At 68.2% G+C, this 112,315-nt stretch carries 107 protein-coding genes, 1 tRNA gene and 1 riboswitch (2 of these 109 only partly in view); of the genes, 50 read left to right on the forward strand and 58 right to left on the reverse strand.

Annotated features, from left to right (window positions below; all coding sequences use genetic code 11):
* A protein-coding gene (locus ACSVC7_RS00525) for a chemotaxis protein (protein ID WP_448204441.1) crosses the window boundary here: on the forward strand, positions 1-90 show its end. Its footprint begins 513 nt before the window's first position; 90 of the gene's 603 nt are visible here — the last part of the coding sequence; its start codon lies beyond the left edge, outside the window; the stop codon is at positions 88-90.
* Between the two features lie 233 nt (positions 91-323).
* On the opposite strand, the gene ACSVC7_RS00530 is transcribed toward ACSVC7_RS00525, so the two are convergent.
* From ACSVC7_RS00530 to ACSVC7_RS00630, 21 genes are all read right to left on the reverse strand, one after another.
* Positions 324-962, reverse strand: coding sequence for a DUF3800 domain-containing protein (locus tag ACSVC7_RS00530; RefSeq protein ID WP_448204442.1), 639 nt, complete (start codon positions 960-962; stop codon positions 324-326).
* 24 nt (positions 963-986) lie between these two features.
* Positions 987-2,159, reverse strand: coding sequence for a PP2C family protein-serine/threonine phosphatase (locus ACSVC7_RS00535; RefSeq protein WP_448204443.1), 1,173 nt, complete (start codon positions 2,157-2,159; stop codon positions 987-989).
* On the reverse strand, positions 2,159-3,385 hold the full coding sequence (locus tag ACSVC7_RS00540) for a response regulator (protein WP_448204444.1): 1,227 nt from the start codon (positions 3,383-3,385) through the stop codon (positions 2,159-2,161). Before ACSVC7_RS00540 ends, ACSVC7_RS00535 begins: the two co-directional genes overlap by 1 nt.
* Positions 3,382-4,116 (reverse strand): ATP-binding protein, encoded by a 735-nt coding sequence (locus ACSVC7_RS00545; RefSeq protein ID WP_448204445.1) that lies wholly within the window; start codon positions 4,114-4,116, stop codon positions 3,382-3,384. The genes ACSVC7_RS00540 and ACSVC7_RS00545 overlap by 4 nt, the downstream gene beginning before the upstream one ends.
* Positions 4,117-4,119: 3 nt before the next feature.
* A complete protein-coding gene (locus tag ACSVC7_RS00550; protein ID WP_448204446.1) occupies positions 4,120-4,425 on the reverse strand; it encodes an STAS domain-containing protein in 306 nt (101 codons plus the stop codon).
* Between the two features lie 65 nt (positions 4,426-4,490).
* Complete coding sequence (locus tag ACSVC7_RS00555; protein ID WP_448204447.1) at positions 4,491-5,630, reverse strand: methyl-accepting chemotaxis protein; 1,140 nt, start codon at positions 5,628-5,630, stop codon at positions 4,491-4,493.
* A 21-nt stretch (positions 5,631-5,651) separates the two neighbouring features.
* Positions 5,652-6,716 (reverse strand): protein-glutamate methylesterase/protein-glutamine glutaminase, encoded by a 1,065-nt coding sequence (locus ACSVC7_RS00560; RefSeq protein ID WP_448204448.1) that lies wholly within the window; start codon positions 6,714-6,716, stop codon positions 5,652-5,654.
* Positions 6,717-6,719: 3 nt separating this feature from the next.
* Positions 6,720-7,346, reverse strand: a complete 627-nt coding sequence (locus ACSVC7_RS00565) for a chemotaxis protein (RefSeq protein ID WP_448204449.1) — start codon at positions 7,344-7,346, stop codon at positions 6,720-6,722.
* A 3-nt stretch (positions 7,347-7,349) separates the two neighbouring features.
* The gene (locus ACSVC7_RS00570) at positions 7,350-8,240 is read right to left on the reverse strand and encodes a CheR family methyltransferase (protein ID WP_448204450.1); all 891 of its coding nucleotides are present in this window, start codon (positions 8,238-8,240) and stop codon (positions 7,350-7,352) included.
* Positions 8,241-8,283: 43 nt separating this feature from the next.
* Positions 8,284-11,217, reverse strand: a complete 2,934-nt coding sequence (locus ACSVC7_RS00575) for a methyl-accepting chemotaxis protein (RefSeq protein WP_448204451.1) — start codon at positions 11,215-11,217, stop codon at positions 8,284-8,286.
* An 80-nt stretch (positions 11,218-11,297) separates the two neighbouring features.
* Positions 11,298-11,846: a chemotaxis protein CheW gene (locus ACSVC7_RS00580; protein WP_448204452.1), complete on the reverse strand. Its 549-nt coding sequence runs from the start codon at positions 11,844-11,846 to the stop codon at positions 11,298-11,300.
* An 11-nt stretch (positions 11,847-11,857) separates the two neighbouring features.
* Positions 11,858-14,134 carry a chemotaxis protein CheA gene (locus ACSVC7_RS00585; RefSeq protein WP_448204453.1) on the reverse strand — a complete coding sequence of 759 codons (2,277 nt, stop codon included), beginning with the start codon at positions 14,132-14,134 and terminating at the stop codon, positions 11,858-11,860.
* 56 nt (positions 14,135-14,190) lie between these two features.
* Entirely contained in the window at positions 14,191-14,568 is a 378-nt protein-coding gene (locus tag ACSVC7_RS00590) for a response regulator (protein WP_448204527.1), read from the reverse strand.
* Positions 14,553-14,864 (reverse strand): STAS domain-containing protein, encoded by a 312-nt coding sequence (locus tag ACSVC7_RS00595; protein ID WP_448204454.1) that lies wholly within the window; start codon positions 14,862-14,864, stop codon positions 14,553-14,555. The genes ACSVC7_RS00590 and ACSVC7_RS00595 overlap by 16 nt, the downstream gene beginning before the upstream one ends.
* Positions 14,865-15,031: 167 nt before the next feature.
* On the reverse strand, positions 15,032-17,836 hold the full coding sequence (locus tag ACSVC7_RS00600; protein ID WP_448204455.1) for an ATP-binding protein: 2,805 nt from the start codon (positions 17,834-17,836) through the stop codon (positions 15,032-15,034).
* Positions 17,837-18,054: 218 nt separating this feature from the next.
* Positions 18,055-18,300: a hypothetical protein gene (locus ACSVC7_RS00605; protein WP_448204456.1), complete on the reverse strand. Its 246-nt coding sequence runs from the start codon at positions 18,298-18,300 to the stop codon at positions 18,055-18,057.
* Positions 18,297-20,522 carry a 3'-5' exonuclease gene (locus tag ACSVC7_RS00610; protein ID WP_448204457.1) on the reverse strand — a complete coding sequence of 742 codons (2,226 nt, stop codon included), beginning with the start codon at positions 20,520-20,522 and terminating at the stop codon, positions 18,297-18,299. The genes ACSVC7_RS00605 and ACSVC7_RS00610 overlap by 4 nt, the downstream gene beginning before the upstream one ends.
* Complete coding sequence (locus ACSVC7_RS00615; protein WP_448204458.1) at positions 20,519-20,923, reverse strand: response regulator transcription factor; 405 nt, start codon at positions 20,921-20,923, stop codon at positions 20,519-20,521. Before ACSVC7_RS00615 ends, ACSVC7_RS00610 begins: the two co-directional genes overlap by 4 nt.
* Positions 20,924-21,163: 240 nt before the next feature.
* Complete coding sequence (locus tag ACSVC7_RS00620) at positions 21,164-22,330, reverse strand: SPOR domain-containing protein (protein WP_448204459.1); 1,167 nt, start codon at positions 22,328-22,330, stop codon at positions 21,164-21,166.
* Positions 22,331-22,470: 140 nt separating this feature from the next.
* On the reverse strand, positions 22,471-23,391 hold the full coding sequence (gene puuE, locus ACSVC7_RS00625) for an allantoinase PuuE (RefSeq protein WP_448204460.1): 921 nt from the start codon (positions 23,389-23,391) through the stop codon (positions 22,471-22,473).
* A gap of 45 nt (positions 23,392-23,436) precedes the next feature.
* Entirely contained in the window at positions 23,437-24,006 is a 570-nt protein-coding gene (locus ACSVC7_RS00630; RefSeq protein WP_448204461.1) for a septation protein A, read from the reverse strand.
* Between the two features lie 165 nt (positions 24,007-24,171).
* Between ACSVC7_RS00630 and ACSVC7_RS00635 the strand changes: the two genes are divergently transcribed.
* Positions 24,172-24,771: a DUF4337 domain-containing protein gene (locus ACSVC7_RS00635; RefSeq protein WP_448204462.1), complete on the forward strand. Its 600-nt coding sequence runs from the start codon at positions 24,172-24,174 to the stop codon at positions 24,769-24,771.
* 34 nt (positions 24,772-24,805) lie between these two features.
* Here ACSVC7_RS00635 and ACSVC7_RS00640 read toward each other — a convergent pair whose 3' ends face one another.
* The 3 genes from ACSVC7_RS00640 to ACSVC7_RS00650 form a co-directional block, all read right to left on the reverse strand.
* Positions 24,806-25,192: a type II toxin-antitoxin system VapC family toxin gene (locus ACSVC7_RS00640; protein ID WP_448204463.1), complete on the reverse strand. Its 387-nt coding sequence runs from the start codon at positions 25,190-25,192 to the stop codon at positions 24,806-24,808.
* On the reverse strand, positions 25,189-25,425 hold the full coding sequence (locus ACSVC7_RS00645; RefSeq protein ID WP_448204464.1) for a type II toxin-antitoxin system Phd/YefM family antitoxin: 237 nt from the start codon (positions 25,423-25,425) through the stop codon (positions 25,189-25,191). Before ACSVC7_RS00645 ends, ACSVC7_RS00640 begins: the two co-directional genes overlap by 4 nt.
* Positions 25,426-25,495: 70 nt before the next feature.
* Positions 25,496-27,001, reverse strand: a complete 1,506-nt coding sequence (locus ACSVC7_RS00650) for an AMP nucleosidase (protein ID WP_448204465.1) — start codon at positions 26,999-27,001, stop codon at positions 25,496-25,498.
* A 102-nt stretch (positions 27,002-27,103) separates the two neighbouring features.
* Here ACSVC7_RS00650 and ACSVC7_RS00655 point away from each other — a divergent pair, with 102 nt between their 5' ends.
* Positions 27,104-27,379, forward strand: a complete 276-nt coding sequence (locus ACSVC7_RS00655; protein WP_448204466.1) for a hypothetical protein — start codon at positions 27,104-27,106, stop codon at positions 27,377-27,379.
* 24 nt (positions 27,380-27,403) lie between these two features.
* Here the strand turns inward: ACSVC7_RS00655 and ftsY are convergent, their stop codons facing one another.
* The 9 genes from ftsY to ACSVC7_RS00700 all read right to left on the reverse strand — a co-directional run bounded on the left by ftsY (position 27,404) and on the right by ACSVC7_RS00700 (position 35,282).
* Positions 27,404-28,624 (reverse strand): signal recognition particle-docking protein FtsY, encoded by a 1,221-nt coding sequence (ftsY, locus tag ACSVC7_RS00660; protein WP_448204467.1) that lies wholly within the window; start codon positions 28,622-28,624, stop codon positions 27,404-27,406.
* The gene (mtaB, locus tag ACSVC7_RS00665) at positions 28,621-29,910 is read right to left on the reverse strand and encodes a tRNA (N(6)-L-threonylcarbamoyladenosine(37)-C(2))-methylthiotransferase MtaB (protein WP_448204468.1); all 1,290 of its coding nucleotides are present in this window, start codon (positions 29,908-29,910) and stop codon (positions 28,621-28,623) included. Before mtaB ends, ftsY begins: the two co-directional genes overlap by 4 nt.
* Positions 29,900-30,181, reverse strand: coding sequence for a DUF2442 domain-containing protein (locus tag ACSVC7_RS00670; RefSeq protein ID WP_448204469.1), 282 nt, complete (start codon positions 30,179-30,181; stop codon positions 29,900-29,902). Before ACSVC7_RS00670 ends, mtaB begins: the two co-directional genes overlap by 11 nt.
* Before the next feature lie 12 nt (positions 30,182-30,193).
* Positions 30,194-30,454, reverse strand: coding sequence for a DUF4160 domain-containing protein (locus tag ACSVC7_RS00675; protein WP_448204470.1), 261 nt, complete (start codon positions 30,452-30,454; stop codon positions 30,194-30,196).
* On the reverse strand, positions 30,447-31,298 hold the full coding sequence (dapF, locus tag ACSVC7_RS00680) for a diaminopimelate epimerase (protein WP_448204471.1): 852 nt from the start codon (positions 31,296-31,298) through the stop codon (positions 30,447-30,449). The genes ACSVC7_RS00675 and dapF overlap by 8 nt, the downstream gene beginning before the upstream one ends.
* A gap of 97 nt (positions 31,299-31,395) precedes the next feature.
* Entirely contained in the window at positions 31,396-31,752 is a 357-nt protein-coding gene (locus ACSVC7_RS00685; protein ID WP_448204472.1) for a hypothetical protein, read from the reverse strand.
* A gap of 257 nt (positions 31,753-32,009) precedes the next feature.
* Positions 32,010-32,444 (reverse strand): GtrA family protein, encoded by a 435-nt coding sequence (locus tag ACSVC7_RS00690; RefSeq protein WP_448204473.1) that lies wholly within the window; start codon positions 32,442-32,444, stop codon positions 32,010-32,012.
* On the reverse strand, positions 32,441-33,487 hold the full coding sequence (locus ACSVC7_RS00695; RefSeq protein ID WP_448204474.1) for a glycosyltransferase family 2 protein: 1,047 nt from the start codon (positions 33,485-33,487) through the stop codon (positions 32,441-32,443). Before ACSVC7_RS00695 ends, ACSVC7_RS00690 begins: the two co-directional genes overlap by 4 nt.
* 55 nt (positions 33,488-33,542) lie before the next feature.
* The gene (locus ACSVC7_RS00700; protein ID WP_448204475.1) at positions 33,543-35,282 is read right to left on the reverse strand and encodes a hypothetical protein; all 1,740 of its coding nucleotides are present in this window, start codon (positions 35,280-35,282) and stop codon (positions 33,543-33,545) included.
* A 151-nt stretch (positions 35,283-35,433) separates the two neighbouring features.
* Here ACSVC7_RS00700 and leuD point away from each other — a divergent pair, with 151 nt between their 5' ends.
* Together leuD and leuB are read left to right on the forward strand one after the other, a co-directional pair.
* Entirely contained in the window at positions 35,434-36,045 is a 612-nt protein-coding gene (gene leuD / locus ACSVC7_RS00705) for a 3-isopropylmalate dehydratase small subunit (protein ID WP_448204476.1), read from the forward strand.
* A gap of 107 nt (positions 36,046-36,152) precedes the next feature.
* Positions 36,153-37,268: a 3-isopropylmalate dehydrogenase gene (gene leuB / locus ACSVC7_RS00710; RefSeq protein ID WP_448204477.1), complete on the forward strand. Its 1,116-nt coding sequence runs from the start codon at positions 36,153-36,155 to the stop codon at positions 37,266-37,268.
* A gap of 78 nt (positions 37,269-37,346) precedes the next feature.
* Here the strand turns inward: leuB and ACSVC7_RS00715 are convergent, their stop codons facing one another.
* On the reverse strand, positions 37,347-37,640 hold the full coding sequence (locus ACSVC7_RS00715) for a con-10 family general stress protein (protein ID WP_448204478.1): 294 nt from the start codon (positions 37,638-37,640) through the stop codon (positions 37,347-37,349).
* 286 nt (positions 37,641-37,926) lie between these two features.
* Between ACSVC7_RS00715 and ACSVC7_RS00720 the strand changes: the two genes are divergently transcribed.
* Positions 37,927-39,042, forward strand: coding sequence for a hypothetical protein (locus tag ACSVC7_RS00720; RefSeq protein WP_448204479.1), 1,116 nt, complete (start codon positions 37,927-37,929; stop codon positions 39,040-39,042).
* Positions 39,043-39,066: 24 nt separating this feature from the next.
* Here the strand turns inward: ACSVC7_RS00720 and ACSVC7_RS00725 are convergent, their stop codons facing one another.
* Positions 39,067-39,948, reverse strand: coding sequence for an HpcH/HpaI aldolase/citrate lyase family protein (locus ACSVC7_RS00725; RefSeq protein WP_448204480.1), 882 nt, complete (start codon positions 39,946-39,948; stop codon positions 39,067-39,069).
* A 159-nt stretch (positions 39,949-40,107) separates the two neighbouring features.
* Between ACSVC7_RS00725 and pdxY the strand changes: the two genes are divergently transcribed.
* Positions 40,108-40,968, forward strand: coding sequence for a pyridoxal kinase PdxY (gene pdxY, locus ACSVC7_RS00730; RefSeq protein ID WP_448204481.1), 861 nt, complete (start codon positions 40,108-40,110; stop codon positions 40,966-40,968).
* Between the two features lie 43 nt (positions 40,969-41,011).
* On the opposite strand, the gene ACSVC7_RS00735 is transcribed toward pdxY, so the two are convergent.
* From ACSVC7_RS00735 to ACSVC7_RS00745, 3 genes are all read right to left on the reverse strand, one after another.
* Complete coding sequence (locus ACSVC7_RS00735; RefSeq protein ID WP_448204482.1) at positions 41,012-41,518, reverse strand: hypothetical protein; 507 nt, start codon at positions 41,516-41,518, stop codon at positions 41,012-41,014.
* Between the two features lie 128 nt (positions 41,519-41,646).
* A complete protein-coding gene (gene zapE, locus ACSVC7_RS00740; protein WP_448204483.1) occupies positions 41,647-42,804 on the reverse strand; it encodes a cell division protein ZapE in 1,158 nt (385 codons plus the stop codon).
* A gap of 87 nt (positions 42,805-42,891) precedes the next feature.
* Complete coding sequence (locus tag ACSVC7_RS00745; RefSeq protein WP_448204484.1) at positions 42,892-44,262, reverse strand: diguanylate cyclase; 1,371 nt, start codon at positions 44,260-44,262, stop codon at positions 42,892-42,894.
* Between the two features lie 213 nt (positions 44,263-44,475).
* On the opposite strand from ACSVC7_RS00745, the gene ACSVC7_RS00750 reads away from it, so the two are divergent.
* Positions 44,476-46,755, forward strand: a complete 2,280-nt coding sequence (locus tag ACSVC7_RS00750; RefSeq protein ID WP_448204485.1) for an ATP-binding protein — start codon at positions 44,476-44,478, stop codon at positions 46,753-46,755.
* A 73-nt stretch (positions 46,756-46,828) separates the two neighbouring features.
* Here the strand turns inward: ACSVC7_RS00750 and ACSVC7_RS00755 are convergent, their stop codons facing one another.
* The 6 genes from ACSVC7_RS00755 to mdh form a co-directional block, all read right to left on the reverse strand.
* On the reverse strand, positions 46,829-47,365 hold the full coding sequence (locus tag ACSVC7_RS00755) for an REP-associated tyrosine transposase (protein WP_448204486.1): 537 nt from the start codon (positions 47,363-47,365) through the stop codon (positions 46,829-46,831).
* A gap of 141 nt (positions 47,366-47,506) precedes the next feature.
* The gene (gene odhB, locus ACSVC7_RS00760; RefSeq protein ID WP_448204487.1) at positions 47,507-48,754 is read right to left on the reverse strand and encodes a 2-oxoglutarate dehydrogenase complex dihydrolipoyllysine-residue succinyltransferase; all 1,248 of its coding nucleotides are present in this window, start codon (positions 48,752-48,754) and stop codon (positions 47,507-47,509) included.
* A gap of 41 nt (positions 48,755-48,795) precedes the next feature.
* Entirely contained in the window at positions 48,796-51,726 is a 2,931-nt protein-coding gene (locus tag ACSVC7_RS00765; RefSeq protein ID WP_448204488.1) for a 2-oxoglutarate dehydrogenase E1 component, read from the reverse strand.
* Between the two features lie 162 nt (positions 51,727-51,888).
* Positions 51,889-52,764: a succinate--CoA ligase subunit alpha gene (gene sucD, locus ACSVC7_RS00770; RefSeq protein WP_448204489.1), complete on the reverse strand. Its 876-nt coding sequence runs from the start codon at positions 52,762-52,764 to the stop codon at positions 51,889-51,891.
* 1 nt (position 52,765) lies between these two features.
* Complete coding sequence (gene sucC, locus ACSVC7_RS00775) at positions 52,766-53,962, reverse strand: ADP-forming succinate--CoA ligase subunit beta (RefSeq protein ID WP_448204490.1); 1,197 nt, start codon at positions 53,960-53,962, stop codon at positions 52,766-52,768.
* Positions 53,963-54,176: 214 nt separating this feature from the next.
* Positions 54,177-55,145, reverse strand: a complete 969-nt coding sequence (mdh, locus tag ACSVC7_RS00780) for a malate dehydrogenase (RefSeq protein ID WP_448204491.1) — start codon at positions 55,143-55,145, stop codon at positions 54,177-54,179.
* Between the two features lie 271 nt (positions 55,146-55,416).
* Between mdh and ACSVC7_RS00785 the strand changes: the two genes are divergently transcribed.
* On the forward strand, positions 55,417-55,920 hold the full coding sequence (locus ACSVC7_RS00785) for a hypothetical protein (protein WP_448204492.1): 504 nt from the start codon (positions 55,417-55,419) through the stop codon (positions 55,918-55,920).
* A 4-nt stretch (positions 55,921-55,924) separates the two neighbouring features.
* Here the strand turns inward: ACSVC7_RS00785 and ACSVC7_RS00790 are convergent, their stop codons facing one another.
* Positions 55,925-57,166 carry a DUF2336 domain-containing protein gene (locus ACSVC7_RS00790; protein ID WP_448204493.1) on the reverse strand — a complete coding sequence of 414 codons (1,242 nt, stop codon included), beginning with the start codon at positions 57,164-57,166 and terminating at the stop codon, positions 55,925-55,927.
* Positions 57,167-57,673: 507 nt separating this feature from the next.
* Entirely contained in the window at positions 57,674-59,242 is a 1,569-nt protein-coding gene (locus ACSVC7_RS00795) for a lysine--tRNA ligase (RefSeq protein ID WP_448204494.1), read from the reverse strand.
* Positions 59,243-59,405: 163 nt separating this feature from the next.
* Between ACSVC7_RS00795 and ACSVC7_RS00800 the strand changes: the two genes are divergently transcribed.
* Entirely contained in the window at positions 59,406-59,729 is a 324-nt protein-coding gene (locus tag ACSVC7_RS00800; protein WP_448204495.1) for a DMT family transporter, read from the forward strand.
* Between the two features lie 161 nt (positions 59,730-59,890).
* Positions 59,891-60,469 carry a YjaZ family protein gene (locus ACSVC7_RS00805; RefSeq protein WP_448204496.1) on the forward strand — a complete coding sequence of 193 codons (579 nt, stop codon included), beginning with the start codon at positions 59,891-59,893 and terminating at the stop codon, positions 60,467-60,469.
* Positions 60,470-60,729: 260 nt separating this feature from the next.
* On the opposite strand, the gene mtgA is transcribed toward ACSVC7_RS00805, so the two are convergent.
* Positions 60,730-61,404, reverse strand: coding sequence for a monofunctional biosynthetic peptidoglycan transglycosylase (gene mtgA / locus ACSVC7_RS00810; RefSeq protein ID WP_448204497.1), 675 nt, complete (start codon positions 61,402-61,404; stop codon positions 60,730-60,732).
* Between the two features lie 106 nt (positions 61,405-61,510).
* On the opposite strand from mtgA, the gene ACSVC7_RS00815 reads away from it, so the two are divergent.
* Positions 61,511-64,291: an ATP-dependent DNA helicase gene (locus ACSVC7_RS00815; protein ID WP_448204498.1), complete on the forward strand. Its 2,781-nt coding sequence runs from the start codon at positions 61,511-61,513 to the stop codon at positions 64,289-64,291.
* 6 nt (positions 64,292-64,297) lie between these two features.
* On the opposite strand, the gene ACSVC7_RS00820 is transcribed toward ACSVC7_RS00815, so the two are convergent.
* Together ACSVC7_RS00820 and ACSVC7_RS00825 are read right to left on the reverse strand one after the other, a co-directional pair.
* A complete protein-coding gene (locus ACSVC7_RS00820; RefSeq protein ID WP_448204499.1) occupies positions 64,298-65,227 on the reverse strand; it encodes a homoserine O-succinyltransferase in 930 nt (309 codons plus the stop codon).
* 49 nt (positions 65,228-65,276) lie between these two features.
* Positions 65,277-65,380, reverse strand: a riboswitch (SAM-I-IV-variant riboswitch).
* A 51-nt stretch (positions 65,381-65,431) separates the two neighbouring features.
* Positions 65,432-66,379 carry an AEC family transporter gene (locus ACSVC7_RS00825; protein WP_448204500.1) on the reverse strand — a complete coding sequence of 316 codons (948 nt, stop codon included), beginning with the start codon at positions 66,377-66,379 and terminating at the stop codon, positions 65,432-65,434.
* Positions 66,380-66,507: 128 nt separating this feature from the next.
* On the opposite strand from ACSVC7_RS00825, the gene ACSVC7_RS00830 reads away from it, so the two are divergent.
* Together ACSVC7_RS00830 and ACSVC7_RS00835 are read left to right on the forward strand one after the other, a co-directional pair.
* On the forward strand, positions 66,508-66,912 hold the full coding sequence (locus ACSVC7_RS00830) for a tellurite resistance TerB family protein (RefSeq protein ID WP_448204501.1): 405 nt from the start codon (positions 66,508-66,510) through the stop codon (positions 66,910-66,912).
* A 4-nt stretch (positions 66,913-66,916) separates the two neighbouring features.
* Positions 66,917-67,786 carry an NAD(P)-dependent oxidoreductase gene (locus ACSVC7_RS00835; protein WP_448204502.1) on the forward strand — a complete coding sequence of 290 codons (870 nt, stop codon included), beginning with the start codon at positions 66,917-66,919 and terminating at the stop codon, positions 67,784-67,786.
* A 30-nt stretch (positions 67,787-67,816) separates the two neighbouring features.
* Here the strand turns inward: ACSVC7_RS00835 and ACSVC7_RS00840 are convergent, their stop codons facing one another.
* Positions 67,817-68,836, reverse strand: coding sequence for an aspartate-semialdehyde dehydrogenase (locus ACSVC7_RS00840; protein WP_448204503.1), 1,020 nt, complete (start codon positions 68,834-68,836; stop codon positions 67,817-67,819).
* A gap of 132 nt (positions 68,837-68,968) precedes the next feature.
* Here ACSVC7_RS00840 and ACSVC7_RS00845 point away from each other — a divergent pair, with 132 nt between their 5' ends.
* The 5 genes from ACSVC7_RS00845 to ACSVC7_RS00865 all read left to right on the forward strand — a co-directional run bounded on the left by ACSVC7_RS00845 (position 68,969) and on the right by ACSVC7_RS00865 (position 72,881).
* Positions 68,969-69,232 carry a hypothetical protein gene (locus ACSVC7_RS00845; protein WP_448204504.1) on the forward strand — a complete coding sequence of 88 codons (264 nt, stop codon included), beginning with the start codon at positions 68,969-68,971 and terminating at the stop codon, positions 69,230-69,232.
* Positions 69,233-69,482: 250 nt separating this feature from the next.
* The gene (gene sdhC / locus ACSVC7_RS00850; protein WP_448204505.1) at positions 69,483-69,872 is read left to right on the forward strand and encodes a succinate dehydrogenase, cytochrome b556 subunit; all 390 of its coding nucleotides are present in this window, start codon (positions 69,483-69,485) and stop codon (positions 69,870-69,872) included.
* Between the two features lie 11 nt (positions 69,873-69,883).
* The gene (sdhD, locus tag ACSVC7_RS00855) at positions 69,884-70,285 is read left to right on the forward strand and encodes a succinate dehydrogenase, hydrophobic membrane anchor protein (RefSeq protein WP_448204506.1); all 402 of its coding nucleotides are present in this window, start codon (positions 69,884-69,886) and stop codon (positions 70,283-70,285) included.
* Positions 70,286-70,291: 6 nt separating this feature from the next.
* Positions 70,292-72,073, forward strand: a complete 1,782-nt coding sequence (gene sdhA / locus ACSVC7_RS00860) for a succinate dehydrogenase flavoprotein subunit (protein ID WP_448204507.1) — start codon at positions 70,292-70,294, stop codon at positions 72,071-72,073.
* 31 nt (positions 72,074-72,104) lie between these two features.
* Positions 72,105-72,881 (forward strand): succinate dehydrogenase iron-sulfur subunit, encoded by a 777-nt coding sequence (locus tag ACSVC7_RS00865; protein WP_448204508.1) that lies wholly within the window; start codon positions 72,105-72,107, stop codon positions 72,879-72,881.
* 94 nt (positions 72,882-72,975) lie between these two features.
* Here ACSVC7_RS00865 and ACSVC7_RS00870 read toward each other — a convergent pair whose 3' ends face one another.
* Complete coding sequence (locus tag ACSVC7_RS00870) at positions 72,976-73,179, reverse strand: hypothetical protein (protein ID WP_448204509.1); 204 nt, start codon at positions 73,177-73,179, stop codon at positions 72,976-72,978.
* A gap of 181 nt (positions 73,180-73,360) precedes the next feature.
* Here ACSVC7_RS00870 and ACSVC7_RS00875 point away from each other — a divergent pair, with 181 nt between their 5' ends.
* The gene (locus tag ACSVC7_RS00875; RefSeq protein WP_448204510.1) at positions 73,361-74,221 is read left to right on the forward strand and encodes a branched-chain amino acid aminotransferase; all 861 of its coding nucleotides are present in this window, start codon (positions 73,361-73,363) and stop codon (positions 74,219-74,221) included.
* A 134-nt stretch (positions 74,222-74,355) separates the two neighbouring features.
* Positions 74,356-75,018 (forward strand): hypothetical protein, encoded by a 663-nt coding sequence (locus ACSVC7_RS00880; protein WP_448204511.1) that lies wholly within the window; start codon positions 74,356-74,358, stop codon positions 75,016-75,018.
* A 4-nt stretch (positions 75,019-75,022) separates the two neighbouring features.
* Here the strand turns inward: ACSVC7_RS00880 and ACSVC7_RS00885 are convergent, their stop codons facing one another.
* Positions 75,023-75,319, reverse strand: a complete 297-nt coding sequence (locus ACSVC7_RS00885) for a hypothetical protein (protein ID WP_448204512.1) — start codon at positions 75,317-75,319, stop codon at positions 75,023-75,025.
* A 72-nt stretch (positions 75,320-75,391) separates the two neighbouring features.
* Entirely contained in the window at positions 75,392-76,024 is a 633-nt protein-coding gene (locus ACSVC7_RS00890; RefSeq protein WP_448204513.1) for a S24 family peptidase, read from the reverse strand.
* 196 nt (positions 76,025-76,220) lie between these two features.
* Between ACSVC7_RS00890 and ACSVC7_RS00895 the strand changes: the two genes are divergently transcribed.
* From ACSVC7_RS00895 to ACSVC7_RS00970, 16 genes are all read left to right on the forward strand, one after another.
* The gene (locus ACSVC7_RS00895; protein WP_448204514.1) at positions 76,221-76,598 is read left to right on the forward strand and encodes a hypothetical protein; all 378 of its coding nucleotides are present in this window, start codon (positions 76,221-76,223) and stop codon (positions 76,596-76,598) included.
* A complete protein-coding gene (locus ACSVC7_RS00900) occupies positions 76,595-76,999 on the forward strand; it encodes a hypothetical protein (protein ID WP_448204515.1) in 405 nt (134 codons plus the stop codon). The genes ACSVC7_RS00895 and ACSVC7_RS00900 overlap by 4 nt, the downstream gene beginning before the upstream one ends.
* A 47-nt stretch (positions 77,000-77,046) precedes the next feature.
* Entirely contained in the window at positions 77,047-77,475 is a 429-nt protein-coding gene (locus ACSVC7_RS00905) for a hypothetical protein (protein WP_448204516.1), read from the forward strand.
* A 4-nt stretch (positions 77,476-77,479) separates the two neighbouring features.
* Complete coding sequence (locus ACSVC7_RS00910) at positions 77,480-79,012, forward strand: portal protein (RefSeq protein ID WP_448204517.1); 1,533 nt, start codon at positions 77,480-77,482, stop codon at positions 79,010-79,012.
* Positions 79,005-79,286: a Bbp19 family protein gene (locus ACSVC7_RS00915; RefSeq protein WP_448204518.1), complete on the forward strand. Its 282-nt coding sequence runs from the start codon at positions 79,005-79,007 to the stop codon at positions 79,284-79,286. The genes ACSVC7_RS00910 and ACSVC7_RS00915 overlap by 8 nt, the downstream gene beginning before the upstream one ends.
* Positions 79,287-79,310: 24 nt before the next feature.
* A complete protein-coding gene (locus ACSVC7_RS00920) occupies positions 79,311-80,063 on the forward strand; it encodes a capsid assembly protein (RefSeq protein ID WP_448204519.1) in 753 nt (250 codons plus the stop codon).
* Between the two features lie 226 nt (positions 80,064-80,289).
* On the forward strand, positions 80,290-82,653 hold the full coding sequence (locus ACSVC7_RS00925) for an EAL domain-containing protein (protein ID WP_448204520.1): 2,364 nt from the start codon (positions 80,290-80,292) through the stop codon (positions 82,651-82,653).
* Positions 82,654-83,140: 487 nt separating this feature from the next.
* Positions 83,141-83,959, forward strand: a complete 819-nt coding sequence (locus ACSVC7_RS00930; protein ID WP_448204521.1) for a phage capsid protein — start codon at positions 83,141-83,143, stop codon at positions 83,957-83,959.
* A 52-nt stretch (positions 83,960-84,011) separates the two neighbouring features.
* Complete coding sequence (locus tag ACSVC7_RS00935; RefSeq protein WP_448204522.1) at positions 84,012-84,281, forward strand: hypothetical protein; 270 nt, start codon at positions 84,012-84,014, stop codon at positions 84,279-84,281.
* A gap of 101 nt (positions 84,282-84,382) precedes the next feature.
* Positions 84,383-84,952: a phage connector family protein gene (locus tag ACSVC7_RS00940; protein WP_448204523.1), complete on the forward strand. Its 570-nt coding sequence runs from the start codon at positions 84,383-84,385 to the stop codon at positions 84,950-84,952.
* Positions 84,952-86,847 (forward strand): phage tail protein, encoded by a 1,896-nt coding sequence (locus ACSVC7_RS00945; protein WP_483507867.1) that lies wholly within the window; start codon positions 84,952-84,954, stop codon positions 86,845-86,847. Before ACSVC7_RS00940 ends, ACSVC7_RS00945 begins: the two co-directional genes overlap by 1 nt.
* Complete coding sequence (locus tag ACSVC7_RS00950) at positions 86,847-87,545, forward strand: hypothetical protein (RefSeq protein WP_448208764.1); 699 nt, start codon at positions 86,847-86,849, stop codon at positions 87,543-87,545. Before ACSVC7_RS00945 ends, ACSVC7_RS00950 begins: the two co-directional genes overlap by 1 nt.
* Before the next feature lie 217 nt (positions 87,546-87,762).
* Positions 87,763-89,793 (forward strand): glycosyl hydrolase family 28-related protein, encoded by a 2,031-nt coding sequence (locus tag ACSVC7_RS00955; protein ID WP_483507868.1) that lies wholly within the window; start codon positions 87,763-87,765, stop codon positions 89,791-89,793.
* Positions 89,793-91,334 (forward strand): phage terminase large subunit, encoded by a 1,542-nt coding sequence (gene terL, locus ACSVC7_RS00960; protein ID WP_448203965.1) that lies wholly within the window; start codon positions 89,793-89,795, stop codon positions 91,332-91,334. Before ACSVC7_RS00955 ends, terL begins: the two co-directional genes overlap by 1 nt.
* 76 nt (positions 91,335-91,410) lie before the next feature.
* Positions 91,411-91,725: a hypothetical protein gene (locus tag ACSVC7_RS00965; RefSeq protein WP_448203966.1), complete on the forward strand. Its 315-nt coding sequence runs from the start codon at positions 91,411-91,413 to the stop codon at positions 91,723-91,725.
* A gap of 32 nt (positions 91,726-91,757) precedes the next feature.
* Positions 91,758-92,234, forward strand: coding sequence for a cell wall hydrolase (locus tag ACSVC7_RS00970; protein ID WP_448204186.1), 477 nt, complete (start codon positions 91,758-91,760; stop codon positions 92,232-92,234).
* Between the two features lie 56 nt (positions 92,235-92,290).
* Here ACSVC7_RS00970 and ACSVC7_RS00975 read toward each other — a convergent pair whose 3' ends face one another.
* Positions 92,291-92,536: a hypothetical protein gene (locus ACSVC7_RS00975; protein WP_448203967.1), complete on the reverse strand. Its 246-nt coding sequence runs from the start codon at positions 92,534-92,536 to the stop codon at positions 92,291-92,293.
* A gap of 276 nt (positions 92,537-92,812) precedes the next feature.
* Between ACSVC7_RS00975 and ACSVC7_RS00980 the strand changes: the two genes are divergently transcribed.
* From ACSVC7_RS00980 to ACSVC7_RS01020, 9 genes are all read left to right on the forward strand, one after another.
* Positions 92,813-93,187: a DUF952 domain-containing protein gene (locus ACSVC7_RS00980; RefSeq protein ID WP_448203968.1), complete on the forward strand. Its 375-nt coding sequence runs from the start codon at positions 92,813-92,815 to the stop codon at positions 93,185-93,187.
* Positions 93,184-94,257 carry a quinone-dependent dihydroorotate dehydrogenase gene (locus tag ACSVC7_RS00985; RefSeq protein WP_448203969.1) on the forward strand — a complete coding sequence of 358 codons (1,074 nt, stop codon included), beginning with the start codon at positions 93,184-93,186 and terminating at the stop codon, positions 94,255-94,257. The genes ACSVC7_RS00980 and ACSVC7_RS00985 overlap by 4 nt, the downstream gene beginning before the upstream one ends.
* Positions 94,258-94,302: 45 nt before the next feature.
* Positions 94,303-95,451, forward strand: a complete 1,149-nt coding sequence (locus ACSVC7_RS00990) for an EAL domain-containing protein (protein ID WP_448203970.1) — start codon at positions 94,303-94,305, stop codon at positions 95,449-95,451.
* Positions 95,452-95,588: 137 nt separating this feature from the next.
* Positions 95,589-97,553 (forward strand): threonine--tRNA ligase, encoded by a 1,965-nt coding sequence (gene thrS, locus ACSVC7_RS00995; RefSeq protein ID WP_448203971.1) that lies wholly within the window; start codon positions 95,589-95,591, stop codon positions 97,551-97,553.
* Positions 97,554-97,636: 83 nt separating this feature from the next.
* Complete coding sequence (gene infC, locus ACSVC7_RS01000) at positions 97,637-98,164, forward strand: translation initiation factor IF-3 (protein WP_149469411.1); 528 nt, start codon at positions 97,637-97,639, stop codon at positions 98,162-98,164.
* 146 nt (positions 98,165-98,310) lie between these two features.
* Positions 98,311-98,658: a DUF805 domain-containing protein gene (locus ACSVC7_RS01005; protein WP_448203972.1), complete on the forward strand. Its 348-nt coding sequence runs from the start codon at positions 98,311-98,313 to the stop codon at positions 98,656-98,658.
* Between the two features lie 78 nt (positions 98,659-98,736).
* The gene (locus ACSVC7_RS01010; RefSeq protein ID WP_448203973.1) at positions 98,737-98,994 is read left to right on the forward strand and encodes a type II toxin-antitoxin system Phd/YefM family antitoxin; all 258 of its coding nucleotides are present in this window, start codon (positions 98,737-98,739) and stop codon (positions 98,992-98,994) included.
* Positions 98,995-99,471, forward strand: a complete 477-nt coding sequence (locus ACSVC7_RS01015) for a growth inhibitor PemK (protein ID WP_448203974.1) — start codon at positions 98,995-98,997, stop codon at positions 99,469-99,471.
* 52 nt (positions 99,472-99,523) lie between these two features.
* The gene (locus ACSVC7_RS01020) at positions 99,524-101,341 is read left to right on the forward strand and encodes a transglycosylase domain-containing protein (protein ID WP_448203975.1); all 1,818 of its coding nucleotides are present in this window, start codon (positions 99,524-99,526) and stop codon (positions 101,339-101,341) included.
* Between the two features lie 121 nt (positions 101,342-101,462).
* Here ACSVC7_RS01020 and ACSVC7_RS01025 read toward each other — a convergent pair whose 3' ends face one another.
* Positions 101,463-102,167, reverse strand: coding sequence for an SH3 domain-containing protein (locus tag ACSVC7_RS01025; protein WP_448203976.1), 705 nt, complete (start codon positions 102,165-102,167; stop codon positions 101,463-101,465).
* Between the two features lie 8 nt (positions 102,168-102,175).
* A complete protein-coding gene (locus ACSVC7_RS01030; RefSeq protein WP_448203977.1) occupies positions 102,176-103,312 on the reverse strand; it encodes a hypothetical protein in 1,137 nt (378 codons plus the stop codon).
* A gap of 281 nt (positions 103,313-103,593) precedes the next feature.
* Here ACSVC7_RS01030 and ACSVC7_RS01035 point away from each other — a divergent pair, with 281 nt between their 5' ends.
* The gene (locus ACSVC7_RS01035) at positions 103,594-103,920 is read left to right on the forward strand and encodes a ribbon-helix-helix domain-containing protein (RefSeq protein WP_448203978.1); all 327 of its coding nucleotides are present in this window, start codon (positions 103,594-103,596) and stop codon (positions 103,918-103,920) included.
* 33 nt (positions 103,921-103,953) lie between these two features.
* On the opposite strand, the gene ACSVC7_RS01040 is transcribed toward ACSVC7_RS01035, so the two are convergent.
* Both ACSVC7_RS01040 and ACSVC7_RS01045 read right to left on the reverse strand, forming a co-directional pair.
* Positions 103,954-104,829 (reverse strand): TIGR01459 family HAD-type hydrolase, encoded by an 876-nt coding sequence (locus ACSVC7_RS01040; RefSeq protein WP_448203979.1) that lies wholly within the window; start codon positions 104,827-104,829, stop codon positions 103,954-103,956.
* A gap of 26 nt (positions 104,830-104,855) precedes the next feature.
* Positions 104,856-106,067, reverse strand: coding sequence for a glycosyltransferase family 4 protein (locus ACSVC7_RS01045; RefSeq protein WP_448204187.1), 1,212 nt, complete (start codon positions 106,065-106,067; stop codon positions 104,856-104,858).
* 44 nt (positions 106,068-106,111) lie between these two features.
* Between ACSVC7_RS01045 and ACSVC7_RS01050 the strand changes: the two genes are divergently transcribed.
* The 3 genes from ACSVC7_RS01050 to ACSVC7_RS01060 form a co-directional block, all read left to right on the forward strand.
* Positions 106,112-106,939: an alpha/beta hydrolase gene (locus ACSVC7_RS01050; protein ID WP_448203980.1), complete on the forward strand. Its 828-nt coding sequence runs from the start codon at positions 106,112-106,114 to the stop codon at positions 106,937-106,939.
* Between the two features lie 118 nt (positions 106,940-107,057).
* Positions 107,058-107,148: transfer RNA gene (locus ACSVC7_RS01055), tRNA-Ser, on the forward strand.
* Positions 107,149-107,640: 492 nt separating this feature from the next.
* Positions 107,641-112,315, forward strand: the 5' portion of a protein-coding gene (locus tag ACSVC7_RS01060) for a hypothetical protein (RefSeq protein ID WP_448203981.1). The gene runs 1,736 nt beyond the window's last position; 4,675 of the gene's 6,411 nt are visible here — the first part of the coding sequence; the start codon lies at positions 107,641-107,643; its stop codon lies off the right edge, out of view.

Genomic DNA, 112,315 nt, shown 5'->3' on the forward strand with positions numbered 1-112,315 from the left:
GACGCGCGCGGGCATGTGCTGTTCCTGCTGAACATCGCCTCGCTGGACGCCTTCCGCACGGCCATCCGGAAGGCTCTGGCGAATTTGTAGGGGCGAATTTGCAGGAGTGAATTTGCAGGAGTGAATTTGCAGGACGGCCCGCCTTGACGGCCCATCGATATCGGGACTATTTTAGAAGGGCGTCGTGGTAAGCGTGCGAAAGCACCGCAGCCGTCGCCCGCTAAGGAGGGGCTGTATGGCCCCGCTAGTGACTGGAGGCGGGACTTCTCGGCGGTGTGCCGACCCCCAATCAAGAGCCGTCCCTCGGGGCGGCTCTTTTGGTTTCAGGCGGGGAGCGGCTCCAGCCAGTGCGGGCGCCGGGTTTTCAGTTCGAGCGGCCGTATGACCATCGCTCCGGCGTCAGCCAATCCACGGAAACGGGGTTGAGCCCCGAAGGACGTGATTTCGCGGTACGCGGTGTTTGCGACAACATCGGCAATCTGCACGCCGTCGCTCATCTGGCTGTCGACGAATTGCACCATGATGCGGTTGGCGCCCGCGCGGTTGGCGACGGCCATGCTGATTGCGGTCTGCACGCGACGCGCTTTCGGGCCTTGGTAGCGCTGGTCCACGGAAATGGCGATGGTCGAGCCCGTGCCGAGCCACAAAGTGCTCTCCACGATCAGTTCCGCCCACAGGTCGGGTCCGTCCAGGGTGCCCAATGCCCAATTCCCAAGGGTTTCCAAGCCACTGCAATAAACCACGCTCACCGGTGGCACGGAATTCTTCTTCAGGACTTCGAAGAAAAGCTTGCGTTCCTTGTCCGTCAGTCGGCTGCCCTTGACCTCGCCGCGCAGTCCCGTCGCCTTGCGGAAGGATTTCATGACGCGCGTGGCCTCGCCGGCCGTCAGCGACACCGCCGCAACCAGGAAGACGCTGTCGTCCCGTCCGGTTCCGCCGGACTCGTCACAGAAGACGTGCATGCGGTCGGTCGGTCCTGCTCCCCGTCACCCCGCGCGCGTCACCAGCAGCGCGGTGAGGTCGTCGTCGATGGGGCCGGTGGCGCGCAGGGCCTCCAGGACGCTGTCCAGGAAGCGCTGGCCGTCCGTTTCCCCCCGGCGTTCGGCGATCATGGCGGCGAGGCCGGGCTCGTCCAGAACGTCGTCGCCCACGGGGATCTCGATGGCGCCGTCGGAATAGAGGAACAGGCGCCCGCCGGGCGGCAGGGGGACCGAGCGCGCCTCGTAGTCCGCCGAGGCCAGAAGGCCCAGCGGAAGGCCGGCGCTTTCGCCCAGCGTCGGGGACTCGTCGCCCGGCGCCCAGACCATCGGCTTGGTGGAGCCGGCGGACGCGTAGACGAAGCGGTCTTCCGCCTGGTCCACGTAGCCGGCCAGCATGGTGGCGAACTGCCCGTTGGGCAACAGCGCGCAGAGCCGCTTGTTGACCGTCGCCAGGAAGGCCGCCGGGTCGAAGTCGGTGAAGTCCATCTGCTGGCAGATGGCGTGCAGGCGGAAGGTGTTCAGCGCCGCCCCCACGCCATGACCGGAAAAGTCGACCATGGTCAGAACGGGCCGGCCCCGGCCGTCGCGCCGCAGGTCCCAGAAATCGCCGCCCAGCTCCGACGAGGGGGCGAAATGGGCATGGATGGCGAGGCCGACGGCGGCTTCCACCTCCGCCAGACGCTCCGGCGTGGGCATCAGCCGTTCCTGCATCTTGCGGGCGAGCGCCAGCTCCGTCTCCGTGCGCTCGCGGAAGAGCTGGAGGTCGTGCACCAGCGCCCGGTTCTGCAGGTGGATGCGCACGCGGGCCAGAAGCTCGACCGCGTTGATCGGCTTGGTCACATAGTCGGTCGCCCCGGCGGCGAAGGCCTTGGCGCGGTCCTCCGCCCGGTTCAGGCTGGACTGCACCAGCACCGGCAGGTCCTTCCACACGGGGTCGGTGCGCAGGCGCTTGCACATCTCGAACCCGTCCAGGTTCGGCATCATCAGGTCCAGCAGGATCAGATCCGGCCGGAAGCTGTCCATGCGGTTCAGCGCGTCGATGCCGTCCTCGGCCATCTCGATGTGCCGGACGCCGCCGCGCTCCAGCAGGGCCAGCAGCAGGTGGCGGTTGACGCGGTTGTCGTCCACCACCATCACCCGCGCGTTCTCCAGGCCGGTGCCGACGTCCGGGTGTTCCATCACGAGGGTCTCCCGTGCTCGATCCAGACGAGCGTGTGGTCGTCACCCGGCGTCTCGCCCAGCGCCGCCGTCAGCGCGGCGGTCACCGCCGTGAAGGCGTCTTCCCCGTCGCCCAGGGGCGCGCCGCCCATGGCTCCGCCGATCACACGGGCGAGGGCGGGGACGTCGCTGTCCCCGGCGTCCGTTCCGGCCGCGTCGAGGGCGTCGAGCACCGCGTTGGAATAGAGCGCCAGCACCCCGCCCGGTGGAAAGGGCAGGGTCCGCGCCTCGTAATGGTTGCCGGGGGTGATGCCCACCGGCAGGCCGGCGGCATCGCCGAACAGCAGCGGGCCGCCGTTCGGCGGGATCAGCGCCGGGTTGGTCGCCGCCGCCGCCGCGTAGGTGAAATGCCCCGCGGCCGCGTCCACCACGCCGTAGATGACGGTCGCGTGCTCCCCCAACTCCAGCAGGCTGACGGCGCGGTCGTTCAGCTCCGCCAGGAAGGCGTCGGGCCGTTCGCCGTGGGTGGGGGCCAGCTCGTGGATCAGGGTGTGCATGCGGAAGGCGTTCAGCGCGGCCGACACGCCGCGCCCGGCCATGTCCAGCAGGAACACCCCGAAGCGCCCCTCGTCCAGCGGCAGCACGCCCCACAGGTCGCCGCCCATGTCCGAGGACAGGATGATGTGCGAGCGCAGCTCCACGCGGGCGCTCTGCCGCAGCGAGGCGCGCAACGCCGCCGAGGGCAGCAGGTGGTCGTACATGGACCGCGCCATCGCCAGCTCCCCCTCCACGCGCGCGCGGTAGGTCTGGAGGTTGCGGATCAGGACGCGGTTTTCCAGGTGGATGCGCACGCGGGCCAGCAGTTCCGCCCGGTCCAGCGGCTTGGAGATGAGGTCGGTGGTGCCGGCGGCGAAGGCCTTGTTGCGGTCGTCGCTGGAGGACAGCGCGGTCTGCACCAGCACCGGCAGGTCGGCGTAGGCGTGGTTGGCGCGCAGGCGCTGGCACACCTCGAACCCGTCCATGCCCGGCATCATGATGTCGAGGATCAGCAGATCCGGGGTCTGCGCCTCGATCTGGGCCAGCGCCTCGAACCCGTCCTTGGCGTAGGAGATGTTGCGGAAGCCCGCCTCGTTCAGCAGGGCGCCGATCAGGGTGCGGTTGAAGTCGGTGTCGTCCACCACCAGGATGTTGCAGCCGGTGATGGAGGGGCGTCCGATGCCGCCGGGTAAGGAGGCCGGCTCCGTCACAGCGGGAACCTCATGCGGATGCGCCGGCCGCCGTCGAGGAGCTGAAGCTCGTCCGCGATGGCGGCGATCAGGTCAAGCCCGCGGCCCGACGCGCCGTACTCGATGTGCTCCGGCCGGGCGAAGCCGGTGCCCTCGTCGGCGACCTCGACGGTCACCGAGTCGTCCTCCATCCAGACGCAGACCTCCACCCGGCGGTTGGCGAAGGAGGGGTCGGCCAGGCGCGCGGCGAGGTCGAGGGAAAAGCGCTCCAGCGCCGCGACGCTCAGGCCCTTCATGCCTTCGACCTGAAGGTTGCCGTGCACCACCGCGTTGCTGATGGCCTCGTGCAGCGCCAGTTCCATGTCGTCGCGCTGGGCGGACGTCATCGACGGGCGGCGGGCGGCGATGCAGGCGAGGATGCGGGCGGCGAGGTGAAGCTGGTTCGCCGACGCCGTGGTCAGGCAGGCGAACAGGTCGGCCCGGCGGGCGCGCTCCACGGCCGTGGCCAGTTCGGCGTCGGACAGGGCCGCCGCCTCGATCCATGCGGCGAAGGGCCGCGCCCAAACCTCGGGCGGCTCGGCCACGTCGGCGCTGCCCAGCAGCACCAGCACGGATTCGTCGAATTCCACGCCGGACGCCCCCGCGCCGGGCGGCCAGGGCGGAAGGCAGGCGACCGCCGACAGACGCGCCAGCCGATCGGCCGGCACGCCCAGGCCATGCAGGGCGGCGACGTGGGATCGGGCGGGGACCAAGGATCAGTCCTCGATCGTCACGATCTTGTTGAGCTGCGCCACGGTCAGCACGCGCTTGACCTGGCCGGCCGCGGCGCGCAGGACGAGCTGCTTGCCGGCGTTGTCCATCTCCTCGCGTGCGATCAGCAGCATGCCGATGCCCGCCGAGTCGACGAATTCCAGCGCGGAGAGATCGAGGACCTGACGCTTGGACCCGCTTTGCAGCATCTCGCGGATCAGCGCGCGCAGCTTGGCGTGGTCGTTGAAGGTCAAGCGGCCGCGCAACCGAACCACGGCTTCCTGGTCCTTGCTCTCAATTCCGTAGTCCATCGGTCCGGTGTCCCTGAAGGGTCGTTTGGTCGGTGTGGCCTTGCCGGCCACGCCAAGGCGGTTGGTCAGAACAGTTCGATGTCGCCGCCGGAACTGTCGTCGTGCCCGGCATCCACGTCAAGCACGCCGTGCTCGTCCAGCGCGGTTCCTTCCAGCAAAAGTTTCCGCACGAAGCGCTGCCGCATCTCGCTCAGCTTGAAGCGGCCGAGCAGCTCGTCGAGCCATTCCTGCGGAACGCGGCCGCCAAAGGAAGCGGGCAATTCGACGCGGGTGCGGTTTTCCAGCTCGTCCAGCCCGGCCACCATGATGGCGAGGCTGTCGTTGATCGCCTCCAGCCGCTGCTTGGTCAGGTCCTGGAACTGCATGCCGGTGACCATGTGGCTGATGGTCGTGGACATGTCCTGCGACACGGTGGCCGCGGTCTCCAGCACCGACTGGAAGTGGCCGGTCTGGTCGACCAGGCTTTCCATGGTCTTGTCCACCCGCTCCTTGGCGAGCATCTGCGGCGACATGTCGGTGTCGGCGATCTGGCGCAGGATGTCGTGGCCGTTGCGCACGCCCTTGACGACCGCCGTGACCTTGGAGCGCATGCGGTCGGCCAGCTCGCCGGTGGAGCGGGACAGGTGCCGCACCTCCTGCGCCACCACGGCGAAGGTCTTCCCGGCCTCGCCGGCGCGGGTCGCCTCGATGGTGGCGTTCAGTGCCAGGAAGTTGGTCTGCCGGTTGATGGCGTCGATGTCGGCGATGGACTTCTCCAGCTCCGACACGTCCTTCTGCACGTCGTCCAGCAGGTAGACCATGCTCATGGCGTGGCGCGACAGCGTGACGATGTTCGCGATCATGTCCGCGATCATGTCCTGCATGCTCGTGACCAGCTGGTCCATGGGCACGCGCTCGCCGTCGATGGCGACGGAGCCGGCGACGCTGACGATCTGTTCGACCCGCTGCGACTGCTGCATGGCCTTTTCGGCCAGCTCGCGGAAGCGCGCCGACAGGTCCAGCGTGGCGTCCTCCACCGTGGCGGAGGTGCGCGACAGCTCGTGCTGGATGGCTTCCATCGTGCGGCGCTGCACGTCGGCGTAGCCGATCCAGGTGGACAGCAGGTCGGCGGTGACGGGGACCTTCTCCGCCTGATCGGGCGATGCGGTTCCGAGCGATTCCGGACCAGCCTCCGGGTAGGGCGCGCGGCCGTCGAAAGACATCATGGTGCTCCTCAATTCGCCCGCTCAGTTCGCCCGGCTTCGGTGGTCGCCGATGGCGTCGAACGCGCGCAGCATCTCGGCCGGAATCTGGGCCAGCGGCAGCTCGATGGCGACCGCCCCGGCCTCGAAGGCCGCGCGCGGCATACCATAGACCACGCAGCTCGATTCCTGCTCGCCGATCGTGTAGGCCCCGGCCTCCCGCATGGCCAGCATGCCCGTCGCCCCGTCGCGGCCCATGCCGGACAGGATCACCCCCACCGCGTTCGGCCCCGCCGCGCGGGCGACGGAGGAGAACAGCGCGTCCACCGACGGGCGGTGGCCGCTGACCGGCGGGCCGTCCTGGATGTGGCAGCTGTAGCCCTGGGCGTCGCGGATGACGACCAGATGCCGGTCGCCGGGGGCGATGTAGACCACGCCCTGCGTCAGCCGGGCGCCCTGGGTGGCGACCTGGACGGTCGGCGGGGAAATGCGGTCCAGCCGGGCGGCGAAGCTCGGCACGTAGCTGGGTCCCATGTGCTGGGTGATGACGATGGGCGGGCAGTCCGCCGGCATGACGGCCAGCACGTCGCGGATGCGCTCCACCCCGCCGGTGGAGGCGCCGATGGCGATGAAGCGGGTGCCCGACCCGGCGCGGCGCGGCGTCGGCAGGGTGGCGGACGGCGCGTGCGGGCGCCGCATGGACAGGCGTGCGGTGGCGGCCACGCGGATCTTGCCGATCAACTCGTGCGCCATCGCCTCGAACCCGTGGCCGTCGGAGCCGTCGGGCTTGGCGACGCAGTCCACCGCCCCGATCTCCAGCGCCCGGATGGTCGCGTCGGAGCCTTCCTGGGTCAGGGAGGAGACCATGACCACCGGCGTCGGGCGCAGGGTCATGATCTTTTCCAGGAAGGACAGGCCGTCCATGCGCGGCATCTCGATGTCGAGCGTGATGACGTCCGGGTTGGTCTGCTTGATGACCTCGCGCGCCTCGTAGGGGTCGCGGGCGACGCCGGCCACCTCGATTCCGGGATCCTCGGAGATGATGGACTTCAGCATCTCCCGCATCAGGCTGCTGTCGTCGACGATCACGACGCGAATGGGGCGGGGCATGGTTCAGTCCTCTCCGAACAGTTCGACGTCGCCCTCGATCGGCTGCTGCCGGAGGGTGGAGCGGAAGTGCAGTTCCTGGCTCGCCGTCTCCGACAGGGCCTCCGGCCGCAGCATCTTGCGCATCGCCTTCCCCGTGTGCGGGAAATAGTGGATGCGCCGGGCCGACGCGCCGCCCAGATCCTGGCCGACCAGCTTCAGCCCCTCGCGCCGGATGTAGTCGAGCGCGAAGCGCGCGTTGCGCTGGCCGACGTCGAAGCTGCTGTCGATGACGCGGGCGCCGCCGAACAGCTTCACCTCCAGCCGCTCGCGCCGGGCGCCTTTGGCCAGCAGGTCGTTGATCAGCCGCTCCATGGCGACAGAGCCGTAGCGCGCCGCGGTGCCGGTGCCGCCGTCCTCCGACTCCGGCACCTCCGGCAGCAGGAAATGGTTCATGCCGCCGATGGCCGTCGCCGGGTCGTGGACGCAGGCGGCCACGCAGGAGCCCAACGTCGTGACCATCATCACGTCCGACCGGTCGCTGACCAGATGGTGCCCCAGGAACACCTTCAGGGTGTGTGCCTGGAACTGTGGGTTGAAGTACCCGCCGCTCTGCCCCTTCTGAGCCGCACGACGGCTTAAAAGACCTGCCATGCGTCAGAGTCTCCGGTAGATGGTCGGGCCGGTCTGGCGGAAGCGGTTGGACACGCCGTACAGGCTTTCCGAATGGCCGAGGAACAGGCATCCGCCCGGCTCCAGCAGGCGGGCGAAATTCTCGATTACCTGGGTGCGGCCGACGCGGTCAAAATAGATGAGAACGTTGCGGCAAAAAATCGCGTCGAACGGCCCCTTCATGGGCCAATGCTCCAGCAGGTTCAGCGGCTTGAAGGTGATCAGACGCTTCAGGTCGTCGTGCATGACGACCTTCGATTCGCCCCCCTCGCGGATGCGGTGGGTGAAGCGGTCGCGCAGGTTGGCGGGGATGCTGTCCGCCACCTCGGCCGAATAAACGCCGCGCCGGGCGGTGTCCACCATGTGGGTGTCGATGTCGGTGGCGAGGATTTTGGCGTCCCAGCGCCGAAGCTCCGGCCCGAAGGCGGCGGACAGCACCATGGCGATGGTGTAGGGCTCCTGTCCGGAGGAGCAGCCGGCCGACCAGATGCGCAGGCGCGGGTGCGAGGATTCGCCCGTGTGGCGGGCGCGCATCTCCGGGATGGCCTTGCTCGCCAGGAAGTCGAAGTGGTGGGACTCGCGGAAGAAGCTGGTCAGGTTGGTGGTCAGCGCGTTGACCAGGAAACCGACCTCGTTCGCCCCCTCCTCGCTTTCCAGCAGGGTGCAGTAGGCGTCGAAATCCGGCAGCTGAAGCTCCCGCAGCCGGCGGGCAAGGCGGGAATAGACCATCTCCACCTTGTGCGGGGCGAGCGCGATCCCCGCCAGCTGGTAGAGCATGTGGGCGATGAAGTCGAAGTGCCGCTGCTCGAACGGGAATTCCCGCCGGCCGGGGGCGACGGGAGTCACGGCGATGCGGGCGCTGTTGGCGGAGGTCATGACCGGCCTGCCGTCTTGAACATGGTGCGGCTCCCGCCCCCGCTCACGCCGCCCGTCCGCGGGCCTTGGCCCGGACGTCGGCGGCCAGCTGGTCGAGAAGGCCGAGCACGGTGCCCGACAGACGCTCCAGATCCTCCAGCGCGCGGGTGGCGGCGGTCTCGTCGCCCTGCTCGTGCGCGGCCAGGGCGCGTTTGCCGGCCTCGTGGAAACGGGCGTGCGGCTCGGCCAGCTTGGCGAAGACCGGCGAGCTGCGGACCGCGGCGTCGGTCATCGTGTCGTACCACTTGCCCAGCCGGCAGCCGTGATGGTCGGCCAGCCGGTCGGACGTGGCGTCACCCCTGCCCTGGACGGCCTTCATCACGTTCTCGCGGAAGGTGATGTGGTCGATCTTGGTGTTCTCGATCAGCTGGACGTGGCGGGACAGGTCGTCGGACCCGCCGCGCCCGGCGGCAGCGGCGCGGTCGAGCGCGAAGAAGGCCATCTGCTGGCGAAGCTGGGCGGCCTGTTCCTCCAGCGAGCGGGCGGCGGCCGTGCTTTCCTCGACCAGCGCGGCGTTCTTCTGGGTCATCTCGTCCATCTGGGCGACGGCGGTGTTCACCTCGTCCAGGCCGGACGCCTGCTCGGCGGTCGCGCGCGCGATCTCCGACACGAGGTCGGCGACGCGGGCGATGCCGGACACGATGTCGGTCAGCGTGCTGCCGGCGGAGCGCACCAGCTCCACCCCGTCCTTCACCTGCGCGCCGCTGTCCAGGATCAGCGTCTTGATTTCCTTCGACGCCTGGGCGGAGCGCTGGGCGAGGTTGCGCACCTCCTGCGCGACCACCGCGAAGCCACGCCCGGCGTCGCCCGCGCGGGCGGCCTCCACGGCGGCGTTCAGCGCCAGCAGGTTGGTCTGGAAGGCGATCTCGTCGATCACCCCGATGATGTCGGAGATTTTCTGCGACGACTGCTCGATCCGGCGCATCGCCTCCACGGCGCTGGCCGCGACCTGCCCGCCGCGTTCGGCGGCGGCGCGGGCGTCGACGGCGAAGCTGTTGACCTGCTGGGCGTTGTCGGCGTTGGAACGGACGGTCGCCGCCAGCTCCTCCATGCTCGCCGCCGTCTCCTCCAGCGAGGAGGCCTGCTGCTCCGTGCGCTCCGACAGGTCGAGGCTGCCGTCGGCGATCTCCCCGCTGGCGGCGGCGATGGATTCGGCGGCACCGTTGATGCGGCGGACGATCTCCGACAGCTTGTCGACGGTGTTGTTGAAATCCTCCTTCAGGCGCAGGAAGACGCCCTCGTAGGGCTTGTCGATGCGGCGCGACAGGTCGCCCTGGGACAGGGATTCCAGCGTCGAGGCCAGCTCCTCCGACACGTCGGAAACGTTGCCGGCCAGCCGGTTGATGCCTTCGCTGACCAGACGGAAGAAGCCGGCCTTGCCGTCCAGCGCGATGCGGCGGGAGAAGTCGCCGCGCACGGCGCTGTTCACGATGTCGGCGATCTCGGCCTCGATGGACAGCTCGTCGGTCAGGTCGCGCCATTCCAGGACCGTGCCCAGCCGCTCGCCATGGCGGCCGATCACCGGGTTGGCGACGATCTCGAAGCTGCGGCGGCCGATCTTCAGCATGGCCTTGTGCGAGGCCGTCAGGTTGCCGATCAGGCGGCGCTGGGCCGGGTCCTTTTGGAAATCGTCAACGCTGCGGCCGACCAGCGTGCCCGCGTCGAAGCCCGGCATCGCTGTCTTCAGGTCGGCTTCCGCGATCCTGAACATCTCCTGGAGGGAGGCGTTGCCGTAGGTGATGGTGCCGTTCGGGTCCGCCAGCATGATGTTGGCCGACACGCGGTCCAGCGCGATGCGCGAGCAGACGGCGGCCACCGCGTCGTCCTTGAAGGCGTCCACGGCGCGGGCCATCTCGCCCAGCTCGTCGCGCCCGTCGGTGTGGGGGACGGTGACGTTCAGGTGCCCGTCGGTCAGGTCGGTCATCACCTTGCGGATGCCGTTGACCGGGCCGGTGATGGAGCCGGCGATGATCCGCGCCGCCAGGATGCCCAGCAGCAGCGACAGGCCGCCGATGGCCAGCGACACGAGGAGGCCGTTGGACACCTCCTCCTCGGCGCGCTTTTCGATCGCGTCCTGCTCCGCGTGGACGGCGGCGGTCACGGCGTTCAGCGTCTCGTTCAGCCGTCCGACGACCTTGGCGACCACCTCCGCGCGCAGCCGGTCCACGTCGCGGTCGGCGGCGACGGCGTCGTTGAAGGCCGCGCGGTAGTCCGGCGCGCGCGCCTCGACCTCGCGCAGCAGCTGGGTCAGGCGCGCGTCGCTGAGCATCGCCTGCGCCTCGCGGATGTGCTCCAGCATCTCGGCGAGATTCTTGTCCAGCAGCTTCGGCGCGCCGGCGTCCTTCATGCCGATGGCGCGGTTGGCGTAGAGGCGGGTCAGGACCCAGTGCTTCTCCGCCTCCTCGGCGGCGATGGCGGCGTCCTTGTTGCCCGAGGCCAGCGTGCTCTCGACGATCTGCTCCAGCGTGTCGGTGAGCTTGGCGCCCAGCGGGTCCATGCGCTGGCGGATGGCCGCGTCGTAGCGTTCGCGGAAGCCCCGCACCTCCTCGAACTGGGTGTGGTACTCGGCGTGGAGGCGGGACAGCTCCTCGAACTTGGCGGCGTGGGCGGACCCCTTGATGAGGGCCTGCTGGTCGGCCATGACCTTGTCGAACTCGGCCCGCAGCGCGCGCTGGCGCTCCAGCGATTTGATGTCGCCCGTGAACAGGTAGTCACGGCCCTGGATGCGCTGGTTGGCGAGGCGGGTGGCGAGGTCCTTCGCGAAGCTCGACAGGTCGGAGGAGGCCAGGACGGCGTCGACGTTGCCGTTCAGGCTGCGGATGCCGGCCGTCCCGGCGACGACCTGGGCCACCAGCAGCGCCAGAAGGAGGCCGAAGGCAAGCCACAGCCGTTTCGAGATGCCCAAATTCGAGACGAACGACCCGACCCCCTTCGCCATGAAAAGCCCCCTCCAACCCCATTATTCAGTTTTGTTCGACATTCAGTTTTGTTCGGCGGTGACGGCGTCGCCCGCCGGCCTTAGGACGCCTTTTCCAGCGCCAGCGGGCCCCTCGCGACGGCGTCCAGGTCGCCGGTCGTCTCCACGGAGAACAGCTTTTCCACGCTCAGCAGCGTGACCATGCGGTCTTCGGCGGTGTAGAGGCCGCTGAGGTATTCCGCGTCGACCATGCCGCTGTCCACGTCGGGCGGCGGTTTGATGGAGTCGTGGCCGATGGCCAGGATGTCGGAGATGGCGTCCACCAGGATGCCGCGCGTGCGCTCGCCCACCTGGATCACCACCACGACGTGGCGCTTGGTGACCTCCGTGGCGCCGCCGCCGAAGCGGGCGCGCAGGTCGAAGATCGGGATGATGATGCCGCGCAGGTTGATGACCCCGCGCACATAGTCCGGCAGGTTCGGCAGCCGGCTTTCCGGCGTCCAGCCGCGGATTTCGCGGACGGACAGGATGTTGACCCCGTATTCCTCGCTGCCGACGGTGAAGGTGACGTACTGCTCCTCGGAGCCGTTCACCGACATGGCGTCGGTGCGGGTGCCTCCGACGGTGGTGAGCGCGGTGGAAGTGCTCATCGCTTAGGGCCTCAGACCGGTTCGAGTGCGGGGGCGGGCAGCGCGGCCATCGGTGCGGACGGCGCGCGCGTGGACCCGGATTCGTGGTGCCGGCTCATCTCGCGCAGGCCGGCGACGTCGAGGATCAGGGCGACGCGGCCGTCGCCCAGGATGGTCGCCGCCGCGACACCGTCGAGACGGCGGAAATTGGCTTCCAGGCTCTTGATGACGACCTGCTGCTGGCCCAGCACCTCGTCCACGACGAGGCCGAGGCGGGAGCCGTCCTCCGTCTCCACCAGCACGACCAGCGCGCGGGTCGGGTCGGTGACCGCCTCCGGGATGCCGAACAGCTGGTGCAGGTAGACCAGCCGCACATACTCCCCGCGCGCCATCATCACGTCGCACTTGCCGACCAGCCCGTGCAGGTCCGCCGGCTTGGGCCGCAGGCTTTCCACGATGTTGGTCAGCGGCAGTACGAAGCGCTCCACGCCGACCGAGATCACCATGCCGTCCAGAACGGCCAGCGTCAGCGGCAGCGACAGCACGAAGCGGGAGCCCTCGCCGGGCGTGGAATAGACGCCGATGCGCCCGCCGAGCGAGGTGATGTTCCGGCGCACCACGTCCATGCCGACGCCGCGCCCCGACAGGTTCGACACCTGATCGGCGGTGGAGAAGCCCGGCAGGAAGATCAGGTTGTCGATCTCCTCGTCCGTCAGGCTGGCGCCGGGCTGGACGAGGCCCTTCTCGATGGCCTTGGACAGCACCTTGGGCCGGTTGATGCCGCGCCCGTCGTCGGTGATCTCGATGACGATGCGGCCCGACCGGTGCTGCGCCGACAGGTGCACGGTGCCGGCGCGCGGCTTGCCGATGCGCTCCCGCTCGTCGGGGCTTTCCAGCCCGTGGTCGATGGAGTTGCGGATCATGTGCGTCAGCGGGTCGACGAGGTTTTCCACCACCGTCTTGTCCACCTCCGTCGTCTCGCCGGAGGTGACCAGCTGCACCTCCTTGCCCGTGGCGGCGGCGCATTCGCGGACCAGCCGGGGCATACGGGAGAAGACGCTGGACACCGGCTGGGCGCGGATCGACATCACGCTTTCGCGCAGCTCGCGTGTGTGCTGGGCCAGCTGTTCCAGCCCTTCCAGCAGCTCCTGGAACTCGCCCGGCGGCAGTTCGCGGACATGCTCCGCGATCATCGCCTGGGTGATGACCATCTCGCCGACCATGTTGACCAGCCGGTCGATCTTGTCGAGGTCCACGCGGATGGTGTGGCTGGTCAGGCCGGCGTGCTCGCCGCCGCCGCCGTTGGCGCGCGGCTTGGCCGGTTCGGCCGGCTTCGGCGCTGAGGCAACGGGGGCCGGGGCGACGGGGGCCGCCGCCACGGGCACCGGTTCGGTGGCGGGCGGCGGGACGGGCTCCGGATCGGCCGGCGGAGGCTCGGCCAGCACGGGGGGCGGGGCCTCGGCGGTGATGCGGATGTCGCATTCGTCGGCGACGAACTCGAAGACGTCGTTGATCTTTTCCAGATCGACGTCCGGATCGGCGACCAGCGTGACCGTCCAGGACAGGAACAGCAGCTCCGCCTCCAGATTCTGGAGGTTCGGCAGGTTGTCGAAGTGGCAGTCGACCCTCGCGTCGCCCAGCCGGCGCAGCGCGCGCAGCATGAAGGTGGGCTCGTTGCCCGACATCAGCAGGTCGGTCTTCGGCCGGAAGACGATGGTCCAGCGCACCTTCCCCTCGGGCACCGGGTCGGGGCCCAAGGCGAATTCCGCCGCGCGGGCGGCGTCGATGGCGGCCATGGCGTCGCCGAAGATGCCGGCCTCGTCGTCCTCGTCGTCCGGATAGGCGGTGGCCGGAGCCGGTTCGGCGGCTTGAGCGGGCTCGGCGGCGGCGGGCTCGGCGGCGGCGGGCTCGGCGTGGGCGGCCTCGCCGGCCAGATGGCGGCGCAGCGCGGCCACGGTGCCGTCGGTGGTGCCCGGCGGTGCGGGCTCGCCCTCGCGCGCATAGGCCAGCATCTGGCCCAGCACGTCGTTGGCGCGGATCAGCGTGTCCACCAGCTCGGTCGTGACGGGGATGGTGTTGTTGCGCACCCCGTCCATCACCGTTTCGAACTCGTGCGCGAAGGCGACCAGCTCGGTGAAGCCGAAGGCGCCGCCGCCGCCCTTGATCGAGTGGACGGCGCGGAAGATGGCGTTGACCTCGTCGGAATCGACCTCACCGGGGGTCAGCCGCAGCAGCCCGGATTCGGCGACGGCGAGCAGCTCGGCGCTCTCGTCGAAATAGGTTTGCTTGAACCGGCTCAGGTCTTCCACGGGCGTGCCCTCTCAGCCTCGCGCGGCACCGGCCGCGCACCTTCTGCGATGCGGCGTCAGCCGCACACCTTCTGCACCACGGAGATCAGCTTTTCGGGGTTGAAGGGCTTCACGATCCAGCCGGTTGCCCCGACCGCCCGCCCCTCGGCCTTCTTCTTCTCGTCGGCCTCGGTGGTCAGCATCAGGATCGGCAGCGTGCGGTGCGCCGGCGTGGCGCGCAGGCGGCGGATCAGGGTCAGCCCGTCCATCACCGGCATGTTCAGGTCGGTGATGACGAGGTCCACCTTGTTGGTGCCGATGACGTTCAGCGCCTGCTGGCCGTCGCCGGCCTCCACCACCTCGTAACCCGCGCCCTTCAGCGTGAAGGCGACCATGTCCCGCATGGTCCGCGAATCGTCGACGGTGAGTACCTTCTTCTTCACGCTTGGCTCCATTGCTTCAGCCACGGGGCGAGGCCCAGATCCTCGCACGCCTCCGTCAGGACCTCGGAAGGCTGCGCGATGGCGAATGTATGGTTGTGTTCGGCGGCATGCCGGGCGGCGACCAGAAGCGCCTGGACGCAGGCGGTGCTGACGCGCTCCACCGCCGAAGCGTCGGCGATGACCGTGCCGGAGGCGCCGAATCCCGCCCGCAGGCTGTCCAGCAGCGGCTGCGCCATGGCGAGGTCCAGGTCGCTGGGCAATCCCAGCCGGACCTGTCCGTTCTCGTCGCTCCACTTGATCAGAGTCACCGACCCCTCCTTACCACCCGGCCGCGCACGACCCACGCCGGGCAGCCTCCGCCGCTCCCGGCATTTGGGTCAAACCCTGCCAGAGCACGTATAAGGATTCGTTAAGCCAACCGGACGGTTCTGTGTCAACCGGTGTCGCGAGCCGGGCGGGATGTGACTTCGCCGGGTCAATCGCCCCCGCCGGGCCCTCCGCTGTTCGCGCTCTCCGGAGGGGACGGGGAATCGGCTGTGGAAATGGCCGTGATCCCGACGGGGGCGAGCGGGATGGTGAACGCAAAGGTTGCTCCGGCGCCGGGGGTGCTTTCGACCCAGATGCGCCCGCCCAGGTGTTCGACGATTCGCTTGCAGATGGCCAGGCCCAGGCCGGTGCCCTGCGGCTTGTCGGTCATGGTGTCGCCGACCTGGCGGAAGCGCTCGAAGATGATGGACTGGTGCTCCGGCGCGATGCCGGGGCCGGTGTCGGCGACGGACACGCGGGCCATGCCGGCTTCGGCGGTCAGCGTCAGGGCGACGCGGCCGCCGGGCGGGGTGAACTTGGCGGCGTTGGACAGCAGGTTGACGGCCACCTGCACCAGCCGGTCGTGGTCGCCGCGCACCGGCGGCAGGTCGGGCGGGATCGCCACGTCCAGAAGGATGCCGCGCTCGTGGAACAGCTGGCTGGTGGCTGCCGCCGCCTGCTCGACGGCCGTACCCAGGTCCATGGGCTCGATCTGCCAGTCGATCTCGCCGGCCTCGATCTTCGCCATGTCCAGGACCTGATTGATCAGGCGGGTCAGCCGCTCGCTCTCCGTGATGACGGTGCCGAGGAACTCCTGCCGCTGCTCAAGCTCGATGTCGGGGTTGTCGTAGAGGATCTCGGTCAGCGCGCGGATGGAGGTCAGGGGCGTGCGCAGCTCGTGCGTCACGGTGGACAGGAACTCGTCCTTCAGCCGGTCCAGCTCCTTCAGCCGTTCGTTGGCGGCGCGCAGGGCGGCGGTGGCGCGCTCCAGCTCGGCGGTCTTGTGTTCGAGCTGGCGGCTGTATTCGATGACGTGGCTGGTCTCGTCCAGCATGCGCATCAGCTCGGGACGGCTGACCTCCCCGCCTTCCACCGCCGAGGCCAGGGCCACGCGCGCGGAGGCGGCGCCGATGGCCCCGGCCAGCAGGCGTTCGGCGAAGCGCACGAGGTCGGTGCGGGCGCGGCGGTCCGGCTCCAGCGGGTGGTCGTGCGACTTGGCGTATTGCGTGAAGGCCAGTTCGGCGCGCTGCGGCCCCAGGAAGCGCGCGGTGATGCGCCGCAACTCGCCGACGGTGGCGCGGCCGTGCCAGGGATCGGCGGACAGGGCGGGGCCTCCCCCGTGATAAAACACCTCCACGAAGGCGGTGGCCTGCGCCCGCTCCCCGATGCCCGGCCGGTCGAGCAGCGACACCAGCACGAGGCCGCCGACGTTCAGCAGCAGGCTCCAGAACAGGGCGTGGGTCAGCGGGTCCATCCCGTCGAGCCCGAACAGGGCGTAGGGGCGCAGCAGGGCCAGCCCCCAGGGGCCGTCGTCGATGAAGGTCCCCGGCAGCCAGCCCGACCGCGCGAAGCTCGGCAGCAGCAGCGTGTAGGCCCAGGTCAGGATGCCGGCGCTGAGGCCCGCCAGGGCGCCGCGCCGCGTCGCCCCGGTCCAGTAGATGCCGCCAATCAGCGCCGGAGCGAACTGCGCCACCGCCGTGAAGGAGATCAGCCCGATGGCGCTCAGCGCGTAGGCCGACCCCGCGATGCGGAAATAGACGTAGCCGAGCAGCAGGATCGCCACGATGGCGGCCCGCCGGATGGTCAGCAGCAGCGGCGACAGGTCGTGCCGCCGCCCCAGCCGCGCGCTGCGGGAGCGGAGCAGCAGCGGCAGGACGAGGTCGTTGCTGACCATGGTGGACAGGGCGATGGCCTCCACGATGATCATGCCCGTCGCCGCCGACAGCCCGCCGATGAAGGCCAGCAGCGCCAGCCAGCCTTCGCCCGCCGCCAGCGGCAGCGCCACCACGAACATGTCCGGGTCCACCGCCCGGTCGGGGAAGCGCAGCAGTCCGGCCACGGCGACCGGCAGCACGAACAGGTTGATCAGCAGCATGTAGAGCGGGAACAGCCACAGCGCGCGGGTCAGGTGGCGTTCGTCCACATTCTCGATCACCATCACCTGGAACTGGCGCGGCAGGCACAGCACCGCCGCCGTGGACAGCAGCATCGTCGTGAACCACGACCCGTCCCCCAGCGCCGGGGCGGCGGTGAACAGGCGCACGATCTCCGGGTTCTCGGCGGCGCGGCTGAACAGGTCGGTGCCGCCGTCGTGCAGGACCCAGACCACGAAGCCGCCCAGCACCAGGAAGGCCACCAGCTTGACCACCGATTCCAACGCGATGGCGGCGACCATGCCCTCGTGATGCTCGGCGGCGTCGATGTGGCGGGTGCCGAAGACGATGGCGAAGGCCGCCATGACGATGGCGACGTAGAAGGCGTTGTCGAACACCACCGGCAGCGACAGCCCGCCGGTCAGGCCGCTGGGGTCGGCGCCCGACAGAACCTCGAAGCTGACGGCCACGGCTTTCAACTGCAGGGCGATGTAGGGCGTCACCCCGATCACCGCCGTCAGCGCCACCAGCCCGCCCAGCCCCTGGCTTTTGCCGTAGCGCGAGGCGAGGAAGTCGGCGATGGAGGTGATGCGCTGCGCCTTGGCGATGCGCAGGATCTTCCGCAGCACCAGCGGCCCCAAGAGCATCAGCAGGGTGGGGCCGAGATAGATCGGCAGGAATCCGATGCCCAGCGACGCCGCCCGACCGACCGACCCGTAGAAGGTCCAGGTCGTGCAGTACACCCCGAGCGACAGCGCGTACACGTACGGCGACGCGATGACGCTGCGTTGTACGTTCGTACGGCGATCCGCCCACCAGGCTACGGCGAAAAGCAGGAACAGGTACGCGAAGGACGCCGCGACGATGGCGGAAAAGGGCATGCGTCAGCCCCCGCGCCAGGGCAAACCCTCGCCCGGCTCCGCCGGGAGAGGGAGGGACCCATGCGAAGCATGGGAGGGTGAGGGCAAGGTTCTGCCGAGAGAATAGGGAATGTGGGCCGAGGATTTTCGGAAAAACCTTGCCCTCACCCCCCCGCCGCGTTGCGGCGGGTCCCCCCCTCTCCCGCCGGAGGCGGGCGAGGGTGTGGTTTGCCGCGCGGTCATGGCCGCCCTCCGCGTTCCAGAAGCAGGGCGAACAGCGCGATCGCACCGGCCCACACGCCCAGCGCGTACACGTACAGCAGCGGCAGGCCGAACAGCGTGTCGCCGGCGCCGAACACGCGCAGCAGCGGGGGGTTGAAGGCGACCAGTGCCAACAGGAACAGCGCGATCAGGCGGTCGATGCCCGCCTTGGCCGGCAGGGGCGGGGTCGGCGGGGGAGGCGGCTTGTCGGCCGCGCCGGTCAAAAGGCCCGCTCCCGCGCCGCCAGCTCGACGATGATGTTCGCGGCCTTGATGGCGTCGCCGAGCGTGCGCACGTCACGCTCCTTCAGCATCTCGACCATGCGCAGGAAGACCGCGGCGGTGACGAGGCTGTCGCCCAGCGCCGTGTGGCGGTCCACCACCTCGATCCCCAGCCGTTCGGCGATGCCGTCCAGCGTGTGGTCGCCGCCGTCGCCCAGCAGCATGCGCGACAGCAGCATGGTGTCCAGCACCGGCGTGTCGAACGTCACCCCTGCCGCGCGTTCCTTCATCCGCAGGAATTTCAGGTCGAAGGCGGCGTTGTGCGCGATCATCACGGCGCCGGACACGAAGCTGCGGAACTGCGGCAGCACCTTGTCGATGGTCGGCTTGTCGGCGACCATGGCGTCGGTGATGCCGTGGAAGGGGACGGACTCCGGCGGGATCGCCCGCTTCGGGTTGACCAGCGTGTTGAAGGTCTCGCCGGTCAGGATGCGCCCGCCGACGATGCGCACGGCGGCGATCTGGATGATCTCGTCGCCGTTGCTGGGGGCCAGCCCGGTCGTTTCCGTGTCGAACACCACGTAGTGGAGCTGGTCGAGCGGCGTGGCGCCAAGCTCGCTGGTCGCCAGGGGCTGGTGCAGCAGGTTGAAGTCGAAGAACTCCGGCCGGGCGGAACTGCGCGCCGTGGCGTGCGCCGACGGCGGCTTCAGCGCCGGGGGCAGCGGCACGCGCAGGCGCGACCGTCCCTCGAAGCCCTTCACCGGCTCGCTCCACATCGTGCTCTTGTGGTGCTGGAGCACGTCGCCGACGGTCAGGCCGCCCAGCGCGTCGGGCAGCGGGTGGTCGAGCCAGCTGTCCACGATGCCGCTGGGCACCGACGGCCCCTGCCAGGAGATGTCCAGATAGACCCACTGCCCTTCCGGCTCGACGGACAGGTCGTAGGCGGCGACGCCGGTCAGCGCGTAGACATACTCGATCAGGTAGCCGAACAGGATGACGAGGCTGTAGCTGTCGCCGTGCACCCACTGCGGCAGGCCGGTCAGCGTGGCCGTGTACTGCGCCTCCGCCCCGACGCGGTGGCGGATCAGGTTGATCAGGTTGTTGGAGTGGATGTCGCTCATCGGCCAGGAGCCGGTGACCACGTTGCGGTATTCCGCCGTGACGTGGGCCAGCCGGTCCGACAGGGTGGTGGAGGACTCCATCAGCGCGGACTGGAAGGCGGCGCGCTCCTCCGGCCCCAGCTCCGGCGTGTCCTCCAGCGTTTCCAGGACGGCGCGCAGGTTGGCGATGGGGGCGCAGAAGCCCTCCGTCGCCTCGCGCAGCAGCGCGTCGCGCTGGCCGAGCGCGGCCAGCTCGCTGGTCGCGTCGGAAAGCGTGATGACGTAGCCCGTGATCGACGGCGGCTCGTCGGAGCCCTCCGGCGCGTCCTGGAGGATGGCGCTCATGCGGCCGGCCAGCAGGATGCGGCCGTCGGTGGTGGCGCCGACGAACTGCGCGGTGGTGCCGTGCTCGTGGTTGATGTGGCGCCCCTCGCGCACGCGGAGCGTCAGCCGCTCCAGCGTGTGGGTCACCGGCTCCGCCACCACGAAATGCAGCAGCGAGCGGCCGAGCCCCAGGTCGCCGGTCAGGTGCAGGATGTCCAGAGCGGTCTGGTTGTACAGAAGGATCTGGTGCTTCAGGTTGCAGACCAGGACGCCTTCGTGCAGGTCGCGCAGGATGGCGGCGAGGCGGGTCTTCTGCTCCTCCGCCTTGGCGGTCGATTCGGCGACGGCGCGCGCGGTGTCGCGGCGGGCGGCGGTCAGCTTGTCCGACAGCTCGTTGATCGCCTTCGCCATAGGGGCGAGGTCGCCGTAGCGGGCCAGCGGGATGCGGGCACCCGTCTTGCCGTCCGCCGAACCGTGGGCGATCAGCCCGGCCTCGCGGCTCAGCGTCTCGGCGGCGCGCAGAAGATGGCGGTCGACTGCGGCCCACAGCCCCCACACGCCCGCCGTGACCGCCGTGGTCATGAGGATGGCGTAGGCGGTGAAGGGATCCTCGTAGCCGCTGCTGCGGAGCGCGATGGCGGCCCCCGCCGACAGAAGCGGCAGGCCGAATCCGGCGGCGCGGAAGGCGAGCGGGATGATGCGGCGCGGCGGCTTGGCCGGGGTAGGGGCCGGGGTGTGGGCCTGGGGCTGAGCGGGAGCCGCCTGCGCCGTGCCGGCGCCGTCGGTCATCGGCACGCTCACGGCCGGGCCTCCCGCGCGGCGCCATCGGCGCTTGCGGGCTCCAGATACTTGCGCACGGTGGTGACGAGGTCGCGGGTCGAGAAAGGCTTGGTGATGTAGTCGGTGGCCCCCAGCGCCATGCCCTTCTGCCGCTCCACGTCGCGGCTCTTGGCCGTCAGCATGATGATCGGCAGGTCCCGGTGGGCCGGGTTGGCGCGCAACGACTGGCAGACGTCGAACCCGTCGCGCTTGGGCATCATCGCGTCCAGCAGGATCAGGTCGGGGGGGCTGGCCTCCACCGACTGAAGGGCTTCCTCCCCGTTGCGGGCGATGCGGACCTCGAAGCCCGCCTTCTGCAACAGCACCTGCAAGGACAGGACGATGCTGGGCTCATCGTCGGCGACCAGGATCGTCGGCTTCATCCAGGGTTTCCTCCAAAGCGCCGGTCTGTTTCGCCGGCTTCTTATTGGCTTTGCCTATTCGAAACTTTTCCTATTCGAATAGGCGTGCCCGTTCAAACCCATGTTAACGGCAAGGGTAATGGCAGATCAAGCCGAAGCCCGCCCACAATGATGAAATTGCGGGCGGGCCGTTCGCAGTGAAAGAACCGCAAATAGGGAGGCGGACAGTTTGTCGCAGGCCCGAATCGGCGGGCCGTTTCGTCAATGCGTGCTGACGACCATCGCGGGAAGTCCCATTTTCCCCTTCAGCACGCCGGCGGCGCGCTTCGCCGCGGCGGGATCGGCGTAGCCGCCGACGCGGACCGCGTGCCAGGACTTCTGCGCGGCGTCGGTCCAGTCCAGCGTGACGGCGCTGTATCCGTTGTCGCGCAGGCGGCGGACCAGCGCCTCCGCATTCTCGGCCATCTGGAAGGAGCCGACCTGGACGGCGTAGCGGCCATCGGGGGTGGTCGGCTCGGCCGTGCCGGCGGACTCGGCCGGAGCGGTGCTGGCCGGCTTGCTCAAGGTGCCGAGCGGCTTCGGGGCGTCCGGCTTGGCCGCCTCGGGCTTGGCGACCTCGCGCTTGGCGGCCGGGGCGCGCGGCGGCGTCTTGGGCGCGAGCATCGCCTGGAGTTCCGCCGTCTCCGTCGCGGGCTTGGCGGTGGCGGGGGCGGGCGCCACCGGGGTGGGCTTGGCGACCTGAACCGGCTTGGGCGCTTCGACCGGTGCTGCAACCGGAGGGGCGGCCGGCGGTGCGGCCTTCACCGGCTCGGGCTGGGCGAGCGCCGGGGGGGGGGCGTCGGGCAGCTTGGCCGGGGCTTCCACCGGGGTCGGTGCGGGCAGCGCTATGGGCGGCGGCTCCGGAACGCGCAGGGCCGGGGGCGGCGTCTGCGGCAACGTGATCGTGGAGGGCGGCTGCGGCGCCACCAGCGCCGGGGCGGGCGCGGCGGACGTGGTGGTTGTGGGCGCGCGGGCGATCAGCGGCTCCGGCTGGCTCGCCGGGGCCTTCGGCGCCGGGGAAACAACCGGGGACACGGTGGACACGCCGCCCGTGGACGCGCCGCCGGGGGCCGGAGCGGCGGCGATCAGCGGGGTGGGCGGGGGCTGCGGCGCTGGCGTTTCGCTCTCGTGATCGAGCATGACGACGGCGAAGCCGACGGCGGCGGCGGCGACCAGTGCGGCGGCGATCTTGCCGAACGGCAGCTGACGCTCGACCTTCGCCTCCAGATCCTCGTCCAGGTCAGCGGCGTCGTGGTCGGCCGGGTCGGCCTTCAGGTCTTCGTTGAGCGCGCGCAGCAGCCGAACGATGTCGTCGCCGTCTCCACCGGGGGCGGCGGCGGGGGTGTCCGCCTTCTTGCCGGCGGCCTTCATTTCGTCCTTGAACGTCACGGCGGAGGGCGCATCCAGGAAAGGTCACAGGTCCACGGCCCAGACGGACCGCAACGCGATATGAGACCCTTCTACTGTATTTCGGTGTTCGATCAAACGGCCATGCGACATGTTGGCGTGAGAAAGATGAGTCCAGCCCTTTAGGACGTTGTCTTGCGGTAAGGATGCTCGGCCATCCAATGCTGGGCGATGGCAAGCCGGGTGGCGACCCACACCTTGTCGTGCCCGCGCACATAGTCCAGGAAGCGGGCCAGCGCCGCCGCGCGCCCCGGACGGCCGACCAGCCGGCAGTGCAGCCCGACCGACATCATCTTCGGCTGGTCCGCCCCCTCGGCGTAGAGCGTGTCGAAGGCGTCCTTCAGGTAGGTGAAGAACTGCTCGCCCGTGTTGAAGCCCTGGGCCGTCGCGAAGCGCATGTCGTTGGCGTCCAGCGTGTAGGGCACGATCAGCTGCGGGCGGCCGAAGCTGGCGTCCCAATAGGGCAGGTCGTCGGCGTAGCTGTCGGCGTTGTAGACGAAGCCGCCCTCTTCCGACACCAGGCGCCAGGTGTTCGGGCTGCACCGCCCCAGATACCAGCCGAGCGGGCGGGAGCCGGTGACGCGGGTGTGGATCTCGATGGCGCGCCGCATGTGCTCGCGCTCCACCTCCTCCGGCAGGTGCTGGTAGTCGATCCAGCGGTAGCCGTGGGTGGCGATCTCCCACCCCGCCTCCAGCATGGCCTGGACGGCGTCCGGGTTGCGCTCCAGCGCCATGGCGACGCCGTAGACGGTGACCGGCATCCGGCGTTCCGTGAACATCCGGTGCAGCCGCCAGAAGCCGGCGCGGGAGCCGTATTCGTAGATCGACTCCATGTTCATGTGCCGCATGCCCGCGATGGGCTGGGCGCCGACGATCTCCGACAGGAAGGCTTCCGACGCGGCGTCGCCGTGCAGGACGCAGTTCTCGCCGCCCTCCTCGTAGTTGATGACGAACTGCACCGCCACCCGCGCGCCGCCGGGCCAGTTCGCGTGTGGCGGACGGGCGCCGTAGCCGATCATGTCGCGCGGGTAGGGCTGGATCATGCGGGGGCGCTCCGGAAGGACGGAGGGGCGGTTTTAGGGGGGCGGTCAGGAAGAGGCGGAGCTGTTCTCGGCCGACTCCTCCGGCACCTGATGGCGCAGGATCAGCGGCGCCTGCAACGCGCTGAACAGCAGGGTCAGCGGCATGATGCCGAACACCTTGAAGTTCACCCAGGCGTCGGTGGTCATGGTGCGCCACACCGCCTCGTTCAGCGCGGCCAGCAGCAGGAAGAACCACGCCCAGCGGATGGCCAGCGTGCGCCAGCCCTCGTCGCTGAGGTTCATGACCGTGCCCAGGATGCGCTTCAGCACGTTGCGGTGGGTGATATGCGCCACGAACAGGACGGTGGCGAACAGCAGGTTGACCAGCGTCGGCTTGATCTTGATGAACAGGTCGTCCTGCAGCCAAAGCGTCAGCCCGCCGAACAGCAGGACGAAGCCGGCGCCGACCACGGGCATGATCGGCACCCTGCGCTCGAAGTGCCAGGAGACCAGGACCGCCAGCGTGGTGGCGACCATGAAGACCGCCGTCCCGACCATGATGCCGGCCTGGGAGTTGGCGACGAAGAAGGCGGCCAGCGGGCCGGCCTCGATCAGCAGTCGGGCGTACTGGTTCATGATCCTGACATAGACCGTTCCGGGTCGCGGATAAAGGGGGAAGCGGCGGGGCCTCCTTTCCTGCGCAGCCACGCGGCGGCGTGCGCTGGCCTCTTTTCTTTCTTGCGGCGAGCGATTACCACTTCGGGCATCCCGGATTGGGCGAAAAAGGCAGGGTGCACTCCGATGGAAGCGACCGAAGTCAAGGACCTGATCGACGAAGCTGTGGAGCGCGAGCACGCCAAGGAACAGGGCTCGAAAACCTCCACCGCCATCTACATCTCCATCCTCGCGGCCGTGCTGTCGGTGGTGAGCGTGATGGGCTCCAACGCCAGCAAGGAGATGATGGCGAGCGCCATCGAAGCGTCGGACACCTACGCCTATTACCAGGCCAAGACCCAGCGCCAGGTCAGCCAGCGCCTTGCCGCCGACCAGCTGGAAATCCTCGCCGACGGCCTTTCGGATGGTGCCAAGGCCAAGGCGGCGGCCAAGGCCGCCGACCTGCGCAAGAACGCCGACCGCGCCGACTCCCCCACCGAGGACAACAACCGGCAGTCGCTGATCGACAAGGCCCGGGCCGCCGAGCAACGGCGCGACCACGCCGCCGCGCAGGACCCCTATTTCGACTTCGCCGAGGCCTTGCTGCAGATCGCCATCGTGATGGCCTCGGTCTTCGTCATCACGGACATGGCGATCATCCTGATCGCCAGCCGGATTCTGGCGGCGACCGGCTTCCTGATGGCGGTGGACGGCTTCACACAGTGGATCCCGCTGCCGTTCCTGTGAGGCAAAACGTTCGGGGGGCGAGGGCGTTCTCGCCCTACCAGATCGTTTCGACGCCCAAATTCTGGAGTGCGCCGTCGGCGGTGACGAGTGGAATGCCTTCGATCCGGCTCTGGGCGGCGAGCATGCGGTCGAACGGATCCTTGTGCTCGCCATCCAGTCGGCCGGCCAGAAGAGCGTGGGACAGGGAGACGTCCAGAACGCCGATTCGGCTTCTGGTCAGATACTGCTCGAACTTCTCGACCAGCACGGCGGCTTGCGGAAGCTTTCCGAGGCGCACCTTGGTCGCGATCTCCCACGCGCTGGCGGTGCTGGTCAGCACCTCGTTGCGGCCGTTGCCGATGGCGGACCGCGCGGCGGGTGAAAGCCGCGGGTCGTCGAGCAGCCACCAGAGCAAGGCATGGGTGTCGAGGAGTATCCTCATCGCTCCCACGCCGCCAATTCATCGTCCGGGAGCGGATCGAAGAAGGACTCGTCGACCAAGAACTCGCCCTTGGCGATGCCCGGCGTCCGATCGGCGGGGGCATCGTCGATGGGAACGATGCGCGCGATCGGCTTTCCGCTCTTGGCGATGATGATCTCCTCGCCGTGGGAGACGTGCTCCAGCAGGCGCGACAGGTGCGTCTTCGCCTCGTGGATGTTGACCATCTTGCCCATAGGGCGTCCGCCCCCTTTTCCGCGTCCCGGACCCCGAAGATGACTAAGTCGGTGGACTAAGTCAACGGCGTCACTGGAACGCGGCCTCCGCGAAGCTGCGCAGCTTGCGGGAGTGCAGGGTCTCCATCCCGTGTTCGCGCAGCAGTTCCATGGCGAGCACGCCGATCTTCAGGTGCTGGTCCACCCGCTCGCGGTAGAAGCGGTCGGCCATGCCCGGCAGCTTCAACTGGCCGTGCATGGGCTTGTCGGACACGCACAGCAGCGTTCCATAGGGCACGCGGAAGCGGAAGCCGTTGGCGGCGATGGTGGCGCTTTCCATGTCCAGCGCGATGGCGCGCGACTGGCTGAAGCGCATCAGCGGCTCACGGTGGTCGCGCAATTCCCAGTTCCGGTTGTCGATGGTCGCGACGGTGCCGGTGCGCATGATGCTCTTCAGGTCGTAGCCGGACAGGCCAGTGATGCGCTCCACAGCCGTCTCCAGCGCGCGTTGCACCTCGGCGAGCGCCGGGACGGGCACCCAGGTCGGCAGGTCGGCGTCCAGCACATGGTCGTCGCGCACATAGCCGTGGGCCAGCACATAGTCGCCCAGCCGCTGCGTGCCGCGCAGGCCCGCGCAGTGGCCCAGCATGATCCAGGCGTGCGGGCGCAGCACCGCGATGTGGTCGGTGATGGTCTTGGCGTTGGACGGGCCGACGCCGATGTTGACCAGCGTGATGCCGTTCCCGTCCGGCCGGGTCAGGTGGTAGGCCGGCATCTGCGGCATGCGCGGCGGCTTCGACCCGTTGGCGGGCACGTCCCCGAGATTACGGTTGTGGGTGACGATCTCGCCCGGTTCGACGAAGCGGTCGTACTGGCGGCGGTAGGCGGCAAGGTCCGGGTCGGCGGCCGGCTCCATGATCTCGCGGGCCATCCGGATGAACTCGTCCACGTAGAACTGATAATTCGTGAACAGGATGAAGTTCTGGAAATCCTCCGGCGCCGTCGCCGTGTAGTGGCGCAGCCGGTGCAGCGAGAAATCCACGCGCGGGCCGGTGAACAGGGCCAGCGGCTTCACCGCGTCCATCGCCGCCTCGTAGGTGCCGTTGACGATGGTGTCGTCCATGCGGGCGAGGTCGGGCAGGTCGAACAGGTCGGGCAGGTGGGCCAGCCGTTCCGGCGTCAGGTCGCCTTCCACATGCATGCCGTGGGGGAAGGCGAAATGGATGGGGATCGCCTCCTCGCTGACGCCGACCTCCAGCGGGACGCCGTGGTTGCGCAGCAGCAGCGAGAACTGCTCCCGGTAATAGCGGTCGAACAGGTCCGGCCGGGTCAGCGTGGTGGCGTGCGTGCCGGTACCCTCCACGAATCCGTAGGCCAGCCGCGTGTCCACCGCGGCGCCCGAGGTCGGGGTGATCTGGACGTAGGGGTAGAAGGCCCGCAGATGCTTCCCGCCGTCCTCGCCGCGCGTGAAGGCCGCGAAGCGGTCGCGCAGGTAGGCGGTGTTGCGGTCGTAGATCTGCCGGACGCAGGCAATGGCGGCGTCGGCGTCGTCGAACTGCCCGACGGGGCCGGGCTGGAGCGGGGCGATATCGGTCATGCCCTTGACATAGCCACCGCAACGCCCGGATTGAAGGGGCGAACGGGGTGGGGGACTCGACAACGCCGCCGCCGGGGATTAGCTTTCAATCAGGAGGCGGCCATGAACGACGACGAGATCCGCAGCCGGTTGAATCGGCTGGAGCATGGACAGGATGTGTTGCGCGGTGAGATGATCGCGTTGAAAGAAGTTGTCTCGGACATGAAGACGACGCTGTCGCAACTCGTGCCGATGATGATCCGCATCGACCAGAAACTGTCCGAGATGCCGTCAGCCGCCGAATTCTATGAACTGCGCGGCCGGGTCGAGGAGATCAGCCGCCGCCAGCCGACCACCCTCGGCTACACGCCCCCGCCCAACCGGATGCCCCAGGGCTAACCGCCGGAACCGTGGGAGGCGCGCTCAGCGCACCTCCTCAAGGCCCATCAGCGACTTGGCGAACTGCTCGGCGTCGAAGGGACGCAGGTCGTAGACGCCTTCGCCCACGCCGATGGCGTGCACCGGCAGCTTGAACTTCTCAGCCAGCGAGACCAGCACGCCGCCGCGTGCGGAGCCGTCCAGCTTGGTCAGGATCAGGCCGGTGACGTTGACCATGTCGCCGAACACCTCCACTTGGCTGTGCGCGTTCTGGCCGGTGGTGGCGTCCAGCGTCAGCAGCGTGGTGTGGGGGGCGGTCTCGTCCAGCTTCTTGATGACGCGGACGATTTTGCGCAGTTCCTCCATCAGACCGGTCTTGTTCTGAAGGCGGCCGGCGGTGTCGATCAGCAGCACGTCCACACCCTGGCGCCGCGCCTGTTCCAGCGCGTCGTAGGCGAGGCCGGCGGCGTCGGCGCCCGTCTCGCGGGCAACGACCGGGCAGCCGGTGCGCTCGCCCCAGATCTTCAGCTGGCTGACGGCGGCGGCGCGGAAGGTGTCGCCGGCGGCCAGCATCACCGTCTTGCCCTCGGCGCGCAGCTGGCGGGCCAGCTTGCCGATGGTCGTGGTCTTGCCGGTGCCGTTGACGCCGACGACCAGGACGACGTGCGGCTTCAGGGACGGGTTTATCTCCAGCGGCTTGGCGACCGGGCCGACGATCTTCGCCACCTCCGCGGCCAGCGTGGTTTTGACCTCCTCCGGCGTTACCTCCTTGCCGAAGCGGGTGCGCGCCAGCTCCGCCGTCACCTTGGCCGCCGTGGTCGGGCCGAGGTCGGCGGTGATCAGCAGCTCTTCCAGCTCCTCCAGCGCTTCGTCGTCCAGCTTGCGCTTGGTGAAGATGCCGGAAATGCCCTCCGTCAGCTTGGAGGAGGACTTTGACAGGCCTTCCTTCAGCCGGGCGAACCAGCCCTTCTTGGGCTTCTCGTCCTCTTCCGCGTCGGCGCGGGCGACTTCCGGCTCGTCCTCGCGCACCTCGGGCTTGTCGGGCGGGGCGATGGGCGGCGGGGGCGGCGTTTCGACGGCCGGGGGCGGAGGCAGTTCAGGCTCCGGCACCACCTCTGGTTCCTGGGTGGATTCCGGGGCGGGAGCGGGCTCGGAAACGGGTTCGGCGGCAGCCGGCTCCGGCACCGGCGGGGCGGCCGGGGGCTGCTGCTCGTCCTTGCGGGCTTCCTCTTCGGGCTTCTTGCGGCCGAACCAACGCAGGATCATGGGGTTTCCGATGTCGTCGTCAGGGGTGTACCGGTCAGCTTGCCGTCCGCCACGCCGGTGACGACGGCGCGCAGGACGGAGCCGGGAGTCTGGGGGGCGCCCAGGCGGATTTCGGCGAAATGCTCGGTGCGGCCGAGGTCGTCCTTCTCCACGAGCACGGAGACCTCGCGGCCGACCAGCGAGGCCAGCGTGCGAGCTTCGCATTCGGCGCCCAGCGCGCGCAGCCGGGCCGCGCGCTCCTTGCGGACGCCGCCGTCCACCTGCGGCATGCGGGCGGCCGGGGTGCCGGGGCGCGGGCTGTAGGGGAAAACGTGCAGCCAGGTCAGGCCGCAGTCCTCCACCAGCCGCAGCGTGTTCTCGAACATCTCCTCGGTCTCCGTCGGGAAACCGGCGATGAAGTCGGCGCCGAAGACGATGTCGGGGCGCAAGGTGCGCACCCGCTCGCAGAAGGCGATGGCGTCGGCGCGGCTGTGGCGGCGCTTCATGCGCTTCAGGATCATGTCGTCGCCGGCCTGCAGCGACAGGTGCAGGTGCGGCATCAGCCGCGGCTCGCCCTCGATCAGGCGCCACAGGTCGTCGTCAATCTCGATGCAGTCGAGCGAGGACAGGCGCAGGCGCGGCAGCTCCGGCACCAGCGCCAGCAGGCGGCGCACCATCTGCCCCAGCGTCGGCGTGCCCGGCAGATCGGGGCCGAAGCTGGTGATGTCCACGCCGGACAGCACCACCTCGTTGTAGCCGGCCTTGACCAGCGCCTGCACCTGCTCCACCACCGCCCCGATGGGGACGGAGCGCGACGGGCCGCGCCCGTAGGGGATGATGCAGAAGGTGCAGCGGTGGTCGCAGCCCTGCTGGACCTGGATGAAGGCGCGCGCGCGGTCCTCGAACCCGCCGACCAGATGGCTGGCGGTCTCCGTCACCGACATGATGTCGTTGACCAGCACCTTCTCGGCCGGTGGCAGCCCCCAGCTTTCGGGCTGGAGCTTCTCCTGATTGCCCAGGACCTGATCCACCTCGGGCATGGCGCCGTAGCGCTGCGGGTCGATCTGCGCCGCGCAGCCGGTCACGACGATGCGGGCGTTCGGCCGCTCGCGCCGCAGCTTGCGGATGGTCTGGCGCGCCTGCCGCTCGGCCTCCGAGGTCACCGCGCAGGTGTTGACGATGACCACGTCCTCCAGACCCGCGCTGCGGGCATGGCTGCGCATCACCTCGGACTCGTAAGTGTTCAGGCGGCAGCCGAAGGTGACGATCTCCGGTTCGCCGGTCTTCATCGGGATATCATCCGGCATGGCGCGTCCGCCCTTCGCCGGGAAGCGGAGACCCGGTCACGAGGGAATAGAGGACCGATGGGTCGAGGTCCGCCCCGTTCGGCCAGACCACCGTGCCGAGGTCGGCGTCGACGCGCACGGACGCGAAGGCCCTTCGGTCCTGCAACGGCGCGAAGACGCCGTCGAACGCCACCAGCTCAGCAACATCGACGTCGCCCTCGGCACCATCCTCGAAACGGAGGTGCAGGCGATAGCCATCAAGAGGCATCACGTCGACAATGTCTTTCAACATGCTCTCTGATCTCTACTCCAACGGCGCGATCGGGGCCAAGGGAGCCCGACGGCGAGCCAATTCCCAATCGGCGCGAAGCTCGTCCCTATGCCGCGCCGCCCATTCCGTCACCAGCCCAAGCGCCCGTGGCGACAACTCGCCTTCCAAGAGCGCCAAGGTCTCGATGTCGATCACCGCCTTCTGGCCCCCATACCGGGCATGAAAATGGGGCGGAGCGTGGTCGTTGTAATACATCGCGATGATGATGCCGAAAAAGCGGCAGATCTCAGGCATTGACCGCGCTGCTTTCGGAAACCAGTTCGGGCGCGAGGCGCCCGGTGAAGGTGAGGGCCGCGGGGCCGGTCATCAGGACGCGGCCATCGTCGAGCCACTCGATGGTCAGCGTGCCGCCGTCCAGGATCACGTCGGCCTTGCGCGCGGCCAGGCCGCGCCGGGCCGCCGCGACCGCCGTCGCGCAGGCGCCGGAGCCGCAGGCCTGCGTGATGCCGGCGCCGCGCTCCCACACCCGCATGCGGATCTGGGTGGGGGAGAGCACCTGGGCGAACTCGACATTGGTGCGTTCCGGGAAGGCCGGGTGGTGCTCGATGACCGGGCCGATGTCGGCCAGCGGCACGGCCTGCACGTCGTCCACGAAAAAGACGGCGTGCGGGTTGCCCATGTTGACCGCGACCGGCCCTTCGAAGCCGCCGTGGCCGACATCGACGCGCAGGGTGTCGGCGGGGCCGGCCAGCGGGATTTGGCTCCACTCCAGCCGCGCCGGACCCATGTTCACGGTCACGCGGCCATTGTCGGCGCGGAAGGCTTCCAGGATGCCCGCGCGGGTCTCGAAGGCCGCGCGGTCGGCGCCGCTCTCTTCCATCAGCAGCCAGCCGATGCAGCGGGACGCGTTGCCGCAGGCCCCCGACTCGCTGCCGTCGGCGTTGCGAATGCGCATGAAAGCACTCGTGCCCGCCGTCTTCGCCGGCTCCAGCACGATGAACTGGTCGCAGCCCACCCCGAACCGGCGGTCGGAGATGGCACGCACCTCGGCCTCGGCCGGGAAGTACGGCGTCTTGCGGGCGTCGATCACGACGAAGTCGTTGCCGAGCCCGTGCATCTTCAGGAATTCGCGCGTCATGACCGCCGTTATATGGCGATGTGCCATACGGAGTCCATGGGGGCGGAGTCCATAAGGGCGGAGTCCATAAGGGCGGAGTCCATGAGCGCAAAGCCCATCACGGCCCGTTCAGCAGCGGTTCCATGGGCTGGGGCTCCGGGCGGGGAGGCGGCTGCGGCTGTTCGGCCACGGCCTCGTTGCCGTCGTGAAGCTCGCGCACCGGCACGATGCGCTCCATCAGGTCCAGGGTGCCGTACAGCCGGTCGTCGGAACCGGCCCGCATGGGCGTGCCGCCGGTGCGCTCCCACTGCTCAAGGTCCCACTGCCCGGCGCCGAGCGTCGCCTCCGGCAGCATGAAGCTTCCATCATAGGCCGAGGGATGCCCCGGGTCGTGAAGCCTCGGCTGCACGACCAGCACGACGAGGGACACGAGAATGCCCGCGACCCACGCCCACAGCACGTCGCCATTGGTCATGGCGTCCTCCCTGGCCCCGTGCGCGGGGCCGCTTGGCGGGCAGGTACGGTCTTATACGCGGTCCGAAACATTCGGACCGCTGCGTTCACACGCCACGCAGGCTTCGGCCCTCGCGGGCCGCGGCCGCCGTCGCGGCCGATACCGTGTTCGAAAATCAGAATTCTTCGAACACGGTCTTAGAAATCTTGGGTGTTTTCGGCGGCGCACAAGGCGTCTTCGGGACGTATCCGGAATGCGGAGGCGGCGGCCGGCGCCGCTCAGGCTCCCTTGAAAACCAAATGCTTGGAGGCGGCGAAGTTCAGGAACATGCCGGCGATGGAGCCGGCGGCCACGGCCAGGAACGGGTGCGCTGCAACCACGGCCACGCTGCTCTCCAGCCCGACCGACACGCCGTAGTTCACCACGCCGCCGAAGGCGTTGGCCGCGATGAACTTGGCCCACTGCCGGTGCAGCGGTTCCTCCGCCGCGCCCCGGAAGGTGAAGGCGCGGTTCAGCGCGAAGGTCGTCGTGGCGGCGGCCAGGAAGGCCGGGATGCGGGCCGCGAAGAACTCCAGCCCGGCCCCGTACAGCAGCGCGTAGACCACCGCCGTATCGACCGCCAGGCCGATCACGCCGACGGCGCCGAACTTGCCGAACTGGACCGCGAGCCGGCCGAGCCGGCTCTCCAGCAGGGTCGGGAGGAGGCCGCTCATGCTTCGGCGGCGCTGGTGGCGGACGGGCGTGCCGGATGGACGCCCGGCGCGGGGATGGAGAGATAGCGCATGCGCTTCGCCTCGCGCCGGCCCAGCGTCACCGTGTCCAGGATCAGCCCGCAGGTCAGGCTGAGGAAGGCCAGCAGCATCAGGCCGGTGGACAGCACCGCCGTCGGCAGGCGCGGCACCTGCCCGGTGTGCAGGTATGTGGACAGCACCGGCCCGGCCAGGACCACCGACAGCAGCGCCAGCAGCGCGAAGATGGCGGAGAAGAAGGGCAGCGGCCGCTCCTCCTTCACCAGGTTCACGATGGTGCGCAGGATGCGGACGCCGTCGCGGATGGTGTTCAGCTTGCTGTGCGAGCCGGGCGGACGGTCCTTGTAGGGCGTCTTGACCTCGGCGATGGGCATGCGCAGCTCCAGCGCGTGCACGGTCAGCTCCGTCTCCGTCTCGAAGCCGCTGGCCAGCGCCGGGAAGGACTTCACGAACCGGCGCGAGAAGACGCGGTAGCCGGACAGCATGTCGCCGATGCGGTTGCCGAAGATCTGCGCGACGAGGCCGGTCAGCAGCTTGTTGCCGAAGCGGTGGCCGGGCCGGTAGGCCTTGACGATCTCCGTGACGCGGGCGCCGTTGACCATGTCGAGCTGGTCTTCCCACAGCCGCTGCACCATCTGCGGCGCCGAGGCCGCGTGGTAGGTGTCGTCGCCGTCCACCAGCACATACACGTCCGCCTCGATGTCGGAGAACATGCGGCGCATGACGTTGCCCTTGCCTTGCAGGGGCTCGTGCCGGACCACGGCGCCGGCAGCCTTCGCCACCTCCACCGTGCGGTCGGAGGAGTTGTTGTCGTAGACGTAGACCGTGGCGTCGGGCAGCGCCGCCCGGAAATCGCGCACGACGGACGCGATCGCCGCTTCCTCGTTGTAGCAGGGGATCAGCACCGCCACGACCGGCGCGGGTGCCGCGGCGGGGCTGGTGCCACGGGCCTTCGGGGAGACCTCGGTGGTGGCGGGAGCGGGGCGGTCGATCGTGGAGACGGTCATGGCTCTGTGCTTCGAAACGGTGCCGATGCGGGGATAAACACCACAAACATTGCTTTTAATCCATCGCTACGCGCTGGACGGAGCACAGATTCAGCGGTTCGCCCAGGTTGTTGGGGATGATCCGGCAGTCCGTCTCGTCCACCCGCAAGCCGAGCAAGGCCGCCGCCTTGGCGGCTCCGGGGGTGTCGGGGACGGTGCTCAGCATCAGAAAACGGCCGCGGTGCGCCCCGATTTTGTCCTTCAGCAGGGCGAGGTAGCCGTTGCCGACCGAGTCCGGCTGAAGGAAGTTCGACTGGATGCGGACGAAGGGCATGCGCGGCGGGAAGGCCGGGATGACGTGGGAGATCGCCCAGTAGCCGCCCATCAGCACCATGGTGTGGTCCGGATCCTCGATGGGCGGAATGTCGGCCTCGACCCAGCGGTCGCTCCAGGCGGCGCGGCCCCAGTTGGCCGGCTGCGCGGTCGCCTGCACCAGCACCAGAAGCAGCGCCGCCAGCACCAGCCGCGCCTTGCGCGACACCGGCAGCAGCCCGGCCGCCATGACGATGGCCAGCGGCGCCAGGATCTCCAGCGGCACGAGATAGCGGTAGATGCAGAACATCACCACCCACAGCGCGTAGATCACGGCCATGGCCGTCAGGAGATAGCGGGACGCCGCCCCATCGGCGACGCTTCCATCAAGGGCCGGCCCGCCGCCCTGCCACCGGAAGACTTTGCCCAACAGCGCCAGCGCCGCCGCGACGGGCACCAGCACGAACAGCACCAGCACCCGCAGGTCCAGAAAGGGCACCTCGCCCACCTTCAGCGGGGCGAAGGTGAAGAAGAAGGGAAAGAGCAGCCGTTCCAGCTTCGAGGTCGGGAAAAAGCTGACGTTCACGTAGTCGGAGATGGCGGCGTAGGGCGACTTGAAGATGTGGTTCATGTGCGGGAACACCGGGTTCCCGTAATCGAACCACAGATGCGCCATCCAGAAGCCGGCGAACAGGAACAGCCCGCCCAGCACGCCGACGCCGAAGAAGAAGGCCAGCCACAGCCGCCGCCACGGGCGCGCCGGCAGCGCGAGGAAGGCGAGGCACAGCCCCACCGCGTAGATCACCGTCGGGTTCTTCAGCCCCATGGCCGCCCCGGCCATCAGCCCGGCCACCGCGACGCGCGGGAAGGCGCGCCGTGCCGGGCCGTCGATCAGGCGCGGCAGCGCCCCCGCGACCACCACCAGCGCGCCGAGCACGCCCAGGCTGACCACGTTGTCGTGGAAGGTCGTGCCCAGCAGCCCCAGCGTCCCGCCACCCAAGCCCCCCATCACGGCCAGCGCCGCCGCCAGCGCCACGCGCTGCCCGGCCGTGCCGACGCGCAGCGTGGCGTGGGCCAGCAGGAACAGCAGCGACAGGTTCAGCCCCTGCAGCGCGCTCCACAGGAAGCCGGCGACCGGGGCGGGCAGGTGGGTGGCCAGAAGGTAGAAGGGCGCGTCCAGCAGCGGGTTGTAGAAGGTGGGCATCTGCGCCGGCAGCATGTCCATGCCCAGCCGCCCGGTCAGGAAGGCGTAGGCGTTGTACCAGTGGTAGTTCCGCAGGTCCCAGTTGGCGTCCATCCCCAGCGCCAGCCCCAGAAGGCCGTAGAGCAGGGGCGCCAGGACGAGAACGGCGAGCGCCCCGCGGCGCGCGCGGGGTTCGGTGGAGGCGTCAGGGAGAAGCGGCATGGGGCGGGCTGGACCGTGGCGGTTGGTGGCCCCTTGGTAGGCGAGGGCGTCGCCGGCTTCAAGGCCGCGCTGCTGTGGCAAAGCTGTGCTGGGAAACATCGTTGCGTCCGGGTGTGGCCTGCCATGCGGTTTCGCGTCGCGCGCGCGTGATTTGCGGCAAGCTTCCTCTGGCAATGGCGGGACGGGTCTGCTATTCACCGGAACTCCGCATGCACACGCTTGCGCCTCTTTGCGCGACAGGATTCTGGCGATGGAAAAGTTTACGGTTCTCACCGGTGTTGCGGCGCCGCTGCCGATGATCAACGTCGACACCGACATGATCATTCCCAAGCAATTCCTGAAGACCATCAAGCGGACCGGGCTCGGCAAGCATCTGTTCGACGAGATGCGCTACACCCCGGACGGCAAGGAGGTCGCGGAATTCGTCCTCAACAAGCCGGCCTACCGCAGCGCCAAGATCCTGGTGTCGGACGAGAATTTCGGCTGCGGCTCCTCGCGTGAGCATGCGCCGTGGGCGCTCGCGGACTTCGGCATCCGCTGCATCATCGCGCCGAGCTTCGCGGACATCTTCTTCAACAACTGCTTCAAGAACGGCATCCTGCCGATCAAGCTGCCGAAGGAGCAGGTGGACCTGCTGCTCGACGATGCGTCGCGCGGGTCCAACGCCGTTGTGTCGGTGGACCTGGAGCGCCAGGAGATCACCGGTCCGGACGGCGGCACGATCACCTTCGAGGTCGATCCTTTCCGCAAGCACTGCCTGCTGAACGGCCTGGACGATGTCGGCCTGACCATGCAGCAGGGCGCGGTCATCGACAGCTTCGAAGGCAAGCAGAAGGTCGGCCAGCCCTGGCTGTGGGGCTGACATAAGGCCACTGCTGGTGGGCTTAGCGCTTCGGAACCACTTCCCATGCGCCGAGCCCGCCGATAGAACCTCTTGACGAAGTCTCCAAAATGGGGAGTGCGTGCGCCATGCCCGCCAATAAGAAGCTTCTGTTTTTGCCCGGTGACGGGATCGGTCCGGAGGTCATGCGCCAGGTGCGCCGGGTCATCGACTGGCTCGACCGCAAGCGCAACGTCACCTTCGACGTCACCGAAGGGCTGGTCGGCGGTGCGGCCATCGACGCCTACGGCGTGCCCCTGAAGGACGAGACGCTGGCCGACGCGCTGGCCGCGGACGCGGTGATGCTCGGCGCCGTCGGCGGCCCGAAATGGGACAACCCCAGCGACTACATGAAGCGTCCGGAGGCCGGCCTGCTGGCGCTCCGCAAGGAACTGGGCCTGTTCGCCAACCTGCGCCCGGCCGTCGTGTTCGACGCGCTGGTCGACGCCTCGACCCTGAAGCCGGAGGTCATCAAGGGCCTCGACATCATGATCGTGCGCGAGCTGACCGGCGGCGTCTATTTCGGTGAGCCGCGCGGCATCACCGACATCGGCAACGGCGAGCGCCGCGGCATCAACACGCAGGTCTACACCACCAGCGAGATACGCCGGGTCGCCCGCGTGGCCTTCGAGCTTGCGCGCAAGCGCAACAACAAGGTCCACTCGATGGAGAAGGCCAACGTGATGGAATCGGGCCTCCTGTGGCGCCAGGAAGTCACGAAGCTCCATCAGGAAGAGTATTCGGACGTCACGCTGGAGCACATGTACGCCGACAACGGCGCCATGCAGCTGCTGAAGAACCCTAAGCAGTTCGACGTGATCGTCACCGACAACCTGTTCGGCGACATCCTGTCGGACGAGGCGGCGATGATGACCGGCTCGCTGGGCATGCTGCCGTCCGCCTCGCTGGGTGCGGCCGACGCCAACGGCCAGCGCAAGGCGATGTACGAGCCGGTGCACGGCTCCGCCCCGGACATCGCGGGCAAGGACCTCGCCAACCCCTGCGCGACCCTGCTGTCCTTCGCCATGTGCCTGCGCTACTCGTTCAACATGGACGAGGACGCGAAGCTGCTGGAGAAGTCGGTGCAGAACGTCCTGTCGGGCGGCATGCGCACGGCGGACATCATGGCGCCGGGCATGGCCCGCTGCTCCACCACCGTCATGGGCGACTCGATCCTGCGCGAGCTGGACAAGCTCGCCTCCTGACGCCGGTCGTCAGAAAGAAGATCGCCGAAAAGAAAAGCCCCTCTCCTCCCCAGGAGAGGGGCTTTTTTCGTTCAACGGTCAGTCAGCTTCGCCGGGGCGGGCGGAGGCCCCGCGTCCGCCATGGCTTGCCTGCCCGCCCTTCCGGCCGGCCTCGGCCGCCAGCGACGGGTTGCGCGAGAAGCTGCGCGAGGATGCCGGCACGCTGCGTCCGCCCTTGCGGCCCGCTTCCGCGGCGAGTTCCGGGTTCTTCGAGAAACTTCGCTTATCGGCCGGAACGCTTTCCCCGCCCTTGCTGGCGATCTGGCGTTGCCGGTCGCGATCCATCGACGCGAAACCGCGGTTCGACGTGCGCCCGTTGTCCTTCGAGGCCATCTTCAACCTCCACCTCTGCCACGTGCTTGAAACCGGAGAAGGCGGATGTTGGTTCCGAACGAACGGGCGAGATTCGAAAGGCGGGAGCCATCCGGGGGTGGCAACCGGTCGCACGACCCCGAATGGTGGGGTGGATTGCCAACAGGTCGAAAATTCGGCAGTAATATATGGGATACTTCGAAACAACATACTTCAGTATGCCGGAGGCGGCGTGGCCATATTCAACTTTTCCGTGATCTTTCTATTTGCAATATTTGCAATCGTTGCGGGGTTGATTTGGCCGAAGATGCTGAACGACAGTATCTACATGGAAGCGGCGGCGCTTCAGACCGCCTTCCCATCCATTCTGCGCGCGGATTACGCGAAGATTCTGGAGAAGAAGGACCAGGAGCGCGGTTATCGCGGCTACATCATCCCGACCATGATGTTCACGCTGATCGTGGTCGTCGGGTCCGGGCTGATGTTGTTCGACACCTCCGACCACCACATCTTCGACAACTACGAAATCCTCTATGGATCCCAGCCGGGGGAAGAGGAAGCCTACCGCCAAGCCTTCAACAGCTTTCTGATGATGCAGGCGGCCTTCCTCGGGGCTTTCCTGTGGTCGTTGCAGCATCTGCTGCGGCGGGCGCAGGCGCGGGACATCGGGCCGACGACCATCTACCGCATCTGCCTCTACATGCTGTTCGGCATGGTGCTGGCGATCTTCGTCAACCACGCCATGAGCGGCGCGCTGTCCGGCGTGGCGCCGATCAGCATGGAACAGAGCCTTCCGGTGAGCGGCTTCTTCACCGGTTACTTCTCAATCGAGATTTTCGAGAAAGTGACGGAATGGGCGCTGCGCAAGAAGAAGGCCATCCGCACCGACGAACAGCCGCCGCCCCTGACGGTGATCGAGGGCGTCAGCTACGACACCGCCGTCCGCCTGCGCGAGCTGTGGGTGGACGACGCCTACGCGCTCGCCCACGTCAATCCGCTGGAGGTCTATCTGAAGACGCCTTTCGGGCTGGAGCAGTGCATCGACTGGGTGGCCCAGGCGCAGCTTCTCATGCTGGTGAAGGGGGAAGCGTTCCAGGTCCTGCGCCGTCTCGGAATCCGCACGATCCTGCAGCTTGAACCTCTGCTGCGCCGAACCGGGGAAGGGACCACGGCCTTCGGGCGCTTCTTCGCCTCCTACGGCTTCACCGATGCGGAAAAGGACACGGTGCGCCCGGTGCTGCTGGCGCTGGACAGCCACGGAGCGGCGGCGCTCGATTGCGACCTGACCTTCCGTCGGCTGAGCCAGCTCTGCACCCTGCTCCATCCGGCGGAGAGGCCGGCGGAGGCGGAAGCGGTCATCGCGGTGGAGGCGCCGCCCGCCGCAGCACCCCGCCGCGTCAAGGAACTGGAGTCCGTGGCGTGAGCCGAGGGGCGTGAGCCGGGGGCGTTAAGCCCCCGCCTCCAGCGCCCGGATGGCCTCAGCCAGCGCGACCAGCCGGCGGGCGTTCTCGACGTGCAGGTTCTCCACCAGCTTGCCGTCCACCAGCACGACGCCTTTGCCCTGGGCGGTGGCCTCGGCGTGGGCGTCGATGATGCGGCGGGCGAAGGCCACCTCGTCGGCGCTGGGGGCGAAGGCCTCGTTGCAGGCGGCGATGGTCTTGGGGTGGATCAGCGTCTTGCCGTCGAAGCCCAGCTCGCGCCCCTGCCGGCAGGACGCCGCGAAGCCCTCGTCGTCGTTCAGGTCGAGGTGCACGCCATCGAGAATGGCCAGCCCGTAGGCGCGCGCCGCCAGCAGGCAGAGGCCCAGGCTGGTGATCATCGGCAGCCGGTCGCGCGTGTGGGCGGCGTGCAGGTCCTTGGCGAGGTCGGACGTGCCCATGACCAGCCCGCCGAGCTTCGGCGACGTCCCCGCGATCTCCCGGGCGTTCAGGATGCCGAGCGGCGTCTCCATCATGCACCAGATGGTCTGCGTGTCGGGGGAGCCGTTGGCGCGCAGCACGGCCTCCGCCTGGCGGACCATGTCCGGGCTTTCCACCTTCGGCAGCAGCACGGCGTCGGCGCTGCTGGAGGCCGCCATCACGAGATCGTCGTAGCCCCAGGGGGTGTTCAGCCCGTTGGTGCGCACCACCAACTCCCGCCCGCCGTAGCCGCCGGCGGCGATGGCGGCCTTGATGGTGGAGCGGGCCTCGGCCTTGGCGTCGGGGGCGACGGCGTCCTCCAGGTCGAGGATCAGGCCGTCGGCGGGCAGCGACCGCCCCTTTTCCAGCGCGCGGGCGTTGGAGCCCGGCATGTAGAGCACGCTGCGGCGCGGGCGGGCGGTGGTGGCCATGGCGTTTCCCCCTTCTTGCGGTCGTCCCGCCCGGATCTACCCCCGGCCGGGCGCCCTGTCCATGCGGCGTGTGGGCGAAGATCTGGTTTGCGCGCGGGGCGGCCCTTTTCGGGCGGGGAGCGGTTTACGACGGACCGCCAATCGCTTAGGCTTTCGCGCATGAAGACGGTCATCTCCATTCAATCCCACGTCGCGTACGGCTATGTCGGCAACCGGGCCGCGGTGTTCCCGCTGCAACGCCTGGGTTTCGACGCCATCGCGGTGAACACGGTGCAGTTCTCCAACCACACCGGCTACGGCGAATGGACCGGGCAGGTCTTCACGGCCGAGCACATCGCCGACGTGATCGACGGGATCGCCGCGCGCGGCGTCCTGCCGAAATGCCACGCGCTGCTGTCCGGCTACATGGGCGACGTCAGCCTGGGTCAAGTGATCGTCGAGACGGCCGGGCGCCTGAAGGCGGCCAACCCGCGCGCGGTCTTCGCCTGCGACCCCGTGATGGGCGACGTCGGGCGTGGCTTCTTCGTGCGGCCCGGCCTGCCGGAGTTCATCAAGGAACACGCCGTCCCCGCCGCCGACCTGCTGACGCCGAACCAGTTCGAGCTGGAGTATCTGGCCGACCGCAAGATCGAGACGCTGGAGGACGCGCTGGCCGCCACCGCCGCGCTGCGGGCGCGCGGGCCGCGCCTGGTGCTGGTGACCAGCCTGACGCGCAAGGACGCCGACCCGGACTGCATCGAGATGCTGGCCGACAACACCGACGGCGCCTGGCTGGTCTCCACCCCGCGCCTGCCGCTGGACCCGCCGCCCAACGGGTCGGGCGACGCGGTGTGCGCGCTGTTCCTCGCGCATTACCTGAAGGCCTACGACCCGGCGCGGGCGCTGGAGCAGGCGGCGGCGGCCATCTACGCCATCTTCCTGACCACCCGCCGCCTCGGCACGCGCGAGCTGCAACTGATCGCCGCCCAGGACGAGTTCGTGAACCCCACCCACCAGTTCCGCGTCACCCGCGTCCGCTGAGGCCTGACTTGTTGAGGACGCGCGGCCGGTCGCCGGCTCCTCCTCAACGGTCGTTGCGACTCATGTGCGTCGGGGTGGAGGCGGGGCCGCCGTTCGGGGGTGCCGAGGACGGGCCGTGCGGGCCGCCGTCCCGGAACAGCCTCATCAGCGCGCTCCAGTCCCGCTGAAAGCGTGTACCGAAGTCCGCGTCGGCGGTGTCGGCGCGCCCCGCCGGACGAACCACCCGCGACGCCTGGGCGTTGGTCGTGGTCACCTTGGACGTGCGGGACACGGCGCGCACCGGCTTCTCAGACGGCGGTGGAGGCTTGCGGCCGGGAATCGGCGCGCCGGGGGCGGCGACCTCCGGTGCCTTCCCGGTTTCGGAGTTGCGGGAAAAGGCGTCCTGGCAAAGCCCCTGCTCGCGCGCCTGATCCAGGTCCCCGCCATCCAGCAGCCAGCAATCGAGGCTGCCCGCCTCGGCGACCGAAGCCGTCGGCAGGAGTGCTGCCTGGAAAAGCGCTCCCTGGAGGAGCGCCAGCATCAACGCGCAGCGCCGGACCCGCCCCGCCATCTTCCGCCGTCTCCCTCGCCGTTGATCCTCGTCTAGGGATACAACGCAAGACGGCCCGACATCTCCAACGCGAAGCGGGAGTAAGGCCGCATCGCCGGGGTAACTCTGGCGGCATCAGGCCGTTTGGGTCAGGTCAGATGCGGGCGCTTCAGGTAGTCGTCGGACTGCATCTCCATCAGGCGGCTGACGGTGCGTTCGAACTCGAAGGCGTGGGTGCCCTCGGGGTAGAGGCGTTCCGGGGGGCCGGCGGCGGCGATGACGACGTTCACCTTGTGCTCGTACAGCGCGTCGATCAGCGTCATGAAGCGCTTGGCCTCGTTGCGCAGCTCGTCCTTCATCGTCGGCACGTCGTGGATCAGCACGGTGTGGAAGTGCGTCGCGATGGCGATGTAGTCGGCGGGGCCGAGGGGCTTGCCGCAGAGGCTCCAGAAATCGACGGAGGCCACGCATCGGGCGGCGCGGGCGATCTCCACCCGGCGGCCCTGGACGAGCAGGTGCGTGGGCTCGCCCGCCGCGCCGTCGGTCAGTGCCGCGAACGTCCGGTCGATCCTCGCGGTGGATTCGGGGCCGAGCGGCCAGAAATAGACCGGCTTGCCCTGCAGGCGGTCGAGCCGGTAGTCGGTCGGGCCTTCCAGCGCCAGGACGTCCAGCTTTTCCTTCAGCAGCGCGATGAAGGGCAGGAACAGCTCGCGCTGCAAGCCGTCCTTGTAGAGCATGTCCGGCGGCCAGTTGGAGGTCGCCACGACCACCACGCCCAGATCGAACAGGTTGGTGAACAGCCGGCCCAGGATCATCGCGTCCACGACGTTGGTGACGTGGAACTCGTCGAAGCACAGAAGCCACGCCTCGTCGGCCAGCGCGCGGGCCAGTTCCGGCAGCGCGTCGTCGGCGTCCTTGCCCTTGGACTTGCCCGACTGGCGGTGCTGGTGGATGCGCTCGTGCACCTCCAGCATGAATTCGTGGAAGTGGACGCGGCGCTTCTTGTCCACGGGGGCGGTGTCGAAGAACAGGTCCATCAGCATGGACTTGCCCCGGCCCACGCCGCCGTAGAGGTACAGTCCCTGCGGCGCCTCCACCGGTTCCGGGCGGCTGCGGCCCAGGCCGAAGCGCTCCAGCCAGCCGAGCTTGCTGCCGCCGGCGCCGCTGGAGGCCGGCTGCGGACGGTAGCCCTTCAGCGCGTTGTAGAGGCTTTGCAGCTTTTCCGCGGCCAGTTCCTGGTCCGGATCCGGGCGCAGGGTGCCGGTGCCGCGGCGGGCGCGATAGAGGGAAAGCGGTCCGTCAGACATGGATTCGCAGTCTCGGCTGGAGAGGCTTTCTTCCTAGCCGATGCTGCACCGCGGGGCAACGTCTGTGGACGGAGGGGCGCCCTCTGTTCAGCTGATGACCACGCGGTTGCGGCCCTGCCGCTTGGCCTCGTAGAGCGCGGCGTCGGCCCGGCGCACCGTGTGCTCGTAATCGGGATGACCGTCGTGCAGCGCCGCGCCGATGGAGGCGGTGACGCGCACGTTTTCCCCCGCGCTCTTGAAGGGGTGCTCGGCCACGAGCTGCCGCAGCCGTTCGGACTTCACGCGCAGGGACGGTTCGTCCATCTCCGTCAGCAGGACCAGGAACTCCTCCCCGCCGTAGCGGAACACGAAGTCGCCAGCCCGCACGTTGGTGTGCAGCAGCTCCGCCAGATCGGAAAGCACCGCGTCGCCGGCCTGATGGCCCAGCGTGTCGTTGATGGTCTTGAAATGGTCGGCGTCCACCAGAAGGACCGCGAAGGGCTTGCCGTGGCGCAGGCTGATGTTCACCTCGCGCTGGAAGATCGACGGCATGAAGCGCCGCGTCAGCAGGCGGGTCAGCGGGTCGCGCCCGCCTTCGATCTCCATCGCCTTTTCGATGATCGCGCTCAGCAGATAGGCGATCTCGGTGACGTCGTTGTTCAGGTCCTTCACGAAGGCCGGGGTGACCCAACCGCCCTCGGCGGCGGAGGCGACCTTGGCGCTGATGCGCTCCGTCCGGGCGCGGATGCTGTCCAGCTCCGCCGCGCGGCCGAAGGTCAGCTCCGCCTTATGGTTCAGCCACAGGCCGAAATCCGACGATTCGATGGCCGGCGGGTCGGCGCGGTTGCTGTCCTCGTGCGCGTAGAAGGCCACCACCGCGTTGCGCAGCCAGTCGAACAGGGAAGACTTCAGCCGTTCCCCCTCCAGCGCCAGGTTCTGGCCGGTCATGAACATCTTCAGCGACTGCTGGTGCCGCACGTTGCCCAGAAGGTCGCCCAGATAGGCCTCGTGCATGTTGTCCAGCACGGTGTCCAGCACCTCGCTGACGAACAGGATGGCCCCGCCGGTCTGGGATCGGCTGAGGTCCGAATCCAGAAGCCGCGCCGCCATCTCCTTCTTGATGATGCGCATGCCCGCGTTGACCAGCGTCAGCGGGATGTTGATGCGCGCGTGGATCAGGCCGACCTGGTAGTTCTGCTCCAGCACCGCCGCGATCTCGGTGTCGGCCGACGCGCTGAACAGGTTGCGCAGCCAGCGCGCGAGGGACGGGCGCAACCGTTCCTGCACCAGGGCGTGGCTGAGGAAGGCGTTGCTGTCCGGCCGGTCGAGCAGGACCGCGTAGAAGGTGTCGGAGATGGCGTCGGCGTCGGCCGCGGCGATGGCCGTCACGCGGGCCCGCACGCCGGGGTCGACCTCCGCCCACAGCGACGACAGCGTTTCGGCCAGGATCGCGGTTTTGCGGTCTTTCTGGCTTTCCATCGGCCCATCCCCCGTCGCCAGCCCATCCCACGCCCTTGTACAGCCGCGATCCCCTGACGGAAAGAGTCAATCGAGCGTGGAAAGGGGTCGATGTTCGGTGTTCAAAAGGTTAAACTTTCATTATTGATTTCGCGCAAGATTGATGCCAATGGGCGGCGCCCCGCGACCTCGGTCTGGGTGGTGGCTGTCCGCAATGGAAGCGCCCAAGCAGCCATGGTCCATCGCAATCCGGATCGCGCCGCGACTCCGCCGTCCCTGCCTTCCAGCCCTCCGCCGTCCGCCCCGCACCAATTCGGGCCGCACCCGGGCGGATTGGGGGAGCGGCTGTTCCAGGCGTTGGGCTCGGTGCGCTTCCTGATGCGCGCGTCGGGGGTGGCCTTCATCGCCGTGGTGAACGCGATGATCGGCTATGGCATCTGGCAGCACTATGCCGAGTCCATCGACGCCGCGGAACAGTCGACCCGCAACCTCGCCCTCGTCCTGGAAGAGCAGGCGGTCCGGACGGTGTTCGGCGTGGACCAATTGCTGACCGACCTGATGGCCGTGCTGGATGTGCATCCGGAGGGCCGGACGGTGGGCAGCACGGCGATCCACGACCTGCTGCGCGCCCGGCGCGACGCCATCACGCCCATCGCCGGGCTGGTGGTGGTGGACGAGCGGGGCATCACGCTGCACCACTCCGCGAACACGACTCCGCCGACCTTCAGCGTGGCCGACCGGGGCTATTTCGCGTTCCACCAGCGTCACGACGGGGCCGAGGGGGACGGGCTCTACATCGGGTCGCCGATTCCCAGCCGCGTTGTTCCGGGCACGGACGTGATTCCGATGAGCCGGCGCTGGAACCGCCCGGATGGCAGCTTCGGCGGCGTGATCGTGGCGATGATCAACCCCCTGAGGCTGGGACGCAGCCTTGAAAGCATGCGACCGGGGCTGAGAGGCACGGTCACGCTGGCCCTGGACGACGGGGTGATCCTGCTGCACCGGCCGCTGGTGGAGACCGGGCGGCGCCTGACGCACCTGCGCGAATGGCCGGACATCCAGGCCGTGGTCCAGAGCCGGCGGGAAGGCACGCTGGACACGGTTCTTCCGCTCGCCGGCAGCCCGAGCATCGCCAGCTTCCGCCGCATGCGCGACTACCCCTTCACAGTCGTCACCACCCTTCCGAAGGCCGACGCCCTGGCGGAGTGGCGGCGCGACAGTCTGGTGTGGACGCTGATGGCGCTGGCGATGACGGCGGCCATCGCTGTCCTGACCTGGTACGTGGAACGGCAGCAGGCCCGGCGCGACCAGGATCAGGCGACGCTGGCGCGCGCGTCACGGCGCATCCGGGGCATCCTGGAATCCATGGTGGACGCCGTGGTGACCATCGACGCCCGCGGCCGCATCGAGACCTTCAACCCCGCGGCCGAGCGGATGTTCGGTTACCTGGAAGCGGAGGTGGTGGGAAAAAGTGTCAACATCCTGCTGCCGGAGTCCTTTCACGCCGAGCATGACCGGGCCATGGCCGGCTACCGCCCCGACAGCGGATCGCGCATCATCGGCAACGACCGCGAGGTGGTGGCGCGTCGCCGCGACGGCAGCACCTTCCCCATGAACTTGGCCGTGAGCGAGCTGCGTCTGGACGTCACGGGCGGGGAGGGCGCCGAGCCGGGCGGCCCGCGCGTCTTCGTTGGTGTCATCCGCGACATCACCAAGCGCAAGCAGCAGGAAGCCGAACTGCTCGCCTCCAAGAGCCAGGCGGAAATGGCCAACCGCGCCAAGTCCGAATTCCTGGCGAACATGAGCCACGAGCTGCGCACCCCGCTGAACGCCATCATCGGCTTTTCCGAAATTCTGGACAGCGAGTTCTTCGGCAAGCTCAACGAGCGGCAGAAATCCTGCGCCAAGGACATCCACGACAGCGGCAAGCACCTGCTGGACATCGTGAACGCCGTGCTGGACATGTCGAAGATCGAATCCGGCCGCTACGAGTTGAACGAGGAGGTCATCGACCCCTGCGAGGCGCTACCGCAGTGCCTGATGATGGTCCGCGACCGCGCCAAGGACAACGGGGTGGAGCTGTGCAACGCCTCCGGCGGGGGGCTCCCCACGGTCTGGGTGGACCGCCGCGCTTTCAAGCAGGTGATCCTGAATCTGCTGTCCAACGCCGTGAAGTTCACGCCGGCCGGCGGCAGCGTCACGGTGTCGTCCCGGATCGAGGAGGATGGCAGCCTCGCCGTGTCGGTCGCCGACACCGGCATCGGCATCCCGAAGGACTTCATGGAACATCTGTTCCAACCCTTCCGCCAGGCCGACAACACCGCCAGCCGCCAGTTCGAGGGCACCGGGCTGGGCCTGTCCATCTCCAAGAACCTGATGGAACTGCACGGAGGCTCGCTGACCTGCGCCAGCGAACCGGGTGTGGGCACCACCATGACCGCCCGACTGCCCGCCAGCCGCATCGTCAAGCCGGGCGAAACGGCGGCAATGGTGGCCGCTGCGGCGCTGGTGTGAGGCGGCCGTAAGAGCTTCGCCGTAGGTTGGGCCAACCGAAGGGCGGCCCAACACCCGTTGCGCGAAATCGGCTTCAGTTCTCCGAACCGGGCACGGATGGTGGCGAAGAAGGCGACCATTCCGGAGAGTAAAGTCCCCGCCGAACACAGGCGTGAAAGGATGAATAAGGCCATTCGGAGGCAGAGGCGACAAGGCCGTGCTTCACCGGGTTCCAGTGAATGTAGTGCATGTGCGCGGCCAAATCCTGCTCGTCCCGAATGCGGTGTTCCCAATATCGGCGTTGCCAGATGGATTTTTCTCGTCTTGCCCTCCGGTTGGATAGCGTGGAGTCGCAAATGGATTCTGGGCAACGTTTTGAGAGCCAGCCCTTCAGCTGATTCCAGCGGACATCATAGCCAGCATCGCCTTCAGGCAGAGTCCAAATCGTGTGGAGGTGATCGGGAAGGACAACGATGGCATCGATGGTGAACGGGTGACGGGCACGGACCGCGCGGAACGCTCCCCGAAGCAGGTCGACGAATTGCGGGTCGGCGAAAAGCGGGCGCCGGTCCTGTGTCACGACCGTGAAAAAATAGGTTCCGCCGGGGGTGCGGTCACGGCGGTAACGCATAGGGTCCGCTCCGTGGTGTTGGGCCGCGCTGGCGCTTGGCCCAACCTACGTAGGCATTTTCCAAAAGAAAAGGCGCCTTGCGGCGCCTCTTCAAGAGATGCAGGAGATGTGGGAGGGCGGTGCCCTCCCACGTGACCCTTATCAGACGTCCAGCAGCAGGCGGCGCGGGTCCTCGATGCATTCCTTGATGCGGACGAGGAAGGTGACCGCTTCCTTGCCGTCGATGATGCGGTGGTCGTAGGACAGGGCCAGGTACATCATCGGGCGGACTTCGACCTTGCCGTTGACCACGACCGCGCGGTCCATGGTCTTGTGCATGCCGAGGATGGCCGACTGCGGCGGGTTGATGATCGGGGTCGACATCAGCGAGCCGTAGACGCCGCCATTGGAGATGGTGAAGGTGCCGCCGGTCAGCTCTTCCATGGAGAGCTTGCCGTCACGGCCCTTCTTGCCCAACTCGCCGATCTTGCCCTCGATGTCGGCGAAGCCCATCTTGTCGGCGTCGCGGACGATCGGAACCACCAAGCCATTCGGCGTGCCGACGGCGACGCCGATGTCGTAGTAGTTCTTGTAGACGATGTCGGTGCCGTCGATCTCGGCGTTGACGGCCGGGATCTCCTTCAGCGCCTGGATGGCGGCCTTCACGAAGAAGGACATGAAGCCGAGACGCACCTTGTGGCGCTTCTCGAAGTAGTCCTTGTACTCGTTGCGCAGCGCCATGACGTTGGTCATGTCCACCTCGTTGAAGGTGGTCAGCATGGCGGCGCTATTCTGGGCTTCCTTCAGGCGCTCCGCGATGCGCTGGCGCAGGCGGGTCATGCGCACGCGCTCTTCCTGGGCGGCGCGCGGACGGTCACCGGCGGTGCCGGCGGTCCACTGGTACTTCTGCGGGGCCGGGGCCGGAGCGGCGGCCGGGGCAGCCGCCGGCTTGGCGACATGATCGATCACATCGCCCTTGGTGACACGCCCGCCCTTGCCGGATCCGGCGATCTGCGAGGCGTCGAGGCCCTTTTCCTCGATCAGCTTGCGGGCGGCCGGGCCGGCGTCGGCCACGGCGGCGCCGGCACCGGCCGGAGCCGGGGCCGCAACCGCGGGGGCCGGAGCAGCGGCGGCCGGAGCCGCGGCCTTCGCCGGGGCGGCGACGGCAGCGCCGGCCTCGCCCAGAACGCCCAGCAGGGCGCCGACGCCGACATTGGCGCCGTCCGCGGCGACGATCTCGACCAGCGTGCCGGCGGCCGGCGCGTTGACCTCAAGCGTGACCTTGTCGGTTTCCAGCTCGACCAGCGGTTCGTCGGCGGCGACCGGCTGGCCGACCTGCTTCAGCCAACGGGCGACGGTGGCCTCGGAGACCGACTCGCCCAGCGTGGGGACCTTGATTTCGGTAGCCATAAGTTCCTCTCGTTCTTTCTTGTTTTACGCTTGGGCGTGGGTCAGCGGATGATCAGCGCGTCTTCCAGAAGCTTGGCCTGCTCCTGGTTGTGGCGCTTCAGAAGGCCGGTGGCCGGCGACGCGGCGGCCGGACGGCCGGCGTAGCTGGGACGGCGCGCCTTGTGCTCGATCGAGGTCAGGCTGCCTTCCAGGCGGCGGTCGACGAAGGTCCAGTAGCCCTGGTTTTCCGGCTCTTCCTGGCACCACACGACCTCGGCGTTCGGGTACTTGGCGAACTCCTCGGTGAGGGCCGAGCGCGGGAACGGGTAGAGCTGCTCCAGGCGCAGGATCGCGACGTCCTTGATGCCGCGCGTCGTGCGTTCCTGCAGCAGGTCGTAGTAGACCTTGCCGGTGCAGACCACGACGCGGCGGATCTGCTCGGCCGGCAGCAGGTCCGTCGCCGTCTCGCCGATCACGCGGCGGAAGTGCGTGCCCGTCGCCAGTTCCGACAGGTTGGAGACGCACAGCTTGTGGCGCAGCAGCGACTTCGGCGTAAACAGGATCAGCGGCTTGCGGAACGGCCGGCGGATCTGGCGGCGGAAGGCGTGGAACAGGTTCGCCGGGGTGGTCAGGTTGCAGATCTGCCAGTTGTCCTCGGCCGACATCTGCAGGAAGCGCTCCGGACGGGCCGAGGAGTGCTCCGGACCCTGGCCCTCATAGCCGTGCGGCAGCAGCATGACGAGGCCGGACATGCGCAGCCACTTCGACTCACCCGACGAGATGAACTGGTCGATGATGGTCTGGGCGGTGTTGGCGAAGTCGCCGAATTGCGCTTCCCACAGGGTCAGGCTGTGCGGCTCGGCGAGCGTGTAGCCGTATTCGAAACCCACCACGGCGGCTTCCGACAGCGGGCTGTCGTGCACTTCGAACGGACCCTGGTCGGCGCGCAGGTGGTTCAGCGGGATGTACTTGGCCTCGGTGTTCTGGTCGTACATCACCGCGTGGCGGTGCGAGAAGGTGCCGCGGCCGGAGTCCTGGCCCGACAGGCGGACGCCGTTGCCCTCGACCAGAAGCGTGCCGTAGGCGAGCGCCTCCGCCGTGGACCAGTCGATGCCCTCGCCGGATTCCAGCGACTTCTTCTTGGCCTCCAGCTGGCGGGCGATCTTCGGGTTGATCGCGAAGTCCTTCGGGTATTCGCACAGCTTGGCGCCGACTTCCCGGAGGATGTCGAGCGCGACGCCGGTGTTGCCCTTGCGCTCGTCGTCGGTCTGGGCGGCTTCCAGGCCGGTCCACTTGCCTTCCAGCCAGTCGGCCTTGTTCGGCTTGAAGGAGTTGGCCGCTTCGAACTCACCTTCCAGCTTCTTCATAAAGTCCTGGACCATCTGGTCGGACTCGGCCTGGGTGAGGACGTTCTCCTCGACCAGCTGCTTGGCGTACAGCTCGCGCGTGGTCGCGTGGGAACGGATCTTCTTGTACATCAGCGGCTGGGTGAAGCCCGGCTCGTCGCCCTCGTTGTGACCGTGGCGGCGGTAGCACACCATGTCGATCACGACGTCGCGCTTGAACTTCTGCCGGAACTCCGTGGCGATGCGGCTGACGTGGACGACCGATTCCGGATCGTCGCCGTTCACGTGGAAGATCGGCGCCTGCACCATCTTCGCCATGTCGGAGCAGTACACGCCCGACCGCGAGTACTGCGGGTTCGTCGTGAAGCCGATCTGGTTGTTGATGATGAAGTGCATGGTGCCGCCGGTGCGGTAGCCGCGCAGCTCCGACAGGCCCAGCGTCTCGGCCACGATGCCTTGGCCGGCGAAGGCCGCGTCACCGTGGATCAGCACGCCCATCACCTGCTCGCGCTCCAGGTCGTGGCGCTGCGCCTGCTTGGCGCGCACCTTGCCCAGCACGACCGGGTTCACCCACTCCAGGTGCGAGGGGTTGGCGGTCAGCGACAGGTGGACGATGTTGCCGTTGAAGTCGCGGTCCGACGAGGTGCCCAGGTGGTACTTGACGTCGCCCGAGCCCTGCACGTCCTGCGGGCTGGACGGGTTGCCCTGGAACTCCGAGAAGACGGCGGCGAAGGGCTTGCCCATGAAGTTGGTCAGCACGTTCAGACGGCCACGGTGGGCCATGCCGACGACGACTTCCCGAAGGCCGAGCTGGCCGCCGCGCTTCAGGATCTGCTCCAGCGCGGGGATCATCGACTCGCCGCCCTCAAGGCCGAAGCGCTTGGTGCCGGTGTACTTCAGCTGCAGGAACTTCTCGAAGCCCTCGGCGGCGATCAGGCGCTCGTAGATGGCGCGCTTGCCGTTCACCGTGAATTCGGTGTGGTTGCGTCCGCCCTCGATGCGCTCCTGGATCCAGGCCTTCTCTTCCGGGTCCTGGATGTGCATGAACTCGACGCCGATGTTCCCGCAGTAGGTCTTCTGCAGGATGTCGAGGATCTGGCGGAGCGTCGCCGTCTCCAGGCCCAGCGAGTAGTTCAGGAAGATCGGGCGGTCCATGTCGCCCGGGCCGAAGCCGTAGGTCGCCGGATCCAGTTCCGGGTGCGGCTCGCGCTTCTCAAGACCCAGCGGGTCGAAATGCGCGTTCATGTGGCCGCGCACGCGGTAGACGCGGATGAGCATCAGGGCGCGGATGCTGTCCAGCGTGGCCGCGCGGAGCTGCTGGTGGCTGATGCCGCCGTACACCTGCTGGGCATGGGCGACGAGGCCGCCGTTGCCGTTGCCCGCCACCAGGCCGTTGCCGGGGCCGCTTTCGAGCGACGCCGCGACGGGGTCCAGCGTGCCGTTGCCGAGCAGGCCGTCCTCCAGGCTCCAGGACGGGCCGTTCAGCTCATCGAGCACGGCGCGCGAGTCGTCGTCCAGCTCCTTGAAGAAGCCGTTCCAGCTCGGATCCACCGAGGAGGGGTCCTTCAGGAAGCGCGCGTACAGCTCGGCGACATATTCGGCGTTCGAGCCGAACAGGAACGAGGTCTTCTCCAGATTAGCCGACATGTCATTGCCTCGGGCGTTTCGCCCGGTTCCCTCTGAGATGATTTTTATTTGTCTTTGACCGGAGGAGCCGACGGCCCCTGGACCCCGGAACGGTGGGATCCAAGAGCCGTCAACCCTATGGCCAGGCCAGCGGGAGGCGGAGCCCCCCGCCGTTTCGGCTTATCAGCCCTTGAAGATCTTGAGCATGGTGGAGCCCAGGCTGGCCGGGCTGTCGGCCACGGCGATGCCGGCGCTCTTCATGAACTCGATCTTGAAGTCGGCGGTGTCGTTGCCGCCGGAGATCACCGCGCCGGCGTGGCCCATGCGGCGGCCCGGAGGAGCGGTGCGGCCGGCGATGAAGCCGACGACCGGCTTCTTGGTGCCGGAGTCCTTGATGAACTCCGCGCCCTTGACCTCGGCGTCGCCGCCGATTTCGCCGATCATGATGATGCCTTCGGTCTCCGGATCCTTCAGGAACAGCTCCAGGCTGTCCACGAAGTTGGTGCCGTTGACCGGGTCGCCGCCGATGCCGATGCAGGTGGTCTGGCCCAGGCCCGCCGCGGTCGTCTGCGCCACCGCTTCATAGGTAAGCGTGCCCGAACGGGAGACAATGCCGATCTTGCCGCGCTTGTGGATGTGGCCCGGCATGATGCCGATCTTGCACTCGTCCGGCGTGATGATGCCGGGGCAGTTCGGGCCGATCAGGCGGGTCTTGGAGTTGGTCAGGGCGCGCTTGACGCGGACCATGTCCAGGACCGGGATGCCCTCGGTGATGCAGACCACCAGCGGGATCTCGGCGTCGATGGCCTCCAGGATGGCGTCGGCCGCAAACGGCGGCGGCACGTAGATGACCGAGGCGTTGGCGCCCGTCTTCTCCACGGCGTCGGCGACGGTGTCGAACACCGGCAGGTCGAGGTGCTTGGTGCCGCCCTTACCCGGGGTGACGCCGCCGACCATCTTGGTGCCGTAGGCGATCGCCTGCTCGGAATGGAAGGTGCCCTGGGCTCCGGTGAAGCCCTGGCAGATCACCTTCGTGTTCTTATCGACGAGAACAGCCATCTTACGCGGCCTCCTTCACGGCCTTGACCACCTTCTCGGCGGCGTCGGCGAGGTTGTCGGCCGACAGGATCGGCAGACCGGACTCGCTGAGGATCTTCTTGCCCAGCTCGACGTTCGTGCCTTCCAGTCGGACGACCAGCGGAACGTGCAGGTGCACTTCACGGGCAGCGGCGACAACGCCTTCGGCGATGACGTCGCAGCGCATGATGCCGCCGAAGATGTTGACCAGGATGCCTTCGACGTTCGGGTCGGACAGGATCAGCTTGAAGGCCGCGGTGACGCGCTCCTTCGTGGCGCCGCCGCCGACGTCGAGGAAGTTGGCCGGCTCGCCGCCGTACAGCTTGATGATGTCCATGGTGGCCATCGCCAGGCCGGCGCCGTTCACCATGCAGCCGATGTTGCCGTCGAGCTTGACGTAGTTGAGGCTGTGCTTGGCCGCCTCGATCTCCGCCGGATCCTCTTCGGCCTCGTCGCGCAGCTCTTCCACGTCCTTGTGGCGGAACAGCGCGTTGTCGTCGAAGCTCATCTTGGCGTCGAGCGCCAGGATGTCACCGGCGCCGGTGACGATCAGCGGGTTGATCTCGACGATGGCGCAGTCCAGGTCCACGAAGGCCTGATAGGCGGCCGTGATGAACTTGGCGGCGGCGCTGACCTGCTTGCCTTCCAGGCCCAGGCCGAAGGCGACCTTGCGGGTGTGGTAGCCCTGCACGCCGGTCACCGGGTCGATGTTGACCTTGATGATCTTTTCCGGGTGCTTGGCGGCGACTTCCTCGATCTCCATGCCGCCTTCGGTCGAGGCGATGATGGTGACGCGGCCCGACGCGCGGTCGGTCAGCAGGCCGAGGTAAAGCTCGCGCTTGATGTCCGCGCCTTCCTCGACGTAGATGCGCTTGACTTCCTTGCCCTCGGGACCGGTCTGCTTGGTCACCAGGACATGGCCCAGCATCTCGCCGGCGTTCTTGCCGACCTCTTCGATGGACTTGACGACGCGGACGCCGCCCTTGCCCTCGGGGTTGTCCTTGAAGCGGCCGGCGCCACGGCCGCCGGCGTGGATCTGCGACTTGACGACCCACACCGGGCCGCCCAGCTCGCGGGCGACGGTCTCGGCTTCCTGGGGCGTGTAGGCGACGCCGCCGCGGGGAACCGCGACGCCGTACTTCTTCAGCAGGCCTTTGGCCTGGTATTCATGGATATTCATCGGGCGTCCATCTGTTTTTTTGGTCGGCTGACGATGGGCGAATAAAAGCAGGCGTTTCCTGCCTGGCTGCGCGCCGGGGCGAAGATCCGAAGAGGGGGCATTCGCCGTCGGGCGAGCAGGGCCGCGGGCACTTTACCACCCGGGGCGGCGGCTTCATACCGTCCGCCCCAGGCAATAAAGCCGCAGGCAAGCGCGCAGGCGACGAGAAGGAGCCTTAGGAGGCGGCCTTCTCAGCCTCCTGCTTCTTGACCACCTCGACGAGCTGCTTCACAGCGTCGACGGAGTGGTCGAACATCTTCTTCTCTTCGGCGGACAGCTCGATCTCGATGATCTTCTCGACGCCGCCGGCGCCGATGATCGTCGGGACGCCGACGTAGATGTCGTTCTGGCCGTACTGGCCGGTCAGGTAGGCGGCGACCGGAACGACGCGCTTCTGGTCCTTCAGGTAGGACTCGGCCATCTGGATGGCGGACGCGGCCGGGGCGTAGAAGGCCGAGCCGGTCTTCAGCAGCTTGACGATCTCAGCGCCGCCGTCACGGGTGCGCTGCACGATGGCGTCCAGCTTCTCCTGCGTGGTCCAGCCCATCTTGACCAGATCCGGCAGCGGGATGCCGGCAACGGTCGAGTAGCGGACGAGCGGGACCATCGTGTCGCCGTGGCCGCCCAGCACGAAGGCGGTGACGTCCTCGACCGACACCTTGAACTCGGCGGCCAGGAAGTAGCGGAAGCGGGCCGAGTCGAGCACGCCGGCCATGCCGACCACGCGCTCCGGCGGCAGGCCGGAAGCCTGCTGCAGCACCCACACCATCACGTCCAGCGGGTTCGTGATGACGATGACGAAGGCGTTCGGGCAGTACTTCTTGATGGCTTCGCCGACGGTCTTGCAGACGCCGGTGTTGATGCCGATCAGATCGTCGCGGCTCATGCCCGGCTTGCGCGGCACGCCGGCGGTGACGATCACGACGTCGGCGCCCTCGATGACCGAGTAGTCGTTGCCGCCGCTGAGCTTGGCGTTGAAGCCTTCGACCGGCGCGGTCTCGGCCAGGTCGAGGGCCTTGCCTTCCGGCATGCCTTCCGCGATGTCGAACAGAACGACGTCGCCGAGTTCCTTCTGGGCGGCGAGCAGAGCCAGCGTGCCGCCAATCTGGCCGGCACCGACGAGCGCAATCTTCTTGCGAGCCATGGAGCGTTCCCTAAGCGTGAGCGTCCCCCATTCAGCGGAGGACAGAACCGATTGAGTCAAGCGTCCTAGGGATCCAGCGCCCTGAGATTTCAAGGCCGGTTCCTAGCGCGATTCCGGCCCGAGGGCAAGCGTGACCGCAAGCATGGGTCCGAAACTGTGCATCGATTACGGCGAAAGGGCGGAACCGCAAACAAGAATCTGGCGTTCGTTCCGCGATCTGGAATATTTTTTATCGCTTTCAGGACATTCCTTCCGAGCTGAGAGGATGCTCATGCCCCGCTTCGCACCGGCTTTTCTGCTATCGCTGCCCCTGGCCCTTCCCCTGGCGCTGGGGGGCGCCGGCGGCGCGCTGGGACAAACCGTCGCAGACTTCGACGCCGCGCTGGCGGCGGCCCCCGTGATCGACGCGCAGCCGTCGGCGGCGGAGTCCTACTGCCGCCCGGTGCTGAACTACGTCTTCACCTCCATCCCGGCCGACGAGCGCAGCGGGTGGGTGCTGCCGCTGGTGACCCTCGACGGCTCCGCCGATCCGGCGATCGTCCAGAAGCGGACCGTCTGTGAAAAGGTGCGCCAGAGCGCGGTGATCCAGTTCGACGCGGGCACCGGCGAACCGATCGTCACGCCGCCGAAGATGAGCGACGTTTCAAGGGTGAACGGCCCCTACGACATGGGGCAGCCGGGTGTGGGCGGCGGCCCGACGGCGGCGCCGGCCGACGGCACCCAGCGCCGGACGGGGCGGCGCCCGGCCCAGGCCCAGCCCGTTCCGATCCAGTGACGGCTTACGGCTTCACGCCGTAGCGGGACAGCAGGCGGACCATCTCGGGTGGGGTGAGCGGGAAGCCGGTGCCCTGGCGCGCGTTGAGCACGGCGCGCGGCGGGATGCCGGCGACGCGCGTCTGCACCTGCATGGCGCAGCGCATGGAACAGCCGGCCCGCCAGACCAGCGCCGTCACCGCGCGGGCGTCGCCGGAGGCCAGGATTTCGTCCACCAGGGCGGGATGAACCGCGGCGCGCAGGGCCAGCGCGGCGCGCACGAACGCCCCCTCGTCCCAGGACAGGGCGTCGCCCACGACCGTTTCATCGAGCGCCCCGTGACGGTGCAGCCGGATGGCCCGGCGCTCCGGCGATTCGGCGGGGTCCCGCGCCTCCACCCAATCGACGCGGCGCCGGGTCACGGCGACGACCTCCGCCACCGTGGCCTCGTCGAAGTCGGGGCGGCGGCGCAGCACGTCCATGACCGTGACGTCCACGAAATCGGCCAGCCGCAGGGCAAGACGGCGGGGCAGGACGGGCCGCCGGGCGAGCTTCGGCTGCCAGTCCGGGTTCCGGGCGGACCCTTCGACCAGCCGTTCCAGCGTGTCTTCGGGGATGATGGCGCCGGTGTTGTCGAGCAGGACGCCCGTGGCCTCGGCGTGGCCTGTGCCGACGATCGCATCGGAGATTGGCGCGTTGACATGGGCGCGCCCAGAGATGGCCGACAGCGCCCAGCCCTCGGGCTGGGTGGCGATGACCGCCAGCAGGTCGGCGTCGGTCAGCGCGGCGCAGCAGCGCAGGACCGGCTCCGCCACCGAACGCTCCACGTCGCTGGCCAGCCTGCGCACGACCTCGGGCGGCGCGCAGGCGACGTCTTTCACGGCGGAGGCGAGCGCCGCGCGCACGCGCGTCACATGGTCGCGGGCCAGCTGCTCCAGCGCCCGCAGGGCGACGGTGGTCACCCGGTCGTCGCCATCCGCCGGCAGGTCGGGCAGGAGGCGGCACAGCTTGCGCGCCAGGGTCGCGCGTACGTCCGCGTCACCCATGCCGGCCAGCCGCGACTCGATCAGCGCGTCGCCGACGCGACGGGCCACCGCGCGGGATTGGTCTTGGCGGGAGGGCGGCGGGCACGGCTGTTCCACCGGCGGAATGGCGCGGGGAGCGGCGGAGGCCTCGTCGAACAGGTAGCCCAGCAGCTCCGGCGCCACGCCCTCGTTCGGGTCCTCCCGGGGAGCGGGAGGCGGCTGGATGAGCGTGCGAGCGGTCATGCGACCATCCAACGACGCGCCGGTTAATGGGCGGCTAATGCGCGCGTCTTGTCACGAGGAATGTGTCGCGAGGAAGGTGTCACGGGGCGGGCTCAAGTGGCGCATGCTGCGGCGCGGAAAGAAAAAAGGCCGCAGCCCATTAGGAGGCGCGGCCTTGAGAGTTTAGGGAGGAAACGCACTGCAAAAGCAGTAACGAGCCCAGATATTATGCCCTGAAGCGGGAGCTTGGTAATACCAAGTTGGAATTGGTGCAGTGCGGTATGCGCATGGCAACGGGGGAGTTTCAGGTTGTTTGCCTAGGGTGTGGGCAGGAATTCGGTGGTTTGCCCGCTTCGAGGCAGAGAAATTGATTGCTGAAATCCCGAACGATCGCGGGCCGGCACAGTTGCGTCCGAAATGAGCCGGGCGCGAAGACTGGCTCGTTGTTGCGGCTGAAATAGAATTGGCCGGGCCACACGGATATGTGGTCCGGCCAACAATGGAAAAGCCAACAACGAGGGAAGTTCGTCAGGCACCCAGCTTTTCGCGGATCAGCGCCTTGGTCTCGTTCAGACCGTAGAGCTGGATGAAGGAGCCCATGCGCGGACCGGTCGTCTGGCCCAGCAGCACCTCGTACAGCGCCTGGAACCACGCGCGCAGTTCGGTGAAGCCGTGCTCCTTGCCGACGGCGAAGACCTCGTTCTGGATCACGTCGCCCGCCGCACCGGCGGGGATGGCGTCCAGCCGCGTCAGCAGGTCCTCCAACGCGGCGCGCTCGGCGTCGGTGGGGGCGCGGTACTGCTTCGTCGGCTTCACCTGATCCTGGTAGTAGCGGACGGCGTAGCCGACCAGCTTGTCCAGGAAGGGGCTGTTCTCCGGCGTCGCCTCGGGCGCGTAGCGGCTGATGAAGCCCCACATCACGTCCTTGGTCTCGGCGTTCGCCGCACCGGCGAGGTTCAGCAGCAGGTTGAAGGACACGTCGGAGCGGACGGCCGGGGCCTTGCCGTTGTGGATGTGCCAGGCCGGGTTCTCCAGCTGCTTGGCCGGCTCCTCCACGGGCAGCTTGGCGACGAAGGCCAGATACTCGTCCACCGCGCGCGGGATCACGTCGAAATACAGGCGCTTGGCCGACTTCGGCTTCTGGAACATGTAGAGGGCGAGGCTCTCCGGCGGGGCGTAGGCCAGCCACTCCTCCATGGTCAGGCCGTTGCCCTTGGACTTGGAGATCTTCTGGCCCTTGTCGTCCAGGAACAGCTCGTAATTGAAACCCTGCGGCGCGGTGCCGCCGAGGATGTTGACGATCTTGCCGGCCAGCTCGGCCGACGGGATCAGATCCTTGCCGTACATTTCATAGTCGACGCCCAGCGCGTACCAGCGCATGCCCCAGTCGGGCTTCCACTGAAGCTTGACGTGGCCGCCGGTGACGGGAACCTCGACCTTCTTCCCGTCCTCGTCCTGGAAGACGATGGTGCCGGCGTCCACGTTGCGCTCCAGCACCGGGACCTGGAGCACGCGGCCGGAGGTCGGGGACACGGGCAGGAAGGGGCTGTAGGTCTGCTGACGCTCCTCGCCGAGCGTGGGCAGCATCACCGCCATGATCGCGTCGTAGTTCCGCAGGACGCCCAGCAGCGCTTGGTCGAAGCGGCCGGACTTGTACCAGTCGGTGGAGGACTGGAACTCGTACTCGAAGCCGAAGCTGTCGAGGAAGGCGCGCAGGCGCGCGTTGTTGTGCGCGCCGAAGCTCTCGTGCGTGCCGAACGGGTCGGGCACCTGGGTCAGCGGCTTGCCGAGGTTGGCGGCCACCAGCTCCTTGTTCGGGATGTTGTCCGGGACCTTGCGCAGTCCGTCCATGTCGTCGGAGAAGCAGAAGAGCTTGGTGGGGATGTCGCTCATCCGCTGGAAGGCCTGACGGACCATGGTGGTGCGCGCCACCTCGCCGAAGGTGCCGATGTGCGGCAGGCCCGACGGGCCGTAGCCGGTCTCGAACAGGACGTAGCCTTTGGCCGGCGGCTCTTTCGCGAAGCGCGCGACCAGTTTGCGCGCCTCCTCGAACGGCCACGCCTTCGCCTGCAACGCCAATTCCCGCTCGCCGGTCATGGTAGAGCCCCTTCAAACTCGAATAAAACCGTGGAAAGGCAGGGACCCTAGGGCGGACCGGGCCGCGCGTCAACCGGCCGACAAAACGCAACGCAGTCCCGCGCTTGCCCGGCGCGCTCCGTGCGCGCAGATTTCTGCGGGGATCGTCCTTCTGGGAACCGGAATGAGCTGGCTGTACCTGTCCTTCGCCATCGCGTTCGAGATCGTGGGCACCGTCTCCCTGAAGATGTCCGACGGGATGACGCGCCTGTGGCCCGCCCTGGCGGTGACGGCCTGCTATCTGACGGCCTTCGCGCTGCTGGCCCAGGCGCTGAAGGAGATCGAGGTGGGCGTCGCCTACGCGGTCTGGTCCGCGGTCGGCACGGCCGCCGTCGCGGCGATCGGCGTCTGGGTGTTCGGGGAGTCGGTCAGCCTGCTGAAGCTCACCGGGATTCTGCTGATCGTCGCGGGGGTGGTGAGTTTGCGGATGGCGGGGGGTGGGGCGTGAGGGGGCGCGAGCGCCGCAATTTTTCTGGATTGTGTGTGCTGCCTTGACACTCAACCGACAATGATGGATTGACGCTGGCGTGATGCCTTTGCCGCGACAGGCCGCCTGTGCGCCTCCGGGATGTGGGGTGGATCGGGGAATTGGGCGGCCGGCGAATTTTAATGGCGCATTTTCCGTACCGGATCGATGAGAACGGCCAGCTTTGGGACCGGGATAACCAACCCGTTTCTTTGACCGAAGCGGCCGATACCGACATCGAGGTCGAGCACCTGATACCCTTTGTGTTTCAGGTCCTTCTTCCCAAAGGGGAAGTTGTAAAGATTCTTGTGTCTTTTACCAGTCACTGCTGGACCTCGTCATTTCGTGATGACGTTCACTGTGGAAGTATGGTTGTTCTCGACCATCACCGCCGCCGCGTATTCGATGCAGAGCGATACGGCCTTTCGGAAGGGCTGCCGACGCTCATCTCGGGCGTGGCGAACCACAAATGTTTCCTGACGCCTGAGAAGCGGAATTACATGACCTTCGATGGGCGTATCAAACTGGATGATGGGCGGGACTATCGCATTTTCTTTGCGATGAGGAAAAACAAGGGTCGTTGGAATGGTATCCGCCACCAACTCCAGATGATCGTCGAAAGCGCGTATCCAACGAATATGCCGGTCATCGGCACGGAAGTCTCGTTTGCGACTATCGTTTCCAAGACGCTTCGGGGAGAAACGATCCGTTACGCGGGATAGTCGCCGCTGTCCCAGCAGCGCACCACAAGCCCTGGAAACGCCAAAGGGCATCGTTTCCGATGCCCTTGGCTAGCTCGACGCCCTCTTTTCGCCGGTTGCCCGGTATCCCATGTCCCATGTGGACCGCGTGAGCGGCGGGGGAACGCTGTCGGGCCGAGGCCCTCAGTCGATCGGTCGTTCCATCAAACGCATCATATGGTCCGCTTCGTTTTTGCGTCAATGGCGTATCGTTGGTATGCGGGCTGCAATCATTGTGGAGTTCACCGCGCACACTCCGCCAGCCCGTCGCGCTCCACGATCGCCATCCGCCGCTCGATGATGCCGGCCCGCCGCGCCACGTAGGCACCGGGCGGGTTCGGCGACCACTTGCGCGGGCTGGGCAGCACGACGGCGAGCAGGGCGGCCTCGCGGCGGGTCAGGGCGGACGCCGGTTTGCGGAAATGGTGGCGCGCGGCGGCCTCCGCGCCGTAGACGCCGTTGCCCCATTCGATGATGTTCAGATAGACCTCCAGGATGCGGCGCTTGGGCCAGAAGCTCTCGATCAGCAGGGTGAACCAGGCCTCCACGCCCTTGCGGATCCAGCTGCGGTCCGGCCAGAGGAAGGCGTTCTTGGCGGTCTGCTGGCTGATGGTGCTGCCGCCCTTCAGGCGCTCGCCCTCCTCGTTGCTCTCGAAGGCGCCCTCGATGGCCGCCCAGTCGAAGCCGCCGTGGCCGCAGAACAGCGTGTCTTCCGACGCGATGACCGCACGGGCGAGGTGGGGGGAGATGCCGGACAGCGGCAGCCAGTCCTTCTCCAGCCCCGAACCCTCGGCGGCGCGGATCAGCATCAGGGGCGTGAAAGGCACCGGGACGACGCGGTAGAGCGCCGCCCAGCCGACGCTGAAGGCCGCCAGCGCCAGGGCAAAGGCCAGCATCATCCTCACGACGCGCCGCATGCACTCCGTCTCCTATGGTCGGGCCGCCACTCTCGGGTGGGACCGGCCGTAAGGTCAACACGGGTTTGCTCGCTTTGGGCGGGCGGGGGCCTCTATACTGCGCGCCATGGATTTGTCTTCGGTGCCTGCCCGCAGCTTCAGCCTCGACGACGCGCCAGCCCTGGTGGCCGGCGCGCGGCAGGTCGTGCTGCTGACCTCCGACGGCGAGGTGGAGGAGTTGTCGCTCGCCGCCGCCGCGATGCGCGTGCGCAAACAGCCGCCGCTGGTCTGTCATGCGCGGGCCATGGCGCGGCGGCTGGGGGTGGAGCCCTTCGCCGCTTTCGACGTGCTGGAGCTGTTCGCCTTCGTGAAGCCCGCCTGCTTCTGCGTGCCGACCCCGCGCGGGCTGGCGGAGGCGCTGGACCTGCCCATCCCGGACGGGCTGGAGGCCGACGCGCTGGCGCTGCAACGGGCGGTGCGGCGGCTGCTCGGTCTGCTGGGCGCGCCGGGGCGGGAGGACGCTTCCGATCCCGTGGCTTTTGCCTGGGAAATGGGGCGCGCCGGCTGGCCTTGGGGACCGGCCGTACTGGCGGCACTCGGCAAGCCGGAAGGGCCGGAGAAGGGCGCCGCCCGCGCCGGCCTGCGCGTCTGGATGCGCATCAAGGAATGGCAGGACGGCCCGCCCGAGCCGCCCCCCGCCCAACACCCGGTGAAGCCGGAGGAGGCGCGGCGACGGCTGGCCGAGATGCTCTCCGCCATGGTGCCCGGCAAGACGGCGGAGCCGCGCCCGCAGCAGGCCGACTATTCCAGCGCGGTGTCCGCCGCCTTCGCCCCGCGCAGCGCCCCCGACACGCCGAACGTCGTGCTGGCGGAGGCCGGAACGGGCGTCGGCAAGACGCTGGGCTATCTGGCGCCGGCCACCGTCTGGGCGGAGAAGAACGGCGGGACCGTGTGGATCTCCACCTACACCCGCAACCTCCAGCACCAGATCGACGCGGAGCTGGACCGCCTCTACCCCGACCCGGCGACCAAGGCGCGCAAGGTCGTGCTGCGCAAGGGGCGGGAAAACTACCTGTGCCTGCTGAACCTGGAGGAGGCCATCCGGGGCATGCCCATGCAGCCGCCATCTGTTTCTGGTGCTGGGGCCGTGGGCGTTGGGCTGATGGCGCGCTGGGCGGCGGCGACGCGGGACGGCGACCTGACGGGCGGCGACTTTCCGGGCTGGCTGGTGGACCTCGCCGGGCGGGGGCGGACGCTCGGTCTCGCCGACCGGCGGGGGGAGTGCATCTATTCGGCCTGCGACCACTACGCCCGCTGCTTCATCGAGAAGAGCATCCGCCGCGCCCGCAAGGCCGACGTGGTCATCGCCAACCACGCGCTGGTCATGGTGCAGGCCGCCCTTGGGGGTGGCGAGGAGCCGACGCTGCCCACCCGCTATGTCTTCGACGAGGGGCACCACGTCTTCGACGCGGCCGACAGCGCCTTCGCCGGACACCTGACGGGCCGCGAGACGCAGGAGCTGCGGCGCTGGCTGCTGGGCGCGGAGGAGACCGGGCGCAGCCGCGCGCGGGGCCTCAAACGCCGCATCGAGGATTTGGTCGCCGACGACGAGCGCGCGCAGGAACTGCTGGACGCCGTGCTGATGGGCGCCCGCGTGCTGCCGGCGGAAGGCTGGGCGGCGCGGCTGGCGGCGGACAACCCGCAGGGGCCGACCGAAAAGTTCCTGCTGACGGCGCGCCATCAGGTCTACGCGCGGACGGCGGGGCAGGGCGGCCCCTACAGCCTGGAGGCCGACAAGGCCTACCCGGTGGACGGTCTGCTCGACGCGGCGGCGGCGCTGGAAGGGGCTCTGGTCCGCCTGTCGGAACCGCTGGAGGGGCTATCGAAGCGGCTGGCCGCCCGGCTGGAGGACGAAACGGCGGAACTGGACAGCGACCAGCGCCGGCGCATCGACGCCATGGCCCGCAGCCTGACCCGGCGCGGCGTGCTGACGGTCGAGGCGTGGCGGTCGATGCTGAAGACCCTGGCCGTGGAGACCCCGCCGCAGTTCGTGGACTGGTTCGCGGTGGAGCGCATCGACGGACGCGACGTGGACGTTGGGCTCTACCGGCATTGGGTGGACCCGACGGTGCCGTTTGCCGAGGCGCTGGCCGGGCCGGCGCATGGGATGGTCGTCACGTCGGCCACGCTGACCGACGGCACGGGCGACGTCACGATGGACTGGCAGGCGGCGGAGGACCGCTGCGGCGCCTCCCACCTGCCGAAGCCGGCGATCCGCGCGCAGGTGCCCTCGCCCTTCGACTATCCCAACCGCACGCGGGTGATGGTGGTCACCGACGTGCGCAAGGACGACCTGGGGCAGGTGGCCGCCGCCTACCGCTCGCTGTTCCAGGCGGCGGGCGGCGGGGGCCTCGGGCTGTTCACGGCGATCAGCCGGCTGCGCGCGGTGTACGACCGGATCGTCGGGCCGCTGGACGAGGCCGGCATGCCGCTCTACGCCCAGCATGTGGACCCGCTGGACGTGGCGACCCTGATCGACATTTTCCGGGGGGAGGAGCACGCCTGCCTGCTGGGCACCGACGCGGTGCGCGACGGGGTGGACGTGCCGGGCCGATCCTTGCGGCTGATCGTGTTCGACCGCGTGCCCTGGCCGCGCCCCGACATCCTGCACCGCGCCCGGCGCGATGCCTTCGGCCGCCGCCGCTACGAGGACATGATCGCGCGCCTGCGGCTGAAGCAGGCCTTTGGGCGTCTGGTGCGGAGGGCTGACGACACGGGCGTGTTCGTCCTGCTCGACCCCATGATGCCGAGCCGCCTGTTCGGTGCCTTCCCGGAGGGCGTCGAGGTGCGGCGCGTCGGCATCAAGGAGGCGGTGGAGGAAACGGCGGAGTTCCTGCGGGGCTGGTGAGGGCCGTCAGGCGGCCTCCGCCTCGCCGATCCGCGCGCTGTCGAACGGTGTCGTCTGGTAGATCTGGTTGATCCAGTTCGCGAACAGCAGGTGGGCGTGGCTCCGCCACCGGTTCTCGGGCGGGCGGTTCGGGTCGTCGTCCGGGAAATAGCCGTGGGGGACCGCCATGGCCTCGCCCTTGGCGACGTCGCGGACGTACTCATTCCGCAGCGTGTCCGAATCGTATTCGATGTGGTTGAACATGTGCAGGGAGCGGTGATCGGGATCCTCCAGCAGGCAGAGCCCGATGTCCGGCGAATCCATCAGCACGCGCAGGCCGCTGTCACGGGGAAGATCCTCGCGCCGCACCTCGGTCCAGCGGGAGACCGGGATGGAGAAATCGTCGGAGAAGCCGCGCAGGTAGGGTGAGGTGGGCGCCAGGTTGCGGTGCCGGAAGACACCGAAAGCCTTTGCCGGCAGCAGGTGCTTCGGAACGCCGTGGAAATGATGGACCGCCGCCTGCGCCGCCCAGCAGATGTTCAGGCAGGAGTGGACGTGGCTCTGCGTCCAGTCGAAGACCGCGCACAGCTCGTCCCAATAGAAGACCTCCTCGAACGGCAGCTTTTCCACCGGAGCGCCGGTGATGATGAAGCCGTCGAACTTCTCCCGGCGCACATCCTCCCACGGCCGGTAGAAGGCGCCCATGTGATCCGCGGAGGTGTTGCGCGGCACATGGCTGGTGATCCGGATCAGCGACAGCTCGACCTGCAGCGGGGTGGCGCCCAGCAGACGGGCGATCTGGGTTTCCGTCCGGATCTTGTCGGGCATCAGGTTGAGAAGACCGAAGCGCAGAGGGCGGATGTCCTGCCGGACGGCGTCGGTCTCGCGCATGATCATGACGCCTTCGGCCTGAAGGGCGGCGCAGGCGGGAAGATCATCGGGTATCTTGATGGGCATGGTACGTCTGGCTCCGCTGTCGGCGCATCGGGTGGAGCAGACGTTATGGCGAAACCCGTTTGATTGCCGGTTCGGCCACATCCCCCTTCGGGACGCCACCTTGCTCGGGAAGCAGGTTGGCGTTGAGCGTCCGCTCAACTCTTGATGCGCGGCGCACTTTATACGGCGTGCGAGAGCTTGGCAACAGCCGCCGGCTTTGCTGGATTATGGCCCCGGCGCGTACATCGCCAGCAGCGCCGACAGCGTGACCACGCTGGCGATGGTGGACACCAGGATCGCGGAGGAGGTGCGCTCCACATAGATCTGGTACTGGCTCGCCACCACGAAGGTCAGGGCGCCGGTCGGCAGGCCGGCCAGGATGATGGCGGAGCCGGCCCAGAAGGGGTCGAGCGGGAACAGGGTCTTCGTCAGGCCCCAGGTCAGGGCCGGCTGCACCAGCAGCTTCAGCGCGCTGATCCAGCCGACCTCGACCATGTCGGCCTTCAGGCTGCGGGTGGCGAGGAACAGGCCGATGGCGAACAGGGCGCAAGGGCCGGCGGAGGCGCCCATCAGCTCGCAATAGATGGCGACCGGGCGCGGCACCGGCACACCGGACAGGACCACCGACCAGGCGATGCCGACGGCGGTGGAGATGATCAGCGGGTTCTTCGCCAGCGCGCGGCCAACGTCGCGCAGCGCCTTTCCCACGCCGTGGCCGTGGCTGTTCGCGAACTCCAGCCAGATTACGGCGATGCCGACCATGATGGCGCTCATGATCACGGTGGCGAGGATGGCCGGGGCGAGGCGGTCCGGGCCGAAGGCGGCCAGGAACAGCGGGATGCCCATGTAGCCGGTGTTGGAGAAAGCGGCCGTCAGCCCCTGCATGCACTGGATCTGGGTGCGTTCCCGGTGGATCAGCCAGCCGAGCAGCGCGCCCAGCGCGTAGACCGCCAGCATGGCGCCGAGGAACGCGCCGATGAAGGGACCGTTGAAGATCTCCGGCAGGGACCGGCGCGCCGTGCCGAGGAACAGCACCGGCGGCAGGGCCATCCAGTAGACGAACTTGTTCAGCGCCTCCGACGAGGCGGGGCCGAGGAGCTTCGCCTTACCGGAAAGGACGCCCGCCAGGATGATGGCGAAGACCGGGAGCGCGACGTTGAGAACCACCGACATGGACCCGACCTTACGGGGGGAGGGCACCCCCTGTCGAGCGACCGACCCCACCGTTCGGGGCATGGCTCCCTTGACGGGGCGGGAGGCGCGGGCAAGATAGCCATGGGCCCCTACCCGCAGGAGTTTCGATGATCAACCATCACAGCGCGCTCATCTACGTCATGGTGCTGGTGTCCGCGTGCGACGGCGACATGACCGATCTGGAGCTTGAGGCCATCGGCGAGAACGTCCGCTATCTGCCGGTCTTCAAGGATTTCGACATCGACCGGCTGACCGACGTGACGCGCGAATGCTCCGGCCTGCTGGCCGACGCCGACGGGCTGGAGACCACTTTGCAGATCATCAAGGAGGCGATCCCGCACAAGCTCTGCGAGACCGCTTACGCGCTGGCCTGCGACATCGCCGCCGCCGATCCCTCCGCCTCGCAGGAGGAACTGCGCATGCTGGAGATGATCCGCCACAAGCTGGGCGTGGACCGGCTGTGCGCCGCCGCCATCGAACGCGGCGCCCGCGCCCGCCACGCGCGCCTGTGACGCCATGGCGGGCTTGAACGGAAGGACGGTCGGGTTCATCGGGCTCGGCCTGATGGGCCGGCCGATGGCGCGCAACCTGGCGAAAGCCGGGGCGTCGCTGGTCATCCACAGCCGCAGCCCCGGCCCGGTCGAGGAACTGGCGGGCGAGGGCATGAACCCCGCCGCCAGCCCCGCCGGGGTCGCCCGGCGCGCCGACACCGTCATTCTGATGCTGTCCGACACGGCGGCGGTGGAGACGGTAGCGGCGGGCCTGATGGAGGCCCTGACGCCCGGCCATCTCGTCATCGACATGGGCACGACGGCGGTCGCCGCGACCCGGCGGCTGGCCGAGGCGGTGCGCGCCAAGGGGGCGGAGTGGGTGGACGCCCCCGTGTCCGGCGGGACCGTGGCCGCTGAGGCGGCCGGCCTGACCATCATGGCCGGCGGCACGCCGGACGCCTTCGCCCGCGCCCTGCCGCTGTTCCAGGCCATGGGGCAGCGCATCACCCATGTGGGCGAGAGCGGGGCGGGGCAGGTCGCCAAGACGGCCAACCAGGTCATCGTCGGCCTGACCATCGGCGCGGTGGCGGAGGCTCTGGCGCTCGCCAAGGCGGCCGGGGTGGATCCGGCCAAGGTGCGCGAGGCCATCCGCGGCGGCTTCGCCGAGTCGCGAATCCTGGAGCTGCACGGGCAGCGCATGGTCAGCGGCGACTTCACGCCGGGCGGCCGGGTGGTCACCCAGATCAAGGACTTGCGGCAGGCCGAGGAACTGGCCGAACAGTCGGGCATCGACCTGCCGGCGCTCGGCCTGAACCTGGAGTTGTTCGAGCTGCTGGCCGAGCAGGGCGACGGCGCGCTCGACCACAGCGCTCTGTATCGGTTGTTTTCAAAGTAAAGGAGGGGGCCTTCCGGCCCCTTCCTGCATTCACTTTTTCAAATAATCCCGGACAAGCAACTCCGCGATCTGCACGGCGTTCAGCGCTGCACCCTTGCGCAGGTTGTCGGCGGCGCACCAGAAGGACAGGCCGTTGTCCACCGTGTAGTCCTCGCGGATGCGGCTGACGAAGACCGGGTCGTCGCCGGCCACCTCGACGGGGGTGATGTAGCCCTCGTTGTCGCGCTGGTCGATCACCTGGACGCCGGGGGCCTTGCGCAGGATCTGGCGGGCCTCGTCGGCGGTGATCGGCTCCTCGCACTCGATGTTGATGGCTTCGGAGTGGCCGATGAAGACCGGGACGCGCACGCAGGTGGCCGTCACCTTGATCTTGGGGTCGAGAATCTTCTTGGTCTCGACGTTCATCTTCCACTCTTCCTTCGTGGTGCCATCCTCCATGAAAACGTCGATGTGGGGGATGACGTTGAAGGCGATCTGCTTGGTGAAGGTGGACTTCTGCACCGGGTCGTTCACGTAGATGGCGCGGGTCTGGCCGAACAGCTCGTCCATGCCTTCCTTGCCGGCGCCCGACACCGACTGGTAGGTGGACACCACCACGCGGCGGATTTTGAAGCGGTCGTGCAGGGGCTTCAGCGCCACGACCATCTGGATGGTCGAGCAGTTGGGGTTGGCGATGATGCCCTTCTTCTTATAGCCGGCGATGGCCTCCGGGTTGACCTCCGGCACGACCAGCGGCACGTCCGGGTCCATGCGGAAGTGCGAGGTGTTGTCGATCACCACGGCCCCGGCGGCGGCGGCGCGCGGGCTGTGGACGGCCGACACCTTGGCGCCCGGCGACGACAGGACGATGTCCACGCGCTTGAAGTCGAACTTCGCCAGATCCTGGACCTTCAGGATTTCGTCCTCGCCGAACGAGACTTCCTTGCCGGTCGAATTCTCCGACGCCAGCGCGATCACGTCGCTGACCGGGAACTTCCGGTCGGCCAGCGTGGCCAGCATTTCCCGTCCGACGTTGCCGGTGGCGCCGACGACCGCGACTCTGTAGCCCATGGCGGTAATTTCCTGTGATAATGCGGTGCGGAGAGGGCTTTCAGGTATGCGGTTCCCAATGGAATTGCAACAGCGCCCGCGTTGTGACACCGTGCGCGCATCTTTCGTAGACCGTGATTTGTGCAACCGTCCATGGCCACTCCGCTCGAAGACATCATCGCCAAGGCGATCAAGGACGCGGATAAGTCCATCTTCAACGAGGACTACACCAAGCAGGCGCGCGCCGTGATGAGCGCCCTGAAGAAGGCCGGCTACGAGGTCGCCCCCGTCAAGCCGCCGGAAGGGCTGGTGGAGTGGGCCAAGGAAAACATCCCCTTCGGCCGCCTGCGCCCGGCGGAGCTGATCACCCAGATGTACTCGATGATGGTCGAGAACGTGCGCCGGTTCGACAAGTAGGTGTTCGAACGGCCCGCTCCCGCGCTTTTTCCTGGTATTACCAGCCGGACCAAACCCCGTTTGTTTTCAGTCACTTCCCGCAATGCGCCAATTTGAACACGGCTAAGCCCGCGTCGTTGACTCGGCCGCGCGAGAAGCGTAATTCAATGCGCCAATCACAGTAGGGCCTATTTCTTTCGGTCTCGCACCACCCGCCGTCGCGGCAAACGCCCTCCTTGCCGCGACCGGCCGCCGAACAGAGGACGACGCAATGGCAAACGGCAGCGGTCGGCCGCTTTCCCCGCATCTTCAAGTCTATAAATTCGAATGGACCATGGCGCTGTCGATCACGCACCGCATCACGGGCGTGGGGCTGGCTGTGGGCACGCTGCTGCTGACGTGGTGGCTGGTCGCTGCCGCGGCCGGTCCGGAGTCGTTCGCGCGTGCGCAGAAGTTCATCGGCTCGGGCCTCGGCCTGCTGCTGATGTTCGGCTGGACCTGGGCGCTGTTCTACCACCTCGCCAACGGCATCCGTCACCTGGTGTGGGACGCCGGTTATTCGTTCGAGCTGAAGAACGCCGAGAAGGGCGCCTACATCGTCGCCGGCGCGTCGCTGGGCCTGACCATCCTGGCCTGGATCATCGGCCTGGCCGTGTGGTGAGGAGACTGACAATGGCAGCCAATCTTTCCAACAAGTCCCTGCGCTCTCCGCTGGCCGAGGTTCGCGGCCTGGGTTCCGCCAAGCACGGCACCGAGCACTGGTGGCACCAGCGCCTGTCGGCGATCGCACTGATCCCCCTGACCCTTTGGTTCGTACTGGGTGTGATCCGTCATCTGGGCGCCGACCACACGGCCTTCGTCGCGTGGATGAAGTCGCCGTTTTCCGCGATCATGATGGTGCTGACGGTCGTCGTCACCTTCCATCACGCCGTGGGCGGCCTCCAGGTCGTGATCGAGGACTACGTCCACAACGAGTGGGCGAAGCTGGCCGGCGTCATCGCCGTGAAGTTCGTGAGCTTCGCGCTGGCCGCCGCCTGCGTCTTCGCCGTCCTCAAGATTTCGTTCGGAGCCTGACGAGCCATGGCCGCCTACGATATTATCGATCACTCCTATGACGTCGTCGTCGTCGGTGCCGGTGGTGCGGGCCTGCGCGCCACCTTCGGCATGGCCGAGAAGGGCCTGAAGACGGCGTGCATCACCAAGGTCTTCCCGACCCGCTCGCACACCGTCGCGGCGCAGGGCGGCATCTCCGCCGCGCTGGGCAACATGAGCGAGGACGACTGGCGCTTCCACATGTACGACACCGTGAAGGGGTCGGACTGGCTGGGCGACCAGGACGCCATCGAGTACATGTGCCGCGAGGCCATCCCGGCGATCATCGAGCTGGAGCACTACGGCGTGCCCTTCTCGCGCACGCCGGAAGGCAAGATCTACCAGCGCGCCTTCGGCGGCATGACCGCGCATTACGGCAAGCAGCAGGCTTACCGCACCTGCGCCGCCGCCGACCGCACCGGCCACGCCATCCTGCACACCCTCTACCAGCAGTCGCTGAAGCACGAGGCGGAGTTCTTCGTCGAGTATTTCGCGCTCGACCTGATCATGGAAGACGGCGAATGCCGGGGCGTCGTGGCCTGGAACCTCGACGACGGCACCATCCACCGCTTCCGCGCCCAGCTGGTCGTGCTGGCGACGGGCGGCTACGGCCGCGCCTACTTCTCGGCCACCTCGGCCCACACCTGCACGGGCGACGGCGGCGGCATGATCCTGCGCGCCGGCCTGCCGCTGCAGGACATGGAGTTCGTGCAGTTCCACCCGACCGGCATCTACGGCTCCGGCTGCCTCATCACCGAGGGCGTGCGCGGCGAGGGCGGCTACCTCACCAACTCCAACGGTGAGCGCTTCATGGAGCGCTACGCCCCGTCGGCCAAGGATCTGGCGTCGCGCGACGTCGTGTCCCGCTCGATGACCATCGAGATCCGCGAGGGTCGCGGCGTGGGTCCGCAGAAGGACCACATCCACCTGCACCTGGAGCACCTGCCGCCGGAGATCATCCACCAGCGCCTGCCCGGCATCGCCGAGACGGCCAAGATCTTCGCCGGCGTGGACGTCACCAAGGAGCCGATCCCGGTTCTGCCGACGGTGCACTATAACATGGGCGGCATCCCCACCAACTTCCGCTGCGAGGTCGTCAACCCGACCGCGGAGGATCCGGATCGGGTCGTCCCCGGCCTGATGGCGATCGGCGAAGCGGCCTGCGTGTCGGTGCACGGCGCCAACCGTCTGGGCTCCAACTCGCTGCTCGACCTCGTGGTGTTTGGCCGTTCGGCCGCCATCCGCGCCGCCGAGATCGTCGAGAAGGGCAAGTCGGTGTCGGCGTCCGCCGCCAGCACGGACTTCGCGCTGGAGCGTTTCGACCGCATCCGCAACGCCAAGGGCTCGATCAAGTCGTCGGAACTGCGCCTGGAAATGCAGAAGACCATGCAGAACAACTGCGCGGTGTTCCGCACCGGCGAGGTGCTGGAGGAGGGCGTCAAGCTCATCGACCAGACCTTCGCCAAGAAGGGCGACATCTCCATCACCGACCGGTCGCTGGTCTGGAACTCCGACCTCGTCGAGGCCATCGAGCTGGACAACCTGCTCTATCAGGCCGTCGCCACGCTCCATTCGGCCAAGAACCGGCCGGAAAGCCGCGGCGCGCACGCGCGTGAGGATTATCCGAACCGCGACGACGAGAACTGGATGAAGCACACCGTGATCTCGGTGTCGGACAAGGGCGAGACCAACATCGGCTACCGCCCGGTCCACATGTACACCCTGACCAACGAAGTGCAGGTGTTCCCGCCGAAGGCCCGCGTCTACTAAGGCCCCGAGCGCAAAGGCAAGGATACGAACCATGGTCGAATTCAACCTGCCCGCCAATTCCAAGGTCGGCGTCGGCAAGACCATCAACGCCGCCAACGGCGCCAAGCGGGCGAAGACCTTCAAGATCTACCGCTGGTCGCCGGATGATGGCCAGAACCCGCGGGTCGACACCTACATCGTCGACCTCGACAAGTTCGGCCCGATGATCCTGGACGCGATCATCTACATCAAGAACAACATCGACTCGACCCTGACCTTCCGGCGCTCCTGCCGCGAGGGCATCTGCGGGTCCTGCGCGATGAACATCGACGGCCTGAACACGCTGGCCTGCCTGAAGGCCATCGAGGACATCAAGGGCGACGTCAAGATCTACCCGCTGCCGCACATGCCGGTGGTGAAGGATCTCGTCCCCGACCTGAAGCACATCTACGCCCAGCTGGCCTCGATCAAGCCGTGGCTGCAGTCGCAGTCCCCGGCCCCGAGCCGCGAGCGCCTGCAGTCGCCGGAGGACCGCGCCAAGCTGGACGGCCTCTACGAGTGCATCCTGTGCTTCTGCTGCTCGACCTCCTGCCCCAGCTATTGGTGGAACGGCGACCGGTATCTTGGCCCGTCGATCCTGCTCCAGGCCTACCGCTGGATCGTCGACAGCCGCGACGAGATGACGGGCGAGCGCCTCGACAACCTCGAGGATCCGTTCCGTCTCTATCGCTGCCACACCATCATGAACTGCACCAAGGCGTGCCCGAAGGGCCTGAACCCGGCCAAGGCGATCGCCGAGATCAAGAAGCTGATGGTTCAGCGCCGCTGATCCACCGGCTTCCGGTTCATCGAGCCGGTTTATCGACAAACGGCGAGGCGCTCCCGAGAGGGGGCGCCTCGTTCGTTTTGGGGCTTCTGCGTCGTCAGGCGAAGTCCGGGTCGGTGGGACGGGACGGCGGAAGATCATTGTTCGGGATGGGGGAGGGGCCGTCGTCCTGCGGACCCGGCGTCGGCAGGTCCGGATTGTCGGTGAGCGGCCCCTGCGTCGGCACGTCCTGGCCGGGCTGGGGACGGGGCGGGGCGGAGCGCAGCGGCTGCGGGGAAGCGGTCGGGGAAATCCAGCCCATGGGTCGGAGCCTCCTGAAGTGATCAATGGAATTGGTTGGCGGCGGTTTGGTTGCGATGCGGAATGTTCAACCATTCAACTGGCCCCTCTGCGCAGATTGACCGACGACGATGAGGGGTTATGCTTTTCGGGGGAGACACGCATTCGGACGGCGGAAGGCCGAAACGCAAAGGGAGAGGATCATGGGAAACACGCCCGGTCAGGCGCTGAGCTACGTCCAAGGCCAATGGATCGCGGGAAACCCCGCCATCGTCGGCCCGATGACGCACGCGCTCTGGCTCTCGTCGGCCGTGTTCGACGGGGCGCGGGCCTTCCAGGGCGTGGCACCGGACCTCGACCGGCACTGCGCCCGTGTCGTGCGCTCCGCGCAGGCCATGGGCTTGGCCCCCATGCTGACCGCCGGTGAGATCGAGGAACTGTGCTGGGACGGCATCCGCCGCTTCCCCAAAGAGGCCGAGCTGTACATCCGGCCCATGTTCTACGCGGAGGACGGCTTCGTCGCGCCGGACCCGGAGAGCACGCGCTTCGTGCTGTCGGTCTACGAGGCCCCGCTGCCGAGTGCCGCCGGCTTCACCGCTTGCCTGTCCACCCGGCGCCGCCCAAGTCCGACCATGGCGCCGACCGAAGCCAAGGCCGCCTGCCTCTATCCCAACGCCGGGCTGGCGCTGAAGGAGGCGCGGGAGCGGGGCTTCGACAACGCGGTCATGCTGGACCCCATCGGCAACGTGGCGGAGTTCGCGACGGCCAATCTGTTCATCGTTCAGGGCGGGGTCCAGGGCGGGGTGATCCGCACGCCCGTGCCGAACGGCACCTTCCTGAACGGCATCACGCGCCAACGGGTGATCGCGCTGCTGCGCGAGGACGGTGCTGTGGTGGAGGAGGGCACGCTGACCGCCCGCGACCTGATGGAGGCGGAGGAGGTCTTCTCCACCGGCAACTATGCCAAGGTCTTGCCGGTGACGCGGCTGGAGGGTCGGGAGCTTCCGGCGGGTCCGGTCTCAACCCGTGCCCGCGCGCTCTACTGGGAATTCGCCTTCCGTTGAGGCGGCGAGCGCCTGAAATCGGGCGGTATGCGGCCCGAAGCCCGGCTTGATAGACGGCCCGTTCGCGGGCATGATGGATCTCGAGTCGGCGGCTCCGGCCGGAACCGGGGCCGTCATGGCAGGAGGGGTACAGAATGCAATTCCGTGAACGGCGCCGCGTGATCCAGGTGATCCGCACCACCTACGACCCGGATCTGAAGCGCGGGCGCTCGGAGGTTCTGGGCAAGATCGACAAGGCGGCGCCGGCCATCACCGACAAGCTCCACAAGGCTTGCACGCCGGAAGAACTGTCGGAAATCACGACCTATCTGGCGACCCGGCAGAACACGCTGCGCGACGAGGCGGTGCGCGCCGGGGCCGAAACGCTTCCCGCCCAGATGCGCGCCGCGGCCGAGTATTTCCGCAGCCACCGCGACGAGGAGGCGAAGGACTTCGCCGTCGAAATCCGCGCGGCCTGGGATGAGCTGAAGGCCGCGATGCGCAAGGCCGGCTTTTCCAAGGGCAAGGTGAAGAAGAGCGCGGAGAAGGACCGGGACAAGGCATCCGCTCCCAAGGTTGACGCGGCACCGGCCGCCGAGGTGGTCGCTACGCCGCCGGCCGATAAGAAGCCGGTGCCTGAGAAGAAACCCGCCGCGGCGGAAAAGCCGGTTCCGAAGGCCCGGCCGGCGCGCAAGGCCGCGGTGCCGAAGCGGACGGAAACGGCTGCGGTCGCGCTGGCGACGGCGGTGGGCGATGCGGTGCCCACTCCGGGGCCGGTGGTCGTGCCGACCAAGCCGGACGGCGGGGCGGCGTCGTAAGAGGTCAAACGGAGTCGGCGATGGCGCGCGCCGCGTGGCGGTGGTGCGCCAGCGTTGCCGACAAGCGCGTCAGCCAGGAGTCCGTCGGCGCGCCGGAGGCGGGCAGGGCGGCGCGGCGGCGGGCGGCGCCAAGGCGCGCTTCCGCGGCAAGCTGGCCGTGCAGGCGCTGAACGGCGGCGCGGGCGCGGGTGTCGTGACGTTCACGTCCGCCCAGCATCGCCAGACGCAGGATTTCACGCGGCGGAGCGCCGTCATAACTGCGGTCCAGGCTGTCGGTCGAGGGATGGGCGGCGCGCGTCATAGGGCGGATGCTACGGAGCGCATCCGTTCCTGTCAAGGATAATTGTCCTAGGACGCGCTGCCCCGAAGGGGGCTACTGGCTCGCCCAGACGATGCGGGCCATCCACGCCACATCGGCGCGCGGGATGCTGCGGTCCGGGTGGGCGCGGTTGATCGACATCAGCTCGATCTTCGTCGCCGTCTCGCGCACCAGCTGCTTGGCCATCACCTCGCCGCCCTTGGTGCGCACCACCACGCGGTCGTTGCGGCGGATCTGCGCGGCCGGGGACACGATGATGGTGTCGCCGTCGCGATAGACCGGGTCCATGCTGTCGCCGGAAATCTCCAGCGCGTAGGCGTGCGGGTCGCCGATGCTGGGGAACAGAAGCTCGTCCCATCCCACGCCTGACGGGAAGCCGGCATCGTCGAAATAGCCGGCGTTGCCCGCCTGGGCGTAACCAATGACCGGCACGCGCTGAAGGGCGCCGGGACCGGCGGCCTCGCCGACAAGGCTCACGAACTCCGATAGCGACGCTCCGGTCGCCTCCAGCACCTTGGAGACGCTTTCGGTCGAGGGCCAGCGGAGCTTTCCGTCGCCGGTGGTCCGCTTGCTCTTGTTGAAGGTCGTGGGGTCGAGCCCGGCGCGCCGCGCCAGCCCGGACGCCGACAGCCCGTTCTGCGCCGCAAGGCGGTCGATGGCCCGCCAGATGTCCGCGTGTTTCAGCATGGGACGATAATCTCATAAACCGCGCGGGGCGTCCCTAGGAAGCTTTTCATAAAGTCCTTGACCAAGGAATAAAATCAGTACATAACGAGAACAGATGTTCGCCTTTGCCGCGCAATACGGCTCCGAGCCGGCCCTTTGGATGAGACAGGCCGGCTCTGCGAACGCTCAGCGTGCATTTAAAAAGGAGGCTCCGGCCATGGCGCTTCAGCGCAGCGTTACCACGTCCATCCCCGCGTCCATCTCCGATTCCTGCGGGGTCCCCTTCGGCAGCGCGGAGGAGGCGTGGTTCTGGTCCGTCCAGGCCCAGGAGGCCAAAGCGGCCGGTGCCCGCATCGTGGCCGGGCGGGGGCTGGTTTCCCGCCCCTGCGAGCCCGGCGACGTGCTGCGCGCCGTGGACCGGCTGTACCGCCACCGCCTGCTGCTGCGCGACCACCTGCATGTGCTCGTCCACTACGGCCGCCGCCTGCTGGCGCCCGACCCGCAGCGCCACCGCGAGCAGCGCGCCCACACCCTGTGGCGCGAAGCCTTCACCCAGTTGAGCCCCGTGCTGCGCGAAAAGGGCATCGTGCAATGAGCAGCCCGCCCGCCGCCGGCGCCGAGCCCGTGCCCCGCGCCTGGGTGGTGTTCCGGGGCGATGCGGAGCTGTGGTGGCTGCGGCTGCTGCGGCCGGGGTTCCGGCACTGCTTCGCGATCCTGAACGACGGGCGGCACTGGGTCGTCGTGGACCCGCTGTCCCCCTACACCGACGTGGCGGTGCTGGACCTGCCCGCCGGCTACGACCTGCCGGGCTGGTTCCGCGGGCTGGGCATGGCGGTGGTCGCGGCGCCGGTGCGGCGCGCCCTGACCCGCCCGGCTCCCTGGGCGCCCTTCACCTGCGTGGAGGCGGTCAAACGCCTCCTGGGGCTGCATGCCCCCGGCATCCTGACGCCCTGGCAGCTCTACCGCCGGCTGACCCGCGCCGCCACCCCCGCCTGAATCCCAAACCATCCCCCGCCCTCAACCCCGACACGGGAGATCCGTCCATGGCCAACCTGTTCAAGGCCCCCCGGCCGTCCACGCCGCAGCCCGCCCCCACGCCGGTGGTGGAGACGCCGGCCCCCGCACCCGCACCCGCGCCCGATCCAACGCCGTCCCCGCAACCCGCCCCGGTGCCCGCTCCCGTCGCGCCCCCGACCCCCGCGCCCGAGCCGGCACCGACGGCCACCCCGCCCTGGTGGGTGACGACCCCGGTCGCCGTTCCGGAGCCGGCTCCAACGCCGGTCCCGGCCACCACTCAGCCTGACCCGACCGCCACCCCGACCACTTCGGCCGATCCGGAGGTCGCCAAGGCCGCCGAGGAACTGCTGCAACGGCGCGCGCGCAGCCGCGCGGGCACGGTGCAGACCTCCTGGCGCGGGGTGCTGGATTCCAACGCGCTGGTGCCGCTGCGCAAGCGCCTGCTGGGAGAGTGACGCGATGAACGACGCCCGATCCGGCACTCTTTCCCCCGCGCGGCCGAAACGCAGCACCCCGGCAGAGTCCGAGGCGGAAGCCCTGCTCGAACGCTACCGGGCGGCGCGGGAGCGGCGCTCGGTCTGGGAAAGCCACTGGCAGGAATGCTACGACCACGCCCTGCCCAACGGTCAGCCCTTCCGGGGCACCGGGACGCCGGGCGAGCGCCGGGTGGACCGGCTGTTCGACGGCACCGCCCCGGACGCGGTGGAGCAGCTCGCCTCCAGCCTGCTGGCCGAGCTGACCCCGCCCTGGTCGCGCTGGTTCGGCCTGCAGCCCGGCCCGACCCTGACCGACGCGGAGCGCGACCGGGTCGCCCCGATGCTCGACCGCGCGGCGGGCATCGTGCAGGCGCATTTCGACCGCTCCAACTTCGCGGTGGAGATCCACCAGGCCTTCCTGGACCTCGTCACCGTGGGCACCGCCTCGCTGCTGATGGAGGAGGCCGCCCCCGGCGCGCCGTCCAGCCTGCGCTTCACCGCCGTGCCGCTGGCCGAGGTGGTGCTGGAGGAAGGGGCGGAGGGCCGGCTGGACGGCACCTTCCGCCGCAGCGAGCCGACGCTCGCCCAGATCGAGCGGCGCTTTCCGGGCGCCGACATCCCGGAGGAAGTGCGCAAGCGCGGCGCCGAGGAACCCGACAGCCGCTTCCCCCTGGTGGAGGCGGTGCTGCCCGATGGCCTCGCCTACCGCTGGACGGTGGTGCTGGACAGCGGTCTGGCCGAGCCCTGCCGGCTGGCCGAGGGGCGCTTCGCCCAGTCGCCCTTCATCAACTTCCGCTGGCTGAAGGCGCCGGGCGAGACCTACGGCCGGTCCCCGGTCATGAAGGCGCTGCCCGACATCAAGACCGCCAACAAGGTGGTGGAGCTGGTGCTGAAGAACGCCTCCGTTGCCGTCACCGGCATCTGGCAGGCCGACGACGACGGGGTGCTGAACCCCGCGACCATCCGGCTGGTGCCGGGGACGATCATCCCCAAGGCGGTCGGCTCGGCCGGGCTGACGCCGCTCGCCAACCCCGGCCGGTTCGACGTGTCGCAGCTGGTGCTCGACGATCTGCGCGCCCGCATCCGGCACGCGCTGCTGACCGACCGGCTGGCGCCGCTCGACCAGCCGCGCATGACCGCGACGGAGGTCGTGGAGCGATCGGCCGAGATGGCGCGGTTGCTCGGCGCGACCTTCGGGCGTTTGCAGGCGGAGCTGCTGAACCCGCTGGTGCTGCGCGCCGTCGCCATCCTGCGCCGGCGCGGCGAGATCCCGGACATCACCGTGGACGGGCGGCTGGTCACGTTGCAACAGCGCTCCCCGCTCGCCCAGGCGCAGGCGCAGCGCGACGTGCAGGCGACGCTGCGCTGGCTGGAGACGGCGCAGCAGCTCGGGGCGGAGGCGATGTCCGCCGTGGACGCCGCCGCCACCGCGCGCTGGCTGGGCGAGGCCTTCGGCGTGCCGGCGACCCTGATCCGCGCCGAGGCGCCGCAAGCCGAAGGGCCTACCCATGGCTGACCGCAGCGCGTCCCAGGCGGCCGGCTGGGGCTGGCTGGAGGCCGCGCCGGCCATCCCCGTGCCGGCCGACGACCCGGCGCCCAGCTTCGCCCGCTGCTTCGCCGGGCCGGACGGGGCGCGGGTGCTGGCCACGCTGAAGGCCATGACGCTGGACCGCGCGCTCGGCCCCGACGCGACCGACGCCGCGCTTCGTCACCTGGAGGGCCAGCGCGCGCTGGTCGCCACCATCCTCGCCTTGGCGTCCCGTGGGGCCACCCGCGGGCAAGGCGTCTGATTTCCCCTATCGAGGAGCATTCCCATGGCCGAAAACCTGCTGACCTCCGCCGTTCCCGGTTCCAATGTCGGCCCCGGCCCCGGCGCCGCGCCCCCGGTGCCGGAAAAGTTCCGCGACCCGCAGACCGGCGAGGTGCGCGTGGACGCGTTGTTGAAGTCCTATCTGGAACTGGAGCGCAAGCTGTCGGCGCCGCCCGCCGCTCCGGCGGCCCCGGCCAGCCCCGCGGATTTCGACCGCCCGAGCCTTCTGAAGGCGCTGGGTGTGCCGGACGGCCCGGACGGCTACTGCATCGCCTGCGACCACGGGCTGTTCCAGGCCGACCCGGCGATCAACGAGCGCCTGCACGGTGCGGGCTTCACGCCGGAGCAGGCGCAGCTCGTCTACGACCTCGCCGCGGAGCGGCTGGTCCCGCTGATCCAGGACGTCGCCGCCGAGTTCCAGGCGGAGCGCGAGGTGGAGCGGCTGGTCGCCCACTTCGGCGGCGAGGACCGCTGGCGGGACGTCTCGCGCCAGCTCCTGGCCTGGGCCGGCAAGAACCTGCCGGCGGCGGCGGTGGAGGGGCTGTCCACCACCTATGAAGGCGTCATGGCGCTGTACCGCATGATGACCGGCACGGAGCCCGCCGCCCTGTCCATGCCCGCCGCGGCGGCCCAAGGCGGCGGCGAGGCGGAACTGCAGGCCCTGATGCGCGACCCGCGCTACTGGCGCGACCGCGAGCCGGCGGTGGTCGCCCGGGTGACCGAAGGCTTCCAGCGCCTCTATCCCAACGCGGGCTGATGCGGTTTGCAACGTCCCGGAGCCTCCGCGCTCCGGGGCGTTCCCGCAACATCGTGCCGAAATGTCGCGATCTAAGGAAAATTTCTTCCGGAAGGTGCCATCTTAACCACTTGGGCGTTGCGCGGCCGTAGTAAAAAAGCGAGGCTCCGTTACCGAAAGACAACCGGCCGGACACAACGGCCGGCCGCGACGTTCGGATGACGGGGGAGCTTCTGCCGGAACGCCCATGACGCTGCGCCGCAAGATCCGCTGGCTGACCTGGATTGGCCTGATCGGCTGCCTCATGGCGGCGATACCCGCCCTTTACCTGCTGCGCAACGGCCTGATTTCGGAACGGGAAAGGCTGACCTCGGCGCTGGTCGAATCGGCCCACGCGATGCTGGACGAGGTCAACGCCGCGGTGGTGGCCGGCGCCATGCCGAAGGAGGAGGCCCAGTCCCAGGCGCGGCTGGCCCTGCGCGCGCTGGGGCGCGACCCCTTCCACGTCAGCGTCTTCACCGACGGGCAGGTGCCCCCCGGCTGGCCGGACGAGGCCGCCGCCGTGCGCAGCAGCGCGATCTTCGAACCCTGGGGATGGGCCGTCGCCGCGGCCAGCGAAACCGAGGATCTGGAGCGGGAATTCCTGGTGGAGGCGCTGGCCTTCACGCTGTTCCTGTCGGTCCTGCTGGTGCTGAGCTGGCCGCTGTCGGTCTTCCTGTCGGAACAGGTGCTGGGTCCCGTCGAGGCGCTGTCGGCGCGCATGGAGCAGTTGACCCAGGGCAACACCGCCATCGACATCCCCGGCCGCGAGCGCGCTGACGAGTTCGGCGCCATGGCCCGCGCCATGGAGTATTTCCGCCAGGCCGCCGGCGCGCTGATCGAGCGCGACGAGCGGCTGTTCGGCATCATGAACAACGTCGGCGAGGCCATCGTGCTGGTCGGCGAGGACGGTCTGGTCGAGGAACACAATCCCGCCGCCGTGGCGCTGTTCGGCGTTCCGGGGCCGCAGCTTCAGGGCCGGCGCTTCGTGGAGCTGTTCGCCGAGGAGGACCGCGAGCGGGTCGCGGAACTGCTGGGCGGCCGTCTGCTCGGCGGTCCCGCGTCGGAGGGCTCCTCCTCGCAAAACCGAATCGGCGAGTGCGGCCGCAGCGAGCGCGTCGAGGAGCTTGGGATCGACCGCGCCGACGGGCATGTGGATGCGTCGCTGACCGTGTCCTGCCTGGACGTGCACGGGCACCGCAGCTACGTCTGCGCGCTGGCCGACATGACGGAGCGGCTGCGCCACGAGCGGGAGCTTCTGCGGCTCGCCACGCGCGACCGGCTGACCGGGCTGCCGAACCGGGCGCTCGTCGAATCGCTCCTGGAATCGGCGATCGAGCGGGCGCGCCGCCATGGGCGCTGCTTCGCGGTCGCCTGCCTGGATCTGTCGCGCTTCAAGCTGATCACCGACACGCTGGGCCACCACGCCGGCGACCTGCTGCTGCAGGAGGTGGCGGCGCGCATCACCACGACGGTGCGGGCCAGCGACACGGTCGGCCGAATCGGGACCGACGACTTCGCCGTGCTCCTGGAAGAGGTGCGCGATTCGGAGGAAGCGGCGCTGGCCGCCCAGCGCATCCTGGCCGCCTTCGAGGAGCCGGTGCTGCTGATGGGGACGGAGCATTACGTCCGCCCGTCCATCGGCATCGCCCTGTTCCCCGACCACGCCGACAGCGCGCAGGAGCTGATCCGCGCCGCCGACACCGCGCTGTACGCCGCCAAGCGGCTGGGCGGAAAACGGCACGCCTTCTTCCGGAAGGAGCTGGCCGATCAGGCGCACCGCCACTTGGCGCTGGACCGCGACCTGCGCGCCGCCCTGGCCGGCAACCAGTTCCAACTGCACTACCAGCCCAAGGTGTCGCTGGTCGATTTGTCGCTGGAGGGGTTCGAGGCGCTGCTGCGCTGGGAGAAGCCGGGGCACGGCATGATCTCCCCCGGCGAGTTCATCCCCGTGGCCGAGGACACCGGCTTCATCGTCCCGCTCGGCGACTGGGTGCTGGACGAGACCTGCCGCCAGCTGCGCGCGTGGCGCGACGCCGGGCTGGACCCGGTGCCGGTCGCCGTCAACATCTCACCCCGCCACCTGCGGCACCGCTCCGCCGACGATTTCCGCCGCATCATCGACCGCCACGGCCTGCCGCCCGATCTGGTCGAGTTGGAAATCACCGAGGGTGCGGTGATGCAGGACATGGACCACGCGCTGGCCGTGCTGGAGGCGCTGAAGACCATGGGCATCCGCGTGGCGGTGGACGATTTCGGCACCGGCCACTCCTCGCTCAGCTACCTGAAGCGACTGCCGGTGACGACGCTGAAGATCGACCGCTCCTTCGTCAACGGCGTGCCGTCCGAACGCGAGGACAACGGCATCGTCTCCACCATCATCGCCATGGCCGACATGCTGGGGCTGGACGTGGTGGCGGAAGGCGTGGAGAAGGAGGAACAGGCCAACTTCCTGCGCCACCACAACTGCACCCTGGTCCAGGGCTGGCTGACCGGCCGCCCCGTGCCCGCCGACCAGGCCGCGGCCCTGCTCGCCAAGCGCATTGAAAAGCGGGCGCTGGTTGCCGGCTGACGTTTTTTGCCGTGATGGACCGTAGGTTGGGTTGAGGGACAGACTAAAACCCACAAATCTCCGCCCGCGAGCACNGAGCCGCAGGCGAAACCCAACGCGCCTTGCCATGCGGCCATGTTGGGTTTCGCCTGCGGCTCAACCCCACCTACGGAATTTCTTATTTCAGGAAAATAGTCTTGACAAGATCGGCGTAAAATCCTAAAACCCGTCTTGCCAACGCCCGACGTGCGTCCCCTCTCACGGCGGGCGGCGGCATCTCCCGAACTCCCCTCACGCCTGTCCTGAAAAGGGCTGGCCGGAGAACCGAGTAGCGTGGTCGGCGTGAAGCCGGCCCGTGAAAGGCCCGGCCAGCCCTTTTCTTTTTCGCGCTACGCCCGCGGCCGGGCGCGCCTTGGGCTTTTCCAGCCGGGCGCGCGCCTGACAACCGGGTGGCGGAATGCTCCCCGCCGGACGGGACCCGCAAGAACGCGAAAGGAAACTTTTCGGCATGTCCGCATCCATCACCCAGGCCTTCGTCAAGCAGTTCGAACGCGAAGTGCACGAGGCCTTCCAGCGCATGGGTTCCAAGCTGCGCAACGCCGTGCGCTCCAAGAACAACGTCCAGGGTGCCTCCACCGTCTTCCAGAAGGTCGGCAAGGGCACGGCCTCCACCAAGGCGCGGCACGGCACGGTGCCGGTCATGAACATCGACCACACGCCGGTCGAATGCGTGCTCTACGACTATTACGCCGGCGACTGGGTCGACCGGCTGGACGAGCTGAAGATCAACATCGACGAGCGGCAGATCATCGCCAACGCCGGCGCCTACGCGCTGGGCCGCAAGACCGACGAGCTGATCATCGCCGAGCTGGACAAGTCCACCAACTTCGCGGGCGGCAACACCGACGGCCTGACCAAGGCCAAGGTGCTGGAAGCCTTCGAGACGCTGGGCACCGCCGACGTGCCCGACGACGGCCAGCGCTATGCCATCGTCGGCTGGAAGCAGTGGAGCCAGCTCCTCGGCATCGAGGAGTTCGCCAGCACCCAGTATGTCGGCCCGGACGAGCTGCCGTGGCGCGGCACCCAGGCGAAGCGCTGGCTCGGCACGCTGTGGATGCCGCATTCGGGCCTGACCGCCACGAACGGCGTGCGGCTGTGCCACTGGTTCCACAAGACGGCGGTCGGCCACGCCGCGGGCGCCGACGTGAAGACCGACATCAGCTGGCACGGCGACCGGGCGGCCCATTTCGTCAACAACATGATGAGCCAGGGCGCCTGCCTGATCGACCCGACCGGCCTCGTCACGCTGCGCTGCTTCGAGGGCTGAGGCCCGCTCTTCCCCCCTGATCGTCCCCCTGATCGTCACGGAGTTTTCCCTCATGGCCTACGCCTCGAAGGACCTGAGCGTGCTCGCCTACGCCAACGGCTTCACGCTCTGGCATTACACCACTGCCGACCGCGCGGCCGAGCTGGACGCGCGCGGCTATTTCAATGCCGCGGCCGACCTGCTGCGGGTCGGCGACATGATCCTCGCCAACACCGGCCCGGAGAACGCGCCCGCGGGCGGGGTCTTCGTGGTCGCCGCCAACGCGGCGGGCGTGGTGGACGTGACCGGCATTGCGCCCATCGCGTCCGCTGACGCGGACTGACCGGGCTGGACTGACCTGACCCGGCCCGACCGCAGCCGACGCGTGGAGCCCCGCCGGAGTCCGTCCGGCGGGGCTTTTGCTTTCCTTGAAGGATCCATCCCATGGCACTGACCGCAATCGGGCTGTGCAGCCGCGCGCTGATCAAGATCGGGGCGACGGCGATCACCGCCTTCGACGAGGGCACGGCGGAGGCGGAGGTCGCGGCCTCCCTCTACGAGCCGACGCGCGACGCGCTGCTGTCGGCCAACGCCTGGAGCTTTGCCACCCGGCAGGCCAGCCTGCCGCGCCTCGCCGCCGAGCCGCTGGCCGACTACACCGGCGCCTTCCAGTTGCCGGCCGACTTCCTGCGTGCGCTTGGCGCCGGCATCGCCGGGCGCGGGCGCGGGCTGGAATACCGCATCGCCGGCCGCGCGCTGCACGCGGCGTCGGACACGGTGGTGCTGACCTACATCGGCCGCCCGGACGAAGCCGACTTCCCGGCCTTCTTCGACCAGGCGCTGATCGCGCGTCTGGCGGCGGAGTTCTGCATCCCGCTGACCGAGAACTCCAGCCGGGCCGACGTGCTGCAACGGCTGGCCGAGACCGAGTTCCGCCGCGCCCGCCAGATCGACGCCCAGCAGGACAGCCAGCCGGGATTCGAGGATTTCACCCTGATCGACGCGAGGGCGTGATGCCGCGCATCAACCAGATCAAGACCAACTTCACGGCGGGCGAGGTGTCCCGCCGGCTGCTCGGCCGCGGCGACCTGCGCGCCTACGACAACGGGGCGCTGAGCCTGCGCAACCTGTTCATCCACCCCACGGGCGGGGTGACGCGCCGCTCCGGCCTCGCCTTCGTGGACGCGGCGCGGGGGGCGGGCCGCCTCGTCGCCTTCGAGTTCAACACGGAGCAGACCTATCTGCTGGCCTTCTCCGATGGGACGATCGACGTCTACGAGGACGACGCCCGCATCGCGACGGTGGAGGCGCCCTGGACCGCCGCGCAGCTTCCGCAGATCACCTGGACGCAGAGCGCCGACACGCTGCTGGTCTGCCACCCGGACGTGCCCCCGCGCAAGCTGACCCGCAGTGGCGCCGCGGCATGGACCCTGACGGAATGGACCTATGTGGCGGACGGTGAGCGGCTGTCGATGCCCTTCTACCGGTTCGGCGACACGACCGTCACGCTGACCCCCTCGGGCACGGAGGGGGCAATCACGGTCACGGCCTCGGCCGCCGTGTTCGATCCCAAGCACGACGGGTGCCGCATCCGCATCCAGGGCAAGCAGCTGCGGGTGACGGGCGTGGTCTCCGCCACCCAGGTCAACGCCACGGTACTGGAGACTCTGCCCAACGCGAACGCCACCACGAACTGGGACGAGCAGTCCTTCTCGCCCCTGCGCGGCTGGCCGGTGTCGGCGGCCTTCCACCAGGACCGGCTGGTCATAGGCGGGTCGCGCGACCTGCCCAACCGGCTGTGGCTGTCGCGCTCCGCCGACCTGTGGAACTTCGACCTGGGCACCGGCAAGGACGACGAGGCCATCGAGTTCGGCATCCTGTCGGACCAGGTAAACGCCATCCGCGCCGTCTTCTCCGGCCGTCATCTTCAGGTCTTCACCTCGGGCGCGGAGTACATGGTGTCGGGCGACCCGATGACGCCGCAGAACATCCAGGTGAACCGGCAGACGCGCATCGGCTCGCCCGTCGACCGCTCCGTCCCGCCGCGCGACGTGGACGGCGCCACCCTGTTCGTGTCGCGCAACGGCAAGGAAATCCGCGAGTTCCTCTACACCGACACGGAGGCCGCCTATCAGGCCAACGACCTCGCCCTGCTGGCCCGGCATCTGGTGATCAAGCCGCGCGACCAGGACTACGACCAGAGCCGCCGGCTGATGTTCGTGGTGATGGAGGACGGCTCGCTGGGCGCGCTCACCGTCTACCGGCTGGAGCAGGTGACCGCCTGGACCCGGCTGGAGACGGACGGGGCAGTGCGCTCCGTCGCCGTGGTCGGGGACGAGGTCTATGTGCTGGTGGAGCGCGGCGTCCGCTGGAGCATCGAGCGCTTCGACGACAGCCTGAACCTCGACGCGGCACTCGTCGGCGACCACGACGCGCCGACGGCGGTGTGGGCCGGGCTGGACCATCTGGAGGGGCGCACCGTCGCGGTCGTCGCCGACGGGGTGGTGCGCGCGAACGCCACCGTCGCCGCCGGTAAGATCGTGCTGGACCCGCCGGCCCGCCATGTGGAGGCCGGGCTGCCCTACACCCACCGGATCGAGCCGCTGCCGGTCAGCCTGCTGGGGCAGGCGGGCGGGGCCAACCTCGTCCGGCTGGTCGCCGTGACCTTCCGGCTGGAGGAAACGGCGGCGCTGCACGCCGACCTCGGGCGCGGCGTGCAGGAACTGCCGCTGCACAAGACCGGTCCGCAGCCGGCCGGCGGCGTGCCGGCCCGCGTGTCCGGCGACCGCAAGCTGCGCGCGCTCGGCTGGCGGCGCGACATCGACAGGCCGCTGTGGCTCATCCGGCAGGACGCGCCGCTGCCCTTCACCCTGCTGTCCGTCACCATGGAACTGAAGGTAAACGACTGATGGGCGGAATCACCCCACTCGTGACGACGGCCTTGCCCCTGGCGAGTTCCGTCGTCGGCACCGTCAACAGCATCGCCGGCTCCTCCGCCAGCGCGCGCCAGAAGCAGGCTGAGCTGGACCGTAAATACGCGGAGGACCGCGCCGCCGAGGATCGCCAGCGCGCCTACGAGCAGCAGAAACAGCAACTGGCATGGCAGCGCGAGGACGAACTGCGCCGGCAGGAGCAGGACCTCCAGCGCCAGAAGGACGAGGCGGCCCGCACCGAGGCGGAGCAGCAGCGCACCCGCGAGATGAACTGGTTGGCCGAGAGCCAGAACCAGACGGCGGACCAACTGCGCGCCACCCAGAACGCGGACTTCACCAAGCAGCAGGCGGACTCGCAGACCCAGCTCGCCCAGCTCGCCGCCAACGCCGACGCCGAGGAGCGTCGGCGCGTGGACGCGCTGCGCCGGACCATGGCCCGCACCCGCGCGACGCTCGGCGCCAACGGGGTCAGCGCGGCGGACGGCTCCGGCGAGGCGATCCTGCTGGGCGCCGTGAACGACAGTGCGCTCGACAAGCAGGACGCCGACCGCATCGACCAGATCAAGCGCCAGGCCATCCAGCAGGAGCTGGACAACAGCCGGCGCCGCAACCTGCTCGAACAGGCGCAGCTTGCCGACCGCCAGCGCCTGGAGTTCATGAGCAAATTCTACTGAAACCACCCCTCGCCCGCCTCCGGCGGGAGAGGGAGGGACCCATGCGCAGCATGGGAGGGTGAGGGCAAGGTTCGCCCGAGAATCCTGGGAATCCAAAAGCAGAATTCTTGGGCAAACCTTGCCCTCACCCTCCCGCCTGCGGCGGGCCCCTCCCTCTCCCATCGGGGATGGGCGAGGGGATTCACGTCAGCGTTCACCCGCCATTGAGGGCCATTCCATGCCCACCCCGATCCAGATCCCGCGCGGCGCGCCGCGCATCCAGTATCTTGCCGACGGCGCGCAGGCGGCCTTCACCTTTCCGTTTCCGATCTTCGCAGACGGCGACCTCCAGGTCTTCCTGGGCGCGGCCCTGCAAAGCACCGGCTACACCGTGTCCGGCGCCGGGGCGACGGAGGGCGGCGCGGTCACCTTCACCACGCCGCCGGCCGCCGGCACGCCGGTGCTGCTGCGCCGGCGCCTGCCCATCGAGCGCACCAGCGACTTTCTGGAAAACGGGCCGCTCCCGGCCTCCACCTTGAACCGGGAGTTCGACCAGCTCACTGCAGCACTCCAGCAGGTGGCGGGCGACCAGGAGCTGATGCTGCGCTACACCGACACCGACCTGCCGGCCTCCAACATGCTGCCGGAGCGGGCGGTGCGGTCGGGCAAGCTGCTGGCCTTCGATTCCACCGGCAACCCCACCGTCCGACCGCCGGTGGACGAGGAGGCGTTGTCAACCTTCGTGGCGCCGGGCGCCGGTGCGGTCCGCCGCCCGGTGCGGGAGAAGCTGGCCGACGCGGTATCGGTTAAGGACTTCGGTGCGGTCGGCGACGGAGTCGTGGACGACACGCTGGCGATCCAGGCCGCGCTGACCACGGCGCAGGCCGTCTATGTGCCGCCGGGGACCTACCGGATCCGCAACACGCTGACCGTCGCCTACGGCAAGACGCTGTACGGGGCGGGGCAGTCCTCGGTCATCGTCGGCGCCTCGGCGGACTTCGACCTGATCCACCTGCCGGAGGGCTACGCCACCGTGTCGTTGCTGCGGCTGGAGAACGGGAATGCCGGCGTCAAGCTGTTCGGGCGCGACGGCCCGTGCGTGCACAACGCGCTGCTCGACCTGACCATCTGGGACGCGCGGGTCGGGCTGCTGTTCGACGGCCATGCCGACCCGAATTGGCCTTGCTACTGGAACAACGTCGCGCGCGTGCTGGTGGCGCGCCCGGCGCTGCACGGGGTCTGGCTGACGCGGACGGGGGAGGGCGACACGCCCAACGCCAACCGCTTCCATCAGGTGCGCGTCTATTCGCTGTCGGCGCCCATCAGCGGCAGCGGCTTCTACGTGGAGCAGGGCAAGTACAACAACACCTTCCAGGACTGCGAGGCGAACCTGTCCACCATGGCGCAGGCCTGCTTCCGCGTCGGCGCCAACACCGACAAGACGCTGATCCTGAACTTCTACGCCGAATCGCTGGGCGGCGTGCCGAACGTGCAGCTCGACGCCGGGTCGGTGGAGACGGCCATCGTCAACCTGCTGTCCATGTCCGCCGGCCCGGCGATCTACGACAAGTCGGGCGGGCAGTACACGGCGGTCAACGCCGGCTATCCGGAAAAGAACCGCCTGATGCGCAGCCGCGTCAGCCAGCTGATCGTGGAAGCCCTGCGCTTCGACACGGAGTATGTGGAGCCGCCGGCCGGCGGGCTGGTGGCGCTGGACCTGACCAGCTCCGTCTATCTGGTCAGCGCCTATGCGGGCGACGTGGAGCTGCGCCTGCCCTCGGCAGGTTCGGCCAACGGGCATTCGGTGACCATCAAGCGGACCGACGCCTCCACCCACCGGCTGAGCATCACGGAGGCTGGCGGGCCGGGGCCGGACGGGCGCACCCTGGCGCTCGGCAACCGGTACGACTTCGTGACGGTGGTGTCGAACGGCGCCGGCTGGTGGATCGTCGCCGGCAACAACCCGCCGGGCAACGCCCATTTCCACGACCAGCCGGGCGTTTTCGAGCCGGACCTGAACCAGTCGCTCTGTCTCGTCAGCGCCTACAACGGCGCCGTCACGGTGCAGTTGCCGGCCCCCGCCGCCGCCCACGCCATCGGGCGCACGGTGACCATCAAGAAGTCGGACGTCACCGGCAATCCCGTCACCGTGACCAAGGAGGGCGGCGGCGGGCCGGACAACGCGGTGGTGTCGCTGTCCTCCACCGGCAGCGCGGTGACCGTCATGTCGAACGGCACGGCTTGGCACATCCTGGCGCGGGTGTCGTGATGAAGGGTGATGAGAAGAAGAAGGGCTTCTTCGCCTTCGTCCATGACTGGAACAAGCTGTCGGACCTCGCCACCCCGCGCCACCACCGCCGAATCGCGCTGTGGCTGGAGGAGCAGAGCCGCTCCGGCGACCGGCGCATGCTGCTGATGGCCTTCCGTGGGGCGGGCAAGTCCTCGCTGGTCGGGCTGTTCGCGGCATGGATGCTGTACCAGGACCCCAACCGGCGCCTTCTGGTGCTGGCGGCGGACATGAAGCTGGCCAAGAAGATGGTGCGCAACGTGAAGCGCATCATCGAGCGCCACCCCGACACCCGGCACCTGAAGCCCCCCGCGAAGGAGCGCGACCAGTGGGCCGCCGACCAGTTCACCGTGGTCCGCCCGCAGGAACTGCGCGACCCCTCCATGGTCGCGGCGGGCATCGGCGGGAACATCACGGGCAGCCGGGCCGACGTGGTGATCTGCGACGACGTGGAGGTTCCGCGCACTTCCGACAGTCCGGGCAAGCGCGCGGACCTGCGGGAGAAGCTGGCGGAGATCGACTATCTGCTGGTGCCCGGCGGGGTGCAGCTCTACGTCGGGACGCCGCACACCTACTACTCCATCTACGCCGACGAGCCGCGGCCGGAGGTGGGGGAGATGCGGCCCTTCCTGGAGGGCTTCGCGCGGCTGGTCCTGCCGGTCTATGCGGACGGGCCGGACGGCAGGCGCGTCTACGCCTGGCCCAAGCGCTACGACGAGGCGCACGTCAACCGCATCCGCAAGGCGACCGGCCCCAACAAGTTCACCAGCCAGATGCTGCTGCGCCCCGTGAACGAGGCGGAAGGCTACCTGAACGTCGACAATCTCGGCCGCTATGGCGGGGAATTGGAGTACCGGGAATCGCTGGGCCGCGCCGTGCTGACGCTGAACGGGGTGCGGATGGCCTCCGCCTCCTGCTGGTGGGACCCTGCCTTCGCCCGGCCGGCGACGGAGGGCGGCAAGCCCGGCGATTCCAGCGTGGTCGCCGCGGTTTTCGGCGGGACGGACGGGCGCTTCTACCTGCACCGGGTGCTCTATCTGGCGGTGGATCCCAAGGGGGGAGACACGGAGGCGGAGCAGCAGTGCGCCCAGGTCGCCCGCTTCCTGCAGGAGCATCACCTGCCGTCCGTGCATGTGGAGACCAACGGCATCGGCCGCTTCCTGCCGGGCCTGCTGCGCAAGGCGCTGGAGAAGGCGAAGGTCGCGGCCGCCGTGGTCGAGCAGACCAGCCGCCGCGCCAAGGCCGCCCGCATTCAGGAGGCGTTCGACGCGCTGCTGGCCGACAAGCGCCTGCTGGCCCACGCCAGCGTGTGGGAAACCGCCTTCGTCCGCGAGATGCGGGAATGGTCACCCGGCCATGGTCCCAACGGCGGCCGCTACAAGGGCCACGACGACGGGCTGGACGCGGTGGCCGGCGCGCTCTCTTGCGAGCCCTTCCGCTTCGACCGCTCCCCGACCGCCGAACGCCGCCCCGACTGGCGCGGCACGGCTCCGGTCGTAGCGCCGTCGGCGTGGGACGTGTGACCGACGACGCACCCCAACCAGGGCCGCTTCCAACCCGGAAGCGGCCTTTTTCTTTGCCTTTTTCCGGAGAACCGCAATGCATGAGACCGTTGATCTGGTCTGGTGGATCTCGGCCGTGGAGTTGCCCGTGATGGGCGGGCTCTTCTGGCTGATCGCGCGGCTGCGCAAGGACGCCGAGACCGCGCTGGAGAATGTCCGCGCCCGCGCCGAATACGCCCAGACGCAGGTGCGCGAGAGCTTGGCCGCCTACAAGCTGGAGGTCGCGAAGACCTACGTCTCCTTCGCCACGCTGAAGGATGTGGAGCAGCGCCTCACCGACCATCTGCTGCGCATCGAAAACAAGCTGGAAGGCGGCTGCGCGACCCCGTGCGCGGATGGGGGCCGGCGATGAGCGGCCGCGCCTTGAGGCCCGTCTTGAGCCCCGTGCTTGACAGCGTGACGGCCCCGGCCGTCCCGCCTTCGGAGACGCCGCCCGTCCGCCGTCGCCCCGACGATGCCGTGGACACGCTGGCCCGCACTTTGTGGGGGGAGGCGCGCGGCGAGCCGGTGCGGGCGATGGAGGGGGTGGCGGCGGTCGTGATGAACCGCGTCCGCCGCGCGCGGGAACGCGGCGGCTGGTGGTGGGGCGGCGATGTGGTGTCCGTCTGCCGAAAGCCCGGACAGTTCGCCTGCTGGGACCCGGACAACGCCGACCGGGCGGCGCTGCTGGCCGTTACGCCCGCCGATCCGGTCTTTGCCATCGCCCTGCGCATCGCGCGCCGAGCCAACGCCGGGCTGTTGCCGGACCCGACGGGCGGGGCGACCCATGTGCACCGGACGGGCGAGACCCCCGACTGGGCGCGGGACCGTTGCGCCTGCGCCGAGATCGGGAACCGGCTGTTCTACAACGACGTGGAGTGATCCCACCCAGCTCGCGCCCCGGCCCGTGGAGAGGGCCGGCGCGGGCCTGGATGGGATCAGGCCGCCTCGTTGATCATCGCCAGGTAAATCTTCCAGGCGGTTTCGACCGACACGCCGCCGGCGCGCGAGCCCGCGGCCAGCATCCCGGCCGTCGGCTTCAGCGGAACCGGCGTGTGGCTCGTTTCGCCGAACGAAGCCAGCGGCATCGCGCCCACGGGCGACGCCCCCAGGGCCATCGACGAGTCGAGCGCGCGTTCCGCCGCGTGCCGTTCCTTAACCACCGTCATTGCAATCGCGTTCATGGCGGACCTCCTTGATTGCTGCCCTTGCAGCAATCCGGATGCCAACTGCGGCGATCATCCGGCATTTTAGAAAATTCCGTGAAAATGCGGCGTTTTCGGGCGGCGGCAACCGTTTCGAGCGGTGCGGCGGGGGGCTCGGCAACTGCAAAATGCCGCAATGGACCGCCGCAACCCCGTTTCGCCATTTGCAAAATGCAAAGCAATCAGAGGTTCCGGCAACTCTTCAACCCGTTCCGCTTCCGGCCCCGCCGGCTTTCGGGTAATGTCCCCGGCGCCATGACCGATCGGATCATTTACCATATGTGCCGGGCCGAGGAGTGGGAGCGGGCGCTCTCCACCGGCTCTTACCCTGGTTCGTCGCAGGACGCGGCGGACGGCTTCATCCATTTCTCCACCGCCGCTCAGGTGGAGGAGAGCGCGGCCAAGCACCGTGCCGGGCAGGACGGGCTGGTCCTGCTGACGGTGGACGGCGACGCGCTGGGCGAGGCCCTGTGGTGGGAGCCGTCGCGCGGCGGCCAGCTTTTCCCGCACCTCTACGCGGCGCTTCCGGTGTCGGCGGTGCTGCGCGCCGATCCGTTGCCGCTGGGGCCGGACGGCCGGCATGTCTTCCCGCCAAACTTCCCTATGAATCCTGAGGGCATCGCTCCGTGATCGACCTGTTTCCCATCGTCGGCCCGATCCTGCGCAGCATCGATCCGGAAACGGCGCACGGCCTGACCATCAAGGCGCTGTCCTCCGGTCTGGTGCCGGGGGTCCGGGCGGTGGACGATTCCATCCTGCGGACCCGCGTGCTGGGGCTGGACTTCGCCAACCCGGTCGGGCTCGCCGCCGGCTTCGACAAGAACGCCGAGGTGGTGGACGCCATGCTGCGCCAGGGCTTCGGCTTCGTGGAGGCGGGCAGCGTCACGCCGCGCCCGCAGCCCGGCAACCCGAAGCCCCGCCTGTTCCGCGTGCCGGAGCAGGGGGCAGTCATCAACCGCATGGGCTTCAACAACGAGGGGCTGGAGCCCTTCGCGCAACGGCTGGAGCGCCGGCTGTCCAACGGGCGCAAGGCGCCGGGCATCGTCGGCGCCAACCTGGGCAAGAACAAGGACACGGTGGAGGCCGCCGACGACTATGTCCTGGGCGTTCGCCGCGTGGCGGCGCTGGCCGACTATCTGGTCGTCAACGTCTCCTCCCCCAACACGCCGGGCCTGCGGGCGCTCCAGGGCCGCGACCCGCTGCGCACGCTGCTCGGCCGCGTGCTGGACGCGCGCGCCGAGTGCAAGCTCGCCAAGAACCCTCCCGTCCTGCTGAAGATCGCCCCCGACCTGACCGACGAGGACAAGGCCGACATCGCCGCCGTGGCGCTGGAGTCCGGCATCGACGGGCTGATCGTCTCCAACACCACCATCGCCCGCCCGGCCGAAATCCCGGAGCCGCTGCGGTCGGAGGCCGGCGGCCTGTCCGGCAAGCCGCTGTTCGCGCCCTCCACCGCCGTGCTGGGCGAAATGTACCGGCTGACCGGCGGGAAGCTGCCGCTGGTCGGGGTGGGCGGCATCGCGTCGGGCGCCGACGCCTACGCCAAGATCCGCGCGGGCGCCTCGCTGGTGCAGCTCTATTCCGCGCTGGTCTATCACGGGGCGGCGCTGGTCCAGTCGATCAAGACCGATCTGGCCGACCTGCTGCGCCGCGACGGCTTTGCCCGGCTGGGCGACGCCGTGGGGGCGGATCACCGCTGATTGACTGCCGTTGATTGACTGCCGCTGATCGGGAGCGCGGAGCGCATGTTTCCCATCCTCTCCGCGCTTGCCGCCACGCTGTCCGCCGCCGCGATCGGGGCGCTGTCCGTCCTGCGGCCGGAGGCGGACGCCGCGCTTGGTGGGCTGGCCGGGGCCACAGCGCTGCTGAGCGCCGGGCTTGTGGTCGACATCGCCACCCGCCGCAAGCGGGAGCGCGCCGCCGCCCGCCGCCTGGACGAACTGGAACGCACGGTCGCCACGCTGGCCGGAGAACTGTCGCGCCACAAGGCCCTGATCGACGAGGGGCAGGGGACCGGAGCCGGCGCCGCCAATTACGAGACCGTCGTGCAGGAGGTGCGGCTGCTGCAATCGCTGGTCAGCCGCCTCGGCGAGAAGCGTCCCCATACCGAACCCCCACGCCCGCCCGCCGCCGCGGCTAACGCCGCTGCTCCGCCCCTGGATGACTCCATGGTGCTGGAGGCGGTGCGCGACGCGCTGGCGGCCGACCGCATCGACATCTACCTTCAGCCGGTCGTCGGCCTGCCGCAGCGCAAGCATCGCTATTACGAGGTGTTCTCGCGCGTGCGGGCACCCGACGGCTCGCTGATCCTGCCCGACCGCTACCTCGACATCGCGGAGCGGGAAGGCCTGATCGCCACCATCGACAACCTGCTTCTGGTCCGCTGCGTCCAGCTGATCCGCGAGACGGAGGTGCGGCAGCACGCCATCGGCTTCTTCTCCAACATCTCCGCCGCGACGCTGAGCGACGCCGACTTCATGGAGCAGTTCCTGCAGTTGATGGCGCAGAATCAGGCGCTGGTGCCCAAGCTGATGTTCGAGCTGAGCCAGGAGCAGATCCGCGCCGGCGGAGCCGTGACGCTGGGCATCCTGGGGCAGCTGGCGCGCATCGGCTTCCGCTTCTCCATGGATCAGGTGACGGATTTGGACATCGACGTGGACGCCCTGCTGCGCCACGACTTCCGCTGCCTGAAGCTGGACTGCGCCCTGGTGCTCGACCCCGCCAACGCGGCTCGCATCGAGGATCTGCTCCGCCGGGCCGAGGGCAAGACCATCGACATCATCGTGGAGAAGATCGAGACGGAGGCGCAGCTGGCCGCCGTCCTCGGGGCCGGCTTCGACGTCGGCCAGGGCTACCTGTTCGGGGAACCGCGTCCCGCCCGCCGGCCGGACTGACCCCCGCCGCCCTGCACATCCGCCACAATCGCGCGTGAATCCGCGGGATTCGGCGCCCGCCGCCCTTGACATCGCCCCGGTGGACATTAGAACTTTCGCGTTCCCGGCATGCGCCGGGTGCGATGCAACACAGTCAAATGGTGACTTCGGTGACGTCCAACATCGCCATCACGCTGCCCGACGGCAGCGTGCGGGAGTTCGACCGGCCGGTGACGGGGCTTGAAATTGCCGCGTCGATCGGGCCGCGCCTTGCCAAGGATGCGCTTGCCGTCAAGGTCGACGGCGAGGTGAAGGACGTTACCACCACCCTCACTACCAACGCCAAGATCGAGATCGTCACGCGCAATCATCCCGATGCGCTTGAGGTCATCCGCCACGACGCCGCCCACGTCCTCGCCGACGCCGTGCAGAAGCTGTATCCCGGCACGCAGGTGACCATCGGTCCCGCCATCGCCAACGGCTTCTACTACGACTTCGCGCGCGAGGAGCCCTTCACGCCCGACGATCTGGAAAAGATCGAGGCGAAGATGCGCGAGATCGTGGCCAAGGACATCCCCATCGTCCGCGAGGTCTGGACCCGCGACGAGGCGATCGCCTACTTCAAGAAGCTCGGCGAGCACTACAAGGCGGAGCTGATCGAGGCGATCCCGGCGGATCAGGACATCAGCGTCTACCGGCAGGACGACTGGCTCGACCTGTGCCGCGGCCCGCACGCGCCCACCACGGGCAAGGTCGGGCAGGGCTTCAAGCTGACGAAGGTGGCCGGCGCCTACTGGCGCGGCGACAGCAAGAACCCGATGCTCCAGCGCATCTACGGCACCGCCTGGCGCGACGAGAAGGAGCTGAAGGCCTATCTGACCCAGCTTGAGGAGGCGGAGAAGCGCGACCACCGCCGCTTGGGCAAGGAGCTGGACCTCTTCCACGTTCAGGAAGAGGCGGTCGGGTCGGTGTTCTGGCATCCCAAGGGCTGGACGCTGTTCCGCACGCTGGAAACCTACATCCGGACCAAGCTGCAGGCCGCCGGCTATGTCGAGGTGAAGACGCCGCAGCTGATCGACAGCTCGCTGTTCAAGGCGTCGGGCCACTGGGACATGTATGGCGACAACATGTTCAAGGTCTCGGCCGATGACGGCGAGAAGATGCTGGGCATCAAGCCGATGAACTGCCCGGGTCACGTGCAGATCTTCCGGCATGCCCTGCGCTCCTACCGCGACCTGCCGATTCGCATGGCGGAGTTCGGCTCCTGCCACCGCAACGAGCCGTCGGGCGCGCTGCACGGCATCCTGCGCGTGCGCGCCTTCACCCAGGACGACGCCCACATCTTCTGCACGGAAGATCAGGTGGCGACCGAGGCGGCTGAGTATTTCAAGCTTCAGCTCGGCGTCTACAAGGACCTGGGCTTCGACAAGATCGCCGTGAAGCTGGCGCTCCGCCCCGACGTGCGCACCGGCTCCGACGATCTGTGGAACCGGGCCGAGGGCGCGCTGCGCCAGGCGCTCGACGCCGCCGGTCTGGAGTATGAGGATCTGCCCGGCGAGGGCGCCTTCTACGGCCCGAAGGTGGAATTCCACCTGACCGACGCCATCGGGCGCACCTGGCAGTGCGGCACGCTCCAGTACGATCCGAACCTGCCGGAACGTCTGGACGCGTCCTACATCGGCGAGGATGGGGCGAAGCACCGGCCGGTGATGCTCCACCGCGCCATCCTGGGCTCGCTGGAACGCTTCATCGGCATGCTGATCGAGCATTACGCCGGCAAGTTCCCGATGTGGCTGGCCCCCGTCCAGGCGGTGGTCTGCACCATCACCAACGAGGCGGACGGCTACGGCCAGGAGGTGGTGAACCTTCTGAAGCGCCGTGGCATCCGCGCCGAGCTCGACACCCGGAACGAGAAGATCAACCTGAAGGTCCGTGAACACAGCCTTCAGAAGATCCCCGTCCTGGTCGTGGTGGGCAAGCGCGAGGCGGAAGAACGGACGGTCGCCCTCCGGACCCTCGGGGGCAAGGATCAGGAAGTACTTGCCCTCGACGCCGCGCTCAATAAACTAGCGGAGGAGGCGAGGTCCCCCGCGGGCGCCGCCGCCTTCGATTCGCCGTTTTAACTGACCGCACCCTTGGGCGGGCCTTCCTCTGGGAGGTCGCGCCCTGGTGGGTTATCAGCCATGGAGAAGCGTCCATAGCCAGGATACCGTCCGAAGCCGCTCCGACCCGTGATGGACCGCGGGTGAACCGGGAGATTACGGCTCGCTCCGTCCGTCTCGTCGGCGCTGATGGCGAGATGGTGGGCGTCGTTTCGTTGCGCGATGCGTTGCTTGCCGCCGAAGATGCGGGCCTCGACCTCGTCGAGATCGCTCCGCAGGCGGAACCGCCTGTCTGCAAAATCCTCGACTATGGCAAGTACAAGTACGAGGCGCAGAAGAAGGCTGCCGAGGCGCGCAAGAAGCAGAAGATCATCGAGGTGAAGGAGATCAAGCTCCGACCCAATATCGATGACAACGACTACGACGTGAAGATGCGCTCGGCCCGCCGCTTCCTTGAGGAAGGCGACAAGGTCAAGGTGACCATGCGCTTCCGCGGGCGCGAGATGGCGCACCAGGATCTTGGCATGAACGTGCTGGTTCGCGTGCGCGACGAGTTGGACGAACTGGCGAAGGTCGAGCAGATGCCCAAGCTCGAAGGCCGCCAGATGGTGATGGTGCTGGCCCCGAGGTGACCCTTCGGCGCCCACGGCCCACCCACTCGGGCCACGCGTTTCAAAAGAGCCCGCCGGTTTCGGCGGGCTTTTTTGTCGCGGTGGCTTGCCGGGCTTCGATTGCCTTCTCTACCTTTCTCCCGGTCGTTCATACGGGAGTACCGGCGATGTCCTGGTCGGAGTTTCTGCTGTCGTTCAAGGGGCGCATCAACCGCAAGCCCTATTGGCTGTTCGCGCTGGCAGCCTTTGTCCTGTCCATCGTCGTCGCGATCCTCGACTCCAATTCCGAGGTGCCGGTCTTCACGGCCGTCTTCAACGTCCTCCTGATCTGGCCGAGCCTCGCCGTGGGGGTGAAGCGCTGGCACGACCGCAACAAGTCGGGCTGGTGGATGCTGATCATGTTCATCCCGCTCCTCGGCTTCCTGTGGACCATCGTCGAATGCGGCTTCCTGCGCGGCACGGAAGGGCCGAACCGTTTCGGCGACTCGCCCGTGGCGCCGCCCGCCTTTTCGTGACGTCCAGTACATCGCCCAGGACAGGCTTCCTTGTTGACGGTGCGTGGCTTACAGTCCGTGCACGGTGAGGAGGTCGTGATGAAGAGCTTTTCGTCTCGGGAACTTCGCGAAAACATCCGGATGATTGAGGACGCCGCTCGGGCGGAACCGATCGCCATCGACGATGATGGAAACGAAAGCTTCGTCATGATGTCCATGGCGGAGTATCGCCGTCTCAAAAGCCGGGATCGGCGTGCCCATGCCGTGGAAGACCTGCCGGACGACATCGTGGAGCAGGTTGCACGCACGGACATGGACCCTCGTCACGCCCATCTTGATCGCCTGATGGACGGATGAATGCCGATACCTCCGGCCGAGCCAGGGCTCGTTATTCGGTATGATTATCTTTGGCATCGACGCCACGAGGATGGGGCTGGAACGGCTGACAAGGCGCGGCCGGCCTGCGTCGTGCTCGTCCTGCGTCGCGAAGGCGAGGAAACGCGGGTTCTTCTTCTGCCGATCACGCACTCCGAGCCTAGCGGGGCGGCCGTGGGGGTCGAGATTCCGCCGAAGGTGAAGGAGCACCTCGGCCTTGACCAGGATCGGTCATGGGTCATCGTATCCGAAGCCAATCTCGATGTCTGGCCAAGCCCCGACATGCAGCCCGTTCCGACAGTTCCAGGGCGCTTCCATTATGGGTACCTGCCACCACGCCTGTTCCAAAGCATTCGCGACGCCTTCCTGACCGTACACCGGGAGCGCCGGGCTCGTCTGGTAAAGCGGGACAGCCCGGAGACTGACAGCCCTTTGAAATTAAGGGGTATCCGGTTGTGAAAGGCGGGCGTCGGGCCGACTTGTGGCGCGTCTCGCCTCCAACAAACGGCCTATGCCCCGACCATCCCTCCTGCGCCGCGTCGCCCTTTCGCTGACCCTGGCGCTTCCACTGCTCTCCGCCGCGCCCGCCGCCTGGGCGATCGACCTGTTCGGGGAGCAATTCCGCACCGTGGACGACGTGCTGGCGCACGACCGGGGGCAGGGGGTTCGCTTCCTCGACCGGCAGGGGCGCTACATCGGCACGGTGGGCGAGGTCTACGGCGACACGCTGCCGCTGGAAAAGCTGCCCAAGCACCTGATCCAGGGGCTGATCGCCAAGGAGGACAAGCGCTTCCTGGAGCATGACGGGCTCGACTACCAGGGGCTGGCCCGCGCGCTGGCGGTGGCGGTGACGTCCGGGCGGTTCAGCCAGGGCGGCAGCACGCTGACCCAGCAGACGATGAAGATCATTTTTCTCAACGACTACGACCGCTGGTCCCGCAAGGCCTACGAAATCTACAGCGCCAACGACTTCGAGGAAAAGCTCGGCAAGAAGAACGTCCTCTACCTCTACCTGAACCGGGCCTATTTCGGCTTCGGCGCCTATGGCGTGGACGCCGCCGCGCGCGTCTATTTCGGCAAGTCCGCGACGCAGCTGTCGCTGAAGGAATCGGCGATGCTGGTCGGGCTGCTGCCCGCCCCGTCGCGCCTGAACCCCTTCGCCGATCCGGAGAAGGCGGAGGCCAAGGCGGGCATCGTCCTCGACGCCATGGCCGACGCCGGCTTCATCACCAAGCGCACGGCGGAACTGACCAAGCGCCAGCGCCCGATGCTGGCCGTCGCGAACCGGACGGCGGCGCTGGCGACGGGCCATTTCCGGGAGACGGCGAAGGCCCGCTTCGACCGTTTTGCCGCCGAGCGCTACGCTGTGACCTCGCGCCCCGGCCCGACCTTCACCGCCCGCACCACGCTCGACCGCGATCTTCAGGCCGCCGCCGCGCGCAGCGTGGAGACCGTGCTGAAGCGCCGGGAGAAGAGCCTTGGTGATGCGGAGGTCGCCCTGGTGGCGCTGGACGGCGACGGCGAGATCCTGGCGATGGTCGGCGGGCGCGACCCCTCGGCGCGCCGCGACCATTTCAACCGGGCGATCCAGGCGCAGCGCCAGCCGGGCTCCGCCTTCAAGCTGTTCGTCTATCTGGCGGCGCTGGAGCGCGGCCTGACGCCGGCTTCGCTGGTGGACGGCTCCCGCATGGAGTTCACCGACGGGCGCGCCATCCGCAACTTCGACAACACTTACCCGGACAGGCTGACGTTGGCGGAGGCCTTCGCCCGTTCCACCAACACGGCCTCGGCGCGCCTGACCCAGGGCCACGCGGAGGAGGTCGCGGCGGTTGCCCATCGGCTGGGCATCGAATCGCCGCTGGACGCCGGGCTTGGCCTCGCGCTCGGCACCAGCGAAGTGTCGCTGCTGGAACTGACCCAGGCCTATGCGGCGGTCGCCAACGGAGGCACAAAGGTCGGCGGGCACCTGTTCCAGCGCATCGCCGACCCGCGTGGGCGCGAGATCTACAGCTACGGCAAGCCCACCCCGGTGCGGGTCATCGAGCCGGACAAGGTCGCCGCCATGAAGACGCTGCTGGCCGGCGTGCTGCGCGACGGCACGGGCAAGGCGGCGCGGATCCCCGCCCTGACCACGAAGGACGGCGCCGGCGGCAAGACCGGCACGACGAACGACTTCCGCGACGCCTGGTTCGTCGGCTACTCCAACGGCATGACCGTGGGCGTGTGGGTCGGCAACGACGACAACGCCCCGATGAAGGGCGTCACCGGCGGCTCCGTGCCGGCCGAGATTTGGCGGACCTTCATGGTGGAAGCGGCGAGGAAGCGGTGAGAGTGCTTTGCCCCCCTCCCCAACCCTCCCCCTCTTCGAGGTGGAGGGGGCTTGTGCGAAGCGGCGGCAGTACCCTCCACCGCCAACGGCGGGGGAGGGTTAGGGAGGGGGCAAAGTACCCCTATCGCTTCTTCACCTCGGCCAGCAGCGCCGCCCCCACGTATCCCAGCGCCCGGCCGTGCCGGCCCACCTGGTACCAGCGGCCGTAGACGCCCATCACCGTGACGGTCTCCCCGTCCTCCAGCACGTCCTTCACCTTGGCGTCGCAGACCGGGGCGACGCGCAGGTTTGCGTCGGCCAGCACGCGGGCGGCGGAGCCGACGGCGATGGACGGGCGGTGCTTTTCCGGAATGGCGTCGGGCAGGGCGCAGCCACGATCCTCCTTCGACGCCTTGGCGTAGGGTCCCTTGAAGGTGAGGGGCTGGGGCGGTGCCGGCGGCTTCTCGGCGGCCCGTTCCGGCTTGCGGGCGGGCGCGGGAAGGGGAGCGGGGGCCGGCTCCGCGACCACTGCGGACGGGGCGGCCTCGACCTTCGGCGGCGCGGCCACCGGAGCGGGCGCCGGGGTCGGTGCACCCCCCGGCACCACGACCGGCGACAGCGGCGGGGCGACCACCGGGGCCGGCGTCAGCGCGGCGCGCGGCTGCGGCGCACCCGCTTCCGGAACCGCGCGCGGCGTCAGCTTCGGCACATCGGCGGTCGGCGCGGGCCTCGGCGTGAACACGTCTGGGGGATTGCCCGCCTTCTGCGCAGTGGCCGTCCCCGCCAGCAGCGTCCCGGCGAACAGCGCAAGGACACAACCAAAAGCGCTGGGAATGGCGCGCCGCATCGGTGGCCTCAGTCCACGGTGATGCGGGCGATGAGCGTCGGCAGGGTCTGGCAGCGGAACAGCCCGTCCATGGTCTGGTGCTCGGTCAGCCGCAGGGCCAGCGCGCAGCCGTAGGCGTTCACCGTCAGCTCCGTCTGGGCCAGCGTGCCGATGGCGGCCGAGGGCTTGGCGATGCTGTAGCCGGGGGCGCCCATGCGGCCGGCGATGGCACCGTTGACCGGGTTGAAGGACTCGATTTCCAACGTCAGCGGACCGAGGTTGTTCAGCACCGTTTCGGAGTTGGCGTCCTCCTTCGTCGCGAACAGCTGCACCGGCAGCGCCTTGCGCCGCGCGATCCAGTCCTTCAGCGCGAGGTTGGCCAGCACCGGGTCGCGGCTCTGCAAGGCCGCCTCCACCGCCACCTGCCGCGCGGCGGGATCGTTGCCGCCCAGCGCCGCCTCGTAGGTGGCGATCCGCACCGCGCGGTCACCGCCCAGAAGCCGGGCGCGCAGCTCGCCGATCCTGCCGGCGCGGGCCTCGGCGGCGCGCTTTTCGGCCTCGACGCGGTCGGACTCGGCCTTGGCCGTAGCGGCGACCTGCGTCCGGATTTCCTCCTCCCGCTGGCGGCGGGCCTGCTCCTCGGCGATGCGCTCTCGGGATTCGCGGTCGAACTGCTCGCGCACGGCCTTGGCCTCCTCCGAGCCGGCGAGGACGAGGCGGCCGGGCAGCTCCTCCGCCGGCTTGCCGGGGACCTCCAGCACCTCCGGGTTCTGCAACTCGATCTGGGCGGTCCAGCCGTTGCCGCTGCGCTTCGCCAGCGCGGTGGCGTTCAGCGTCTTTTCCTGGCCGGAGGTCGCGCCGGGGCGGATGAAGGTGACCGGCCCGTCGCGGCCCTCCACGACGTAGGTGGGCTTGGCCAGCCGCAGACGCGCCCCGATTCGGGCGGCGGCGCGCGAGTCGGACTCTTTCGCGGCGGGTTTTCCCTCCGGCACCGGGGCGGGCACCGGGGTGACCGTCACCTCCTCCACCGTCCAGGGTGGCGGGACGAGGCGCGCGACCTCCGCGCGAATCGGATCGACCGGGAATTCAGCCGCGTTCGCCGCCAGGACGGGCGCCAGCCCGGCCATCAGCACCACCGCGAACCGCCAATCCGCCGGCTGCACCATCGCTCGTCCCCCACCGGAAGTACCCACAAGGGCTTGTGTCGGCCAATCCGGGCACTGGTATAGCGAACGTCCCCCGGAAGGGAAGCGCGTTTTGCCCACGGCGCGGTGGGAATTTGCGGCCGGAGGCGCACGGCACGCACGGCATCGTTGCGTGACGGCGCGACCGCCGGTCGAAATTGGCTTTGTGCGCACACGCCGCTTGCAATATCATCATACAAATGGATGTATGTTCGCCGCGGAGGCGAACGCTGTTCCGCAACGGCAGGGGATCAGGGCGTCACATGTCAGGCAGGCACAGGAACAAGGAAGGGGCCCTCCTGGTCTGTCGCAACGTCAAGGTCAGCGGCCGGCGCACCAGCCTGCGCATGGAGCCCTACATCTGGGACTCCCTGAAGGAAATCTGCGAGCGCGAGGACCTGTCCCTCAACGACATCTGCACCGAGGTGGACCGCCGCCGCGGGGAGGCCAACCTCACGGCCTCCATCCGCGTGTTCATCGTCAGCTATTACCGCAACGCCATCGGCAACCGCGGCTTCGCGGAAGACGGGCCGTCGCCCATCCTCCGCAAGGCGATGGACGACGCGATTCCGCCCTTCGACGACGAGTAACCCCCCGTCACCAGCGCAGGCTGGGAATGGCACCTACCAGCGCAGGCTGGGGACGGCAAAGGTCGGCGTGTGGCCGGCGGCCTCGGCCGCAGCGGCCAGCTTGGCCGGATCGACCGCCTCGCCCCAGGCGCCGCCCAACTCCTCCTGGTGGATGCCGAAGGTGACCAGCGCCACGTCGATGCCGGCGGCGTTCGCCCCCGCCACGTCGGTGCGCAGACTGTCGCCCACCGCCAGGATGCGCCGCTTGTCCGTGATGCCCATCAGCGACAGGCAGCGGTCGTAGACCGGGGCGTGCGGTTTGCCGTGCCAGAAGGCGTCCCCGCCCATCTCCTCGTACCGCTGGGCCAGCGTGCCGGCGCAGATGACCATCTGCGGGCCGACCATGACGATCAGGTCGGGGTTGGCGCAGACCATCGGCAGGTTGCGCGCCCGGCAGGCCTCCAGCGCCGGTTCGTAGACCGACAGCGGCTCGCCGAACTCCACGATGCCGGTGTTCAGCACGAAGTCGGCCTCCTCCGGCGACGGCACGACCGTATAGTCCAGCCCGAGATAGACGTCCTGGTCCCGGTCCGGCCCGATGTGGAACAGGCGCCGGCCGAGTGCTGCGTGCCACGGATCGTCGCGCCGGCGCAGCGCCTCGTAGGTCGCCTCGCCGGACGTCAGGACGTGGTGATAACGCTCCCGCCCGATGCCCATGCCCTCCAGCTTGCGGATCACGCCACCGGTGCGGCGCGGCGCGTTGGACAGCAGGCAGATCACCTTCCCGGCGGCGCGCAGCCGGTCCAGGCAGTCGGCGGCGCCGGGGTAGGCCTGCTCCCCGTCGTGGATGACGCCCCACAGGTCGAGGATGACCCCGTCGTAGCGGTCGATGACGGAGGCGAGGCCGGAAAGCTGCTCGATATGGGTCATGATGTCCGGAGTCGGCAAAGGAAGGGTCAGAGCACGGTTTCGGCCAGCAGCTCGGCGTAGACGCCCAGCGTGTCGGCGCACATGCGCTGCTTGGTGTAGCGGTCGGCGACGAAGGCCTGGGCGCGGGCGCCGATGGCGTCGCGCTGTTCCGGTGTTAGCGACAGCGCCTCGTCCAGCGCCTTGGCGAGCGCGTCGGAGTCGGCCGGCGGCACCACCCAGGCGGTCTCGCCGGGGATGACGGTTTCCTGATAGGCGCCGATGGCGGTGACGATCACCGGCTTGCCCATGGCCTGCGCCTCGACGATCACGCGGCCGAAGGCCTCCGGCTCCTGCGAGGCGGAGACGACGACCGTGGACAGGCGGTAGGCGGCGGCCATGTCGTTGCAGTGGTCGGTCATCTTCACCACGCCCTCCAGCCCGGCGCGGCGCACCCGCTCCTCCAGCTCCTGCCGGTAGCCGGAGCGGCCCTGGTCCGACCCGACCAGCAGCGCGCAGACGTCCTTGCGCCCCAGCTTCGCCAGGGCGTCGATCAGCACGGTCTGGCCCTTCCAGCGGGTCAGGCGGCCGGGCAGCAGGATCACCGGCTTGTCGTCGGGCAGCCGCCACTGGTTGGCCAGCTGGATCATGCGGGCGGAGCTGACCCGCTCCGGCGCGAAGGTGAAGCTGTCGATGCCGCGATGGATGGTGCGGATGCGGGCCGGATCGACCTCGTAATTCTCCAGGATGTGCTGGCGGATGTAGTCGGAGATGGCGATGATCCGCTCCCCCCGCGCCATCACGGAATTGTACCAGCGCTTCATCCCGCTCTTGAAATTGTAGGGGGCGTGGAAGGTGGTCATGAAGCGCGCGCCGGTGCGCTGGCAGGCCATCCAGGCGCTCCAGGCCGGGGCGCGGGACCGGGCGTGCACGATGTCCACGCGCTGTTCCCGGATGATCGCCTCCAGCTTGCGGGCGTTCTTGCGGATCACCAACGGGTTCTTGGAGGCCAGCGGCAGCGTGATGTGGCGGATGCCCGCGCGGTCCAGCTCGGCCACCATCGGCCCGCCCTGCGAGGCGACCAGGGGCACGGCCCCCGCCTGGGCCAGCGCCAGCGCCACGTCGATGCAGCCGCGCTCCGCCCCGCCGGTGACCAGGTTGGGTAGCACCTGCAGCACCACCGGCGTGCCGGGCGCCTCGGCGAAGCTGCGGCGCGGGTTGCGTGGGGCATCGCCGGTGTTAAGGTGGGGTTCCAGTTCCATGTCCATGCACGTTGTCTTCCGCACTGGCCTTGAGGTGGCAAATCATGACCGGACCCGCAGCCAGCTCTTCCGTTCCGTCGGGCGTTCCGTCCGGCGCTCCGTCGGGCGGCGCGCACCATAGCCTACAGCGCGGCGCCGCGACCATAGCCTATCACCACACCCCAGGCAGCGATCCGGAAGGGCGCACCCCCGGCGTCATGTTCATGGGCGGCTTCATGTCCGACATGACCGGCACCAAGGCGATGGCGCTGGAGGCCTGGGCGGTGCGCGAGGGGCTGTCCTTCACCCGCTTCGACTACCAGGGCCACGGCGCCTCCAGCGGCCGCTTCGACGAGGGCACCATCGGCACCTGGGCGGACGACGCGCTGGCCGTGCTGGACCGCGTGACGGCGGGGCCGCAGGTGCTCGTCGGCTCCTCCATGGGCGGCTGGATGATGCTGCTGACCGCACTGCGCCGGCCGGAGCGCGTCGCCGGGCTGGTCGGCATAGCCCCCGCCCCGGATTTCACGGAGGACCTGATGTGGGACCTCTTCGACGAATCCGTCCGCCGCGAGATCCTGGAAACGGGCCGCTGGCTGCGACCGTCGGACTACGGGCCGGAGCCGCAGCCGATCACCCGCGCCCTGATCGAGGAAGGGCGCAACCACCTGCTGCTGCGCGGCCCCATCGCTTTCGACAAGCCGGTGCGCCTGCTGCACGGCATGGCCGACCCCGACGTGCCCTGGCAGGTCAGCCTGAAGCTGGCCGGGGCGCTGACCACCGACGATGTGCGCGTCACCCTGATCAAGGACGGCGACCACCGCCTGTCCCGCGACCAGGACATCGACCTGCTGTGCCGCACCGTGAGCGAGGTAGTGCGCGCGGTGGCGTGACCGGGGAGCCTTACGGGGGCGCCGGCGCCCGGAAAAACCCCTTTCGCACAAAAACGCAAAAAGGGGTTTTTCGGGGCTTGCACGCCGCCTCGGTTCTGGCTATAACCCCGGCCTCTGCGGAGGGGTGGCCGAGTGGTCGAAGGCGCACGCCTGGAAAGTGTGTATACCCCAAAAGGGTATCGAGGGTTCGAATCCCTCTCCCTCCGCCATCTACCCTTTTTCTAGCCAGAGCAATGGCTTGGGGCTGGGCTTGAGTCGCTGTGCGGTCAACATGGTGAGCCATGGCCGCGAACTGCGCAATGCTGAATTCCGCTTGGGATGATTATTTTCGCTGGCGTCGGATATCGTGGCCGAGTCGCAGACCGGCTGCGCATACGCCTGCAACGGCTATATGATGTGCTCAGCTGATCACCGCCTACGTGACTTCATGTTTCCTGGCGAGAAGATGCACAGGGTGGCGCTTGACCAAGAGAGCGCCGCCTAGACCCGTCAAGGACGGAGCCGTTTTCAAGCTGTGTGCCCACGGCGTTACCCTCTTTGGCGTCGAAGTGTACGAGAACAGCGACCGCTACCTCGCCACGCTTAAGGGTTTCTTCGAGTTCGCTTTCTCCGCTCTCGGGCATTCTCCTTCCTCCGCCGCACTTGCTTTTGCGCGCTGCGCACCCGATTGTGGGCAGGCAAGTTAAGGAGAGCTATGAGCAATGTCGGCAGGTTCGCAATATCAAGGGAAGCGAGGTGCCAACGCAGGTGACGAATATCACGAACTCTGGGCGTTGCGACGCGCTCTTGAGTTGCTTCGGCCTGGAACTCGGCTCCGTTCGGTTACGGTCGAGGGTGTGCTTGTTAGCGACGAGAGTGGAGTGGCGGCCGCCACTTGGGATGGAGTCGATGCGGCCTGCTATTACGGCGATGACGATGATACGGTTGATCGGGTTGAGCTCATCCAACTCAAATATTCTGGAGCTGACCCGAATGCTGCTTGGACGATTTCGCGCCTAGCGCACGCCGACAACAAGCATAAGACGAACTCTATTATCGCTAGGCTCGCGACCGCTTGGGCCGGGATGCGGAAGCAACGTCCTGCTGTTGCTGCGGCCGGTCAAATCGTGGTGCGGCTGGTTAGCAACCAGCCAGTAGCGCCAGAAGTGCTCAACGCGTTGAGCAATCCCACCAGCACCGTTGCCCAACGTCTGCAAACGGCGAGCGGCCTTTCGGCGGGCGAGTTCGCCTCCTTCACTGCGGCACTTGATCTTACGGGTTGTGGCGATGGATCGCGCTTCTCACTTGAGGAGCGTGTTATCGACGCTCTATCGGAAATTCGTGATGGCGACGTCCGCAACGACCTTTATCAGTTGCGTGAGTTCATTCGCGAGCGGATGCGTCCCGAAGGTCAAGGTCAGTCGATCACCGCCGAGAGCATCTTCGGTCTGTTCGGCCACGCTGACCCGCACAGCTTTTTTCCCTGTCCGTTGCTCATCCAGCAAGTCGACCGGCTAATCAGGCGCGCCGCGACCGACCGCATCATTGAGCACTTCACCGCCGGAGACCAAAAGCTCTGCCTGCATGGCGGCGGTGGCGAGGGTAAGACCACCGTCCTCCAGGACCTTGCTGATAAGTTGCCGCCCCAGTCCGAACTCATCGTTTACGACTGCTATGGCGAGGGCACCTATCTCGACGCTAACAGCTATCGTCACCGTCCGGCCGATGCCTTTCTCCAACTCGCTAACGAATGTGCCGCGCGGTTCCTGCTGCCGCCAGTGTTCACGGATCGTCAAGCAGACCATCCACGGCGCTTCGTGCGTAAGCTTGAGCTTGCCGCGGCCGCACTCGCAGCCCGAGACCCCAATGCTTTGCTGGTGGTTGCAGTCGACGCCGCTGATATTGCAGTTACGGCAGCCGCGCTGTGTGTCCCGGCTGAGGTGCCATTCGTGCACGCCTTCGTGCGGCTCGGCAGCCTGCCTCCCAACGTCCGGCTTCTGGTATCAGCGCGCACTGGCCGACTCGATACGCTAGATCTGCCCGAAGCGTTCAAGCCGGTGCCGCTCCAACCCTTTACGCTCACCGAGTCCACACAATTCGCGCGCGGCCACTTCGCGCATGTCGATGACAGTTGGTGCGCCGAGTTTCACGCTCAGAGCGGCGGCAATCCGCGCGTCGAGCGTTATGCAATTAAGTTCGCGCAAGGAGATGCGGATCGAGCGCTCGACTATCTAAACCCTCATGGCCGAAATCTCGACGGCATCTTCGCCGCCCGACTCGACGAAGCCATCGTGCGCAGTGGCGCGCCGCGCGACGTATCACGCCTGTGTGCGGCGTTGACGGGTCTGCCTCGGCCAGTTCCTCTGAAACCGCTTGCTGCTGCTGCGGGGATCACGAATGGCCATGCGCACGACATTGTCCTCGACCTTGTGCCTGGGCTCAGATTTGAAGATGCTCAGGTTGGGTTCGCAGATGAGGACTTCGAGGCGTTTGTCCGGTCACGTGGCAGCGCAATGGCAGCTGAGGTAACGACGCGAGCGGCCGATTATCTGCTTGCTACCCGGCAGACGGACAGTTACGCAGCCGTACATGCTGCGAGCTTGGCGCTCGCTGATGGCCGCCGCGACATGGTGCTCGCGCTCGCCCAAGAGGATCCCCAGCAGCTGCCGATCACCGATCCTGCCGAACGCGGCGAAGTTCATCGGCGGCGGTTGCAGATTGCCATGCACGTCTGTCGCAACGCTGGGAACACGGTCGACGCAGCAGCACTGCTCCTGCAAGGCGCGCATGCGCTTCGCACCGACGAAGCGGTACGCCGCACGCTTTCCAACCATATTGAACTCGCAGCACACTTCTCACGAGAACGGATTATCGCGCTGGTGCTACGCGACCGAGAACGTCGGCGCGAACATGGCAAGCTCTTGTTGCACCTTGTTGGCGTTGATGGTGCCGCGGGCAACCGCGTTGGTGCCCGGGCCAATGCGCGCGCCTTTATGGCTTGGCAGGAGAGCCGCGTGAGCGCTCGCGAGAGCGCATCCAACGACGACGACAATAGTTATCAGCCCGAGCGCTGGGTGCTCAATCCCGACGATGTCGCTGCGATGATCGTCGGCCGACTATACTGTGACGGTGGTGAGGCAGCATGGGAACTCATCCGCCATGCCCGACCAATCCGCTTTCGGCACAACATTTTTGTGCGAGTCGTGCGCCGGCTCATCCGACGAGGCGATGTTGGCCTGATCAATGCCGTGTATGCGCATTGGCCTAAACGTCATTCCGGACGTCATCTTCTGGCGTTTGCGCTCGGCCTGCTGGGGCAGCCGGTTGATGCCGCAGCGCTGCTTACTGCGCTCACCGCGCACGTTGGTGTGGCCAAAGTCGATCTCAAGAGTACTAGCCACGACTATTCGAGTCGCGAACAGAAAATTGAGCATCTCGACCTCATCCTCGATGCTTGCGACCTGATTGTAATGCAGGGGGGCGATCGTGCAGCAGTGAAGGTGCTGCTCGAGCCCTTCTGTGATCCGGGCCCGCGTGCAATGGCGGCGCTCGCAGGATATTCGCCGTATATGAGTGACCTTGCCGCACGCGCGTTTGCTCTGCGCGCGGCTCTGAATGGCTATGAGGCAAGCTTTGAGGACTTTGCGGTCGCGCCGCCGCCTGCGCCGCCATCATCTGCCGAGCAGACGCCGGGAGGGCGTCGCCCTCATGCTCGTCAGCCCCAGCGCGATAACACACAGGCCGATCGGGAAAAGGCGAGCGCTGTCTTCAAGCCGTTGATTGCGCTCTATATGACCCGCGCGCGGATCGTGACGGGTGACGTCGCGCCGGCCGACGCGCCTGCCGCACTCGCCGAGGTGGTGAATGCGCTCCAAGCGGCGCGCCGGCAACTCTACCGGAATTATGAGTGGCGCCAGCGCGACGACCATGCGGCACGTGCTCTGCTCGTGCTTGGCGCTTTACCAAGTGTTGATGCGGCCGCCCTTTTCGCACCGATCGGTGATATGTTTGTCTCGCAAGAGGGGATGGTGCGCTTTGGCATCTCGGCTCTCCTCAACAATGCATCGCAATACCTGGGCTTCCGCCAACCTTTAATCAATCTCGTGGTCGAAAGTGCTGACGACGTATGTGTCCGAAAGATGCCTGCCGACGAGAAGATCGACTTCATCGTCGGTTTGGCCGAGCACTTACTTCCGCTCGACCAGGATGCGGCGCTTTACTGCTTCAATGCCGCGATCGCCATCGCCGGCGAGGTTGATATTGAAGCGTTGCATGCGATCAGGGTCGCGAGGCCGTTGGCAATTCGGGCACAGACCTTCAGCACGGCTCAGGTGCGGGCCGCCATGGCCTCCAAGCTTGCCGCGGTTGTACAGGATGCCGCGGTCAGGCTCGGAACTAACGATCATTTCCCTTGGGAGGACGTAGCACGTGCGCTGGCAGCTCTGTCAGCTCCGGTTGCGCTGGCGACCTCGGCACGCTTTGTCGAACTCCAGCTTGTCCGGCACGTCGAACTGCTTACCTCAATCCTGGAGGCGTTGGCTGAAGCCAACGCACTCGATCACACTGTGCTTGCTGCGCTCCTGCCGATCCTCAATACGAACGGCGAAACGCTGGCGCAGCATCTACTGACGCACTCGGGTACTGACGACAACGACGCTCGGACCCGCATCGCCGAACTGGTCGCGCGCCATGTGCTGCTCGAGCCGCTGGGTTCCGCCGAGAACTTTGCATCGTTTGTCACGGCCGTTAATGGCCGCTGGACCGAGGCCCTGCATGCCACTGCGCGTTTCGAAGAGAAGCGACCCTCTACTGCTTCGGATAGTATGTTACCGGAGCACGCATCCATTGAGGATGCCATTCCTGCGTCAGCGCTGTCGATCACTGGCATCGTGGATGTCGAGAGCTTTGTCGCGCGCATCGATGCGATACCAGAGAAGGAGGTGAAAAGTGATGATTGGCGTATGCATGCGTCCAAACGCACAATTGCAGAAGGTTTGTTGGCGCAAGTACCTCGCTATAGGGTAGGGACGTTTCTCGATATCATCAGCCAACTGCCAATAAGCAGCATCACCGGTTATGATATCGCCTCATGGTTACTCCGCCAGCTCGGGCGCTGGGACGATGTCCCTGCGGCCCAAAACTGGGCACGTACGCGGCTGCTGGGTGTGATCGAAGCGCGCCTTCCCGAATTCGTCCGGTCTTATAGCCACCACGGGCGCAAGCTTGGGGCGCTCCTCGCACAGACTAAGCAGCCGGACGCGGTGCTTTGCACGCGCATCCTTGCCGCGATCGAACAGCACATTGACGAGCTCTCAGCGCCTGCGGTGTTTCAGATGATCGGTGTGCTTGCTGCGCACATGACCGATACTGAAGCCGCGGCGGTGCTCGACAGCCATC

The organism is Azospirillum mesophilum (assembly GCF_053470405.2).

Coding starts and splice junctions, on each gene's coding strand:
- ACSVC7_RS00530 (WP_448204442.1), bottom strand. CDS start 962: ATGCACGTCTTCTGTGACGAGTCCGGCGGAACCGGACGGGACGACAGC.
- ACSVC7_RS00535 (WP_448204443.1), bottom strand. CDS start 2,159: ATGGAACACCCGGACGTCGGCACCGGCCTGGAGAACGCGCGGGTGATG.
- ACSVC7_RS00550 (WP_448204446.1), bottom strand. CDS start 4,425: ATGGACTACGGAATTGAGAGCAAGGACCAGGAAGCCGTGGTTCGGTTG.
- ACSVC7_RS00555 (WP_448204447.1), bottom strand. CDS start 5,630: ATGATGTCTTTCGACGGCCGCGCGCCCTACCCGGAGGCTGGTCCGGAA.
- ACSVC7_RS00560 (WP_448204448.1), bottom strand. CDS start 6,716: ATGCCCCGCCCCATTCGCGTCGTGATCGTCGACGACAGCAGCCTGATG.
- ACSVC7_RS00565 (WP_448204449.1), bottom strand. CDS start 7,346: ATGGCAGGTCTTTTAAGCCGTCGTGCGGCTCAGAAGGGGCAGAGCGGC.
- ACSVC7_RS00570 (WP_448204450.1), bottom strand. CDS start 8,240: ATGACCTCCGCCAACAGCGCCCGCATCGCCGTGACTCCCGTCGCCCCC.
- ACSVC7_RS00575 (WP_448204451.1), bottom strand. CDS start 11,217: ATGGCGAAGGGGGTCGGGTCGTTCGTCTCGAATTTGGGCATCTCGAAA.
- ACSVC7_RS00580 (WP_448204452.1), bottom strand. CDS start 11,846: ATGAGCACTTCCACCGCGCTCACCACCGTCGGAGGCACCCGCACCGAC.
- ACSVC7_RS00590 (WP_448204527.1), bottom strand. CDS start 14,568: ATGGAGCCAAGCGTGAAGAAGAAGGTACTCACCGTCGACGATTCGCGG.
- ACSVC7_RS00600 (WP_448204455.1), bottom strand. CDS start 17,836: ATGCCCTTTTCCGCCATCGTCGCGGCGTCCTTCGCGTACCTGTTCCTG.
- ACSVC7_RS00615 (WP_448204458.1), bottom strand. CDS start 20,923: ATGAAGCCGACGATCCTGGTCGCCGACGATGAGCCCAGCATCGTCCTG.
- puuE (WP_448204460.1), bottom strand. CDS start 23,391: ATGATCCAGCCCTACCCGCGCGACATGATCGGCTACGGCGCCCGTCCG.
- ACSVC7_RS00630 (WP_448204461.1), bottom strand. CDS start 24,006: ATGAACCAGTACGCCCGACTGCTGATCGAGGCCGGCCCGCTGGCCGCC.
- ACSVC7_RS00635 (WP_448204462.1), top strand. CDS start 24,172: ATGGAAGCGACCGAAGTCAAGGACCTGATCGACGAAGCTGTGGAGCGC.
- ACSVC7_RS00640 (WP_448204463.1), bottom strand. CDS start 25,192: ATGAGGATACTCCTCGACACCCATGCCTTGCTCTGGTGGCTGCTCGAC.
- ACSVC7_RS00645 (WP_448204464.1), bottom strand. CDS start 25,425: ATGGGCAAGATGGTCAACATCCACGAGGCGAAGACGCACCTGTCGCGC.
- ACSVC7_RS00650 (WP_448204465.1), bottom strand. CDS start 27,001: ATGACCGATATCGCCCCGCTCCAGCCCGGCCCCGTCGGGCAGTTCGAC.
- ACSVC7_RS00655 (WP_448204466.1), top strand. CDS start 27,104: ATGAACGACGACGAGATCCGCAGCCGGTTGAATCGGCTGGAGCATGGA.
- ftsY (WP_448204467.1), bottom strand. CDS start 28,624: ATGATCCTGCGTTGGTTCGGCCGCAAGAAGCCCGAAGAGGAAGCCCGC.
- mtaB (WP_448204468.1), bottom strand. CDS start 29,910: ATGCCGGATGATATCCCGATGAAGACCGGCGAACCGGAGATCGTCACC.
- ACSVC7_RS00670 (WP_448204469.1), bottom strand. CDS start 30,181: ATGTTGAAAGACATTGTCGACGTGATGCCTCTTGATGGCTATCGCCTG.
- ACSVC7_RS00675 (WP_448204470.1), bottom strand. CDS start 30,454: ATGCCTGAGATCTGCCGCTTTTTCGGCATCATCATCGCGATGTATTAC.
- dapF (WP_448204471.1), bottom strand. CDS start 31,298: ATGACGCGCGAATTCCTGAAGATGCACGGGCTCGGCAACGACTTCGTC.
- ACSVC7_RS00685 (WP_448204472.1), bottom strand. CDS start 31,752: ATGACCAATGGCGACGTGCTGTGGGCGTGGGTCGCGGGCATTCTCGTG.
- ACSVC7_RS00690 (WP_448204473.1), bottom strand. CDS start 32,444: ATGAGCGGCCTCCTCCCGACCCTGCTGGAGAGCCGGCTCGGCCGGCTC.
- ACSVC7_RS00695 (WP_448204474.1), bottom strand. CDS start 33,487: ATGACCGTCTCCACGATCGACCGCCCCGCTCCCGCCACCACCGAGGTC.
- ACSVC7_RS00700 (WP_448204475.1), bottom strand. CDS start 35,282: ATGTTTCCCAGCACAGCTTTGCCACAGCAGCGCGGCCTTGAAGCCGGC.
- leuD (WP_448204476.1), top strand. CDS start 35,434: ATGGAAAAGTTTACGGTTCTCACCGGTGTTGCGGCGCCGCTGCCGATG.
- leuB (WP_448204477.1), top strand. CDS start 36,153: ATGCCCGCCAATAAGAAGCTTCTGTTTTTGCCCGGTGACGGGATCGGT.
- ACSVC7_RS00715 (WP_448204478.1), bottom strand. CDS start 37,640: ATGGCCTCGAAGGACAACGGGCGCACGTCGAACCGCGGTTTCGCGTCG.
- ACSVC7_RS00720 (WP_448204479.1), top strand. CDS start 37,927: ATGCTGAACGACAGTATCTACATGGAAGCGGCGGCGCTTCAGACCGCC.
- ACSVC7_RS00725 (WP_448204480.1), bottom strand. CDS start 39,948: ATGGCCACCACCGCCCGCCCGCGCCGCAGCGTGCTCTACATGCCGGGC.
- pdxY (WP_448204481.1), top strand. CDS start 40,108: ATGAAGACGGTCATCTCCATTCAATCCCACGTCGCGTACGGCTATGTC.
- ACSVC7_RS00735 (WP_448204482.1), bottom strand. CDS start 41,518: ATGGCGGGGCGGGTCCGGCGCTGCGCGTTGATGCTGGCGCTCCTCCAG.
- zapE (WP_448204483.1), bottom strand. CDS start 42,804: ATGTCTGACGGACCGCTTTCCCTCTATCGCGCCCGCCGCGGCACCGGC.
- ACSVC7_RS00745 (WP_448204484.1), bottom strand. CDS start 44,262: ATGGAAAGCCAGAAAGACCGCAAAACCGCGATCCTGGCCGAAACGCTG.
- ACSVC7_RS00750 (WP_448204485.1), top strand. CDS start 44,476: ATGGTCCATCGCAATCCGGATCGCGCCGCGACTCCGCCGTCCCTGCCT.
- ACSVC7_RS00755 (WP_448204486.1), bottom strand. CDS start 47,365: ATGCGTTACCGCCGTGACCGCACCCCCGGCGGAACCTATTTTTTCACG.
- odhB (WP_448204487.1), bottom strand. CDS start 48,754: ATGGCTACCGAAATCAAGGTCCCCACGCTGGGCGAGTCGGTCTCCGAG.
- ACSVC7_RS00765 (WP_448204488.1), bottom strand. CDS start 51,726: ATGTCGGCTAATCTGGAGAAGACCTCGTTCCTGTTCGGCTCGAACGCC.
- sucD (WP_448204489.1), bottom strand. CDS start 52,764: ATGGCTGTTCTCGTCGATAAGAACACGAAGGTGATCTGCCAGGGCTTC.
- sucC (WP_448204490.1), bottom strand. CDS start 53,962: ATGAATATCCATGAATACCAGGCCAAAGGCCTGCTGAAGAAGTACGGC.
- mdh (WP_448204491.1), bottom strand. CDS start 55,145: ATGGCTCGCAAGAAGATTGCGCTCGTCGGTGCCGGCCAGATTGGCGGC.
- ACSVC7_RS00785 (WP_448204492.1), top strand. CDS start 55,417: ATGCCCCGCTTCGCACCGGCTTTTCTGCTATCGCTGCCCCTGGCCCTT.
- ACSVC7_RS00790 (WP_448204493.1), bottom strand. CDS start 57,166: ATGACCGCTCGCACGCTCATCCAGCCGCCTCCCGCTCCCCGGGAGGAC.
- ACSVC7_RS00795 (WP_448204494.1), bottom strand. CDS start 59,242: ATGACCGGCGAGCGGGAATTGGCGTTGCAGGCGAAGGCGTGGCCGTTC.
- ACSVC7_RS00800 (WP_448204495.1), top strand. CDS start 59,406: ATGAGCTGGCTGTACCTGTCCTTCGCCATCGCGTTCGAGATCGTGGGC.
- ACSVC7_RS00805 (WP_448204496.1), top strand. CDS start 59,891: ATGGCGCATTTTCCGTACCGGATCGATGAGAACGGCCAGCTTTGGGAC.
- mtgA (WP_448204497.1), bottom strand. CDS start 61,404: ATGCGGCGCGTCGTGAGGATGATGCTGGCCTTTGCCCTGGCGCTGGCG.
- ACSVC7_RS00815 (WP_448204498.1), top strand. CDS start 61,511: ATGGATTTGTCTTCGGTGCCTGCCCGCAGCTTCAGCCTCGACGACGCG.
- ACSVC7_RS00820 (WP_448204499.1), bottom strand. CDS start 65,227: ATGCCCATCAAGATACCCGATGATCTTCCCGCCTGCGCCGCCCTTCAG.
- ACSVC7_RS00825 (WP_448204500.1), bottom strand. CDS start 66,379: ATGTCGGTGGTTCTCAACGTCGCGCTCCCGGTCTTCGCCATCATCCTG.
- ACSVC7_RS00830 (WP_448204501.1), top strand. CDS start 66,508: ATGATCAACCATCACAGCGCGCTCATCTACGTCATGGTGCTGGTGTCC.
- ACSVC7_RS00835 (WP_448204502.1), top strand. CDS start 66,917: ATGGCGGGCTTGAACGGAAGGACGGTCGGGTTCATCGGGCTCGGCCTG.
- ACSVC7_RS00840 (WP_448204503.1), bottom strand. CDS start 68,836: ATGGGCTACAGAGTCGCGGTCGTCGGCGCCACCGGCAACGTCGGACGG.
- ACSVC7_RS00845 (WP_448204504.1), top strand. CDS start 68,969: ATGGCCACTCCGCTCGAAGACATCATCGCCAAGGCGATCAAGGACGCG.
- sdhC (WP_448204505.1), top strand. CDS start 69,483: ATGGCAAACGGCAGCGGTCGGCCGCTTTCCCCGCATCTTCAAGTCTAT.
- sdhD (WP_448204506.1), top strand. CDS start 69,884: ATGGCAGCCAATCTTTCCAACAAGTCCCTGCGCTCTCCGCTGGCCGAG.
- sdhA (WP_448204507.1), top strand. CDS start 70,292: ATGGCCGCCTACGATATTATCGATCACTCCTATGACGTCGTCGTCGTC.
- ACSVC7_RS00865 (WP_448204508.1), top strand. CDS start 72,105: ATGGTCGAATTCAACCTGCCCGCCAATTCCAAGGTCGGCGTCGGCAAG.
- ACSVC7_RS00870 (WP_448204509.1), bottom strand. CDS start 73,179: ATGGGCTGGATTTCCCCGACCGCTTCCCCGCAGCCGCTGCGCTCCGCC.
- ACSVC7_RS00875 (WP_448204510.1), top strand. CDS start 73,361: ATGGGAAACACGCCCGGTCAGGCGCTGAGCTACGTCCAAGGCCAATGG.
- ACSVC7_RS00880 (WP_448204511.1), top strand. CDS start 74,356: ATGCAATTCCGTGAACGGCGCCGCGTGATCCAGGTGATCCGCACCACC.
- ACSVC7_RS00885 (WP_448204512.1), bottom strand. CDS start 75,319: ATGACGCGCGCCGCCCATCCCTCGACCGACAGCCTGGACCGCAGTTAT.
- ACSVC7_RS00890 (WP_448204513.1), bottom strand. CDS start 76,024: ATGCTGAAACACGCGGACATCTGGCGGGCCATCGACCGCCTTGCGGCG.
- ACSVC7_RS00895 (WP_448204514.1), top strand. CDS start 76,221: ATGGCGCTTCAGCGCAGCGTTACCACGTCCATCCCCGCGTCCATCTCC.
- ACSVC7_RS00900 (WP_448204515.1), top strand. CDS start 76,595: ATGAGCAGCCCGCCCGCCGCCGGCGCCGAGCCCGTGCCCCGCGCCTGG.
- ACSVC7_RS00905 (WP_448204516.1), top strand. CDS start 77,047: ATGGCCAACCTGTTCAAGGCCCCCCGGCCGTCCACGCCGCAGCCCGCC.
- ACSVC7_RS00910 (WP_448204517.1), top strand. CDS start 77,480: ATGAACGACGCCCGATCCGGCACTCTTTCCCCCGCGCGGCCGAAACGC.
- ACSVC7_RS00915 (WP_448204518.1), top strand. CDS start 79,005: ATGGCTGACCGCAGCGCGTCCCAGGCGGCCGGCTGGGGCTGGCTGGAG.
- ACSVC7_RS00920 (WP_448204519.1), top strand. CDS start 79,311: ATGGCCGAAAACCTGCTGACCTCCGCCGTTCCCGGTTCCAATGTCGGC.
- ACSVC7_RS00925 (WP_448204520.1), top strand. CDS start 80,290: ATGACGCTGCGCCGCAAGATCCGCTGGCTGACCTGGATTGGCCTGATC.
- ACSVC7_RS00930 (WP_448204521.1), top strand. CDS start 83,141: ATGTCCGCATCCATCACCCAGGCCTTCGTCAAGCAGTTCGAACGCGAA.
- ACSVC7_RS00935 (WP_448204522.1), top strand. CDS start 84,012: ATGGCCTACGCCTCGAAGGACCTGAGCGTGCTCGCCTACGCCAACGGC.
- ACSVC7_RS00940 (WP_448204523.1), top strand. CDS start 84,383: ATGGCACTGACCGCAATCGGGCTGTGCAGCCGCGCGCTGATCAAGATC.
- ACSVC7_RS00945 (WP_483507867.1), top strand. CDS start 84,952: ATGCCGCGCATCAACCAGATCAAGACCAACTTCACGGCGGGCGAGGTG.
- ACSVC7_RS00950 (WP_448208764.1), top strand. CDS start 86,847: ATGGGCGGAATCACCCCACTCGTGACGACGGCCTTGCCCCTGGCGAGT.
- ACSVC7_RS00955 (WP_483507868.1), top strand. CDS start 87,763: ATGCCCACCCCGATCCAGATCCCGCGCGGCGCGCCGCGCATCCAGTAT.
- terL (WP_448203965.1), top strand. CDS start 89,793: ATGAAGGGTGATGAGAAGAAGAAGGGCTTCTTCGCCTTCGTCCATGAC.
- ACSVC7_RS00965 (WP_448203966.1), top strand. CDS start 91,411: ATGCATGAGACCGTTGATCTGGTCTGGTGGATCTCGGCCGTGGAGTTG.
- ACSVC7_RS00975 (WP_448203967.1), bottom strand. CDS start 92,536: ATGAACGCGATTGCAATGACGGTGGTTAAGGAACGGCACGCGGCGGAA.
- ACSVC7_RS00980 (WP_448203968.1), top strand. CDS start 92,813: ATGACCGATCGGATCATTTACCATATGTGCCGGGCCGAGGAGTGGGAG.
- ACSVC7_RS00990 (WP_448203970.1), top strand. CDS start 94,303: ATGTTTCCCATCCTCTCCGCGCTTGCCGCCACGCTGTCCGCCGCCGCG.
- thrS (WP_448203971.1), top strand. CDS start 95,589: ATGGTGACTTCGGTGACGTCCAACATCGCCATCACGCTGCCCGACGGC.
- ACSVC7_RS01005 (WP_448203972.1), top strand. CDS start 98,311: ATGTCCTGGTCGGAGTTTCTGCTGTCGTTCAAGGGGCGCATCAACCGC.
- ACSVC7_RS01010 (WP_448203973.1), top strand. CDS start 98,737: ATGAAGAGCTTTTCGTCTCGGGAACTTCGCGAAAACATCCGGATGATT.
- ACSVC7_RS01015 (WP_448203974.1), top strand. CDS start 98,995: ATGCCGATACCTCCGGCCGAGCCAGGGCTCGTTATTCGGTATGATTAT.
- ACSVC7_RS01020 (WP_448203975.1), top strand. CDS start 99,524: ATGCCCCGACCATCCCTCCTGCGCCGCGTCGCCCTTTCGCTGACCCTG.
- ACSVC7_RS01025 (WP_448203976.1), bottom strand. CDS start 102,167: ATGCGGCGCGCCATTCCCAGCGCTTTTGGTTGTGTCCTTGCGCTGTTC.
- ACSVC7_RS01030 (WP_448203977.1), bottom strand. CDS start 103,312: ATGGTGCAGCCGGCGGATTGGCGGTTCGCGGTGGTGCTGATGGCCGGG.
- ACSVC7_RS01035 (WP_448203978.1), top strand. CDS start 103,594: ATGTCAGGCAGGCACAGGAACAAGGAAGGGGCCCTCCTGGTCTGTCGC.
- ACSVC7_RS01040 (WP_448203979.1), bottom strand. CDS start 104,829: ATGACCCATATCGAGCAGCTTTCCGGCCTCGCCTCCGTCATCGACCGC.
- ACSVC7_RS01045 (WP_448204187.1), bottom strand. CDS start 106,067: ATGGAACTGGAACCCCACCTTAACACCGGCGATGCCCCACGCAACCCG.
- ACSVC7_RS01050 (WP_448203980.1), top strand. CDS start 106,112: ATGACCGGACCCGCAGCCAGCTCTTCCGTTCCGTCGGGCGTTCCGTCC.